We start from the raw sequence: 111147 nt of genomic DNA on the forward strand, positions 1-111147 counted from the left end.
CTGCGCTTCCAGACGGGCGCGGAGCTGCGGGACGCGCTGCGGGGCCTGCTGAACGCGGAAGGCCGGCCCTATGGCCCTCCGGAAGCGCTGCGCGAGGTGGCGGAGGTGCGCACGGACGCGCTCGTGGGCCCCCAGGGGGAGGCGGAAGCGGGGCTGCCGCTGGAGGACGACCTCTGGGACGGCTGCGACGACGACGGCGCGGACTGGACGTGAGCCCGCCTTCCAGACGTCCCGGGGTGCTTGTCATCGCGGGAGGCCGTGGCGAAGACTGCTGGCATGGGTGACGTGAAGGAACTGCACCGCCGGTGGTGCATCGCGGACGGGCACGCGGATTCGCTGATGTGGAACCGCGACCTGTGCGAGCGGTCGACGGAAGGGCACGTGGACTTCCCCCGCCTGCGCGAGGCGGGGATGAAGCTGCAGTGCTTCACGCTGGTGACCCGGGGCTTCCCGTTCATTGGCGGCTTCCCGCTGTTCGCCGCGTGGCGCAAGTGGCCCCGCGAGGCGCGCGGCGGCGAGTGGTCCCGCGCGCTCTGGCAGATTGGACAGTTGGACGCCTTCTGCGCCCGTTCCGGGGACACCGTGCGCGTCGCCACCACCGGGGCGGGGCTGGAGGACAACCTCGCGAACGGGCGGCTGTCGGCGGTGCTGGGCGTGGAGGGCGGCCACGCGATTGAAGGCCAGGTGGAGCGGCTCGCGGAGCTGCACCGGCGCGGGGTGCGCTTCATGGGGCTCACGCACCTGTCCAACAACGACCTGGGCGGTTCGTCCTTCCCCATGATGGGCAACCGGGGGCTGACACCGCTGGGGCACCAGGTGATGGAGGAGATGGCCCGCCTGGGGATGAGCGTGGACGTGGCGCACGCCTCCGAGCAGACGCTCACGGACCTCTTTGCGCACCCCACGGTGCGCTACTTCTGCTCGCACACCGGCGTGCGCGCGGCGGGCGGCGGGTGGCGCAACCTGTCCGACGCGGCGCTGCGCACCATTGCCCAGCGCGGCGGCGTGGTGGGCATCATCCTGGCGCCGGTGTACCTGGGCGGCGACACATGGGACGACGTGGTCCGCCACGTGGAGCACGCGGTGGACGTGATGGGGGAGGAGGGGGTGGGCGTGGGAAGCGACTACGACGGCATGGTGGCGCTGCCCCGGGGCATGCGGGACGTGACGGACCTGCCCCGCCTCACCGAGGCACTGCTCAAACGCCACCCCGAGTCCTGGGTGGAACGTGTGATGGGTGGCAACTTCCGGCGTTACTTCCGCGAGACGCTCGGCGGCGGTTGACAGCGAAATACCTGTCGAAAAGAGTCGCCGGCACCCATGAACCGTCTTTCCCTCGCGCTCCTGTCCCTCTGCGGTTTCTTCCTCCTCTCCGGCTGTGGAGGGCCGGGTTCGGGCGACTCGTGTGACGGCGGCGACTACGTGTGCCAGGACGACGCGCAGGCCCTGGAGTGCCGCAACGGCACCTGGCGCCCGCTGGCGTGCCGCGGGCCGCTGGGCTGCCGGGAATTGGCGGACAGCGTGCGGTGCGACACGTCCCTCAACCAGGAGAACGACGGGTGCGCCACGGACGCCGAGGGCAAGGGCGTGTGCAGCCCGAACGGCGTCGCGCTCCTCACGTGCCAGCAGGGCGTGCTGGTGAAGACGGCGGATTGCTCGTCCTGCGCCGTGCAGGACAACCAGGCCGTCTGCCAGCCCTGACCCCTGGCGACGTCAGCGCTCCGGTTCCCCACCTGAGGATGGCGGTGGGGTACCGGGAGGCGGCGCGGGCAGGTAGCCCCCCGCGGCCATGCGCTTCGCGGACCGCTCGTACATGGCCGGTGAGAGGCCCTGGACGCCGGTGCCGTCAATCCACCGGTTGTAGAAGTTGAACAGCGCGCAGACGGAGACGGCGTCGTAGACGGCCTCGTCCGTCCAGCCGGCGGCCTTCAGACGCTCCACGTCCTCGCGGCGCACGTCTCCGGGCGCGTCGTTGAGTTGGTCCACGAAGGCGAACAGCGCCTTCTCGGCCTCCGGGATGGGGGCCGTCCTCACATCGTCCAGCACCGCCTGGACGTGCTCCGTGCTGCCCAGCAATTCCGCCGCGACCGCGGCGTGGGAGCCCGTTCAAAACACGCAGGCGTTGCGCCGCGACGTGTACGCGGCGATGAGCTCCCGCAGCCCGGCGGACAGCGGGGACGGGCCGCGCATCACCTCGTGGGTGAAGGCGGACAGCGCGTCCGTCATGCGCGGCTTGAACGCGAACAGGTGCCAGATGCCCGGCGGCGTCATGCCCCCGGCGCGCGCCATGGCGATCATCTTCCCGTAGTGCCCGTCGGACGCGTGCGACTCGACGTCGGGCAGGTACATGGGTTCCGGGGCGGGGGACTTCCTCATCGCGCACTTCCCTGGTGTTGGACGGGGACGCCCATCAGGCCAGCGTCGCGAGGAAGCTGTCCAGCACCGTGTTGAAGGCCTCCGGCTGTTCCTGGTTGGGCAGGTGCGCCGCGCCGGGGATGATCTCCAGCCGCGCGCCCTGCACCAGGTCCGCCATCTGCTTCGCCTTCGCCAGCGGCGTCACGGTGTCGTGCTCGCCCACCACGACGAGCGCGGGCCCCGCGTAGCGCGCGAGCAGGTCCTTGCTGTCCAGCCGCAGGCCCATGCCCCGCTGCGCGGCGGCGATGGACTCCGGCGACACGGCCAGCCCCAGCTTCGTCACCTCGCGGCCCACCGGGGACTCCGGCCCCGCGTGGACCAGCTTGGGGACCAGGCCCTGCACGACGGACGGCGTGCCTTCCTTCAGGGCCTGCCGCGCGGTGGCCTCGCGTTTGTCCTTGCCGGCGGCGTCATCCGCGGTGCACTGCGTGTCCGCGAGCACCAGCCCGCGCACCCGGCCCGGATCCTCGCGCAGCAGCGCCAGCGCCGCGTAGCCCCCCATGGACACGCCGCCCACCACCGCCGCGTCGATGTTCAGCGCGTCCAACAGCGCGAGCGCGTCCTGCGCCAGCGTCCGCATCTCCGTGGGGCCTTCGCCCAACCGGCTCTGCCCGAAGCCGCGCAGGTCCGGCACGAGGAAGCGGTAGCGCCCGGACAGCGCGGCCACCTGCCGGTCGAACGCGGAGCCATCCAGCGGGAAGGCGTGCAGGAGCAGCACCGGCAACCCCTGGCCCACGTCCCGGTAGTGCAGCGGAATCCCATCCACGGCGACCGTCAGCATGTATGCCTCCCACCGAGCCGCGCGCGGCGTCAGATCCACTTCTTGTACTTGAACCAGACGACCAGCCCCACGGGGAAGCCCACCATGGTCACCCACATGGCGGCGTACCAGCCCGTTCCCGTCAACTGTTCGAAGTTCTGCCCGAAGAACCCCACGATGAAGGACAGGGGCAGGAACAGGGTGGCGAAGATGGTGAGCTGCTTGCTGATGTCGTTGGTGCGCTGGGCCACCATGGACAGGTAGCCGTCCATCACGTTGCCCACCACGTCGCGGCTGGCGTCGATCTGCTCGTAGAGCCGCACCAAGTGGTCATAGACGTCGCGGAAGTACAGCGTGGTCTTCTCTTGGATCTGCGGGATGCCCCGGCGCGACAGCATGCCCACCACGTCCCGCTGCGGGGACAGCACGCGGCGCAGCGTCACCAGCGCGCGCTTGAGCTGGAAGATGCGCTGGAGGTGCTCCGGATCCGGCTGGGCGAAGATGGCGTCCTCCAGCTCATCCAGCCGGTCGCCGAAGTCGTCCATGATGGGGAACTGCGCGTCCACGAGCGAGTCCGCGAGCAGGTAGAGGATGACGTCCACGCCGCGGCCCAGCGTGCCCGCGGGGTCGTCCTTCACGCGCCGCCGGACGGCCTCATGGCCAGGCAGCTTCAGCGCGTGCACGCTGATGAGCCAGTCCTGCGCGAGGAAGAAGTGCTGCTCGTGCAGCGTGAGCTCCGTGACGTCCGGGCCGCAGCTGAAGCCCTGCATCACGATGAACTGGTGGTGCGGGTACTCCTCCAGCTTGGGGCGCTGGTCCAGGTGCAGGCAGTCCTCCACGGCCAGGCGGTGCAACTGGAAGCGCTCGGCCAGCCGGCCCATCACCTCCGCGTCCGGCTCCAGGACGTCGATCCACTTGGGCCCCGGCCGGTCGAGCAGCTCCTCACCCCCCGAAACAGCCCTGCCGTCCTCCCACAGACAGACCTGGATCATTTCCGTGGACTCCCCGGCCCACCTGTCGGGCCTGGGACGCTTGCTAGAACTCCCCGGACGCGATGTCGAGCGGTAGAGTGGGGGCAACGTGTCCGCTGCCGCCGAGAATCCTCCGCCGGCCTCCCTGACCCCGAGGCTCGAACAAATCCTCCAGTCGCTGCCCGACCGCGCCTTTTCCGCGCGGCTGCGCGCGGTGTATCTCGCCGCGGCCCAGGCCATCTCAAGGCTGAGCGACCTGGACCTGGTGAAGTACGAGACGCCCGTCGTCGACGCCAGCCCCGACCTGTCGCTGTGGGAGGAGATGGCGCCCGTCATCCGCGACACGGTGATGGACGTCAACGCGCTGCTCAACGTCATCCGGGAGCAGTTCCCCGGCACGCCGCAGGCGCCCTCGGCCCGCAAGGGCCCCGGGGACGTGCCCGGCATGCTCCAGGAGGGCATGGCACGGCTGGCCCAGAGCATCACCCAGCTTGGCGAGGCCATGCGCAACCCGTCCGTGGTGAGCGACCGCTGGCAGTTGCTGGCGGAGATCCAGCGCTTCCGCTCGGACTACCGCGAACAGATGAGCCAGCTCGTCTTCGAGTCCGCCAGCACCTTCGGCGAGGTGTCGCGCGCCCAGGTGGTGCCCGGCTACGAGGCGGAGGTGAAGGCGGCCGTCACGGTGCGCGCCATCACGTCCGACCTGTCGCGCATCGTCGCGGCGCGGCTCAACAAGGTGCGCGACGCGAAGCCGGAGGAGGTGCTGTGGAACGCGCAGCAGCTCCAGACGGAGCTGGACGCCTTCGGCCGCACCGCCGCGTACCGGAACCTGCGCGCGCAGGACAAGCGCCACATCGTGGAGGCCCGCGCGGAGATTGGCGCGCTCGCGCTCGAGTCCGCCCCGGAGCAGGCGCGGCTCCTGGCGGTGACGGAAGCGCTGGACGAGCTGGTGCGCAGCCTGTCCGCGGTGAATCAACGCCAGCTGCTCATCCTCCACGACCGCGAGGTGTGGGCCGCGTGCGGCGTGCGCCTGGAGCGCGCGCTGTCCCAGTCGAAGAAGGACCCGGTCGCGTCCGCCAAGGCGCTGGCGGAGGCCGCGGCCAGCGCGCAGTCGCTCTATGGCCGGGACGCGACGATGGACGCGTTCCTGCGCAAGGCGCGCAAGCTGAAGCTCGCCACGCTCACCGGCCCGGAGCTGCTCTCCACCATCGAGTCCTTCCAGGCCCAGCTCGCGCAACTGGACGTGATGTGACGGCTGCCAGAACGAAGGTCGTGGAGCCGCGTCCCCTGCGGCAGGCGGACCTGTCTGGTGTGCAGGGCGTCTTCACCGACGTGGACGGCACACTGACGACGGGCCACAAGCTGCGCAGCCAGACGGTGCGGGCCCTGGAGCAGCTGTCCGCGTCCGGCCTGCGCGTGGTGCTGGTGAGCGGCCGTCCGGCGGGGTGGGGCGAGGCGTGGGCCCGGCAGCTCCCCGTGGATGGCGTCGTCGTGGAGAACGGCGGGCTGTTCTTCCTCAAGGATGCGAAGGGGAAGCTGCGCAAGGTGTACCTGGAGCCGCCCGCCCAGCGCGTGGCGAACCGCCAGCGCCTGGAGCAGGAGGTCGAGCGCGTGCTCGCCCAGGTGCCCGGCGCGCGACTGTCCGTGGACAGCCGCTACACGGAAGTGGACCTCGCCGTGGATTACAACGAGGAGGCCCGGCTGGGCGACGAAGGGGCCTCCCGCATCGAGTCGCTGCTGCGGGCGCGGGGCGTGACGGCGGTGCGCTCGTCGGTCCACGTCAACTGCTGGCTGGGCCGCTTCGACAAGCTCTCCGCGTCGCGCCGCTTCGCGAAGGTGGCGTGGGGAGAGAAGCTGGAGCCCGCGGACGGCCGGTACGTCTACGCGGGGGATTCTTTCAACGACGCTCCGATGTTCCAGGCGTTCAAGCTGGGCGTGGGCGTGGCCAACGTGCGCGCGGTGCTGGACCGCATCGACGCGCCGCCGGCCTTCATCACCCGGGCGCCCGAGGGGCGGGGCTTCGAGGAGCTGGCGCGTGCCCTCCTCGCCCGCCGCCGGACAGTCCGCAGTCGCAGTCGAGGAGTTTCAACGTGAATGTCGTGAAGCTGGAGCTGGCCCGGGGCCTGGGACGTCACCTGCGCGCGGGGCACCCGTGGGTGTTCCGCAAGGCCCTGGAGCACACGCCGCGCATCCCGGCCGGCAGCGTGGTGGACCTGACGGAGAACGGGAAGTTCGTCGCGCGCGGGTACTACGATCCGCACTCGGCCATCGCGGTGCGCGTGCTGACCCGTGACTCGCGCGAGACGGTGGACTCGCGCTTCATCACCCAGCGCGTGCAGCGCGCCCTGGCCGCGCGCACGGCGCTCATCGACCTGAAGGACACGGACAGCTACCGCCTCATCCACGGCGAGGGCGACGGTCTGCCCGGCGTGGTGGTGGACCTGTACGCGGGCTGGGCGGTGATGAAGCTGTACTCCGCGGGCCTCACCCCGTACCGCCCCCTCATCGTGGAGGCGCTGAAGGCGGGCGTCCCGGGCCTGAAGGGCATCCTCGGCCGCGATGAGGTCGGGCGCGACGACGTGGAGGAGGACGACGGGCGCGGCAGCGGGAAGATGCTGTGGGGCGAGGAGGCCCCGGAGCTCATCCCCATCCGCGAGCGCGGCGCCATCTTCCTGGTGGACGCGTGGAAGGGGCAGAAGACGGGGTTCTTCCTGGATCAGCGGGAGAACCGCTACCTCATCCGCCGGCTGGGGCAGGGCAGGGACGTGCTCAACTGCTTCAGCTTCAGTGGGGGCTTCTCCGTGAACGCGGCGCTGGGCGGCGCCAACAGCGTCTTCTCCGTGGATCAGGACCCGGAGGCCATCGCGCTGGCGCGGGAGAACTTCACGCGCAACGGGCTGCCAGCGGCGAAGCACGACTTCCTGGCCGCGGACGTGTTCGCGCTCATCCAGTCGTTCAAGGAAGAGGGCCGCACGTTCGACCTCATCATCCTGGACCCGCCCGCCTTCGCGAAGAGCCAGCGCGCGGTGGAGGCGGCCGTGGACGGCTACGCGTCGCTCAACCGGCAGGCCCTGGCGCTGCTGCGCCCCGGCGGTCTGCTGGCCACGGCGTCGTGCTCCGCGCGCGTGACGGGCGACATGTTCATGGGCGCCGTGCGCGAGGCGGGCTTCAAGGCCGGCGTGGACCTGGCGCTCGTGGAGGAGCGCTACCAGCCGCCGGATCATCCCGTGCGCCTCCAGTTCCCGGAAGGGAAGTACCTCAAGTTCTACGTGATGCAGTCGGTGTAGCGGACCGTCCGGCCCCGGGGCGCGCCTTCATGAGGCGCGCCTCCCGTGGGGCAGGGGAACCGCTCAGGTGCCGAAGACCTGGTGGGCCACGCGGTCCAGCACGTCCTTGCCCCAGACGACACTGGCCTTGCCCAGCCGGTCCAGGTCGCGGGTGAACTCGCGGCCCTCCGGCACGACTTCGTAGGTGCGGGTCAGGAAGAGGCTACCGCTGCCCGGCTCGAAGTCGACGTTGCCGCCGCCCGTGTCCGTGCCGTTCTCCTGCTGCTGCCGGAAGCCCTCGATGATGCCGGGCTTGGGCGGCTCGCGGAACCGGTAGATGAGCGCGCTGCACTTGAGCGCGGGCGGGGACTCGACGTGCTCGAAGGCGTACTGGCCTTCGCCGTTGAGCATGCCGCCCAGTCCCTGCTCGTTGAGGCCTTCGCTGACGCCGGCGCCCTGGGACTGGAGGTACCACTTCACCAGCTGCCGGGCCGCGTCGCGCGTCATCGGTCCGCCCGCGGGCGGCGCAGGACGCGCCATGCCCATGGTGGACAAGAGCCACTGCAGCTTGCTGGTAAAGGAGCTGATCACTTCGCGGGGATGACGCGGTCCGCGACGCGGTTGAACACCTCGTCGCCCCACACGAGGCTGGCTTCCACGAGCCGGTCCACGTCTTCCTTGAACTGCTGCTCCGCCGGCACCACGCCGTACGTGCGGCTCAGGAAGAGGGACTTGTTCTCCGTCTCGTAGTCCACCTTGCCGCCGCCGGTGTCCGTGCCCTTCTTCTCTTCGTCACGGAAGCCGTCGATGACGCCCGGCCGGGGCGCGTCGCGGAAGCGGTAGATGAGGGCGCTGCACTTGAGCGCCCCCGAGTCCTTCACATGCTCGAAGTAGACCTGCGCGTCGCCAAGCGCGGCGCCGCCAAATCCCTTCGCGTTCAGCCCGGAGGCCTGCGCATCGCCTCCGTGGGCCCGGATGAATGACTGCACCAGTCGCTGGGCTTCTTCGAGCGTCATACGTGCAGTCATACCAGTCCGGACCCGGGATGAGAACTAGCCGGCGCGCGCCTGGTCGAACGGGACGCGCTGGTTGAGGTACGTGTCGTTGATGTTGTGCGCGCCAGAGAAGATGCTCTTCTCGGAGAAGTAGCGGATCTTCGCGTCCTTGCCCGCGTGCTTCAGCAGGTCCAGGGGGCCCTTGCCGCTGGTGCCCAGACCGAAGAGGCCCGGCACCGGGTCCTTGTCGTTGACGTAGTGGACGTACTTGGGGCCGTCCGGGTAGGTCGCCGCCGCGGCGCCGAAGGTCTCCACGGAGACCTTGCCCAGCTTCTCCTGCACCTGGGCGGGGGACATCCCGTCTTCGATGCGCAGCCGCTTGGCCACGTCGTTCAGCGCGCGGCTGGTGATGAGGCCACCCTGGCTGTGCGCCATCAGGTGCACGTCACGGCCGGCCTTCAGCTCCGTGTAGAGCGAGTCCGCCAGCGTATCCACCGCCGGGTTCTTGCCCTTGTCCATCTTGTCCGTCACGCACTGGCCCAGGTCCTTGAAGAAGCCCTCGGTCGAGTTGTGGATGCCGATGGTCTTCTGGCCGGTCTTGTCCGCGATGGCCTGCATCGTGGTCTCCTGGCCCGCCTTGTCCGTCATCATCCCGTTCACGTAGATGATGGTGCCGGGGTTCTTCACGCCGCCCTTGGGCTCGTAGGCCGGGATCTGGCTCAGCGGGGTGCTGGCGTCGAACGCCTGGCCGCCCTTGCCCATGATCTTGCCGTCGTAGGCCTTGTCCTTCGCGCCCGCCGGGGCGGTGAACACGGCCGCGGGAGCCGCGGTGCGCACCGCGCTGTTCGTCGCCTTCGCGTCGAAGCCGTCCTTCACGGTGTTGGCCGGCTTCGCCGTCGCGGGGGCGACCGGCTTGGCCGTGGGGGCCGTGTTGGTCGTCCCCGTCGTGGTGGTGCGCGCGATGTTGTTGTTGGAGGTGCGCCCGATGGTTCCCATGGCTTGAGGCTCCTGCGGAATGCGGATTTTTGAAGGGGGGAGGGAAAGCTTGATGCGTTGATCCATTCTCACCCGAAGCGCCGAAAAGTTGCGAGCAGGTCACGGAATGTGTGCAACGCACTGCGTTGCAGGTGTCTGGCCAGGGTGGAACGGGAGGGGACGGTTAAGGTGGAGGCATGGTCCAGAAAGGTCAGTTCCTGGAGCGCTCCACGCTCATCCCCGTGGGGTCGGACGGCGCGGTGATGGAGGGCACGGTGCACCGGGGCCAGAAGTCCCCGCCGCTGCTCATCCTCCCGCCCCGGCCGGAGGAGGGGGGCGGGATGGATCACGTGGTGGCGGCGGAAGTGGCCTTCGCGGTGGCGCGGGCGGGCTTTCCCACCCTGCGCTTCAACCACCGGGGCGTGGGGGCCAGCCAGGGCGTCCGGGGCACCGGCGGGGCGCTGGTGGAGGACGCGGAGGCCGCGATGCGGGTGGCGCTGGAGAACGCGGGCACGTCCGCGCTCGCGGTGGCGTCGCTGCACGGCGGGGCCCGGGTGGCGCTGGCGCTCCAGGAGCGGCACCCGGCGGTGGGCGGACTGTGTCTGGTGGCGCCGGATGTGGACCCCCTGTCACTCGTGCGACTGTCGTGTCCGCTGCTGGTGATTGTCGGGGCGGAGGACACCCGGGTGTCCCGGGCGGCGCTGGCCGCCGCTGTCGCCGAGGCCGGGGGCGATTTAGAGGTCATCGACGATGCCGGGGCGACCTTCCATCGCAACCTTCCCCAGGTGGGGCGGGCGGCGGCGGCGTGGCTCCAGCGCCTGGCGGGCGGGTAGGGCGGGGCGCTGCAAACCGTTGGACTTCTTCACCTTTCTTCATCCCCGGCGCCTTGCACGGCCGGCCGGGGGGCGGACAGACTGGGAAGGCAGACCCAATCGTCTCGTCGTGCGTTCGTAGTGGGTCTTCGAGGCGTCGTCGTTCAAGGAGTGTCCCGATGCGGATGAGGCGATGGAACGTGGTTCTCGCGGCGCTGGCCCTGTCGGCCTCGGCGTGTGCTTCCGCGTCGCGGGAGCCGGAGGCTCCGGCCGGGCAGGACGTGGCGGCCGCGGAGGCCGAGGTGGCCCGGGCGGTGGCGGAGGGCTCGGAGGACGTGGTGTCCGGCGCCATCGTGGTGGATTTCAAGGACGGCACCACGAAGGAACAGTTCGACGCCTGGGAGCGGGAGTGGGGCGTGGACCTGGAGTTCAACTCCCTGGAGGGTCCGCGGACGGGCGTCACGCTGGCGGTGGGCGTGGACGACGTGGAGGACGTGCTCCAGCGCATCCGCCAGAGCCCGGCGGTGGAGTCCGCCGAGCCGCTGATGCAGGTGCGCACCAGCTACACGCCGAACGACCCCCAGTACGAGTCCCAGTGGAACCTCCGGATGATCGACATGCCGAAGGCCTGGGACGGCAACCGGGGCAAGGGCGTGGTGGTGGCGGTCATCGACACGGGCATCGCCTACGAGGACCACGACGACTTCAAGCAGGTGCCGGACCTGAAGGGCGTGTCGTTCGTGAAGGGCTATGACTTCGTCAACGACGACGAGCATGCCAACGACGACCACGGCCACGGCACGCACGTGGCGGGCACCATCGCGCAGGCCACCAACAACGGCGAGGGCGTGGCGGGCGTGGCGTTCGACGCGACGCTGATGCCCCTGAAGGTGCTGAACCACTTCGGCAGCGGCACCTCCGCGGACATCGCGGACGCCATCCGCTTCGCGGCGGACCACGACGCGAAGGTCATCAACATGTCGCTGGGCGGGGGCCTGTACTCGCAGGTCATGGCCAGCGCGGTGGACTACGCGCGCAAGAAGGGCGTCACCGTGGTGGCCGCGGCGGGCAACACCGGGCGCGGCCGGGTGGAGTTCCCGGCGGCGTACCCGGGCGCGGTGGCGGTGAGCGCGGTGGGCCCGTCCGGCACGCGCGCGCCGTACTCGTCCTACGGCAAGGAGCTGGACATCGCGGCGCCTGGTGGTGACAAGCGCCAGGGCGACTCCGGCGGCATCCTGCAGAACACCATCGACCCGCGCGACCCGTCGCGCTCCATCTACGCCTGGTACCAGGGCACCAGCATGGCCGCCCCGCACGTGGCCGCTGTCGCCGCCATGCTCTACGGCGCGGGCGCCACCTCGCCGGACGAGGTGGAGCAGGCGCTCTACGCCGGCGCGAAGGTGACGGAGAACCAGGCCTGGTCGGAGGAGTACGGCCACGGCGTCCTCAACGCCAGCGCGTCGCTGCAGGCCTTCCAGGGCGGCTCACCCCACTGGCAGCCGCTGGCCTGGGCCGCGGCGCTGCTCGCGCTGGTGCTGCTCACGCTGCGCGGCCGCGAGCGTCCGGGCTACCTCAACGTGTTCTTCCGCCCGGCGTTCCTCGTGCCGCTGGTCCTCTCCACGGTGGGCTTCTTCTTCCTGCGCACCTGGTTCGCGGGCGCGGCGGGCACGGCCCAGGACGTGGTGAGCGTGGCGTCGCTGCCCATCCCGGACTGGCAGCGCATCATCTTCGGCCGCGGCGCGGTGAACCCGCTGTTCTACAGCGCGCTCATCCCCCTGGTGCTGTCGCTGGTGGCCATCCCGTGGCGGGGCTTCCGTCCGGCGGTGGGCGGCCTGGCGCTGGGCTTCGCGGGCTTCCTGGCCTACGCGGCGTGGGTCGGCGCTCCGGCGCTGGCGTGGATGCCCTTCACCTTCCTGGCGAAGCCGTGGCTGGGCTTCAACACGGTGGTGTGCCTCTTCATCGCTCGCGCGATGCTCAAGCGGGAGGAGGCATGAAGCTCTCCGGCACGGTGCAGTACCAGGACCTGGAGGGCGGCGTGTGGGTCCTGAAGGCCGACGACGGCCGCACGTACCAGCTCGCGGGCGGGGACCGGAAGATCAAGAAGGACGGTCAGCGCATCTCCGCCGAGGGCAGCATCCAGCGCGACACCCTCACCGCCGCCATGGTGGGGCCCGTGTTCCACGTCACCTCGTACAAGGCGGACTGAAGGGGCGCTCCGGGGTGAGCGCCCCTCCCAGGGCCTCACCCCACGAGGGCGCGCCGCGCGGCCTGCCGCTCCGTCACGGCCTTCTGGAGGTGCCGGGCCAGGCGGGAGATGCCCACGTCGATCTGCTCGGGCGTGAGGTAGCTGCACGACAGCCGCAGCTCGTGCTCGCCGCCTTCGCCCAGGTAGAAGTAGCGCATGGGCGTCCAGAGCACCTGGAAGTCGCGCGCGGACTCCTCCAGCAGCGCCTCGTCCACTTCAATGGGCAGCTTCATGACGAGGAAGAAGCCCCCGTCCGGCACGTTCCACGTCACGTCGCGCGCCCAGGCCTCGCTCCGGGGGAAGTAGCGCGCCAGCGCCTGGAGCGTCGCGTCCATGTTGTTCTTGTAGAAGCGGATGGCCTCCTGGTTCGCCTCCAGGAGCCCGCCGCCGTTCAGCACCAGCATGCCGCCCACGATGGCCTGGCACAGCGACGACGTGTTCACGGTCAGCAGGCTCTTGATCTTGGAGAACGCGTCCGCGAGCAGGTGCGTCTTGCCGTCCGGCCCGGCGACGCGCTGATCCACCACCGCGTAGCCCAGGCGCAAGCCGGGGAACGCGGACTTGGAGAACGAGCCCAGGTAGATGACCTGCTGGCGCGTATCCATCGACTTGAGGGTGGGCTTGCGCGAGCCCTCGCGCGAGAAGAAGCCGTAGGGGTTGTCCTCCAGGATGAGGAACTGCTCGCGCGCGGCGATGTCCAGCAGCCGCTGCCGTGAGGCCTCCGGGAGGCTGCGTCCGGACGGGTTGGCGAAGTCCGCGACGAGGTAGAGCGCGCGCGGCTTCTTTCCTTCCGCGCGCAGCTCCAGGATGCGTGCCTCGAGCGCGTCCAGGTCCAGCCCGTCCTCGCGCTCGGGCACCGGGGCGACCGCGATGTCCAGCAGCCGCGCCGCGCCGGTGATGCCGATGTAGCAGGGCATGCCCACCAGCAGCACGTCCTCCGGCTGGGAGAACAGCGCGCGCAGGGAGAGGAACATGCCCTCCTGGCAGCCGACGGTGACGACGATGGACTCCGGCGCCACGCGGATGCCCTCGTCCTTCTCCAGCATCCGCGCGAGCAGCTCACCGATGTGGCCGTTGGTCCGGCCGTACTGGAACAGGAGGCTGGTGACCTTCGCCTCGCTGAAGCCCCGCTCCTCGCGCAGGTAGCGCTGGTAGACGTCCAGGTACGTGGCGATCTGCCGCGAGTCGTAGAACTTCTCGTTCGGCCGGCCGGGCGCGAAGGAGATCGCTTGCGGGAAGCGGATCGCGATCTCGTTCAGGAAGTTCATCACGTCCAGAAGCGGATCGGCCAGCGAGGCGTGCAGAAGGTCGGGGGTGAGCATGGCGGACGTGGACGATAGGAGGCCACGGCCCATCAGTGCCAGGGCCCCCCTGGAATCGCCGCCATGCCCCCTTCAGCGGCGGGACTTGCCCTTGCCGGGGCCATATGCCTCGGACTGCCGGAGCCGCTCCTCCTCGTAGGCCTCCATGGGCACCTCGCCCCTGCGCACGGCGTCGCGAAGCTGTCGCAGGGCCTTGCGCTCGGCCTGGAGCGCCGGATCCGCGTTCTTGCCCAGCGGCTCCACCGGGTGCTGGACGTCGTAGACGCTCAGGGACACGCCGCGCCCGTCCACCAGTCCCAGGGCCACCAGGGACAGCGTGGCGGCCGTCACCCAGGGCAGCAACTGCAGGGCGAAGGCGGGCACGGGCTTCGTGGCGCGCACCGCCTCGTCATCGGGCATCGTTCCGCGTCCCCACACCGCGGGGAAGTGCCGGGACGCGGCACGCAGGCCCAGCAGCGCCGTCCAGCCCACGAGCAACAGCCCCAGCACGGCGCGCCAGTCCGCCACGTCTTCCGTCGCCCCGTCCTTCGCGAGCCCCGAGTGCGTCGCGACGAGGAACAGCACCGACGACACGATGTTGTTGGCCGCGTGCGCCGCGACGCCCGGCCACAGCGAACCGGTGCGCAGGAAGAGCCAGCCGAACAGCAGCCCCAGCTCCGCTCGCGCGAGGAAGCCCACCGGATCCAGGTGGAACGCGCTGAACACCACCGACGTGATGATCAGCGCCCGCCACGGCGACGCGGGGGAGGGCGGCGTCAGGGACCGCTGGAACAGGCCGCGGAAGAAGAACTCCTCGCACAGCGGCGCGGCCACGGACACGCCCCCCAGGAGCAGCGCCAGCTCCACCGGCGACTGGCCCTCGAAGAGGCGCGAGGCGTCGAACATCTCGCGCAGCCACTCGGGGGCCACCCGCTGCGCGAGGAACTGCACGGGCACCACCACCGCGAAGAAGTTGGCCACGCCCAGCAGGAAGCCGAACAGCGTGGCGGGGCCCGGGAACGGCGTGAGGCCCACGTACGCGGCGGGCCGGTACCCCGAGCGGCGCAGCATGATCCACGCGAGCCCCAGGAAGAGGAACGCCTCCGTGAACCACACGCCGAAGGCGGGGTTGAGCAGCTGGGTCAGCGCCCCCAGCGTCAGGAACAGGCCGAAGGCCAGGGCCGCGGCGAGCACGGGGTGGGGCGGCGACAGCGGCGCGGGGGCCTCCGCCGGCCGCGGGTCGCTGGGAGGGGAGGCTTCGTCCACCGTGTCGTCTCCTGCCCCCTCTTTGCGCTGGGGGGCGCTGCTTCAGGCTCGGTGGAGGTAGCCGCGGATCTGATCCGCGAGCGGGTTCTTCCGGGGAAGCTCCGCCGCCGCGGCCGGATCGCCCAGCCGCAGCTTCTTGTCCTCTTCCACGAGGATGCGCTGATCCAACAGGTACTCCACCGCGTTCTCCAGCGTCGTCTTCGCCAGCGACTCGGCGGCGGTGATGCGGCCGGCGTTGTACTCGAGGCGCCCGGTCTCCAGCGCCAGCTTGACGAACGTCTTGCGGTCGGTGGCCACGCCCGCGGCCACGTCCGGCAACGTCATGGCGGCCAGCAGGTAGGCCTCCAGGAAGTCGCGCAGCAGGTCCGCGAGGAACTCCAGGTCCGGCTGCGCGTGGGCCTCCGGCGCGCGCGTGAGCGTGTCGCCCTCGTGGATGACCAGGCCCATGCGCACGAGCCGCTCCACGCACTCGGCGAAGATGGTGTCGAACGACGCGCCCACCCGGTAGATGAACTCCACCTTGAAGAGGCGCGACAGGAACAGCGCGCGGGCCTTCACGGTGTCGTACGGCGCGGGCGTGCCCGCGAGCAGCGCGTTGGCCACCAGGCTGCGCGCGGCCACCAGGTTCATCAGCGTGTTCTTGTAGAAGGACATCTCCGGGCGGCGCGCGTCCTCCACCTGGTAGCTGACCTCGCCGCGCGCCTCCTTCGTGCGCACCATCTCGTCGGAGATGAACTCGCGCATCGCGTCCTGGATGGGGCCCAGCGTCTCCGGGTTGCTCGGCGCGTTGGCCAGCTCGAGGGACAGGCGCGCGCCGTCCTCGGTGGCGATGCGGCGCAACAGGCTGATCCGGTCCGTGAGCTCGCGCTGCGTGAGGCCGCGCCGGCGGTGGGCCAGGAGCGACGCGCTCACCAGCGCGTGCGGCGTGACGGTGGACACCTTGCTGATGCCGTACATCACGCGGTTGCCCAGCGCGCGCACCAGGCTCTTCTTCTGCTCGTCCGTCACCGGCTCCTGCGGCGACAGGCCACGCGCCTTCATGAACTCCACCAGCGACAGGGGCTCGTCGAAGGTGAGATGGATGCGGCCATAGCGCGCCGCCAGCACCTTGGGCGCGCTCAACAGCGCCTTGAGGTCCTCCGGCTTCTTCTCCCCGCCGGCCAGCTCCTTGGAGTAGCTGTCGGACTCCACGACCTTCTCGTAGTCGATGGAGACGGGCACGAAGTAGAGGTCGTTGCGCGCGCCGTCGAGCACCGCCTCCACCTGCCACGTGAGCATGCCCAGCTTGGGCGTGAGCAGCTTGCCCGTGCGCGAGCGGCCACCCTCGGGGAAGAACTCCTGGTGGATGCCGTCGTGCACCAGCTTCTTGATGTACGCCTTGAAGGACGCGGCGTAGACCTTGTCGCCCTTGAACGACCGGCGCAGGAAGAACGCGCCGCAGCGGCGGAACAGCGGGCCCAGGGGCCAGAAGGACAGGTTCGCGCCCGCCGCGACCAGCGGCGCGGTGTAGCCGCGGTTCCAGAGCACCCAGCTCATCACCAGGTAGTCCACGTGGCTCTTGTGGCTGGGGCAGAGCACCACGGGCGCCTTGCCCGCGGCCTTGAGCGCTCGGTGCAGGCCCGCCTCGTCCACGCCGATGCCGTCGTAGATGCGGTTGAACACCCACTCCAGCATGGGCGCGATGAGCGCCAGCACGGACGGGTTGAGCCTGGCCGCGATGGCCTCCAGGTTGCGCTTCGCCTCGCGCTGCACGCTCGTGGGCTTGCGGCCGGTAGCGGCGGCGTGCTCGTCCAGCACCTTGCGCAGCTGCCGGTCGCGCAGCGTCTCTTCGATGAGCCGGTCCGTGGGCTTCTGCGGCGGGCCGAACACCGCGCGCGTCTCCCGCGCGAGGAACACATGCAGCGTGCTGCGCACCTTGCGCGCCAGCACCTCGTCGCTGACGCCCGGGTTCTCCTCGATGAAGCGGCGCAGGTCGATGGGCTCTCCCACTCGGAACTGCGCGCGCTTGTAGTTGCGGAAGAAGGCCACCATCGAGTGCACGAAGCCCGGCGCCTCGGGGCTTCCGAACACCACGTCGCGCCAGCCCGGCACGAGCTTCGCGGCGCGCTTCTCCCAGACGAACAGCTCCGGCACCAGGAACACCGGCCGCTCGGAGCTTCGCGCCAGCCGGACCAGCTCGGGGAAGGGGTCCTCGCGCGTCTCCTTGCCGGAGGCGTGCAGGAGCGCCGTGCGGCGCAGGAACACCAGGCCGCTGCCGCCCTGCTCGCGGGCGTAGCGGAAGCGCTCCTCCACCGCGCCGCCCTGGGCCGTCTGGCGCCAGGGTTTGGTGAACCACGGACGCAGGTTCACCACCGCGCGGATGGGCGGCATGGCCCGGCGGACCATGGCCCACGCGATGTAGAGGAAGTTGATCCACGCCGTGGTGCGCATGACGTGCACCACGAAGCCCCGGGCGCTGAGCGCGCGCAGCTCGTTCTCGGCCTCGGGGGGGAAGTGCACCCCGTCGAAGTACCGTGCCCCGAGCACCCGGGACATGGGACCGAATTCCTCCTTCAAGGCTTCTCCTTGCGTCGCGGTCTGCGCCAGCGCGGTGTCCATCGCAGCCCCCCAGGCTACATGTTTTCCGGCGTCGGGATGCCCAGCAAGGTGAGCCCCGCCGCCAGCGTGATGCGCGTTGCGTCCGTGAGCGCCAGCCGGGCCGCGCGCATCGCGTCATTCCCCTCCACGAGGATGCGCTTGTCGCGGTCCTTGTTACCCGCCGTGTAGTAGCGGCTGTACGCCGCCGCCACGTCCAGCAGCAGCCGCGCCACGAGGCTGGGCTCGTACTGCTCCGCCGCCGCCTTCACCGTGTCCGGCAGCCGCATCAGCTCGCGCACCAGGGCCTGCTCCTCCGGCAGCGTGAGCAGCGCCGGGTCATACGCCGTGGGCACGCCGCCGCCCTTGCGAAGCACGTTCGCGCTCCGGGCGTGCGCGTACTGGAGATAGGGCCCCGTGTGCCCCTCCAGGCTCGTCACCTCGTCCCAGTCGAACGTGTAGTCGCTGGCGCGGTTGTGCTTCAGGTCGCCGAAGACGATGGCGCCAAGTCCAATCTGCTCCGACAGTGCGTCCGCGTCCGTCGTCTCCAGGTTGCCCTGCGCGACGTTCTCCTTCACGCGCTGGAGCACGCGGTCCTTCGCCTCGTCCAGGACCTGATCCAGCTCCACCACCTGGCCCTTGCGCGTGCTCATGCCGTGGATGCGGCCGAACGGCACGTGCACGCACCGGTCCGCCCACGGCTGCCCCATCTCCTTCAGGGTGCGGAACACCTGGCGGAAGTGCAGCGCCTGGTCCTGCGCGACGACGTAGAGCGACTTGTCGAAGTTGAAGCGCGCGTGGCGGTCCTCGGCGGCGGCCAGGTCGCGCGTGGCGTAGAGCGTGCTGCCGTCGTTCTTCTTGAGCAGCACGGGCGGCTCGCCGTCCGCGTAGGGCATGTCCACGATGATGGCGCCCTGGGACTCCTTCGTGCCGGGCTTCTTCGCGATCTGATCAATGACCGCGTCCATCTTGCCCTGGTAGCGGCTCTCGCCCTCGATGTGCTCGAAGTCGATGCCCATGCGCGCGTAGACGCGCTTGAAGCCCTTGAGGCTCGTCTCCCGGAACTGGTTCCAGAGCTTCATCGCCTCCGGCTCGTTGGCCTCCATGCGGCGGAAGAACTCGCGGGCCTTCTCGTCGAAGGCGGGGTCCTCACCGGCGCGCTTGTTGGCCTGCACGTAGACCTGGACCAGGTGCGCCATGTCGTCGATGCGCGCCGGGTCGCCGTACTCCTGGAAGCCCACGGCCACCAGGCCGAACTGCTTGCCCCAGTCACCCAGGTAGTTGATGCCCTCCACGCGCCAGCCCAGCGCACGGTAGAGGTTCGCGATGCAGTGGCCGAGGAACGTGGTGCGGATGTGGTGGAAGCCAATGGGCTTGGCGATGTTGGGCGACGAGTAGTCGATGACCACCGTCTTGCCCTTGCCGTCCTCGGCGTCGCTGCCGTAGGCCACGCCCGCCAGGCGCACGCCGTCGATGACCTCCTGGGTGAAGGGGAGGGGGAGGAAGCGCGCGTTGACGTAGGGGCCCACGGCCTTCACCTCCAGGCCCGGGACCTGGAGCGTCTGCGCGAGCTGCGCGGCGATGGCGGGGGGCGCCTTCTTCTGCGCCTTGGCGAGGGGGAAGGTGGCGAAGCTCAGGTCGCCGTGCGCGGGATCCGCGGGCTTGACCTGGGGCTCGATGTCGGCGGCGGGGACACCCAGGGCCCCGGCCAGGGCCTGGGCGAACGCTGCGCGGTAGCGGCTATAGACGGAAGTGCTCATGGACCGCGCGGATACTACCCAAGGCGGGGCGCCTTCCAGCCACCTCTTCTGTGGGGAAGGCGCCGGAGCGTCGTTCAGGTCACGGCGGGGCCGCGGCTCTTGGGACGCACCACCGAGGCCACGGTGTCCAGCAGCTTGGGCAGCTTCAGCGGCTTCTCGAAGTAGCCATCAATGCGGTCCGGCCCTTCACCCGAGGTGAGGGACGCGACGTCGCTCGCGCCGGAGATGATGTAGACGACCACGTCCGCCAGCGACTCCGTGGTGCGGATGTAGTGGAGCACCGAGCGTCCGTCCTCCCCCGACAGCCGCAGGTCCAGCAGCACCATGGCCGGCCGGATGTGGGACAGGATGGAGCGGGCCTCGGCGGCGCCGGAGGTGGCCATCACCCGGTAGCCCTCCTGCTCCAGCACCTGCTCCAGCACCTCGCGGCAGTCCACGTCGTCCTCCACCAGGAGGATGCCGCCCGCCTTGGGCGCCGCCTGGTTCACGTCCGGGGCGCTCACGGCGCTCGCGAACAGGGGCAGGACCATCTGGAACGTGCTGCCCTCGCCCAGCACGCTGGACGCGTCCACGCGGCCGCCGTGCAGCGCGACAATCTTGGCGACGAGCGGCAGTCCCAGGCCCGCGCCCGGCGGCCGCGGCATGCCCGGCTGCGCGCGGTAGAACGAGTCGAACACGTGCTCCAGCGCCTCGGCCGTCATGCCCTGGCCGGAGTCCTTCACGGTGAGGACGCCCAGGCCCTCGCTGGACGACACGCTCACCTCGACGACGTCATCCGTCTCGCTGTGGTGGATGCCGTTCTCCACGAGGTTGTGGATGGCCTCGGAGATGCGCTCGCGGTCGCCCCGGACGAACACCTCCGGGCAGGGGGGAATGACGACGCGCACGCGGCTGTGCTCCGCGACGGCGCCGAGCCCGCGGATGACTTCTTCCGCCACGGCCTTGAGGCCGAAGGGCCGCTGGTTGAGCTGCATCTTCCCGGACGACAGCCGGGACATCAGCACCAGGTCGTTCACCTGCTGGAGCAGCCGGTCCGCGTTGCGGTCGCAGATCTGCACCGCGCGGCGCTGGCCGTCCGTCAGCGCACCCAGCTTCTCCCGGCCCAGCATGGCCAGGTAGGCCTTGATGGTGGTGAGCGGGTTCTTCAAGTCATGGGACACGTTGCCGAGCAGCTCCTCGCGGTTCTGCTCCAGGCTCTTCAAGCCCGCGATGGCCGTCTGCAGGTCCTTGTTGCGACGGGCGCTGTCGTCACGCAGCCGGGCCACCTCGTAGGCGGCGGTGAGCTGCGACGCCAGCGACTGCATCAGCACGTCGGACGCCTTGCGGCGCGCGCCCAGCACCACCAGCACGCCCGTCACGCCCTGCGGCCCCTCCAGGGGCACGGCGACGGTGTCGTCCTCGCGCAGGAGCACCTTGTCGGTGAAGCACCGGCCCACGACGCCCTCGCCCGGGACGGCGGCGGTGACGCGCTCGTCGTAGCGTCCGCGCACGTGCTCCACGTGCAGCTGGTTGCGCGACGGGAAGTGGCGCGCGACGTAGCAGACCTTCGGCTTGAGCAGCGTGTGGAGCGTCTGCAGCTGCGCGCGCAGGGCCTCCGTGGGGCCCGCGTTGTCGGTGAGCTGCCGGCCCATCTCCAGCAACGCCTGGGCGGCGGTGTCGGTATCCACGGGCGGAGGCGGCTTCGCCGTCCGCTTCGGGGGAGCCTTCTTCGCGGTGGTGGTGGGGCGCAGCTGGACCACCTCTGCGAGCTGCGGACCCTTCTTCTTCGATGGCACGCGTGAATCCTGCTTCATGTCACGCGTGGGAGGGAACCTCACCGGAGCCCGGCGCCTTCCACCAACGCCGAGCGTGTCAGGTGTCCGACAGCCCCCCAGCCCCGCCGTCCGGGCCTACACCGCCGGAGCGGCTGGACGCCCGCTCACGGCCGGCGCTGGATGCGGCCGTCCTTGTCCAGGCTGTAGGGCTCCACGAGGGCGGCCTGCACCTTCTCCTGGTAGCCCTGCACGCCGAAGCCGCTCTCCGCCAGGGCCGCCAGCGCCACGGTCTGCACGCGGCGCGCGGTGTCCTCGGAGGTGAGCAGCTGGAGCAGGGGCTCGCGCGCCGGCTCGTACTTCAGGGGCCCCAGGACGTTGATGGCGGCGATCTTCACGTCGTCGGACATGTCCTCCAGGAAGGGGAGAACGGCCGGCGCCACGCGCGGGTCCTGCTTGCCCAGCACGTGGTGCAGCAGCACGACCTTCTTCTCCGGGTCGCGCGTGTAGCGCGAGGACAGGTGCTGGAGCGTGTCGGCGATGACGCCCATGAGCGCGTCCTCGGACAGCAGCTCCTGGAGGATGCGCAGCGCCCAGGACGTGGCCTGATCGCTCGTCTTGAGGAAGGCGCTCACCGGCGCGACGGCGTCCTGGCCGAAGTGCTTGATGAGCTCGAAGGTGTGCTCCTTCTCGTCCGCGTCGGTGGTGAGCGGGTCCACGGTGATGGTGAACCGGCTGAGCAGCACCGTGACGGCCTCGGGGTACTTCATCTCCCCCAGCTGCTGCAGGGCCTTCTGCCGCGTGGACGGCTCCCCGTACTTCTGGGTCACCTTGGACTTGAGCTTGAGGGCTTTTTCGGGGCCCGAGCCGCCCGTGAAGATATCGAAGAGACCCATAGGTACGTACCCGCTCCGGATTCGGATGGTGGAGGCGCCATGTAGGACGGTGCGCCTTCGAGGACAAGAGGCAAGACAACTACAACGACAGCTCCCGGCGCACGTCGCCCCGGTAGGCCCGCGCCAGCGTCTCCGCGGCGGCCCGGACCTCGTCCGTGGCCTCCTCGGGGACCTTCACCTGGAGCAGCAGGTACATGTCGCCCGGAGTCCCGCCCCGGAGCGACGGGACGCCGCGCCCCTTGAGCCGCATCTTGCGGCCTGACTGCGAACCCGCCGGGACCTTCAGGGTGACCTCACCCTGGAACGTGGGCACGCGCACCTCGCCGCCCAGCAGCGCCTCGGACACCGTCACCGGCAGATCCAGGTAGAGGTCATCGCCCTCGCGGCGGACCAGCGGGTGCTCGGCCACTTCCGTCTCGATGTAGAGGTCCCCCGGGGGACCGCCCTGGATGCCCGCCGCGCCCTGGCCCGCCAGCCGCACCTTGGAGCCTGTGACGACGCCCGCCGGGATCTTCACCGTCAGCCGGGTCGTCTCCTCCTTGATGCCGCTGCCGCCGCACTGGGAGCAGGGCTCCGGGGCCTTCCCGCTGCCGCGGCAGGTGGGGCACACGCCAGAACCGCCGAACATGGCCCCGCCCCGGCGCGCCCGGCCCGTGCCATTGCACGTGGGGCACGTCACCAGCTTCCCCGTGTTGCCCTCGCCGTGGCACTTGGAGCAGCGGCCCGGACGCTGGAGGGACAGCGTGCGCTCGGTGCCGGTGACGGCCTCCGCCAGGGACACCTGCACGCGGGTCGTCAGGTCGTCGCCGCGCTCGGCCGCCGTGGACCGGCTGCCGCCCCGGCCCCGGCCGAAGAGGTCGTTGATGTCGAAGCCCGCTCCGCCGCCGCCCGCGCCCGCGCGCCCGAAGATGTCGTTGAAGAGGTCCCCCAGGTCCACGCCCTCGGTGCTGAAGGGGATGCCGCCTCCGCCGCTGCCCCCGGCCGCCTGGGCGGCGCGGTACTGGCGGTAGGCCGCGGCCTTCTTCTCGTCGAAGCCGATCTTCTCCGCGTCTTCACCGAACTCGTCGTAGAGCGCGCGCTTCTTCGGGTCGCCCAGCACCTCGAAGGCGGTGTTGATGCGCTTGAACTTCTCCTCCGCCCCCTTGTCGCCGGGGTTGACGTCCGGGTGGTGCTGGCGCGCGAGCTTCCGGAAGGCCTTCTTGAGGTCGTCCGCCGAGGCCGTCCGTGGCACGCCCAGAATCTGGTAGTAGTCGTCAGCCATAGGTTTTGAGGGTGGTGCAGTACCCGACAAGGAAGAACGTAACCAGCGGGGCGGTGAGCGCCAGCACGGGATGTCGGGACAGCGCCGTGATGGTTACTGTCGCCGGAAGATGAGGAAGGCCATGCCAGCACCGCGCCCCCGCCGGACGGCCCCCTTGTGGCTGGCGTGTGGATTGCTCCCCACTGCGCTGGGGATTGCCCTGGGGTCCGGGGCGACCGCCCTTGCCGCCCCACCGCCGCCCGCTCCCGTCGTGGAGGAGGGCAGGGTGGTGGACCGGGTGGTGGCGGTCATCGAGGGCCAGGTCCTCACCCAGAGCGAGCTGGAGATGGAGGCCCGGGTCGCGCTGATCCAGCGGGGGGCCGTGCAGGCAGCCGCCCTGCCGCTGGACGAGCAGACGCTCCGGGGGGCCCTGGAACTGTCCATCAACCAGCGTCTTCAGGTCCTGAGCGCGGACCGCCTGCAGGCCTTCCCGGCCGAACCGGCGGAGGTGGAGGCCCGGCTGGACGCCTTCCGAGCGCGGCTGGGAGGGGAGGAGGCACTCCAGCGCTTCCTGGACCGGCATGGCGTGAACCGGGACGCCCTGGTGGCCGTGCTGGCGCGGGGCCTGCGGGCGGAGCGAATCCTCGACAGTCGGGTCCGGTTGAAGGCACAGGTGAGCGAAGCGGAAGTTCGTCACCACTATGACGCGCACCGGGACCTGTACCCCGGTGAGTTCGACCAGGCGGCGCGCACGGCCATCCGTGAGGAGCTGGTCCGGGCGCGCTACGGAGAGCTGGCGGCCCAGGCCCTGGCTGAAGTACGCAGGTCGGCGCAGGTGCGGCGGGTGGCGCCTTTCGCACGGGAGGCACGGCGATGAGACGGCTGCGGGAGGACGGGACGCCCGACAAGGCGAAGGGCTTCCTCATCCGGCAGATGACCGTGGACGACATGCCTGCGGTGATGGCGCTGGAGAAGGCGTCCTTCAAGAACCCCTGGTCCACGGAGCTGCTCGGGCGCGAGCTCCAGCACGACTGGTCCACCATCCTCCTCGTCGAGGAGCCCAAGCCCGAAGGCGGCGTGGAGCTGCTGGGCCTGGCCATCTTCTGGATCGTCCACGACGAGGTCCACGTCCTCAACGTCGCCACCGCCCCCGTGCACCGCCGCCGGGGCGTCGCGCGCACCGTGATGGAGGAGGTCCTGCGCCGGGGCGTGGCGCGGCGCTGCTCCCTGGCCACCCTGGAGGTGCGCCGGGGCAACGAGTCCGCCCTCAACCTCTACCGCTCGCTGGGCTTCCGGCCGGTCGGCATCCGCCCGAACTACTACGTGGACGAGGGCGAGGACGCGATCGTGATGGTCCTCGACTTCTAGCCCCGTAAGGGAGTAGAGCGTCCGGCCGTCGTCGAAGTCCTGGGGTCAGGCCATGCTTGACACCCGGGGGGCCCTCCCTATACTCGCGGGCCTTTTGTGTAGCCTGTAGGTAGATATGCTCCGCTTTCGTGTAGCCGGACGCGGGGTCCCCATCGAAGAAGAGGTTTCAGTGCCGACCATCAGCCAGCTCGTCCGCAAGGGCCGCGAGAAGCTCAACATCAAGGGCAAGAGCCCTGCCCTGAAGGAGTGCCCCCAGAAGCGCGGCGTTTGCACGCGCGTCTACACCACGACCCCGAAGAAGCCGAACTCGGCCCTCCGCAAGGTGGCCCGCGTGCGTCTCACCAACGGCATCGAGGTGACTTCCTACATCCCCGGCGTGGGTCACAACCTCCAGGAGCACTCGGTGGTCATGATCCGCGGTGGCCGTGTGAAGGACCTCCCGGGCGTTCGCTACCACATCATCCGCGGCACGCTGGACTCCGTGGGCGTTGCCGGTCGCAAGCAGAGCCGTTCGAAGTACGGCGCCAAGCGCCCCAGCTGATCCGGTTCCCCCGCGCGTCGTTGGCGCGGAACACCTTCGCGGTAACTGAAGAAGTGTCGGACGCTGGCCCCACACCCTGGGGAGTGTCCCTGGAAGTTCCCAGCAGTCGTTCTTGAAGCCCCTGAACAAGGCTTTCCTCCAGGCGAGGAGAGTGGGGCGTAAGGGAAGAGATGCCTCGTCGTCGCGTAGTCGCCAAGCGGAAGATTCTCCCGGATCCGAAGTTCCAGGACCGGCTCGTCACCAAGTTCGTCAACGACCTGATGCGCAAGGGGAAGAAGTCCATCGCGGAGGGCGTGTGCTACGGCGCCTTCGCCCTCATGGAGGAGCGCGCGAAGGAAGACCCCCTCAAGACGTTCAAGAAGGCCCTGGACAACGTCAAGCCCGTCCTCGAGGTGAAGAGCCGCCGCGTCGGTGGCGCCACCTACCAGGTGCCCGTGGAGGTCCGTCAGGACCGCCGCGTCGCGCTGGGCATGCGCTGGATCATCTCCTACGCCAAGGCGCGTGGTGAGAAGACCATGCAGGAGAAGCTGGCCGGCGAGATCATGGACGCCGCCAACAACCGCGGTAACGCGGTGAAGAAGCGTGAAGACACGCACAAGATGGCGGAGGCCAACAAGGCCTTCGCTCACTACCGCTGGTAGGTCCCGAAAGGGGCTTCGCGGTTGCCGCCCGGATGCGCTGCCAGCGTCCGGGCGGTTTTGTTTGTCAGCCCTGGCAGCAGTCCAAGAGACGTCCGGAAGGAACCGAGTCATGGCCCGTGAGTTCCCCCTCGAGCGCTACCGCAACATCGGCATCATGGCGCACATCGATGCCGGCAAGACGACCACCACCGAGCGGATCCTGTTCTACACAGGCGCCATCCACAAGATGGGCGAGGTGCACGAAGGCACCACCACCACGGACTGGATGGTCCAGGAGCGCGAGCGCGGCATCACCATCACCTCCGCGGCCATCAGCGCCTTCTGGGAGCGGATGGGCCAGCGCTACCGCGTGAACATCATCGACACGCCGGGCCACGTGGACTTCACCATCGAGGTGGAGCGCTCGCTGCGCGTGCTCGACGGCGCCATCGCCGTGTTCGACGCGGTGAACGGTGTCGAGCCGCAGTCGGAGACGGTGTGGCGCCAGGCGGACCGCTACAAGGTCCCGCGCATCTGCTTCATCAACAAGATGGACCGCGTGGGCGCGGACTTCGAGATGTCCGTCGGCACCATCAAGGAGAAGCTCGGCGCGCGCCCCGTGCGCATGCAGCTTCCCCTGGGCAGCGAGGACAAGCTCAAGGGCGTCATCGACCTGGTGCGCATGAAGGCGCTGGTGTTCCAGGACGCGGAGCAGGGCAGCCGCTTCGACGTCGCGGACATTCCGGCGGACTACCAGGAGGCCGCCGCCGCCGCGCGCGGCGAGCTGCTGGAGGCCGCGGCCGAGCAGGACGACGCGCTCACGGAGAAGTTCCTCAACGGCGACGAGCTGACCGAGGAGGAAGTGCGCGGCGCCATCCGCAAGGGCTGCGTGGGGCTGAAGCTGTTCCCGGTCTTCTGCGGCTCGGCGTTCCGCCACAAGGGCGTGCAGCCACTCCTGGACGCGGTGGTGGACTACCTGCCCAGCCCGCTGGAGATCCCGCCGATCCACGGCAAGACGCCCAAGGGCGAGGACGCCATCCGCGAAACGCGCGACGACGCGCCCTTCAGTGCGCTGGCGTTCAAGATCATGAACGACCCGTCCTTCTCGTCGCAGACGCTGACGTTCCTGCGCGTCTACTCCGGGAAGCTGGAGGCGGGCACGGCGGTGTGGAACTCCGTGAAGGGCAAGCGCGAGCGCGTCAGCCGGCTCGTGCAGATGCGCGCGGACAAGAAGGACGAGCTGACGGAGTGCTACGCCGGCGACATCTGCGCGGTGGTGGGCCTGAAGCTCGCGACCACGGGCGATACGCTCTGTGACGACAAGCAGCCCATCGTCCTGGAGCGGATGGAGTTCCCCGAGCCGGTCATCGACATCGCCATCGAGCCGAAGTCCACCGCGGACCAGGACAAGATCATCCTGGCCCTGCAACGGCTGGCCATGGAGGACCCGTCCTTCCGCGTGCGCACCAACGAGGAGACGGGCCAGACGCTCATCGCCGGCATGGGCGAGCTGCACCTGGAGATCATCGTCGACCGCCTCCTGCGCGAGTTCAAGGTGGACGCGAACATCGGCAAGCCGCAGGTGGCCTACCGCGAGACGGTGACGGCGACGAAGGAGGCGGAGGGCAAGTACATCCGCCAGACGGGCGGCAAGGGGCAGTACGGCCACATCAACCTGCGCGTGTCCCCGAACGAGCCCGGCAAGGGCTTCGAGTTCGTCAGCACCATCACCGGCGGTGCCGTGTCCAAGGAGTTCGTGGACGCCGCGCGCGACGGCGCGAAGGAGGCCATGCAGAACGGTCCCGTCGCGGGCTACCCCATGGTGGACGTGAAGGTGGAGGCCTACGACGGCTCCATGCACGACGTGGACTCGTCGGAGATGGCGTTCAAGATCGCCGGCTCGCTGGCCTTCAAGGACGCGGTCCGCGCGGCGAGCCCGGTCCTCCTGGAGCCCATCATGGCCACGGAGGTCGTCACCCCGGAGGCCGCCATGGGCGACGTCATCGGTGACCTGAACGGCCGGCGCGGGAAGATCCTGGGCATGACGCCACGGCCTGGCGGCGTGCAGGCCATCCAGGCGGAGGTGCCCCTGGCCGCCATGTTCGGGTACTCGACCGACCTGCGCAGCAAGAGCCAGGGAAGGGCGACCTACACCATGCAGTTCAAGCACTACGCACCGGCGCCGAAGTCAGCGCTCAACCCGAGCTACTGACCTCCTGGCCGTAGGGGGAGCCGCCGGGCGAATTCTGTTGACGTTCCAGCGGCTTTGAAGCACACGCAGCACCCTTCGGAAGTTCTCTCGAAGTCCTATACCGCCGGGGTTGCACCGGCGGCGTCGTGAGGAGCGGTTCATGTCCAAGGAAAAGTTCGATCGCAGCCTGCCCCACGTGAACATCGGAACGATTGGGCACGTGGACCACGGCAAGACGTCGCTGACGGCGGCCATCACGAAGGTGCTGGCGAAGACGGGCGGCGCCACGTTCCTGGCGTACGACCAGATTGACAAGGCGCCGGAAGAGCGTGAGCGCGGCATCACCATCTCCACGGCGCACGTGGAGTACAAGACGAAGAACCGCCACTACGCGCACGTCGACTGCCCGGGGCACGCCGACTACGTGAAGAACATGATTACCGGCGCGGCGCAGATGGACGGCGCCATCCTGGTGGTGTCGGCGGCGGACGGCCCGATGCCCCAGACGCGCGAGCACATCCTCCTGGCCCGCCAGGTCGGCGTGCCCTACATCGTGGTCTTCCTGAACAAGGTGGACCTGCTGGACGACCCGGAGCTGCGTGAGCTCGTCGAGATGGAGGTGCGTGACCTCCTGAAGAAGTACGAGTTCCCCGGCGACACCATCCCCATCGTCCCCGGCTCCGCGGTGAAGGCGCTGGAGGGTGACACCAGCGACATCGGCGAGCCGGCCATCCTGAAGCTGATGGAGGCGGTGGACAGCTACATCCCGACGCCGCAGCGCGCGACGGACAAGCCCTTCCTGATGCCGGTGGAAGACGTCTTCTCCATCGCCGGCCGTGGCACCGTGGCGACGGGCCGCGTGGAGCGCGGTGTCATCAAGGTGGGCGAGGAAGTGGAAGTCGTGGGCCTCCGCGCGACGCAGAAGACGGTGGTGACGGGCGTGGAGATGTTCCGCAAGCTGCTGGACGAGGGCCGCGCGGGCGACAACATCGGCGCGCTGGTCCGTGGCCTCAAGCGCGAGGACATGGAGCGCGGCCAGGTGCTGGCGAAGCCGGGCAGCATCACGCCGCACACGAAGTTCAAGGCGCAGATTTACGTGCTGTCGAAGGAAGAGGGCGGCCGTCACACCCCGTTCTTCAAGGGGTACCGTCCGCAGTTCTACTTCCGCACCACGGACGTGACGGGCACGGTGAAGCTGCCGGACAACGTCGAGATGGTCATGCCGGGCGACAACATCGCCATCGAGGTGGAGCTCATCACCCCGGTCGCGATGGAGAAGGAGCTCCGGTTCGCGGTTCGTGAAGGCGGCCGCACGGTGGGCGCGGGCGTCGTGGCGGAAATCATCGCGTAGCACTCAGCCCACCAGCTCTCCGGACGGCCCCTCGTGGGCGGTTCCGGGGAGCCGGTGGAAATCCAGTTGCAACCCATGGGGTGTGGTGGTACACACCGCGCCCCTTCGTTCCGAAGAAACGGTTCTCTGAAATCCAGGCGTTGACGGGCGTACCGCCTCACGGTTCCCAGAGGTCGTTCAAAGAGGTTCTTGCGAATGGCGACACAGAAGATCCGCATCCGGCTGAAGGCGTACGACTCGAAGCTCCTGGACCAGAGTGCTGGGGAGATCGTCGAGACGGCCAAGCGCACGGGCGCCAAGGTGGCCGGTCCGATCCCCCTGCCGACGCGCATCAACAAGTTCACCGTGTTGCGTTCGCCGCACGTGGACAAGAAGAGCCGCGAGCAGTTCGAGATCCGCACGCACAAGCGCCTGCTCGATATCCTCGAGCCGACCCAGCAGACGCTGGACGCGCTGATGAAGCTGGATCTGTCTGCCGGCGTTGACGTCGAGATCAAGTCCTAGGAAGCGGGATGGCGTCGGAGTGGTTTCACTCTGACCCCCGAGGAAAGTGCCATGGCGAAGTTTGACGTAGTCGACCTGGATTTGAAGAAGGTGTCGGAGATCGAGCTCTCCGACGAGATCTTCGGCGCCGAGCCGAACACCCACCTGTTCTACGAGGTGGCGAAGATGCAGCAGATCAACCGGCGCCGCGGCACGGTCGGGGTGAAGAACACCTCGCTGGTCAGCGGCGGCGGCAAGAAGCCCTGGAAGCAGAAGGGCACCGGTCGTGCCCGCCAGGGTTCGATCCGCGCTTCCCACTGGGTGGGCGGCGGCAAGGCGATGGCCCCCAAGGCCCGTGACTACTTCTACCGGCCGCCCCGCAAGGTCCGCCGCGGTGCCCTGCGCGCCGTGCTGTCCCTGCGTGCCCGGGAGAAGCAGCTCATCATCCTGGACGGCTTCAAGCTGGATGCCCCGAAGTCGAAGCAGGCCTTCGAGGTGCTCACGCGCCGTCTGAAGCTCCAGAACGCGCTGGTCATCGACGAGCGTGGCAACACCAACCTGCACCGCAGCGTGCGCAACCTGGCGAAGTTCGACGTGCTGCCGCCCGAGGGTCTGAACCTCGAGTCCGTGCTCAAGCACTCGCACATCGTCCTGACTTCCGCCGCCGCGAAGGCGCTCGAGGGGTCCCTGTCATGAACCTGAACGACGTCATCAAGGGCCCGCTCATCACGGAGAAGCTGGACAAGGCCCGGGAGAAGTTCCGCCAGTACTCGTTCATCGTGGACCGCAAGGCCACGAAGCACGACGTGTCCCGCGCGGTCCAGTCCCTGTTCAAGGTCACGGTGGAGGGTGTTCGCACCAACATCGTGCGTGGCAAGACGAAGCGGGTGGGCAAGAGCATCGGCCAGCGCCCCAACTTCAAGAAGGCGGTCGTCACCCTGAAGGAGGGTGACAAGATCGAACTCTTCGAAGGGGGAGCGGTCTGACGCCATTGGCGTCCAGATCCGCCTGAGAGGAACACACCATGGGCATCAAGAAGTACAAGCCGACAAGCGCCGCCCGCCGTCTGATGACGGTGTCCGACTTCGCGGACATCACCAAGGACTCGCCGGAGAAGTCTCTCACCGAGCCCATCAAGCGCTCTGGTGGCCGCAACGTCCACGGTCACATCACCCGCCGCCACCAGGGTGGTGGTCACAAGCGCCGCTACCGCGTCATCGACTTCAAGCGTCGTGACAAGGACGGCGTGCCGGCCAAGGTCGTCGCGGTGGAGTACGACCCGAACCGCACCGCCAACATCGCCCTCCTGCACTACGCGGACGGCGACAAGCGCTACATCCTGGCCCCCGTGGGCCTGAGCGTGGGCGACACCGTGTTCGCCGGCTCCGCCGCCGACATCCGGCCGGGCAACAGCCTGCCGCTGCAGAACATCCCGGTGGGTACGGTCATCCACAACGTGGAGCTGAAGCCGGGCCGTGGCGCCCAGGTCATCCGCTCCGCGGGCACCTCCGGCCAGTTGATGGCGAAGGAGGAGCGCTACGCCCAGGTCCGTATGCCCTCGGGCGCCGTGCGCAAGGTGCTCATCGAGTGCCGCGCCACCGTCGGCCAGGTGGGCAACATCGAGCACGAAATCATCCGCATCGGCAAGGCGGGCAAGAGCCGCTGGCTGGGCATCCGGCCCACCGTCCGCGGTCTGGCGATGAACCCTGTCGACCACCCGCACGGCGGTGGTGAAGGTAAGTCCGGCCAGGGTAACCCGCACCCGGTGTCTCCGTGGGGCAAGAAGACCAAGGGCCTCACCACGCGCACCAACAAGCGCACCGACAAGTTCATCGTGAGCGGCCGCCGCCAGGGCGCGCGCAGCCAGTAAGAGGATTTGAAACATGGCTCGTTCGATCAAGAAGGGTCCGTTCGTTGACGATCACCTCCTCAAGAAGATCGAGGGGATGATCGCGGCGAACAAGAAGGCGGTCGTCAAGACCTGGTCCCGGCGCTCCACGATTCTCCCTGAGTTCGTGGGTCACACCTTCGCCGTGCACAACGGCAAGAAGTTCATTCCGGTGTTCGTGACGGAGAACATGGTGGGCCACAAGCTCGGCGAGTTCGCTCCCACGCGCACCTTCGGCGGGCACTCGGCGGAGAAGAAGGTCGCCAAGGCCCCGGGCAAGTAGCCCGTACCTACGCCTGAGAGCCTGAGGAGATGACCATGGAGTCGACTGCACATCTGCGTCACCTGCGCATGAGCCCGCGCAAGCTGTCCCTCGTCGCGGCGCTCATCCGGGGCAAGCCTGTTGAGGCCGCCCTGAACATCCTGAAGTTCACCCCGCGCGCCGCCGCGCGGCCGGTGGAGAAGCTCATCAAGAGCGCCGTCGCCAACGCGACGGACCTGTCCAAGGGTCAGGTCGACGTGGATACGCTCTACGTCAAGACCATCTCCGTGGACCAGGCCGCCACCCAGCGCCGGTTCATGCCGCGCGCCATGGGTCGCGCGACGCCCATCCAGAAGAAGTCTGCCCACGTCCACGTCGTGCTGGCCGAGGCCAAGAAGTAGGACCCGTCGGGCCCCGCCCGGACGCACCAAGGAGATTCAGTTTGGGACAGAAAGTACATCCGATCGGGTTCCGGCTCGGCGTCATCAAGACCTGGGACTCCAAGTGGTTCGAGCACAAGAACTACGCCCAGTGGCTCCACGAGGACATCCGCATCCGCGAGTTCGTGAAGAAGTCGCTGAACCATGCGGGCGTGTCCAAGGTGGAGATTGAGCGCGCCGCCAACAAGGTGAAGGTCAACGTCCACACCGCGCGTCCGGGCATCGTCATCGGCAAGCGCGGCGCTGGCATCGAGACCGTCAAGAAGGACCTGCAGCAGTTCACCAAGAACGAGGTCTTCCTGAACATCGTCGAGGTCCGCAAGGCCGAGACCGACGCGCAGCTCGTGGCGGAGAACATCGCCACGCAGCTCGAGCGCCGCATCGCCTTCCGCCGCGCCATGAAGAAGGCGCTGCAGACCGCGATGAAGTTCGGGGCCAAGGGCATCCGCGTGGCCTGCTCGGGCCGCCTGGGTGGCGCCGAGATGGCCCGCTACGAGTGGTACCGCGAGGGCCGCGTGCCCCTGCACACCCTCCGCGCGGACATCGACTTCGGCTTCGCCGAGGCCAAGACGACCTACGGCAAGATTGGCTGCAAGGTCTGGATCTGCAAGGGCGAGGTCCTCCCCGGCAAGGGCGGCCAGGCCCCCCAGGCCACCAACCGGTAAGACGCCCCTGTGGGGCGGGCCCTAAGAAGCCCGCCCTGCACGGAAGGCACGAAGGACATCGACCATGCTTCAGCCTGCTCGAACCAAGTACCGCAAGATGCAGAAGGGCCGCATGTTCGGCTCGGCCCACCGCGGCAGCGACCTCACCTATGGTGAGTTCGGCCTGGTGAGCCTCCAGCCGGGATGGATCACCTCGCGGCAGATCGAGGCGGCCCGTATCGCGATGACCCGCCACGTGAAGCGCGGCGGCAAGATCTGGATCCGGATTTTCCCGGACAAGCCCATCACGAAGAAGCCCGCCGAAACCCGTATGGGTACCGGTAAGGGTGGCGTGGAGTACTACGTCGCGGTCGTCAAGCCGGGACGCGTGCTCTACGAGATGGAGGGCATGACGCAGGAGATCGCCACCGGTGCGCTGAAGCTGGCGCAGGCGAAGCTGCCGGTGCTCACCAAGATCGTGCGCCGCAGCGAGCTCTCGCTGTAGTCACGCACCGCTGGAACGGGCGCTCCACCTGGTGACAGGGGAGGGCGCCCGCTTCCCGCGCCGAGGAGACCAAGATGGCGACTGCCAAGGAACTGAAGGACCTGTCGACGGACGACCTGCAGAACCGCGCGAAGGAACTGCGCGACACGCTGGTCCAGGATCGGCTCAAGCGTCGGACCGGCTCGCTGGACAGCCCCGCTGAGGGCGTGCAGCACCGCCGTGATCTGGCCCGCATCCTCACCGTCCTGGGCCAGAAGGCCCGGGCCGCGAAGGCGGGGTAGTAGTAGCAGTGCATCCGCGGGCATCCGGGCTCACCCGGGTGTCCGTGGCCATCCGGGCAGAGGGCCCGGGTGCATGACAGACAGTGAGAACCAACATGGCTGAAGCGACCGAAACGCCCGCTGCCGAGACCTCCACCCGGGGTCGTCCCAAGACCCGCGTGGGCATCGTCACCTCCAACAAGATGCAGAAGACGGTGGTCGTCACCGTCCAGCGTCGCGCTCCCCACCCGAAGTACGGGAAGATCATGAGCCTGCGCGAGAAGTACAAGGCGCACGTCGAGGATCACGACTACCCGAAGAAGGTCACCATCAACGAGGGTGACCGGGTGCGCATCGCCGAGACCAAGCCCGCTTCGAAGGACAAGCGTTGGCGCGTGGTCGAGGTGTTGGAGAAGAGCAAGAACGTCTAGGTAGGCCACACCGTGTCCGTGCGCCATGAAGCGCGTGGACGGGTTCGAGCAAGAGGAGACTTCACATGATTCAGATGCAGAGTGTGCTCGATGTGGCCGACAACTCGGGCGCCAAGAAGGTGTTTTGCATCAAGGTTCTCGGCGGCTCCAAGCGCAAGTACGCCTCCATCGGCGACGTGATTGTCGTGTCGATCCGCGAGGCCCTGCCCAACTCCAAGGTGAAGAAGGGTGACGTCGCGAAGGCCGTCATCGTCCGCACCCGTCGCGAGGTGGGTCGTGCGGATGGCAGCTACATCAAGTTCGACGGCAACTCGGCGGTCCTCATCAACAAGGACCTGGAGCCCATCGGGACGCGCATCTTTGGGCCGGTCGCCCGTGAGCTGCGTGCCCGCAAGTTCATGAAGATCATCTCGCTGGCGCCCGAGGTCCTCTAAGAGGACGCAGGCCTGACGGCGAACAGCCAGAGTGAGGAAGCCATGCAGAAGCTGAAAGTCGGTGACACCATCCAGGTCATCTCCGGGTCTGAGCGCTCGGAGAAGACGCCGGCGACCAAGCGCGGCAAGGTGCTGAAGGTTGACCGGGAGGCGGGCCGCGTGACGGTCGAGGGCCTGCGCCTGGTCAAGCGCCACATGCGCAAGTCGCCGCAGTCCCCCGAGGGCGGCATCATCGAGAAGCCGGGCACCATCGCGCTCTCGAACGTCCAGGTGGTCTGCGCCAAGTGCGACAAGCCGACCCGCGTCGGCATCCGCAAGGAGGGGGAGACCTCCAAGCGGTTCTGCAAGCAGTGTGACGCCCTGATTGACTAGGGGTCGGTGTTCGGGCATGTATGCGCGCCCCTTGCCCCACCTCGTGGTGGAGCAAGCGGGCGTGCACGTCCAGAGGGCTGAAATGGTTGAGCCCTCCGGGTGTTTCCACGTTCTAGACGCAGGACTGATCGGACGCGCTGGGTCCATGACGGCGCCCCGAAGCAGAGGACTGAAAGATGGCTGACGAGAAGAAGGCCGACTCGAAGGAAAAGAAGAGCAAGAAGCGCGGCAAGGAAGAAGCCAAGAAGGTCGGCTTCGCCGCGAACATCGAGGAGGGCCTGAAGGCCCGCTCGGCGCGCCTCAAGGACCGCTTCCGTTCGGAAGGCGTCCCGGCGCTGATGAAGGAGCTGGGGCTCAAGAACCCCATGGAAGTGCCGCGGCTGGAGAAGATCGTCGTCAACATGGGTCTGGGCGAGGCGCTCGCCAACAACAAGATCCTGGAGTCGGCGGTGGACCAGTTGGCCGCCATCACCGGTCAGAAGCCGGTCGTGACGCGCGCGCGCAAGTCCATCGCGAACTTCAAGCTGCGCCAGGGCCAGGCCATCGGTGCCGCCGTCACGCTGCGCGGCGACCGCATGTTCGAGTTCATGGACCGCCTCATCACCGTCGCGCTGCCGCGCGTGCGTGACTTCAAGGGCGTGTCCCCGAAGGCTTTTGACGGGAAGGGCAACTACACGCTCGGCGTGCGCGAGCAGATCATCTTCCCGGAAATCAACTACGATCAGATCGAGAAGGTGAAGGGGCTCAACATCAGCTTCGTCACCACCGCCCCGAACGACGAGCAGGGACTGGCGCTGATGCGTCACTTCGGCATGCCGTTCCGTCAGTAGGACCGAGCCCAGGACTCCCATCGATCATGGCCAAGCTCTCCAAGATTGCTCAGGCGAAGCGCAAGCTGAAGTTCCCCGTGCGTCAGTACAACCGCTGCCCGCTCTGCGGTCGTCCTCGCGCCTTCCTGCGCAAGTTCAAGATGTGCCGTATCTGCCTGCGTCACCGCGCCCTGCGCGGTGAGATCACCGGCGTCACCAAGTCGTCCTGGTAGGCGCTGGACCCCGGAAGCCGTCCCTGTCCTGAAGAGGGCAGGGCGGTGCCGGGTTGAAGTGGAAGGGAAGTGGCGGTCTCCGCGAACCCCCGGGATGGGCCCGGCAGGCGTGGTGGCCGCGAGCGCGGTGTGCTCCTCAAGGGACCACCGCTTTGCTTGAAGGTGCTTCATGCCGGTCAATGATCCCGTCGGCGACATGCTGACCCGTCTGCGCAACGCTTCGCGTGCGCGGCACGACAAGGTTCTCATTCCCCACTCGAAGCTCAAGGTGGAGATCGTCAAGGTCCTCAAGGACGAGGGCTACATCGGGGATTTCACCATCCACGAGGTCGCGCCGCAGAGCGAGATCACCGTCCAGCTGAAGTACGGCCCGGACCGCAGCCCGGCCATCACCGGCATCCGCCGCGTGTCGAAGCCCGGCCTGCGCCGCTACGTCGCGGTGCGCGACATCCAGCCGGTGCTCGGCGGCATGGGCATCTCCATCCTCTCCACCTCGCGCGGCATCCTGGTGGACACCGAGGCCCGGAAGCAGAAGGTCGGCGGCGAGCTGCTCTGCACGGTCTACTAGCCAGGAGCCTGGGTGATGCGCTCCGCGAGGAGCGCGCCCCGGGCGACGACAGCACGAGGCAATCATGAGTCGGATTGGAAAACTGGCGATCAAGCTTGGCGACAAGACGAAGGTCAACGTCGCCAACCAGCAGGTCAACTTTGACGGCCCCAAGGGCAAGCTGTCCGTCAAGCTCCCCGCCAAGGTGAAGGTGGAGGTGAAGGACGGCCAGGTGACGGTGCAGCGCGAGGACGACTCGCGCGAAGCCCGCAGCCTGCACGGCCTGACCCGGACCATCCTCGCCAACGCGGCGAAGGGTGTCTCCACGGGCTTCGAGCGGCGCCTGGACATCCGCGGCGTTGGTTTCCGCGCGGAAGTGAAGGGCAAGGCCATCCACTTCTCGCTCGGTTACTCCCACCCGGTGGTGTTCAACCTGCCGGAGGGCGTGACGGCGGAAGTCGACAAGGTCTCCCGCACCGAGGACAGCCTTCCCACGGTGGGGCTCACGCTCCGCTCGGCGGACAAGGAGGCCCTGGGCGCCACGGCGGTCAACATCCGCTCGCTGCGTCCGCCGGAGCCCTACAAGGGCAAGGGCATCAAGTACTCCGAGGAGCGCATCCGTCGCAAGGAGGGCAAGACCGGTACGACCTAGTCGTCGCCGCGTCTTCGCCGAGCATTCAACCCCGCCGGGCCTTGAAGCCTGGCGGACTCATCCGGCGGCGGAAGGCCGCATCGCCGCCGGACGGAAAAGGAAGCAGCCATGTCCAAGACTGTCGATCAGCGCCTCAAGAGGAAGAACCGCATCCGCAAGAAGCTCTCGGGGACCACCGAGCGCCCGCGGCTTACGGTGTACAAGAGCCTCAAGCACATCTACGCGCAGGTGGTGGACGACTCCACCGGCCGCACGCTGGCGTATGCGTCGTCCCTGTCCAAGGAGCTGAAGGGCAAGGACGAGGGCGACAAGAAGGCCGACGCGAAGCGCGTGGGCTCCCTCATCGCGGAGAAGTGCAAGGCCGCCAACGTCGATGCGGTGGTGTTCGACCGCAACGGCTTCCCCTACCATGGGCGCATCGCTGCCGTGGCCGACGCCGCGCGCGAAGCCGGCCTGAAGTTCTAGGTACCAGAAAGGAATTCCTCAAGTGGCAACTCCGATCAATCCGAACGATCTGGACCTGACCGACCGCGTGGTGAACATCAACCGCGTGGCCAAGGTGGTGAAGGGTGGCCGCCGTTTCTCGTTCGCCGCGCTCGTCGTGGTGGGCGATGGCAACGGGCACGTGGGCGTGGGCCTGGGCAAGGCCAACGAAGTCCCCGAGGCCATCCGCAAGGGCGGCGAGAACGCGAAGAAGAACCTGTTCCGCGTTCCGCGCATGGGTCACACCATCCCGCACGAGATCCTGGGGCACTTCGGTGCCGGCTGGGTGCTCCTGAAGCCGGCCTCTGAAGGTACGGGCGTCATCGCCGGTGGCGCGGTGCGCGCGGTGCTGGAGGCGGCGGGCATCCGCAACATCCTGACCAAGAGCCAGGGTTCGCGGAATCCGCACAACGTGCTGAAGGCCACGGTGGCGGGCCTGAAGCTGCTTCGCAGCGCCGAGCAGGTCGCGCGGCTGCGTGGCAAGGACGTCGAGACCCAGAAGCTCGCGGGCGAGGCGAGGGGCTAGTCATGGCGCTCAAGGTTAAGCTGACGAAGAGCTTCTCGGGTTCTTCCGAGGACATGCTGGCCACCATCAAGGGCCTCGGTCTGAAGAAGTTCGGCGACGAGCGGCTGTTGAAGGACACCCCGGCGGTGCGCGGCATGGTGTTCAAGGTGAAGCACTTGGTCTCCCTGGAGAAGGTCAGCCAGGAGGCCCCGGCGCCCAAGCGCCGCAAGCCCCGGAAGATTGTCGCCCGGGACCGCGCCCTGGAGCGCCTGGCCGCCCAGGCCAAGGCCTGAGAACTGAGGATCCAACATGAGCATCCTGACCAATCTGAAGCGCCCTGAGGGCTCCTGGCACCGCAAGAAGCGCGTGGGCCGTGGCCAGGGTAGCGGCCTGGGCAAGACGGCCGGCCGCGGTGGCAAGGGCCAGAAGGCCCGCTCCGGCAACATGCGGTTCGAGGGCTTCGAAGGCGGCCAGAGCCCGCTGCAGCGCCGCCTGCCGAAGTTCGGCTTCAACCCGCCCAACCGCACCACCTACGCGGTGGTGAACCTGGGCGATCTGGAGCACACGTTCGACGCCGGCGCCACGGTGGACGAGGCCGCGCTGAAGCAGGCGGGCCTGGTCAAGGGCCGTTATGACGGCGTGAAGGTCCTGGCCCATGGCGAGCTCGCCAAGAAGCTGACCGTTCGCGTGAACAAGGTGTCCGCGGCGGCCCGCGAGAACATCGAGAAGGCGGGCGGCTCGGTGGAAGAGCTCCCGCTGGTGGCGCACAAGCCGGAGTCGGCCTCCAAGGCCCACGCCGGCAAGGGCGTCAAGGCTCCTCGCCAGCCCCGGGCGTAGGCGTGACCGGCGGCGCGCATCACGGTGATGTGGTGCGCGCCCCCAGCCTTGTGTAGGCTTCCGCGCCCCTTTCCGGAACCGGAGAGGGGCGTTTGTTGTTGCTGGCAGAACCTCTTGAAGAGGATGGCATTACCGTGGCCCTGAACGCCCTCGCCAACGTCTTCCGCATCGCGGAGCTGCGCAGCCGGCTTGCGTACACGCTCGTGCTGCTGTCCGTCTACCGCATCGGCATCTTCATCAACACGCCGGGCGTGGACCGCTCCGCGATGAACGCGTTCATGGACGCCCAGAAACAATCGGGCGGCCTGGTGTCGCTGTTCAACCTCTTCTCCGGCGGCGCGCTGGAGCAGATGTCCATCTTCGGTCTGGGCATCATGCCTTACGTGAGCGCCTCCATCATCATCCAGCTCCTGGCGGTGGTGGTGCCCAGCCTGGAGCGCCTGCAGAAGGAAGGCGCCGCGGGCCGCCAGAAGATCAACCAGTACACGCGCTACGGCAGCATCGTTCTGTCCATCGTTCAGGGCGTGGGCATCTCGCGGTGGCTGGCCTCGCTGGGCCGCTCCGACGCGGGGCAGGGCGGCTTCAACCAGGTGGTGGTGCCCAACGACAACCTCTGGTTCACCTTCATGACGGTGGTGAGCCTCACGGCGGGCACGGCGTTCATCATGTGGCTGGGCGAGCGCATCACCGAGCGCGGCATCGGCAACGGCATCTCGCTCATCATCTTCGCGGGCATCGTGGCGCGCGTGCTGCCCGGCGCGAAGACGCTGCTGGACCTGACGACGCAGGAGATCGTGAACGTGGCCGCGGTGCTCGGCCTGCTCTTCTTCATGCTCCTCATCATCGGCGTGGTGGTCTACGTGGAGCGGGGCATGCGGCGCGTGCCCATCCAGTACGCCAAGCGCATGGCGGGCCGGCGCATGTTCGCGGGCCAGGCCACCTACTTCCCCATGAAGGTGAACGCCTCGGGCGTGATTCCCCCCATCTTCGCCGGCGCGGTGCTGTCCTTCCCGGCGACGCTGGGTGCGTGGTTCCCCTTCCTGCAGGGCTTCCAGCGCAGCATCGAGGGCAACCTCTGGGTCTACAACGGCCTGTTCGTACTGCTGGTGGTGTTCTTCTCCTACTTCTACACGGCGCTCACGTTCCGGCCGGATGACGTGGCGGACAACATCAAGAAGCAGGGTGGCTACATCCCTGGCATCCGCCCGGGTCGGCAGACGGCGGAGTTCATCGAGCGCACGCTCAACCGCCTCACGTTCGGCGGCGCCATCTACCTGGCCATCATCTGCGTGATTCCGTCCGTCATCAGCAGCGTGCTCGGGGTGCAGTTCACCTTCGGCGGCACGGCGCTCCTCATCGTGGTGGGCGTGGCGCTGGATACGGTGCAGCAGATTGAAGGCCACCTCATCAGCCGCAACTACGAAGGCTTCGCGGGTCCGCGCGGTCCGCGCATCCGTGGTCGCGTTCGCGTGGCGGCCTGACAGCGGTCGGTTGTGTTCTGGGCGCCTCTCCCCAATGGTGGGGAGGGGCGCCTCGTCGTTCAAGGGTGGACGCAGGTACAAAGGATCGACATGAACCTCATCCTCTTGGGGCCGCCGAACGCCGGGAAGGGAACCCAGGCGAAGAAGCTCTACGCGGACTTCCAGATCCCGCAGATCTCCACCGGCGACATCCTGCGCAAGGCCGTGAAGGATGGCACGCCGCTGGGCAAGGTGGCCGGGCCGCTGATGGCCGCGGGGCAGTACGTTCCCGACGACGTCGTCATCGGCATCGTGGAGGAGCGGCTGAAGGAGCCGGACGTGGCCAAGGGCTTCGTGCTCGACGGCTTCCCGCGCACCCCGGGGCAGGCGGATGCGCTGGACCGGATGCTGGAGCGGCTCGGCAAGCAGTTGAACGCCGTGGTGTCGCTCGAGGTCCCGCACTCGACGCTGGTCGAGCGCGGCTCGGGCCGGCGGGTGTGCCCCAACGACGGGGCCGTCTACCACGTCACCCAGAGCCCGCCGAAGCGCGCGGGGCTCTGCGACAAGTGCAGCACGGAGCTCGTGCAGCGCCCGGATGACACGCCGGAGGTCATCGAGAGGCGCCTGCAGAAGTACGACGCGGAGACGTCCCCTCTGAAGGACTTCTACGCGAAGAAGGGGCTGCTCAAGAGCGTGGACGGCGTTGGCTCTCCGGAGGGCATCTACGAAGAGATCAAGAAGGCCGCCGGACGCCCCGCCTGAGTCCAGGCCGGGCAGCAGGCCGGGGGCAGGGCCGGTCCGGACTGCCGCCCCACTGGCCGCGGGTTCCCGACAGAGCAGCAGGCCAGTAGGGAAAGGGGCGCATGAACCCGGTGGAACTCAAGAGCCCGGATGAGATCGCCCTGATGCGGGAAGCGGGGCGCATCGTCTGTGAAATCCTGGATGAGCTGGAGAAGGCGGTCGCCCCGGGTGTCTCCACCTGGGAGCTGGACGCCCTGGCGGAGAAGCTCATCGCCCAGAAGGGTGCCAGGCCGGCGTTCAAGGGCTACCACGGCTTCCCGGGCGTTCTCTGCACCTCCGTGAATCAGGAAGTGGTCCACGGCATCCCCAACCGGAAGCGCCGGCTGGTGGCCGGGGACCTGATGAAGCTGGACTTCGGGGTCGTCTACCGGGGCTTCTTCGGGGACTCGGCACGCACGGTGCCCGTGGGGAAGGTGACGCCTGAGGCCCAGGCCCTGGTGGACGCCACCCGGCAGTCCCTGGAGAAGGCCATCCAGGTGATGCAGCCCGGCAACCGGATTGGGGACATTGGCCACGCGGTGCAGAGCCACGTGGAGGCCCGCGGGTTCTCCGTGGTCCGCGATTTCACGGGGCACGGGATTGGTCGGAAGCTGCACGAGCCGCCCCAGGTGCCCAACTATGGGCAGGCGGGCGCGGGGATGAAGCTGCGGCCCGGCATGGTCCTGGCGGTGGAACCGATGGTGAACCAGGGAACGCCCGACGTGGAGGTCCTGGAGGACGAGTGGACGGCCGTCACCGTGGACGGCAAGTTGTCCGCCCACTTCGAGCACACCATCCTGATCTCGGAGCGAGGGCCGGAAGTGCTGACCCGGCGCTCATGAAGGACCCCAGGACCCGGGGTGAAATAGGGTGATGTCAGAAGGTGTTGATAGAGGTCCAGATTTCAGATCGCGCGGCGCTTGCTACTTACGGACCAAAGTGTTATCCCGCCGCGCTTCCAGAAGGTTCGTGGTCCGGGAAGAAGGTTGACGCTTGCCGAAGGATGATTCCATCGAAGTCGAGGGGACCGTCATGGAACCCCTACCGAACGCGATGTTCCGCGTGGTGCTGGACAACGGCCACAAGGTGCTCGCGCACATCTCGGGCAAGATGCGGATGCACTTCATCCGTATCCTCCCGGGCGACAAGGTGAAGGTCGAGTTGTCGCCGTATGACCTGACCCGTGGACGGATCACGTACCGGGCCAAGTAATTCGCGCCGGCCGCCTGTGCGGACCGGCTGTTGTGCTTTTCTCCGCTGCTGAAGGAAGGAAGTTCGCTCCATGAAGGTTCGGGCGTCCGTCAAGAAGATCTGCGACAAGTGCAAGGTTGTCCGCCGCAAGGGCATCGTGCGCGTCATTTGCGCCTCCAACCCCCGGCACAAGCAGCGCCAGGGCTGAGAGTCCCCAGGGACTCTTAAGCCTCAGACCAACTCCAAAACGAAGGAAGACCGAAGATGGCTCGTATCGCCGGCATCGATCTGCCGCCCAACAAGCGCGCGGTGATCTCGCTCCAGTACATCTACGGGATCGGTAACAAGACCGCGCACGACATCATCGAAGCGGCGGGCATCGATCTCACCACCCGGACCAAGGACCTCACCGAGGACCAGGCTCGAAAGATCCGCGAGATCATCGAGGCCAACTACAAGGTCGAGGGTGACCTCCGGCGCGAGGTGACCATGAACATCAAGCGGCTGATGGACCTGGGTTGCTACCGGGGTCTGCGTCACCGCAAGGGTCTTCCGGTCCGCGGCCAGCGCACCCACACCAACGCGCGCACCCGCAAGGGTCCCAAGCGCGGCATCGTTCGCGCGAAGCCGGCCGCTCCGGCCCGCTAAACCCTCTGGCGCCTGCGGCCTCACTGCGTGTGAGGCCCGGGCGTTGATCACCTACTCCCAGGAGCAGCGATTCACATGGCTGACGAGATCAATACCGCCGCCGCGCCGGCTGGTGCCGAGGGTGGCGAGACCCCTGCGGCGAAGAAGAACAAGCGCAAGGGCAAGAAGAACATCCTCAACGGCGTGGTCCACATCCAGTCCACGTTCAACAACACCATCATCACGATCACGGACGTGTCCGGGAACGTGATCTCCTGGTCGTCGGCCGGGGCGCGCGGCTTCAAGGGCAGCCGCAAGTCCACGCCGTTCGCGGCGCAGGTCGCCGCTGGCGACGCCGCGGCGAAGGCGATGGAGCACGGTCTGAAGACCGTAACGGTGTTCGTGAAGGGCCCGGGCGCGGGCCGTGAGTCGGCGCTGCGCGCGCTGGCCGCCGCCGGCCTGAAGATCAGCCTCATCCGCGACGTGACGCCCATCCCGCACAACGGCTGCCGTCAGCCCAAGCGCCGCCGCGTCTAATCACCGCTTCGGGCCAGGGCTCGCGTCATGCGCGGGCCCGGCTCCAGACCATCTGCAAGGAGAGTTTCCGTGGCTCGTTATACCGCGAGCGCCTGCCGTATCTGCCGGCGCGAGAACCTGAAGATGTACCTCAAGGGCGACCGTTGCTACACGGACAAGTGCGCCATCGAGCGCCGCCCCTATCCCCCCGGTCAGCACGGCCAGGGCCGCGTGAAGTTCTCCGGCTACGGCGTGCAGCTGCGCGAGAAGCAGAAGGTCAAGCGCATGTACGGCCTGCTCGAGAACCAGTTCCGCGGGTACTACCACCGCGCGTCCGCGGCCAAGGGCAAGACGGGTGAGAACCTGCTGCAGCAGCTGGAGCTCCGCCTGGACAACGTGGTGTTCCGCATGGGCTTCGCGGACACGCGCAACGAGGCGCGCCAGCTGGTGCGTCACGGTCACTTCCAGGTCAACGGCCGCCGGGTGAACATCCCGTCGTTCTCCGTGAAGCCGGGCAGCGCCGTGGAAGTGGTGGAGAAGAGCCGCAAGGTGCTCCGCATCTCCGAGGCGCTGGAGACGGTGGACCGCCGTGGCGTTCCCCAGTGGATCGACCTGGACAAGAAGGCGTTCAAGGGCACGGTCAAGACGGTCCCGAACCGCGAGGACCTGACCATGCCCATCCAGGAGCAGCTCATCGTCGAGTTGTACTCGAAGTAGTCCTGGGTGCCGGGCCCGCTTTTCAGGGCCCCTCCCGCAGTGGACGCCCTGGCCGACGAGGCCGGGGCGTCGTTGCTTTGTCGCCTGTCGTTTCGTCGCCTGGAAGGCGCGTCCTGCGCGCGCCGGGCGAAGCTGTTACGCAGTCCCCCCGCGTGCCCGTCCTCCCGCCACTTTGGCGGGGATGTGGGTGATGGCGCACGTTCCGAGGAGCAGTCCCCATGGCCGATACGTTTGTTGCGAAGAACTGGCGCGACCTCATCAAGCCGCGCCGCATGGAAGTGGACCAGGACTCGCTGAGCCCCACGTACGGCAAGTTCGTGGCGGAGCCGCTGGAGCGCGGCTTCGGGACGACGCTGGGCAACTCGCTGCGGCGGGTGCTGCTGTCGTCGCTGCAGGGCGCGGCCATCACCTCCGTGAAGATTGAGGGCGTGGACCACGAGTTCACGACCATCCCCGAGGTGGCCGAGGACGTCACGGACGTCGTGTTGAACCTGAAGGAGGTCCTCCTCCGGATGCACACGAACGAGACGAAGACGCTGCGCATCGAGGTGGAAGGCCCCAAGGAAGTGAAGGCGGGCGACCTCATCGCGGACCAGGACGTGGAGATCCTCAACCCGGGTCACCACATCTGCACCGTCTCCGAGGGTGGCAAGGTGCGCATGGAGCTGACGTGCCGCCGGGGCCGGGGCTACGTGCCGGCGTCCACCAACAAGGTGCCGGGCGCGCCCATCGGGACCATCCCCATCGACTCGCTCTTCTCGCCCATCCGCAAGGTGAACTACCAGGTCACCAACGCGCGCGTCGGTCAGGTCACGGACTACGACAAGCTGTCGCTCGAGGTCTGGACGGACGGCTCCGTGGTGCCCCAGGACGCGGTGGCGTACGCGGCGAAGATCATCAAGGAGCAGCTCACGGTGTTCGTGAACTTCGACGAGACCGAGGAGCCGGTCGTCGCCGAGGCGCCGAAGGAAGAGGCCAAGCTCAACGAGAACCTGTTCCGCTCGGTGGACGAGCTGGAGCTGTCGGTGCGTTCGGCCAACTGCCTGCAGCAGGCGAACATCAAGTCCATCGGTGACTTGGTCCAGCGCACCGAGGCGGAGATGCTCAAGACGAAGAACTTCGGCCGCAAGTCCCTGAAGGAGATCAAGGAGATCCTCGCGGAGATGGGCCTGTCGCTGGGCATGAAGCTGGAGAACTGGCCGCCGAAGAACGCGCCGGCTCCCGCGGCCCCCAAGGCCTGAGCGTCGTCGTCGTTGTTTCCTGAAGCACCTGCCCCGCCTCCCACCGACACGGCTTCACGGTGGCGCGGGGCAGGGGGCCCTGGTACACAGGGCCCGATTCAACGGCGGCCCCCGGTGTCGGGGCCGTCCTTCCCACCCGGTACCTGATACGGCCGGAGTGGTGGGGTTCTCAAGAAGAGGCCCCGGAGCACGCGCATGCGCCACAAGGTCGGACAAAGGAAGCTGCACCGCACCACGAGCCACCGTCTCGCGATGCTGAACAACATGGTCACGTCGCTGCTGGAGCACGGGGCCATCCGCACCACCGTTCCCAAGGCGAAGGAAGTCCGTCCGCTGGCCGAGCGCATCATCACGCTCGCCAAGCGCGGTGGCCTGTCCAACGTGCGTCTGGCTGCCCGCACCGTGAAGGACCGCACGGTCCTCCAGAAGGTGTTCAGCGAGTACAAGGAGCGTTACGCCTCCCGTCCGGGTGGCTACACCCGCATCGTGCGCCTGGGCTTCCGCCGGGGCGACGCCGCGGAGATGGCCCTCATCGAGCTGGTGGACCGTCCCGCGAAGGCTCCGGCCGCCGCCGAGACGACCGAGGCTCCCGCCGAGGCGAAGACCGAGGGTTGAGCCGTTCCCCGCGCCCGGGCCTCTCTCGTGAGTGAGGCCCGGCCGGACTGAAGAAGCACCCAGGGCGCCTTCCTGCTTCAGGAGGGCGCCCTTCGTGTTTCTGGAGGCGGTGGGGCTTGCGCTCCCGGCGGGCTACTTCTTCGGCGCCAGGAGGCGCTTCCACTCCTCCTGGAGGGACGGCGTGAGGTCGGCGTTATCGTCCGCGCTCTTCATCGTCAGCGCCTGGAAGCGGAGGTCCGCGGGCGCGGAGCCGCCGTTCTTCCCCAGCAGTTGCTTGGGCGTGATGGTCACGAAGTCGCCGGGCTGCACCTCCGCCACCACCGCCTTGTACTCGTTGTTCACGGTGATGATGACGTCACGCCAGACGTCCTTGCTCTCGTTCCAGATGGTGACGGAGGGCCGGTCCAGCTTGTCGCTGAGCACCAGGCGCGCGTCCATGTCCCCCGTGTCCACGGCGCTGCCGGGGCACGCGATGGCGAAGCTGGCGACGGTCAGCGCCACCCAGGCCGCGACGATGCCGGCCTTGTACTTGAAGAAGCGGTCGCTGGCGCGGAAGTCCGCGAGCTGCTCCTTCAGGATGGAGAAGGCGTTGAGGAGGACGTTGGAAGTCTCCGCGGCGACGCGCTTGCCCAGCGGGCCTTCCGTCTTGGGCTTCTCCAGCGGGGCCGTCCGGGCGGCGCTCACGGCGCGCATGCCGGGGCTGGTGGCCGCGCGGGGCTGGGTGCCGGGATTCGTCGGCGTCCGGGGCGGCGGGGTGCTGGGAGGGGCGGGTTTGCGCGCGTCGCTCATCGGAGGCGGAGTTTAGAGGGCGGGGTGCGCCGGTGGCTACTGGCCCTTGAGGACCTGCAGGGCCTTGCTGGCCACCGCGTTGTCGGGCTGGGTCTCCAGCACCTTGCCCAGCCAGCGCTCCGCTTCGCTCGCGGCCTTCTGGCGCTCCTCGGGGCGGCGGGCCTTCTGGGCCTCCTCGGTGTAGAGCAGGCCCAGGCGCAGGGCGAACTCGGTGTTCTCCGGGTCCTTGTCCGCCACGTACTTGAGCTCGCGCTGCGCGGCCGCGAAGTCCCCCTCCAGCTGGTACACGAGCGACAGCTTCCCGCGCGCGGGCGCCGAGTCCGGCGTCAGCGTCACCGCCACCTGGAAGGCCTCCTTCGCGGTGGCCAGGTCGCGGGACTCCAGGCGCAGGTCGCCCAGGCGGAACCAGGCCAGCTCCAGCAGCGGGTTGAGCGCCACGGCCCGCTCGAAGGCGGCGCGCGCGGCGTCCGTGCGCTGGCGCGACAGGTACAGCTCCCCCAGGTAGAGCTGGTTCTTGCCGTCCTGGGGAGCGCGCTCGATGGCCTGCTTGAACTCGTCCACGGCGCGGCCGGCGTCATCCAGCCGCTGGTAGGCCAGCCCCAGGAGGGCGTGCACCACGGCCAGGTCCGGGTAGTCGTGGAGGATTTCCTCGAAGGCGATGAGGGCGTGCTGGGGCGCGTCCAGCTCGTGCAGGTAGCGCATGCCCTCCTCGAGCTTCCCCTCCGCCGCCTTGGGGAAGCCCTGGAACGGATCCGCCAACTGGTTCATCAGCGCCCGCGCGGTGGCGACCTCCGAGGGCGTGGGCTTGCCCCTCACGACGGTGCCCAGGGCCTCCACGGCGCCCGGCGCGTCGCCCGTGCGTGCCAGGGCCTTGGCCAGGGGCAGCTTCCAGCCCGCGCGCTCCGGGGCCAGCTCCACGGCCTTGCGCAGCGGGCCCAGCGCGGCGGCGTACTGCTCCGACTCCAGGCGCGCGACGCCCAGGCGGTAGTGGAACTCCGCGGTGGTGGGGGACAGCGCGATGGCGCGCTCGAAGGCGGCCACGGTGGGGGCGCCCGCGTCCCGGGCCCGGGAGAAGAGCGTGAGGCCCAGCATGTACTGGTCCACTGCGCGCTCGTTCTTCGCGATGGCCTGGCGCAGCTCCTCCGCCCAGGCGTCCGCGCGGCCTGCCTTCACCTGGGCCTCGGTGAGGGCGCGGGCCACGTCCACGTCGTCCGGCGTGCGCGCGTGCAGCTCGCGCAGGAGCTTCAACGCCTCCTCCGGCTGGTTTCCGTCCAGGTACGCGCGCGCCTGCGCCTGGGGCGACAGCGCGGGGCCCTGGGCCTGGCCGTGGCCGCAGCCGGTGACGAGCAGCCCCAGGCCCAGGAGGGCGGCGGGCCAGCGGAGCATGCGGAGGCGGTTCGAGGTCGGCGTCAGGGGCACGGGGAGCTCAGGAGGCCTTGGAGGTGGCGGCGTTGGAGGCGCGCTGGGCGACGCCCTCGCGGTTGGGCGCGGCGACGGCCGTGTCCGGGTCACCGCCCTTGCCGCCCAGCGACAGGCTGTCGGCGATGATCTGCGCGCGCACGGCGCGGGCCAGCCCCTCGCGGTCGTTGTCCGCGAAGCCGGTGGTGTCGATGGGGCGGCCAATCTTCACGCGCACCGGGCCCGGCCTGATGTTCCACGAGTTCTTGGGCATCACGTTGTCGGTGCCCTCGATGGTGACGGGGCAGATGGGCACGCGGGCCTTGAGCGCGAGCGCGAAGGGACCCTTCTTGAAGGGCAGCACGCGGCCGTCCTCGGAGCGGGTGCCCTCCGGGTACAGGAAGATGCTGGTGCCCGCGCGAATCTTCCGCGCCGCCTTCTCCAGCGACGCGATGGCCGACGAGCGGTCGCCGCGGTCGATGAAGATGTGCCCCGCCAGCCAGAGGTACCAGCCGATGAGCGGCACGAAGCGCAGCTGCGACTTGGCGACGTAGCGGAAATCCACCGGCACGGAGACGAAGTGCGCCGGGATGTCGAGCGTGGACAGGTGGTTGCCCACGTAGATGGTGGGCCGCTTCGGGTCCACGTTCTCCTGGCCAATCACTTCCAGCTTCGCGCCGCCGGCCCACAGGAGCACGGGCGACCAGATCGTCCGGACGACCCAGAGCGAACGCGACGGGTTGAGCGTCACCAGCATGGCGAGGCAGGCCAGCGGGAAGCAGACGAAGGACCACACCGTGACCACCAGGATGCACCACAGCTTGCGCAGCATGCGTCGCCTTTCCTCCTACCGGGGGGCCTGAACGCCGGACGGGCCCCGGGGGTGCCGCTCACCGGTCGGGCAGCCAGGCGGCTCGGCGGGGGCGCCGGCACGGGCTCCTGGGCGTGCGCAACGGGGCGGGGGCATGCACTTTATCTACCATGGCTCCCCTCGCCATTGTTTCTGGTGAATGCCGCTCGCCGGGGTTACAAGCAAGGGTGGCGTGGCCAGGAAAAAGTTCATCGCCATCGCGGGCAACATCGGGGCCGGAAAGACGGAGCTCACGTCCTTCCTGTGCCGGAAGTACGGCCTCACGCCGTCCTTCGAGCCCAATGACCAGAACCCCTACCTCGCGGATTTCTACAAGGACATGAAGACGTGGGCGTTCCGCTCGCAGCTCTTCTTCCTGACGCACAAGTTCCGCCTGCACCGGGAACTCGAGCGGACGCCCGGCACCGTGCTCCAGGACCGGACGCTCTATGAGGACGCGGAAATCTTCGCGAAGAACCTCCACCGCCAGCGGCTCATCGACAAGCGCGACTGGTCCACGTACTGGGAGCTGTACCAGACCATCTCCCAGTCGCTCCGGCCGCCCGACCTGATGATCTACCTGCGCTGCCCGGTGGTCACCCTCAAGGAGCGCATCCGCCTGCGCGGGCGCACCATGGAGAAGGACATCCCGACCGCGTACCTCAAGCGCCTCAACGCCCTCTACGAGGAGTGGTTCGGGGGCTACTCGCTGTCGCCGGTGCTGGTGCTGGGGACGGACAAGCTGGACTACCTCACCAACCTGGTGGACCGCGTGGACCTCTTCCGACAGATCGAGAAGCACCTGTGAAGGAGGTCTACGTCCTGGCCACCGAAAAGCCCGAGCCACCGGCCCTGGACGCGCTGCGCGCGGCGTTCGCGACGGACGAGGTGGAGTTCGTCCCACACGAGGGCGACTGGGGCTTCACCGTGCGGGCGGACGGTTCCGAGGTGAAAGTGGTGCTCAAGCCCCTGAGCGACGGCCGGCCGCGCGTCAGCCAGGGGCTGTTCAGCGGCAGCCCGGAGGCCTTCGCGCGCGTGGAGAAGTCCCAGGCCTGCTACGCGTTCCTCCTGGAGCCGGGAGGCGCGCAGCCCACGCTGCCCGTCTTCGAGGCGCTGTGGACCGTGCGCACGCTGATGGAGCAGGCGCCGGGCGTGCTCGTGGACCTGACGGCGTTCAAGCTGCACGAGCCCGAGGACGTCGTCGAAATCACGGAGCTGGACTTCGACATCCGCGACCACGTGCACCTGCACGCCATCGAGCTGGCGGAAGGGGACACGCCGCTGTGGGTGCACTCGCACGGCATGGAGAAGTTCGGCGCGCGCGACGTGGAGATCTTCCACCTGGGCGAGGGCGACCTGCTGGCCGCGGAGAGCTTCCTCCATGAGCTGTGCACGGACCTGGCGTTCGCGCAGGGACCGGCCCTGCGCGCGGAGGTGTCCACCAGCGAGGGCCAGAGCTTCACCATGGTGCCCTCCGAGGAGGCCCGTGCGAACCTGCTGGGCGTGCCGCTGGACGCCTTCGAGGGCCACGAGGGGCTGTTCCTCACGGTGGTGTCGCCGCTGGGCCGGCACAACACGGCGGAGCTGCTGGCGACGTACCGGGAGCGTTTCGCCAAGGAGCCGGCCGAGCAGACCCAGGCCATGCACGAGGAGGCGCAGGCCTTGCTGCCCGCGTTCCTGGCGCGCTTCCAGCGCAAGGGGCTGATGGAGCCCCTGACGTTCCTGGTGCGGGCCCCCTTCGAGACGCACCCGGAGGGCGAGGTGGTGGTGGAGAACCTGTGGCTGGAGGCGGTGGCCCGGGACGAGGGCTCCGTCGTGGGCCGGCTGGTGGATGGCGCGGTGCACACCACGGAGTGGCGCAAGGGGGCCCACGTGGAGGTGGAGGAGAAGCAGATCAACGCCCTGGCCATTGCCCGGGAGGGCCGTGCGCTCAACGAGTCCGAGCTGCGAAGCCTTTTGAACGCCGAACGCCCGATGTAGCGCCGTGCGTCCAACCCGACGCGTCTTGCGGGCGCCCCGAGGGGCGCTGCTAGGCTCCGGGTCCGCATGCCGGCACTCCTGCTGCTCACGGGCCCGTCCGCGGGGCGCCGGTACGAGGTCGTCTCCCAGCTGACCCTCGGACGCAGTCCCTCCTGCGACATCCCGCTGGAAGACGACCAGGTGTCGCGGCGCCACGCGCAGCTGTTCCTGGACACCGTCGCGGGTCAGGTGCGGCTGCGCGACCTGGGCTCCACCAACGGCACGCTGCTCAACGGGCAGCGGCTGGCGCTCCAGGAAGAGGCGGTGCTGCGGCCGGGGGACCGGATGCGCGTGGGCGCCACCATCGCGGTGTACGAGCCGCCGCCGGTGTCCATCGTCGACGAGCCCTCCGGCGCGCCCGCCCAGGAGCCGGAGCACGTCCCCATCGAGGAGGTGCTGCCGCACGTGGGCGCGGCCGCGGCGATGTACTCGGCGGGCACGGCGCTGCTGGGCGCCACCAGCGAGGCGATGGTGCTGCGGCGGCTGTCCGAGGAGACGGCGCACGCGCTCAACGCGGACCGCGCGGCGGCGCTGCTGAGCGGGCCAGAGGGGCTTCGCACGGCGGCGGTGTCCGGCGCGGCGTCCGTGGAGGTGCCTCGCGCGCTGGTGCAGGCGGCGCTGGAGCGCAAGGAGCTGGGGCGGACGGACACGGCGCTGTGCTCGCCGCTGGTGGCTTCGGGCGGGATGCCCTTTGGCGTGCTGTACGTGGAGCGCGAGGAGTCGCCGTTCACCGAGGGGGAGGGCCAGCTGCTCGCGTCGCTGGGGCGGCTGGGCGGTGAGGCCTATACGGCGGTGCGCTCGCGCGGCGAGGCGGAAGCCGCGGAGGTGCCGTGGGTGACGCCGCTGGGGACCTCGCGGGCGTTCCGGGGCGTGGTGGAGGAGGCTCGGCGCGCGGCGGGCAGCGCGGCCCCGGTGGTCCTGTACGGCGAGCCGGGCACGGGCAAGGCGCTGCTGGCGCACTTCCTCCATGGCAAATCCCCGCGCGCGCTGGGGCCGTGGGTGGTGGTGGAGTGCCGGCAGTCCCTGGAAGCGGTGGAGGTGGCGCTCTTCGGCCGTGCGGGCGCTCCCGGGCAGCCGCCGGTGACGTCGGCGGTGCTGCGCGCGGACGCGGGCACGCTGCTGCTGCGCCACGTGGAGGCGCTTCCCCGGCCCGCGGCGGAGCGGCTGGCGCGGATGCTGGCCCGGCGCGCGGCCCCGGCCCGGCAGGGCGGCGAGGAGCCCGTGGACGTGCGCATCGTCGCCACCAGTGGCTCGCCGGTGTCGCGGCTCGCGTCCCGGGGAGAGTTCGACGCGGCGCTGGCCCGGGGCCTGGCGGGCTTCGAGCTGGAGGTGCCACCGCTCCGCGAGCGGCGCGGCGACGTGCCGGTGCTGCTGGAGCACTTCGCGCTGCGCGGTGCCCGGCAGGGTGGGCGGGAGGCGCCGGTGCTGGGACCGGAGGCCCGGCGCCTGCTGGCGGAGTACCCGTGGCCGCAGAACGTGCGCGAGCTGGAGCTGGTGGCGGAGCGGCTGGGGCGCGTGTACGCGGCGGGCCACGTGGGCATTCCGCAGCTGCCCCCGGAGGTGCGCGAGGGCGCGGTGGGGCAGTCGCCTCGCACGCTGCAGGAGCAGGTGGCCCGCCTGGAGCGCGACGCCATCGCCGAGGCGCTGCGCGAGTCCGGCTGGAAGAAGGTCCGCGCGGCGGAGCTCTTGGGCATCAGCCGGCCCACGCTCGACCGGAAGATGGAGGAGTACGGGCTGACGCTGGAGCGGGGGACTCGCGGCTGAGCGGCGTCAGGCCTTCGTGACGGCGGTGTCCTTGCGGCGGCTGATCAGCACGCCCGTGAGGATGAGCGCCGCGCCGACAATCTGGAGCAGGGTGGGGCGCTCGCCGCGAATGGCCCAGGCGGTGAGGGCGGCGACCACGGGGATGCCCGTGCCGTAGAGCGTCGTGCGGTTGGTGCCCACCTGCTGCACGCTGCGGAACCACACGAAGTACGCGAGCACCAGCGGCACCAGCGCCGAGTACACGAGCGCGACCCAGCCCGCGGCGCTCACTCGCGACGTGTCCAGCGCGATGACCTGGGAGGCTCCGGCCAGCACCACGCCCGGGGCTCCCGTCAGCATGGTGATGGCGGTGACGCGCAGCGCGGACACGTCCGTGCCCACCGCGCGCGTGCCCACCGTGTAGATGGCCCAGCACAGCGAGCTGCAGAGAATCAGCGCGTCGCCCGTCCACGTCGCCGCGCCCAGGTTCGGGCCTCGCGCTCCCACCACGAGCAGCATCCCCACGACCGCGAGGGAGAGCCCCGCGAGGACGGGGCGCCGCAGCCGCTCGACACCCAGCGCCGCGCCCAGCGCCGCCGTCACCACGGGGCTCACCGCCGTGAGCATCCCGCTGTTGGCCGCCGTGGTGCGCGCGAGGCCCTCGATGAAGAACAGCTGGTACAGCGTGTTGCCCACGAACCCCAGCGCGGTGAGCCGCAGGAACGTCCTCCACGGCATCGGCTTGTGGCCCTCCACCGCGAACAGCACCAGCCCCATCGCGAGCGCCGCGAGCCCGAAGCGCAGCGACATGAAGGCCCGGGGCGGCATGCCGTCCAGCGCGTCCTTCACGAGGGTGTAGTTCGTCCCCCAGACGACCACGACGGCGATCATCGCGACGTCGGAGGTGGAGAGGAGACGGGCAGGCGCTGCGACCGCGGGCGACGAGGTGCTCACGCGGCGGGGCATAGGGCGCCGCGAGGCCGGATGCAACCGACGGGGCTGCAACGAACAGCCAGGCCCCCGCCGCTTCCCCGGCAGCTCACCCGCACGCACGGTGCTCCAGCCAGGCGACGTCGCGCGGACGTTTCCCCACGCCCGTGCTTGTCCGGCCGGCCTGCCCATGGCGTAAATGCCCGCCCATGGACTTCCGCTATTCGGACGAGGTGCGGCGCGCGAAGGACTCCGGGCAGCCGCTGGTGGCGCTGGAGACGAGCGTCGTCGCGCAGGGCCTGCCGTATCCCGACAACCTGGCCGCCGCTCGCGCGTGCGAGGAGGCCGTGCGCCGCGCCGGCGCCGTGCCCGCGCCCATCGCCATGGTGGACGGTGAGGTGTGGATCGGCCTGGAGGACGCCGCGCTGCGCCGGCTGGCCGAAGGGAAGGAGAAGCTCCTCAAGCTGGGCTCGCGCGACCTGGCCGTGGCGATGGCCACCCGCGCCAGCGGCGGCACCACCGTGAGCGCCACGTGCGAGCTGGCCGCGGCGGCGGGCATCCACGTCTTCTCCACCGGCGGCATCGGCGGCGTGCACCGGGGCGCCTCCGAGCACTGGGACATCTCCCAGGACATCGCGGCGCTGTCCCGCTTCCCCGTCGCCGTGGTGTGCGCGGGAGCCAAGTCCGTGCTGGACCTGCCCAAGACGATGGAGCTGCTGGAGACGGCGGGCGTGCCCGTCATCGGCGTGGGCACGAACGAGCTGCCGTCCTTCTACAGCCGCGAGTCCGGCATCTCCCTGGAGCACCGCGCGGACGACGCGGAGACCGCCGCGCGCATCGCCCACGCGCGCTTCGACGTGCTGGGGCAGGGCGGGGTGCTCTACACCGTGCCGCCCCCGGCGGAGGCCGCGCTGGGCCGCAACGACGTGGAGCTGCACATCGCGTCGGCGCTGGCGGACGCGGACCGCCAGGGCGTGCGCGGCAAGGCCGTGACGCCGTTCCTCCTGGGCGAGATGGCGAAGCGCACCGGGGGCAAGAGCCTCAAGACGAACCTGGCGCTCCTGGAGAACAACGCGCGCTTCGCGGGGGCGCTGGCCGTGGCCTACGCCCGCCTCGCGAAGCGCTGAGCGACGACGGCTTCTCAGGCCGTGCGGTGCTGGAACCAGGACATCAGGTCCTCCAGCGCCGCGCGGTCCACGTCGTCGAAGGTGTTCTTGTGCTCGGAGTCGATGTCGAGCACCGCGAGCAACTCGCGGTTGCGCCCGAACACCGGCACGACGATCTCCGACGCGGAGCGCCCGTCGCAGGTGATGTGGCCCGGGAAGGCGTGCACGTCTGGCACCACCACCGTCTCCCCCTTCGCCGCGGACGTGCCGCACACGCCCTTGCCGAAGGTGATCTCCAGGCACCCGAGCGTCCCCTGGTAGGGGCCCACGCGCAGCAGCTTCCCGGGCGTCACCACCCGGTAGAAGCCCGTCCACAGGTGGCCGAAGGCGTTGTGCAGCAGGCAGCTCATCGTCGCCATCGCGCAGATGTCGTCGTCCACGCCTTCGAGGATGGCGAGCGCGTGCGTCTTCAACTCCGCGTATGCCTCGGTCTTGGGCTGACCGCGCAGATCCAGGGTGACTTCGGCCATGATGGGGTCCTCTGTCAGGAAGTCCGTCCCGCCCCTTCTAACAACCCTCGTGCCCGCTGGCACAAGGAGGTCGTGTGGAACCGCTCGTCCTGGATTCGCGAACCCGTCTGCTCGTGCTCACCGGTGCTGGAGTCTCCGCGGAGAGCGGGGTGCCCACCTTCCGGGGCATGAACGGGCTGTGGGAGAACCACCCCGTGGAGGCCGTGGCATCCCCCCAGGGCTTCGAGGCGAACCCCGCGCTCGTCTGGCGCTTCTACTCGCAGCGCCGCGCTGGGGCCGCGGACGTGAAGCCCAACCCGGGCCATGACGCGCTGGTGCGCTGGGAGCAGCACCTGGGCGACCGCTTCCTGCTGGCCACCCAGAACGTGGACGGCCTGCACACGAAGGCAGGCAGCCAGCGCGTGGTGGACATGCACGGCAACCTCTTCCGCACGAAGTGCGCGGACTGCTCGCGCGAGCCCTTCGCCGACACCACGGTGCACCCGTCGGGCACCGTGCCGAAGTGCGACAACTGCGGCGGCCGGCTGCGGCCGGACATCGTCTGGTTCGGGGAGATGCTGGACCCCAAGGACCTGGCGCGCATCGGCGAGTTCATCACGCGCCAGGACGGCACGCGGCTGGTGTTCCTGGCCGCGGGGACGTCCGGCGCGGTGTGGCCGGCGGCGGGACTGGTGGACGAGGTGCGCTCCGTGCGCGGGGACACGTGGCTCGTGAACTACGAGTCCGCCGCGAACACGGAGCGCTTCCACCACTTCGTCCAGGGACAGAGCGGGCAGGTGCTGCCCACCCTGGCGAAGCTCGCCTGAGCCCCCGGGCTCACGGCCCCCGGAGGACCGTGAGTCCCTGGTCGGTGAGGACCAGCAGCATGCTGGGCTTCACGGTGGGCTCGTAGACCATCTGCAGGACGCGCTGGCCGGACACCTCCTTCACCGGGGCCAGCGTGGTGCCGTCGGCCTCCAGCCGCCAGAGGCCCGCGCCGTTGGTGCCGATGTAGAGCGCGCCGTCGTCCGTCGCCTTGAGCGACTGGATGCGGTTGGTGGGCAGGCCCGCGACCTTCGACCAGTTGCCCGCGGAGCGGGACTTCGGCGTCAGCGCCCAGACGCCGTACTCCGCGCTGCCCAGGTAGTAGCGGCCCGAGGAGACCTGCTCGAAGGCGCGCCAGTAGTCGTCCGTGGCCTGCCCGTTGAGTTGCTCGTTGAAGCTCTTGAACTTCCAGGGCGTGGGGCCTTCCCAGGTGAACTCGCGGTCCCACTCCTCCAGCTTCGGGCTGGGCACGAGCACGCCGAGCATCTGCTCGTTGGCCACGAGGACGTCACCGTTGGGCGCGATGCCCAGGCCGTGCATGTAGGGACACTGCAGCGAGCCCCACTCCGAGCCGTTCTCGTAGAGGTACCAGCCCGGGTGGCGGTGGCTGTTGTAGGTGAGCCCCTGGATGCGCGTCACGCCGTGGTTGGTGGTGATGTAGAGGTCACCGCGGTCGCGGCCGCGCGTCACGCGAGCGCAGTTGAGGACGGAGCGGTCCTCCTCGTAGTGGAAGTCATTGGTGTTGTGGATGCCCGCCTGACGGTCCTTGTTCGACGCGCCGGTGGTGCGCCACAGGTGCTCCTCGAGCGCGACGCTTCCGTCCGGTTGGACGCGGACGGCGTCGAGGTCCCCCTTCATGTACTCGGCGAAGCGCTCGGGCGAGTAGCCCGCCTCGCCCTTCCAGGGGATGTACGTGCGCTGCTCGATGCCCTCGGCGCGCTTCATCTCGTTGGCGGCGTAGCCCACGTAGGCGCGTCCGGCGGCTCCGCCGCAGATGACCGTGGAGCCGGTGGCGAAGGCCTCCGGGCCAAACGGCTCGCGCGCCTGGCCGACGCCCGTGGTCCACGTGGGAGCGGTATCGCCCGGGCGAAGCACGCCGATGCGGCGGCCGTCGAGGAACCAGAGGTTCAATCCCTCATCGACGCCGACGCTCTGCGGTTTGCCGACGCCATACGAGCGCGTGTAGTCGAGCACCGCGTCCGTGGGCCACGGGCCCGCGTTGGGCGTCTCGCCAGTGCCGGCATCCGGATCCGGCGTCGTCCCCGCGTCGGGAGTTTCGCCCGCGTCGGGAGTGCCTCCGTCTTCGTCAGGGGGGAGCGTGCCGGAGTCCGGTAGAGAACCCGGAGGGGGGAGCGTGGGAACTTCGTTTCCGTCGGTGGGATCAACGACAGGCTCTTCCCCACCTGGCTCGACTGTTGGCGACCCGTCGTTGCAACCGGCCGACAGCAAAGACATGACCACCAACCCCGCCCCCACCACACCTGCGCGAATACCCATTCCGTGTCTTCCTCCATGAGGACGTCATGGCAAGACCCGGGCCACATGGCGTTTCCCAACGAAGTAGCTGCGCGTGTCGGTCCGCGCGAGGCACCGTGCACCGCTCGCGGAGTACGCAACGGGTTCGAGGCCCACCGCATCACAGAGGGAGGGGAGGCCTTCAACGCCAGGGGGCGGCTGCATCGCTCCTTGCGCCGACGCTTGCGTGAAGCCCGTGTCGACGTCGATGACGACCGTGACGGTGTGATCATCCTGTCTGTAGCCCTGGGATCGTCCGTTGACGTGGCTGGGGGTGACGAGCGCAAGTGTGACCTGTCGCGGCGTAGCCGAGATGGCCGTGCAGAGTCCTGGCAGCTCGAAGACCTCACGGCCTTCAATCGCAACCGCTGAGCGTCCCAGCCGCCACCATGCCGTGACGAGCCGCTCCCCCGCGAAGGTCCCCACGGCATGCGTCGTCGGTTCATCGAAGACGCGCTCGAAGTCTCGATACACCGCGGGGCCATTCGTACGCGCACCCACGAGGGCGTGGGTGAGCCGAGCAACAAGGTGTCGCCGCTGATGCGGGCTGCGTTCTTCGAGTTCGGCGATCCCCAGGTCCCGCGCGGTGTGCAGAAGGAGCTCGCTTCCGCCGTCGTCACCGAGGGAAAGCAGCTCGGTCTCAAAGCCATCGCGAGGTGTGTACTCGCCAGGCTGCGCACGGACGCAGAAGAGGGAGCGCGGCACGCCGGGTTCCAGCGCGACAGGGACCTCCAGCCAGCGAGCGACCTTGGCGACGAAGTCGGCGCCCAGGGCCGAGGAGGCCGCATCGATGCGGCTATCCGTGATCCAGATGCCCTCATCCAGCACGTAGCGGGTGCCGAGGGGATGCTCCTCCACCGCGAGCTTCACCCGGAGCGGAGGCATCGTCTCCATCGAAGGGCGTGCGAATGACAGCACCCGTGCTGACGGGACTTCGTCACCCTCGATGAGCTTCAGTGAGACATCAAGCCAGTGCTCGCCAGCGAGTTGCTTGATCAGTTCATTGAATCCATCGGAGGTGAAGTGCTCGAGTGCTTCCATGATGGAAGGTGGGATGCCCGGGCCTTCAATCCTGGGCATCAAGCGCTCCTCGGCAATCTCGACGCCATGGAAGCTCGTGCCGTCCATCGAATACCCAGACAACACGACCCCGCCTGTCGGCGAGGCCTGCGCACTCACCATCGCCGTGCCGTCATACAGAGAGACGTGCAGGGCCTCACACCCGAGCACGCGCGCGATGAGCCCCAGCCTGTGCTCACGCGTGGTGCCAGGTTCCGCGAGCAGCTCCAGCGGAGCCGTCTTGACGACGGACCATCCTCCGCGCCCGGCTCCGATTGCGAGGGCCCACCGGTCGGAGGTCGCGCCGGTTCCATACTGCATCCGGTCCCACGTCTCGCGCTTGCGCCGCACGTAGGGCACGGCGACGAGCCCTTCCTCCAGGCAGAGATTGCGGATGGCTCGTTCCAGCGCGTCGAGGTCGTCCGTCCGGAAGAGCGTCACTTGTCCCCATTCACCCATGGGCCGCTGTATATCGAAACAGGGGCGCCTGGCCTTGCGGTGGCGCATGTCAGGCGGGCCTAATCCATCGCGTCAAAGGCGGCGCGTGCGCGGCCCGTGCTGGCGTGCCTTCCCGTCCTCTTCGCCACGAGCCGCGCCATGTCTCAGGAACGCTTCACGACCAGCCGCGAGGTGTATCACCGGATCCGGTGGGACCCACGGCTCGACGCCCGCGAGTTCGTCGTCGGCTACGACGCGCACCGTGGCGCGCTGGAGGAGATGCCCTTCGAGGCCTTCGTCCCCGATGGCGAGATTCCCTGGCACCGCGTCTGGTACTTCAAGCGCGGACCCCAGGTGGTGTGGGACCGCAAGGAACGCATCGACCTGCTGAGCAATGCCCGGCCCGAGGAGGAGCCCGCGTCACCTCCGCTCCTCGCGGTGCCGGGTTTCACGCCGCTGCCCGCATGGCGGTACGACGCACGCTCGGGCTCGTGGATGGAGGGCTCGCGTGACGTGGGCCACGCGCCTGCCAATCCGGCTTCGCTCACGCTCGCCACCTTCAACGTCCTCTTCGACCTGTACGACGCGCACCTGCTGGCCACCGAGCGCAGGACCCCGGCGGCGCTCGCGCTGCTCCGCGAGACGGACGCGGACGTCATCGCGCTCCAGGAGGTCACTCCGCCGTTCCTCCGGGCCCTGCTCGCGGAACCCTGGGTGCGCGAGCGCTACTGGCTGTCCGATGGTCCCGGCGCGCACACCGTGGAGCGCTATGGCCAGGTGCTCCTGTCCCGCGTGCCCTTCGCTTCCGTGTGGCAGCGCGTCTTCTCCCGGGACAAGCGCATCATCGCCGCCGAGCTGCGCCTCAACGGTGGCGCACTGTGGGTGGCCACGCCGCACCTGACGAGCAACCGGGATGCATCCGGCGCCTCCGCGCGCGCCGTGCAGGTCGAGGCCCTGCTCGAATGGGCCCGTGCGCTCGGTGCCACCGGTGACAAGGATGCTGCTCCGGATCTGGTGCTGGCCGGCGACTTCAACTTCGGAGACGGAGCGCCGGAAGCGGAGTCCTTCGCGCGAGCGGGCTTCGTGGATGCGTGGTCCGCGCTACGGCCTTCGGAAGCAGGGGAGACGTACAACCCCCGGCTGAACACGCTGGCGGCGCTCACCACCGTCTCGGGGCGGATGCAGCGGTTGGATCGGGTGTTCGTGGCATCGCCTTCGGGCCGGCTCACTCCCACGGCCGTGGACCTCTTCGGCGAAGCGCCCCTGGCGGGCCCTCCCGCTCCCAATGGGCAGCCCCTGTTCGTGTCGGATCACTCCGGCCTGCGCTGCGCCTTGCGCCGGGGTGCGGCCACGCTCGCGCCGCGGGCCTCCACGGCGTTGGTGCATCACACGGCCCTGGTGCTCATCCCTCCGGAAGAGGTCTGGGGGCCCATCCAGGCGCTGCGCAAGAAGCACGACGCGAAGTTCCAGCGGTGGATGCCTCACATCACGCTGCTGTATCCCTTCGTCCCGGAAGAGGACTTCGAGACGGCGGAGGCCCTCCTCGTGGATGCCCTCCAGGGAGCCGAACCCTTCGAGGTGACGCTCTCCGCGTTCGGCCACTTCGAGCACCGCGCCAACGCGACCGCGTGGCTCCGTCCCGATGCCCAGCCCGCCAGCGCGCTGTCGGCCCTGCACGCGAGGCTCGTGGCGGCACTGCCCGAATGCGCCACGTCCGCTCACGGTGGCTTTACGCCCCACCTCTCCGTAGGTCAGCTCCCGCTCTCAGAAGACCCTGCCGATACCCTCGCCGAGTGGCAGCGAAGCTGGCGGCCATTGAAGTTCCGTGTGGGCGAGCTCTGTCTCATCCGGAGGCGGGGCGACACGCCCTTCGAGATCATCCGGCGCATCCCACTCGCACCGGCACGAAGCGAAGACGCTGCATTGCGCGAAACCCTGGGTGCCGAGACGCAGGACGGGCACGCCGCCAGGACCGCGGCCGTGGAGCAGCTGCGTCAGCACTGCGACAGCATCGGCACCACGCTGCATCCCTATGGCTCGTATCTCCTGGGCACGGATGGCGCGGGCAGTGACGTGGACGCGGTCGCCATTGGCCCCGCGAGCCTGCCTCGCGAGGACTTCGCGCGAGCGCTCCTCCAGGCACTGACACCCGGCACGGCGCGCTACATGGCGGACGCCGCCATCCCGCTGGTGAAGCTGTCCCTGGGAGGCGTGAGCTTCGACCTGGCCTATGCAGGCCGTCCGGAGGGCGTGCCTCCGGAAGATCCGCTGACGCTGCTCGCGAGGCATGGCGACCAGCTCGACCCCGCGGGCCTCCGCGCCGTGCTGGGATTGGCGGACACGCTGGGCCTGATGGATGCCATTGCCCGTGACGGCGGACGGACCGCGCGATTCCAGACCCTGCTGCGCGCGGTCAAGCAGTGGGCCCGAGCGCGGGGCATCTACTCACACGCGCTGGGCTACCTGGGCGGGTTGTCGTGGACGCTGCTCGCGGCCTGGGCGTGCACCCGCGCGACCCAGGACGCGATGCGGTCCGACGCGTCGCTGCTCGCGCACTTCTTCAGCACCTTCGCCTCGTGGCCGTGGCCCCAGCCCGTGACGCTCACGCCCGAAACGGCGCGGTACCGGCCTGACGGCAAGCGCGACCTCCTGCCCGTCATCGCCCCCGCGCTCCCCGCGCGAAACACCGCGCGCAACGTGTCGCGGTCCACGTTCCGCGTCATCCGGGAGGAACTGCTCCGTGCCCGCGACCTCGTGGCCCACGCGCGCGCCGCAGGGACTCCCTCCGCCTGGGCCGCGCTCTTCGCGCCCTTCAACGCCCATGAGTCCCCACAGGCCACGCTGCGCCTGTCCGTCGAGGCCGCCACCCCGGACGACCGGGAGATCGTCGCGGGTTGGGTCCTCGGACACGTCACGGCCCTGGTGTATCGGCTGGAGGGGGACAGGCGGCTCTCCGTGCGCCCGTTCCAGCCCGCGCACGCCGGAGGCCCGCTGCTCATTGGCCTGGAGGTGCGCGATGCGCGGGACGCGGAGGCCTTGGCCTGGCAGCCGCGAAGCCCGCTGTTCGCGGCCGTGGAGGCGTTCCACGCGTCCTTCCAGGAATGGACGCACCGCCCGGCCAGCGCGGTGCTCCAGGTCGAATGGGTGCGCGGCAATGACAGCTCACGGAGCGGCGCTCCCGCTCCGTAAAGCCTGTCACTCCAACGCTCGCGTCACTTCGCTCCCGCGAGCCACGAACCCCAGCGCACGATGCGCGTGCCGCCTTCGGGCTCGTTCTTGCCACCCGTCACCACGCGCTCGGTGTTGCTGGCGAGCGGCTGGAAGCGCACCTCATAGGGCATGCCCGCGAGCCCCGGTGCCCACGGCTCGGCCGCGTAGGTCTGCGAGAAGACGCGCTGGGTGCCTTCGACGTTCTCGCTGCTCTGCTCGATGAGCGCGGGCACGTTCCGGCCCTCCGCGCTGAACGTGCCTCGGGTGGCGGACGCGGCGGAGGCGGGCGGCCAATCCCCCGCGGAGAGCACCTCCCAGGGCAGGCCCATCAGCAGCTCCTCCAGCGGCTCCGGCTCGGCCTGGGAGAAGTCGGAGCACGGGGCGGCGTTGGCCTCGACGGGGCCTTCGGTGCGCAGCAGGTAGCCACGCTCGGCGCTGAAGCACACGCGCTGCGTGCCGGGCGGGGTCCCCGCCACGTCCACGAACCGCTCGTAGAACGCGCCCGGGCCCAGGGGCCGCTCCAGCGCGGGCACGGGGGCGCTGGCCTCCGCTGAACCCTCGCGGACCTCGCGCAGCGTCAGCTTGACGCCGCCCGGCATGCCGAAGCCGGACGACTCCGTCCCCGCCTCGACCAGGCCGCGCATGAGGTAGAGCGGGCCCGGCGTGTTGGCGTACACGCGCGTGCGCAGGGGGCCGTCCACGGGGCGCTGATCGTTGACGTAGCGGACCGCCTCCCAGCTGCGGCCCGCGCCGGAGACGACCTCGGCGGTGGCCTTGCCGCCATGGGGCACGTCGAGCGGACGCGTCGTGTCCGCGCGCACCGGGAAGAGCAGGTCCTGCGCCAGCCGCGCCTGGGAGAAGGGCTTGCCCGACTCATCGCTGAAGGCCGCGCGCACCCAGACCCAGGGCTGCTGCACCGCCACCACCTCCAGCGTCAGCTGCCCTTGAAGGCTGCGCGCGGTGCCCCCACCACCGCGCGGCGAGGGGCCCTGCGTCGCGGTGAAGGCGTAGGTGATCCGATCCCCCACGCGTGCGCGCGCCCAGGCCTCGGAGGCCTGCACGGACGCGGTGTCCTGGGAGCGCGTATCGGAAGGGGAAGGGCCGCTCGACTTCGTGCTCTCGCAGCCGGGAAGGAACGACAGGGCCGCACCCAACAGCGCGGCGATGGGGAGGGAAGGGCGCATGGTCATGGGGACGGAATACTCCGGGAGTGGATTCACTCCCAGCCTGCCAGGACCTACATGGATTCCGTGGATTCACGGGGTAAATCCGACCCTGGGGCAGGTGACTGATTGAAAGACACCCCTGTCCGAAAACAGGAGGCCCCCCAGGGCGCAAGTAAAAGAGCTGTCACAACAGCTACTTGCGACCCAAATCGTCACGCTGCTTTACGCCCAGATTCTTGGAAGCTGGAGTATCGGCGCACCATGAAAATCAACAAAACCAAGTTATTCCCTCTGACGTACGGCTGGCCCGGCAGTTGCTCAATGGCGGGGCAAGCTGTCCGCGGCTGACGGGAAGGTCAGGCGGCAGCGGATCTCTCCCCCGAACCAGAGGAACGACTCATGTTCAAGAAGGCGGCAGTCCTCGTGGCGAGCTGTGGTGCGATGCTGTCCGGTTGCGGTACCGACGTGGAGGCTGAGAACCAGCAGATCGTCGCGAACCTGATCGAGGCCGGCTTCCCCGCGGACGACATCATGGTTGCTGACGGCCAGGTGTACGTGGGCCGTGACGCGCACGTCACCCTGGAGGCCTCGGCCGAGATGCTCCAGACGGGCAAGGAGACCCAGGAGCAGTACCGCACGACGAACCTCGTCAGCTCCACCAAGACGAAGATCTGCATCAACCCCACGTCCACGTTCAACAGCTACAGCCGCCTGAGCCAGGGCCTGGACCTGGCCATCCAGAACTACAACCAGCGCGGTCTGAGCTTCACGATGGCGCGTGGCCCCACCACGGGTTGCAGCGCGAACATCACCGCGACGGTCACCTCCGGCGCCGGCGGCTCCGCGGGCTTCCCGTCGGGCGGCAACCCCTACGGCACCATCAACATCGGCACCGGCCTGAACAGCTACAGCGTGGACGTGAACGAGCACGTCATCACGCACGAGCTGGGCCACTGCATCGGCTTCCGTCACTCGGACTACTACAACCGCTCCATCTCCTGCGGCGGCTCCGCCACCAACGAGGGCACGGCGGGCGTGGGCGCCATCCTCATCAGCGGCACGCCGAGCACCGCGACGGTGGGCGGCTCCATCATGAACTCCTGCTTCCGCTCCACGGAGAGTGGCGAGTTCACCAGCTCCGACATCACGGCGCTGAACGCCCTGTACTAGCATCAAGGAATGGCGTTGCGACCCCTTGAGTCCTTCATGAGTCCGTGGGGTCGCATCCTCACGGGCACCTTCCTCATCCTCGGCCTCGCGGCCTGTGGAAAGGAGAAGGTGCCCGTGATTTCCCATCCGGCAGTCTGTGAGAGTCCCACGGCGTCGCGGGTGCGCCAGCCGTCGGAGGTGCGTGGCCTGACGCAGTGTGGCCCGACCGCCGACTTCACCCCCATCAACAGCTACCAGGGCGAGTTCGCGGACGTCGCGCAGGCGGTCGAGGACGCGGTCGTCATCGTTGCTGGAAGCTGCACCGGAACGCTGATTGAAGCGAGCGCGGGCCCCGTGGTGGTGACGGCGGGACACTGTGTCGCGCTCGGCGACCGGCCACTGATTGTCTTCAACTTCGAGGAGCAGTCCGACGGCGACCCGCTCATCACCGAGGGCACCGTCATCGAGCAGTCGCTCGAACCCGATTACGCGCTCATCCAGCTGGATGTCCTTCCACGGGTGACGCCGGTGCTGCTGTCGGCCGTGCCCAGTGAGCGCCTGGCCATCATCCAGCACCCCCGCGGCAAGCCCAAGTCCATCGCCGAGGGCGAGTACCTGGATGCGTGCAACTCGCTGGTCTACTACGTGGACCTGGACACCCTGGTCGGAAGCTCCGGCGCGGGCGTGCTCAACCGTCAGGGCCACCTGCTGGGCATCCACACCGACGGCAACTGCGACGAGACCGGTCGCGGCGCCAACCAGGGGTGGACGATGGAGTCGATTGTCGCGGCGTCGCCGTACCTGGTGGACGCCGACATCGTCGAGCGCTGAGGCCCGGCTCCGCTCGACACAACTCGAGGGGAGACGACCATGTTCAAGCGCGCGGTGGTGCTCGTGGTGGGCTGTGGTGCGTTGCTGTCCGGCTGCGGCACCGACCTGGAGCAGGAGCAGCAGGAGATCGTCTCCAACCTGATGGAGGCGGGGTTCCAGGCGGGCGACATCCAGGTCTCCGGCGAGACCGTCTCCGTGGGCGGCGACGCCCGGGTGAGCCTGGAGTCCTCCCGCGAGATGCTCCAGCCCGGTGAGGGCAGCGCGGAGCAGTACCGGACGACCAACCTGGTCAGCACGTCCCTCGTGCGGAAGATCTGCATCAACCCCACGTCCACGTTCGCCAGCCTCAGCCGCCTGAGCCAGGGCCTGGACCTGGCCATCCAGAACTACAACGCGCTGGGGCTGTGCTTCACCATGGTGCGCGGCCCGGCCACCGGCTGCGGCGCGACCATCGTCGCGACGACCGCGGCGGGCACCGTCTACAACTCGGGCTTCCCCTCGGGTGGCAAGCCCTACGGGACCATCACCATCGGCACGGGGTGGAACACCGCGCCGCTCGACACGGTCGAGCACATCGTCACGCACGAGCTGGGACACGCGCTGGGCATGCGCCACTCGGACTACTACTCCCAGGTCATCAGCTGTGGCACGGGCGTCAACGAGGGCACGGCGGGCGTGGGGGCCATCCTCATCCCCGGCACGCCCGCCACGTCCTACGTGAACGGGTCCATCTTCAACGCCTGCCTTCCGCCGAACCCGACCGGCGAGTTCACCAGCACGGACATCACCGCGCTGACGTACCTCTACCGCTGCTGATTCAGCTCACGGCACGGTGACGGTGATGGGGGTGCTGCGCCGGTCGTTGCCCGCGCGGTCATAGGCGATGGCGACGATGGTGTGCGTGCCGGACAGGCCCGTGGTGTCCCACGTCTTCGTGTACGGGTAGCTGGTCGCGAAGGGCGTGAGCCACACGCCGTCCACCTCGAAGACGACGTAGGCCATGGCCTGGCTGTCGCCCGCGGTGGCCGCCAGCGTGACGACGCCGCTGACCACCGCGCCGTTGACCGGCGAGGTGATGGTGGAGACGGACGGCTTCGTGTTGTCCACGATGAACGTCCGGTTGTAGATCCCGGACGGGTTGCCCGCGGCGTCGGTCGCCTGGAAGCCCAGCGTGTACGAGCGGTTGCCCAGCACCCGCGTGTCCCACGAGTAGGAGTAGGTGGTGCCGGAGACGGTGGGGTTCGACGTCAGCACGGTCCCGTTCTGGAAGACCTGCGCCAGGGCCACGGGCGCGCCACCCTGCAGGGCCACCGACCACGACGCGCCGACGATGCCGCGCACGTAGTTCTGGTTGATCTGGGGGAGCCGGGGGTTGCCCGCGAGGATCAGCGGGGGATTGTTGTCCACCTCGACGTTGACCACGCTGGAGGTGCCGCTGTTGCCGGCGGCATCGAACGCCTGCGCCGTCAGCGAGTGCGGTCCTCCCTGGGACACCGTGTTCCAGGAGAAGGTGAAGGGCGCCACGGTGGACGACCCGAGCAGCGTGGTGCCGTCGAAGAAGTCCACGCGGGCGACGCCCACGTCGTCGGTGGCGTTCGCGGTGATGGCGACGGTGGCGCGCACGTAGCTACCCGTGGCCGGCGCGGTGAGCTCCACGGTGGGCGCCTGGGTGTCGGGATCCTCCTCCAGGAGGAGCCGGTCCGCCTGCGCCGTGACGATGAGGTTCAACGGCCGGCCCTTCGCGTCGAGCGCGTTGAAGGCGGAGGAGCCTTCAACCGCGTTGCCCCGGGCCAGCTCGCGCAGGCGCAGGGGCGCGCGCGTCAGGTCCAGCTTCCCGTCGGCGCGCACCGGCCAGTCGCGGAGCAACTGGGCCACGCGCTCCCGCGAGGCGGCGCTCTGGAGGCTCGACTCGGGGCCGGACTCCTTCGCGAGCCAGCTCCGCACGAAGTCCTCGGGAGCCTCGGCACCGCTCAGCCGCGCCACCTGCTGGCTGAAGGCAGACGCGTCTTCCTGCCGGGCCTGGGCCACGGTGGCGTCCTGGGTGCTCGCGACCTCACCACAGCCAACGACAGCCAGCGTGCCCGCGCCAACGAGCGCGGCGACGAGACCACGGGTCCCTCTGGAAACGATTCTCATTTGGATTTCCCCTCCGGCGGGCACCCGCGTGGGGGTGGGGTACCCGTGGTGAAAGTCATATCAAGAATGCCTTTCGCGGGTTCAGGGGAAATCGCTTTGAAAAGCTTGTAGCCCCAAGCGGATCAGTCGGATTGCGCGGCGCGCTTCGGTGTGAGCTGGGCTTCGAGCGTCCGTGCCCAGTGCGCGAGCACCTTGCGGCGCCGGGCGGTGTCGTCGTGGAGCAGGTTCGCGAGCGCCAGGCCCCGGAGGAGGCCCAGCGTCGCGCGCACGGCGTCGCGCACGTCGCGGTCGCGCTCATCGAGTCCGAGCAGCTCGACGGTGAGCCGGTGCACCTCGCGGCCCACGTGCGTTTCGAGCGGCAGCAGGAGGGCCTTCAGCTCCTCATCGGCCCCGGCCGCCACCCACAGGTGCGTCGCGGCCGTGAAGAGCGGTCCGGCGTAGACGTCGTGGAGCAGGTTCAAGAGGGGCTCGACGCGCCGCCGGCTCTCCGACAGGCCCTTCGCGCGCCGCACCAGCTCCTCCACCTGCTGGTGGAAGACGTGCTCCACGGCGGCCGCGACCAGGGCCGCGCGCGTCGGGAAGTGGTGCTGGCAGGCGCCGCGCGACACCCCCGCGCGCTCGGCGATGGCGCCCATCGTCGCCCCCGCCCAGCCCTTCTCCACGAGCACGTCGATGGCGGCCGTCATCAGCTTCTGCCGCGTCACCCGGCTGCGCTCCTGCTCCTGCCGTGTCGTTCCGCCCGCCGTGCCGCTCATGGGTCCAGACTGTTGCGGCGGGAAGAAAAAAGCAATCGTGATTGCTTTCTTTGGAGGGTGGGGTGCAGACTCGGCGCTCCCTGGCACAGGAGGTGCGATGGACGGGCGAGCGCTGCGCATCGGCAATGCATCCGGCTTCTACGGCGACCGCTTCTCCGCGTTCCGGGAGATGCTGGAGGGCGGTCCGCTCGACGTCCTCACCGGCGACTACCTGGCGGAGCTGACCATGCTCATCCTGGGGCGAGACCGGCTGAAGAACCCGGATGGCGGCTACGCGAAGACGTTCCTGCGGCAGCTGGAGGAGACGCTTGGCCTCGCGGTGGAGCGCAAGGTCCGCATCGTGGCGAACGCCGGTGGCCTCAACCCGCAGGGGCTCGCGAACGACCTGCGCGCGCTCGCCGCGAAGCTGGGGTTGACCGTCAACATCGCGCACGTCGAAGGCGATGACCTCGTTGGACGCGCGGACGAGCTTGGCTTCGAGCAGCCCCTCACGGCGAACGCGTACCTCGGGGGCTGGGGCATCGCGGCGTGTCTGGACGCGGGCGCGGACATCGTCGTCACGGGACGCGTGACGGACGCTTCGCTCGTCGTCGGCCCCGCGGCCTCCCACTTCGGCTGGAAGCGCGACGACTGGGACCGCCTCGCGGGCGCGATGGTCGCGGGCCACGTCCTGGAGTGCGGCGCCCAGGCGACCGGCGGCAACTTCGCGCGCTTCAGTGAAATCGACGTGCGCCGGCCCGGCTTCCCGCTGGCGGAGGTCTTCGCCGACGGCTCGAGCATCATCACGAAGCATCCGGGCACCGGGGGCGCGGTCACCGTGGACACGGTGAAGGCCCAGCTCGTCTATGAAATCGGCGGGGCGCGCTATGCCGGCCCTGACGCCACCGCGCGCTTCGACACCATCGTGATCGCCGAGGACGGCACCGACCGGGTGCGCCTGTCGGGCGTGCGCGGCGAGCCGCCCCCTCCGGATGTGAAGGTGTGCCTGAACCGGCTCGGCGGCTTCCGCAACGACGCCCAGTTCGTGCTGGTGGGGCTGGACATCGAGGAGAAGGCCGCGCTGGTGCGGACGCAGCTCAACGCGACGCTCAAGCCCCGGCCCGCCGAGGTCCTCTACACGCTCGCGCGCACCGACCATGCCGACGCTCCGAGCGAGGAGCAGGCGTCCGCGACCCTGCGGGTCACCGTGAAGGACGCCGACCCGAAGGTCGCTGGCCGCTCCTTCAACGGCGCGGTGGTGGAGCTCGCGCTGTCCAGCTACCCCGGCTTCTTCCTGCCGGCGATGCCCGGTGACGCTTCGCCCTTCGGGGTCTACACGGCCGGCTACGTGGACGCGCGGAAGGTGCCGCACGTCGCGGTGCTGCCGGACGGGCGGCGCATCGACGTGCTGCCTCCGGAGGAGACCCGGGGGCTCGAAGCCGTGTCCGCGCCGTCGCTGCCCGCGCCGCTGTCGGCGGGCCCCACCCGGCGCTTGCCGCTCGGTCAGGTGGCCCTGGCCCGCAGCGGGGACAAGGGCGGGGACGCGAACATCGGCGTCTGGGTCCGCACCGACGAGGCCTGGCGCTGGCTCGTGCACACCCTCACGGAGGAGCAGCTGCGCACGCTGCTTCCGGAGACGCAGTCGCTGAAGGTCCAGCGCCACGTGCTCCCGAACCTGCGCGCCCTGAACTTCGTCATCGAGGGACTGCTTGGCGAGGGCGTCTCGTCCGCCACCCGCTTCGACCAGCAGGCCAAGGCGCTGGGTGAGTGGCTGCGCTCGCGCCACGTCGACGTCCCGGAATCGCTTCTCTAGCGCCTTCGCCCACCGAGGAAGCCATGCAGCAGACCCAGGAACACCGCGCCATCCGCCAGACCGTCCGCAAGTTCGTGGAACAGGAGCTGAACCCGCACGTCGACGCCTGGGAGGCCGCGGAGATCTTCCCGGCCCGGGAGGTGTTCCGGAAGCTGGGCGAGCTCGGGCTGCTCGGCATCACCAAGCCCACGGAGTTCGGCGGACTGGGACTGGATGCTTCGTTCTCCGTCGCCTTCGCGGAGGAGCTGGGCCACTGCACCTGCGGCGCGCTGCCCATGGCCATTGGCGTCGTGACGGACATGGCGACGCCGGCGCTCGCCCGCTTCGGCGGTGATGAACTCCGGCGTGAGTTCCTGGCGCCCACGCTCACCGGCGAGCGCGTCTGCTCCATCGCGGTGAGCGAGCCGGGCGCCGGCTCCGACGTGGCGAGCGTGACGACCACGGCGCGCCGCGACGGCGACGACTACGTCATCGACGGCAGCAAGATGTGGATCACCAACGGCATGCAGGCGGACTGGATCTGCCTGCTCGCCAACACGGGTGAGGGGCCGGCGCACGCGAACAAGTCGCTCATCATCGTGCCCATGGACCGTCCCGGCATCACGCGGTCGAAGATCCGCAAGCTCGGCATGTGGGCGTCGGACACGGCGCAGCTCTTCTTCGACGGCGTGCGCGTCCCCGCGCGCTTCCGCATCGGAGACGAGGGGCGCGGCTTCGCCATGCAGATGCAGCAGTTCCAGGAGGAGCGGCTGTTCGTGTCGGCGAGCACGCTCGTCACCTTCGACCGGCTCATCGCGCAGACGGCCGAGTACACGCGGCAGCGCAAGGCCTTCGGCCAGTCCATCCTCGACAACCAGAGCGTGCACTTCCGGCTCGCGGAACTGCAGACGGAGGTCGAGGCGCTCCGGGCGCTCATCTACCGGACCGTCGGCATGTACATCGAGAACAAGGACGACCCGGAGGTCGTGAAGCTGGCCTCGATGTGCAAGCTCAAGTCGGGCCGGCTGGCCCGCGAGCTCGTCGACGGCTGCCTCCAGTACTGGGGCGGCATGGGCTTCACCTGGGACAACCCCGTCGCCCGCGCCTACCGCGACCTGCGCCTGGGCTCCATCGGTGGCGGCGCCGACGAGGTGATGCTCGGAATCATCAGCAAGGCCATGGGCACGCTGCCCCGCAAGGCCCGCTAGGAGAACACGATGGGATACCGTTCAGTCTTCGCTCCGGATGCGTTCGCGGGCCGTACCATCATCGTCACCGGCGCTGGCAGCGGCATCGGCCGGTGCACCGCGCATGAGCTCGCGTCGCTCGGCGCGCACGTCGTCCTCGTGGGCCGCAAGCAGGAGAAGCTCGCGAAGGTCGCCGCGGAGCTGGCCGCGGAGGGCCATGCGTCCACGCAGCACGCCGTGGACATCCGCGACGAGGCGGCGGTGACCGCCATGGTCGCCGCCGTCGTCCAGGAGCGCGGCCGCATCCACGGGCTCGTGAACAACGCGGGCGGGCAGTTCCCGTCGCCGCTGTCGGCCATCTCCAAGAAGGGCTTCGAGGCGGTCGTCGCGACGAACCTCACCGGCGGCTTCCTGGTCGCGCGCGAGGTGTTCAACCAGTCCATGACCGACCACGGCGGCGCCATCGTGAACATGCTCGCGGATGCCTGGAACGGCATGCCGGGCATGGGGCACTCGGGCGCGGCCCGCGCCGGCATGTTCAACCTGACGCAGACGGCCGCCGTCGAATGGGCCTTCGCCGGGGTCCGCGTGAACGCCGTCGCGCCGGGCTGGGTCGCCTCCAGCGGCCTGGACACCTACGAGGACCCCTTCGTCCGCGAGATGATCCCCATGCTGCGCAAGCAGGTGCCGCTGCACCGGCTGGCCACGGAGGCGGAGGTCAGCGGCGCCATCGTCTTCCTGCTCTCCGACGTGGCGGCGTTCATCAGCGGCGAGGTCATCCGCATCGACGGAGCGGCGTCCTGCAACACGAAGGCGTTCCCGCTGTCGGAGCACTCGAACTCGAAGCCGTACGAAGGGTTCCACCTGGCCAAGGGCCCCGCCATCCTCGACGGCCCGAAGGAGAAGTGACGTGCCCGCGCTCATCTCCCAAGTCGAACCCACCTCCGCCGCCTTCACCACGCAGCGCAAGGAGATGCTCGCCCGCGTCGCGGAGCTGCGCGCCATCGAGCAGAAGTCGCGCGACACCGAGCTGCTGGCCCGCGAGAAGTTCAAGCAGCGTGGACAGCTCCTGCCGCGTGAGCGCCTGGCGCTGCTGCTCGACCGGGGCTCGCCCTTCCTGGAGCTCTCCACGCTCTGCGGCTACAAGCACCACGACGACAGCGACGGCTCGCTGGCCGGTGGCAATACGCTCATCGGCATCGGCTTCGTGTCCGGGGTGCGCTGTCTGGTGTTCGTCAGCAACTCCGCCGTGAAGGGCGGCACCGCGACGCCGTGGGGCGTCCAGAAGGCCCTGCGCGCGCAGGAGATTGCCCTGGAGAACCGGCTGCCCGTCGTGTCGCTCGTGGAGAGCGGCGGCGCGAACCTGCTCTACCAGCAGGAGATCTTCATCCCGGGCGGAGAGACCTTCTACAACCAGGCGAAGCTGTCCGCGGCGGGCATCCCCCAGGTCACCGTCGTCCACGGCTCGAGCACGGCGGGCGGCGCGTACATCCCGGGCCTGTCCGACCACGTCGTGATGGTGCGCGGCAAGGCGAAGGTGTTCCTCGCGGGCCCGCCGCTGCTGCTCGCGGCCACGGGCGAGGTCGCCACGGATGAAGACCTGGGCGGCGCGGAGATGCACACCACCGTGGCCGGCACCTCGGACCACCTCGCCGAGGACGACGCCGACGGCATCCGCATCGCGCGGGAGATCGTCGCCTCGCTCGGGTGGAACGACGCGCTGCCTCGGCCCGCGCGCCCCGGCTTCGAGCCGCCGCGCTACGCGGTGGAGGAGCTGTGCGGCGTCGTGCCCATCGACCACCGCAAGCCCTACGACTGCCGCGAGGTGATTGCCCGGCTGGTGGATGGCTCGGACTTCTCGCCGTTCAAGGACGAGTACGACGCGCTCACCGTCTGCGGCTGGGCGCGCATCGAGGGCCGGGCGGTGGGCATCATCGGCAACAACGGGCCCATCACGGCGAAGGGCGCGACGAAGGCGGGGCAGTTCATCCAGCTCTGCTGCCAGGCGCGGACGCCCATCGTCTACCTGCAGAACACCACCGGCTACATGGTGGGCACCCAGTCGGAGCAGGGCGGCATCGTGAAGCACGGCGCGAAGATGCTTCAGGCCGTGGCCAACGCGACCGTGCCGCAGATGACCCTCCTCCTGGGCGGTGCCTTCGGCGCGGGCAACTACGGCATGTGCGGCCGTGCGTTCCACCCGCGCTTCATCTTCGCCTGGCCCAACGCGCGCACCGCGGTGATGGGCGGCGAGCAGGCGGCGAAGGTGCTGACCATCGTCGCCACGGAGAAGGCCCGGCGCGCGGGGCTGCCGCCCGACCAGGAGTTCCTGGACGGGATGGCGAAGCCGCTCATCGAGCAGTTCGACCAGGAGTCGGACGCCTTTCATTGCAGCGCGCGGCTGTTCGACGACGGCGTCATCGACCCCCGGGACACGCGGCGCGTTCTCGGGTTCATCCTGGCCACGTGTGACGAGGCTTCGCGCCGCACGCTGGCGCCCAACTCCTTCGGCGTCGCCCGGCTGTAGCGAGGGGAATCATGAAACGCATCCACAAGGTGCTGGTGGCGAACCGGGGTGAGATCGCCGTGCGCGTGCTGCGGACGTGCCGCCGGCTCGGCCTGCGCACGGTCGCCGTCTTCTCCGACGCGGACCGGGAGGCCCCCCACGTGCGGCTCGCCGACGAGGCGATGCACCTGGGGCCCGCGCCCGCGCGGGAGTCCTATCTCTCCATCGAGCGGGTCCTCGCCGCGGCGAAGGCCTCCGGCGCGGACGCCATCCATCCCGGCTACGGCTTCCTCTCCGAGAACGAGGACTTCGCGCGCGCGTGCGCGGAGGCCGGCTTCGTGTTCGTAGGACCGCCGGCGGAAGCCATCGAGCTGATGGGGAACAAGCGGCAGGCGAAGCTGCGCATGCAGGCCGCCGACGTGCCGTGCATCCCCGGCTATGAAGCCGCCCGTCCCGGCGAGTCGCTGGAGGACGAGGCCCTGGTCCGCGAGGGCCAGCGCATCGGGTTCCCCCTCATGGTGAAGGCGGCGGCGGGCGGCGGTGGACGCGGCATGCGCCTGGTCCGTGACCCTGGCGCGCTGCTCGACGCCATCCGCTCCGCGCGCTCGGAGGCGACGAACGCGTTTGGCAGCGGCGAGCTCATCCTGGAGCGCGCCATCGAAGGCGCGCGCCACGTGGAGGTGCAGGTCTTCGCGGACGAGCACGGGGGCGCGGTGCACCTGGGCGAGCGCGACTGCTCCGTCCAGCGGCGGCACCAGAAGGTGATTGAAGAGAGCCCGTCCCCGGCCGTCACGCCCGAGCTGCGCGAGCGCATGGGGGCCGTGGCGGTGCAGGCCATCCGCGCCATCGGGTATCGCGGCGCGGGCACCATCGAGTTCCTCCTGGCGCCGAATGGCGACTTCTTCTTCATGGAGATGAACACGCGCCTCCAGGTCGAGCACCCGGTGACGGAGCTCATCACCGGCCTGGACCTGGTCGAGTGGCAGCTGCGCGTCGCCGACGGCGAGCCGCTCCCGCTGAAGCAGGCGGAGGTCACCTTCCGGGGGCACGCCATCGAGGCGCGCCTGTGCGCGGAGGATCCGGCCCGGGGCTTCCTCCCGCGGACGGGACGGCTGCTCGCGTGGGTGCCGCCGGAAGGCGAGGGCATCCGCGTGGACCACGGCGTGCGTGAGGGGCAGGACATCACGCCGTTCTACGACTCCATGCAGGCCAAGCTCATCGCGCACGGACCGGACCGCGAGATGGCGCGCGGGCGGCTGGCCGCGGCGCTGCGCGAGCTGACGGTGTTCGGTATCACGACGAACAGCACCTTCATCCAGCATGTGCTCGGGCACGAGGCGTTCCGCTCCGGCCGCTACGACACGGGCTTCGTCGGCGCGCACACGCCGCCGGAGACGCTGCAGGCGCTGGGGCGGGCCTCCGCGGAGGACCAGGCCATCCTGGCCGCCGTGCTCTTCCACGACGACGCGGTGGCGCTGGCCAGGAAGGGCGGGTTCGACACGACGTTGACGGGCTGGAGCAGCTCCTATGCCCTCCCGGTGCCGGTCGTCCTGCATGACGGGACCTCGGAGTTCCGCGCGTCGGTCCGTCCCGTTGCACCGGAGGCGTACGACGTCCGCATCGGGGACACGTCGGTCTCGCTCTCCCTGCGCGGCCTGGGGGCCGAGCGCGTGGAGGTCGAGGCGGCGGGGCGGCGGCGCGCGGTCCGCTACCGCCGCGCGGGGAGCATGTTGTGGTGCTCGCTGGACGGCATCACCCGCGGCCTGCGCGACGTCTCCTTCCGGCTGCCTTCCGAGCGCGAGAAGGCCAGCGACGGCCGCCTGCGCGCGCCCATGGACGGCCGCATCATCCGGGTGAGCACCCAGGTCGGCGCGGCCGTGAAGCGGGGCGACGTGCTGGTGGTGCTCGAAGCGATGAAGATGGAGTCGTCCCTCATCGCGCCCACGGATGGTGTCGTCACGGCGGTGAACGTCACGGTCGGGGCGCAGGTGCCGGCACGGCACGTCGTCGCGGTCGTCTCCCCTGAAGCGAAGGAGGCAGCATGAGTGAAGCAACGCTCGTCCGTTACGAGGTGTCTCGCGGCGTCGCGACCCTCACGCTCGACTCGCCCCGCAACCGCAACGCGCTGTCGCGGGCGCTCGTCACGCAGCTGCTGGAGCGGCTGCACGCCGTGGGGGCCGACCCTGCCGTGCGGGCGGTGGTGCTCGCGGCCACCGGGCCCGCGTTCTGCGCCGGGGCGGACCTCTCGGAGATGGCGGACGGAGGCGCCGCGAAGGCACCGGCCGTGCTGCTCGACGTGTTGCGCACCCTCGTGACGCTGCCGCAGCCCGTCGTCGCGAAGGTCGCGGGGCAGGTGAGGGCCGGAGGCATCGGCATCGTGGGCGCGTGTGACGTGGCCGTCGTCGCGGAGTCCGTGAAGTTCGCCTTCACGGAGGCGCGCATTGGCGTCACGCCCGCGGTCATCTCCCTCACCACGCTGCCGCACCTGACCAGCCGGGCGGCGAGCCGCTACTTCCTCACCGGTGAGGCCTTCGACGCCACCGAGGCCGCGCGCATCGGGCTCGTCACGTCCGCGGTGCCGGACGCGTCACTGGACGGCGCCGTCGAGCAGATCCTGGAGACCTTCCGGGTGTCGTCGCCGCAGGGCCTGCGCGAGACGAAGCAACTGGTGGCCGCCGGGCTGCGCGCGCGCCTGGACGCGGGGGGCGCGGACATGGTCGCGCTCTCCGGCCGGCTGTTCGCGTCCGAAGAGGCCCAGGAGGGCATGCTCGCCTTCCTGGAGAGACGTCCCCCGGCGTGGGCCGCACCCAAGTAGACGAAAGAGAGCGCACGATGTCCGCGACCCAGGAAACGCAGTTCCCGCGTATCAGCCGAGTCTCGCTGGGAGACATCGTCCACCGGTCGGCGTTGCGCTGGCCGGAGCGGACGGCCCTCGTCGACGGGGACCTCGAGCTCTCCTATGCGGAGCTCGACCGGCGCTCGAACGCGTTCGCGCACCACCTGCTCGCGCAGGGCCTGCCCCGGGGCGCGCGCATCGCGATGTTCTGCGGCAACTCGGCGCAGATGGTCACCGCCTTCGTGGGCATCTACAAGGCGGGGCTCGTCTGGGTGCCCATCAACACGGGCCTCTCCGTGGAGGCCGTCCGGTACATCCTCGAGCACGCCGAGGCCTCGCACGTCGTCATCGACGCGGAGTTCCTGGCGAAGCCCGGGCTGCGGGCGATGATCGACGCGCTGGGCACCCGCATCATCGTCTGCGTGCCGGAGGGACAGGCTTCACCGGACGGGGACGCGGCCGTGTTCCTGGACACCCTGAAGGGGCAGCCCGGCACCCTGCCGGAGGTGGACCTCGAGAGCAGCCAGCTCGCGCAGATCATGTACACCAGCGGCACCACCGGTCAGCAGAAGGGCGTCATGCACTCGCACGCGTCGGTGCACGCGGCGCTGAGCGGAAACCTCTTCGAGCTGGAGATGCGGCCCGGCGACTCCACCATCTGCGTGCTCCCGATGTTCCACTGCGCGCAGCACGCCATCCTGATGACGTTCCTGCTGGCCGGGGCGACCATCGTCGTGCGGCGTGCCTTCGACCCGGCCGCGATGCTCGCGACCATCGAGCGGCGCGGCATCACGTTCCTGCTGGGCCTGCCGGTGATGTACGGCGCGATGCTGGCGCACCCGGCGCGGCCGGCGACGAAGCTGTCCAGCCTGCGCATGTGCCTCTACGTGATGGCGCCCATGGCGCGCACGCTGCTCGTGGAGCTCATCGAGCATTTCTGCCCGGGAGGCTTCGCGCTCGCGTCCGGGCAGACGGAGATGTACCCGGCGACGACCATGTTCAAGCCGGAGCAGCAGTTGAAGCGCTTCGGTTCGTACTGGGGCGACTCCGTCGTGACGAACGAGACGGCCGTCATGGACGACGACGGCCGGCTGTTGGGGCGCGGCGAGGTGGGGGAGATCGTCCATCGCGGGCCGAACGTGATGCTCGGCTACTATAAGGACCCGGAGGCGACGGAGAGGGCGCGGGCCTTCGGCTGGCACCACACCGGCGACCTGGGCATGTTCGACGCGGACGGCCAGCTGCTCTTCGTGGACCGCAAGAAGGACATGATCAAGACGGGCGGAGAGAACGTCCCGTCCATCAAGGTCGAGGAGGTCCTCCTGCGCCACCCCGCCGTGCTCCAGGTCGCGGTGGTGGGGCTGCCGCACTCGCGCTGGACGGAGGCGGTGACGGGCTTTGTCGTGCTCAAGCCCGGCACCTCCGCGACGGAGGCGGAGATCACCGCCCATTGCCGACAGCACCTGGGCGGGTTCGAGGTGCCCAAGGCCATCGTCCTGCTCCCAGCCATGCCGCAGACGACCACGGGCAAGGCGCAGAAGTTCGTACTCCGGCAGCAGTACGCGCGGCACTACGACGGCCGCGATAGCCAAGGTGCTTCGGGTTTGTAAAGCCTTTCCAGGATAACACAGCTCACGTGGAGAATATCGTCTTGGGGCCCTGCGCGGTCTCTCGCGGACGTGATAGGCATTGCCCCGGGTGTCGGGCCGGCGGCACTCCTTCCGCTTGAGGGGGCGTCCAGATGAAAGACAGTCGGAGTGAAAGGCTCGCACGGGCCGTGGTGCTGCTGTGCCTGGGGTTGGGGATGGCCTCCTGCGGAACGAAGGAGCCGGGGCCGGGGGAGGAGGTCCTGCCGAGGCTCGACGTGCTGCACAAGGGCGCCTGGCTCATGGGCGTGGACGCGCAACAGCGCTTCCTGCTCTTCAATCCCCAGACCGCCTCTGGCACGTACGCGCAGGTGCTCCCCGAAGGCGGGGACCTGCGCATCTGCGACCCGGCGGAAACGGCCGTCCTCGCGCAGGACGGCGGCTCGGTGCTGCTCTGGAGCGCGCCGAGCGAGGCACGGACGCGGACGGCGTGGCTCTGGCGGCCCGGGCCCTTCGCCGGCATTCCCTTCACCACGCGCTCCCAGGGCGACATCGTCCATGACCGCTCGCTGTCGTATGTGGCCTTCACCGAAGCGGACGCCGAGGCCGGGACGACGTCACTGCGCGTGATGGACGCGGCCACCTGCACCGCGAAGGACTGCCCCTCGCGGACGCTGCTCCAGGTGCCCGGAAGCACCCTGTTGCTCCAGGGGGGAGGGACGAGCGTGCTCGCGACGGACGCGACGCAGGCCTGGCTCATCGACGTGCCGTCTGGCGCGGTGGTGCCCCTGGGGACGGTGGCCGGGCCGTCCACGCTCTCCTCGGATGGCACCCGCTACAGCCTGTTCGATGGGGCGGGGCACCTCCAGGTGTTCGACACCGCCACGCGCACCCTCCAGTGGGAGCGCTCCTGGGCACAGGACGTGTCCCGCGAGGGCTGGAAGGTCGAATCCGTGCTGATGACCGATGCGAAGGTCGTGGTCATCAACGCCTATGAGCCGCCACCGCCCAACCGCATTCCGCTGGTGCGCGCGACCCTTGCCTGTGATGCGTCGTCGTGCCGGGTCATCGCGGGCGGGCAGGGCGGATGTTGGTGGGGGTTGGGCCGCACGGACCTGGTGAGCTGCAGCCTCACCCTGCGGTGCGGTCCGTATGGATGCGAGGACCAGTTCCTCTACTTCGATGCCTCGATGCGGTTGCTCTCGAACACGACGACCCGGGGTGCCAACAGGCCGCAACCCGCCTTCAGCGAGGACCTGTCGCAGCACGTGTCGCTGGATCAGGCTGGCACGTTGACCTGGGACGGGCCCGCCGGGCTCCGCACCCTGGATGCGCCGGGGGTGGTGGACATGCGCTTCATCACCTTCCTGCCGGGAGCGGAGCGCCTGGTGTTCGCCCAGACGCTGACGCGTTCGGATGAGGTGCGTGAAACCCGCCTGGCGGCCTGGGATGGCGTGTCCCTGACGGACCTGCTGCCGCTGCCGGGGGCTCCTGTTCAAGGCATCCATGCGCGTGCCGAGCCCACCGCGCTGTACTCGACCCTCGAGTCGGCGGACCGCTCCTCCGTCGACATCGTCCGGATCAGCCTCTAGCCACGAACCGCGTCGCTTCGAAAGCCCTTCAATGACTGCTCATTTGAGACGTGTCGCGCCGCGCCTGCTGGGATTGCTGCTGGCGAGCATGAGCACCGCCTATTGCGGTGGTGACGGGGACGGAGAGGGTTCCTTCCGGACCGTGGCCCGCGGCTTCCGCCTGCTCCAGGTGGATGAAGGGAAGCACGTCCTGCTGTCCGTTCGCGCGGATGGCACGTTCGCACAGGCGCTTCCCTCCGGAGAGCCCGTGCGCATCGCGGGCATGGCGGACGGCGCGGACCTCACGGCCGACGGCCAGACCGCGGTGCTGTGGAGTGCCTGGGGGAACGGCGAGCGGACGGTCTGGCTCTGGCGGTCCGGGATGCCGGAGGCCGCCGTGCTGAGCCAGCAGGCGCGGGGCGAGGTGCTCCACGACGCGGCGCAGAGCTACGTGGCCTTCCTGGAGCGGGACGGCGTGGGAACCACCTCCGTCCGCGTGGCGAGGACGGCGTCCTGCACTCCCGGAGACTGCGTGCTCCAGACGCTCCTCCAGGTCCAGGGCGGCACGCCGGTGCTCGAGCGCGCGGGCCCGCTGTTGTCCCTGATGGATGGGAACCATCGCTGGATCATCGAAGCGTCCTCGGGCGCGGTGACGGACCTGGGCGAACTGCCGGGGCCTTCGTTCCTGTCGCCCTCGGGGAACCGCTATGGCTGGGTGGAGGAGGCGCGCGTTCGGCTGTTCGACCTCGCCACCGGCGCACAGGTGTGGGACCAGGCCTATCCGCACCGCGGCTACCAGGACTGGAAGGTGACCCGCTCCTTCATGTTCGACGAGGAGCGGGTCTTCGTGGTGGCCTCGGGGGTGCTGGATGGAGCGCCCGCCGGAGTGCCCGCGGACGGCTTCCTGGATCTGTGCGGGGACCAGGGCTGTGGAAGGCTCGTCTCCCGCTACCGGTGCTCTCCCTTCGAACTCGCGGGCCGGCCCGCGGTGGGTTGCAGCCCGAACCTGTGCATCGAGATCCGGTGCGACCTGCCTGGGGACAAGGTCCTGGATGGCGACGGGAAGCTGCTCTACGAGACGAAGGAGCGCGGCACCGTCCTGGGCCCCTTCTACAGCGAGGGCCGGGCCGACGTGGTGCGCATCCGGGGCGGCGACGGACAGCTCCCCTGGCTCGAATGGAAGCACGAGGGGCTGCTCTGGCGACTGGACCTGGAGGCTCCCGCTCCGACCGCGCCCATCCTGTTCCTGCCGGACCGGGGGCGGGTGCTGTTCCACCAGCCGGCGCGGCAGGAGGACGGGACCGTCGAGAACCACCTGTGGACGTGGGACCGGTTCAAGCGCGTCGACGTGGGCTCGCTGGACGGAGCGCCCGGACCCAGGAGCCTCATGCGGGACCACCCGCCCGCGCTCTACCTGGACGTCGACACCGCGAACGCGAATGGCAGCTCCACCCCGGCCGTCGTTCGCGTCGGACTCCGAGGGAAATGATGAACCGTGCGAGTGCCGGGGTGGTGTTGTGTCTGGCGTTGGGAATGGCCTCCTGCGGGACGAAGGAGGAGGACGTCTTTCAGACGCTCGAGGTGCTGCATGAAGGAGGGCGGCTGCTGGGGGTGGACCCGCGGCAGCGCTTCCTGGTGTTCACGGCCGATGACGGCTCCGGCACGTACGCGAAGTCGCTGCCCAAGGGCGGGGACACGCGGGTCTCCGACCCGGCGGAGGGCGTCTTCCTCGCCGAGGACGGCGACTCGGTGCTGCTCTGGGGCCCGCGGAACGGAGAGCAGCGCCGGACGCTGTGGCTATGGCGTCCCGGATCCAAGGCCGGCATTGCGTTCAGCACGCGGGCCGGTACCGACGCCGTCCATGATCGCTCGCTGTCCTATGCGGCCTTCACGGAGTCCGACGCGGGGACGACGTCGCTGCGCGTGATGGACGCGGCCACCTGCACCGCGAAGGCCTGTCGCCTCCGGACGCTGCTCCAGGTTCCCGGTGACACCTTGTTGCTCCAGGCGGGCGGGACGACCGTGCTCGCCTCGGACGCGACGCAGGCCTGGCTCATCGACGTGCCGTCCGGCGCGGTGTCGCCCCTGGGGACCACGGCGGGGCCGTCCTTGCTCCTGGGGGAAGGCTCCCACTACAGCGTGTTCGACAGGGCAGGGCACCTCCAGGTGTTCGACACCGCCACGCGCACCCTCCAGTGGGAGCGCTCCTGGGCCGAGGAGACGGCGCGCAAGGACTGGACGGTCCTCTCCGCGCTGATGACCGACGCGACGACCGTTGTCCTCAACCTCCAGGAGCCCCCGCCCCCGCCGCCCGCCTTCCCGACGAAACGCAACGTCGTCACCTGTGATGCGACGGCGTGCCGGAGCCTCAGCGACCTGTATTCCAGCTGCTGGTATGGGCAGGGCCGCACGGACCTTTTGAGGTGTTCCGGCCCCAGCCGGTGCAGCACCTGGAGTGGGTGCGAGTACCAGTACGCCTACTACGATGCCACGGCGCGACACCTCACGACCACGGTGTCCGATGGTCTGGGCTTGCCGGACATCGCCATCAGCGAGGACCTGACGCAGTCCGTGTCGCTGTCGCGAGGCAAGTCCACGGACACGCTCTCCTGGCGCAGCCCCGCGGGGTACCGGCAGGTGGATGCGTTGGGGGCGGTGAACATGGAGCTATTCACCCTCCTGCCGGGGGCGGAGCGCCTGGTGTTCGCCCAGAAGCTGACACGCTCGAATGGTGGGTCCGAGACCCGCGTGGCGACCTGGGACGGCGTGACGCTCAAGGACCTGCTGGCCCTGCCGGGCGTGCCTACCACCGACGCGACGTATCCCCCCGTGGTGCGGGACTCGCCCCTGTCGCTGTACGTGACCGTCAGGGGCCCTTCCTCCGTCAACATCGTCCGGATCCGGCTCTAGCCCCGGACCGCGCTGCCTCGAAAGACCTCCCATGATTGCTCAAACACGAAGTGCCTCCCCTCGCCGGACGTGGACGCTGTTGGGATTGCTGCTGGCGAGCCTGGGCGCCGCCCATTGCAGTGACACCGTGGAGCCGCCTCCACCCCCTCCACCGCCGGAGGAGGAGACTCCCTTTCCGGCCGTGACCCGCGACGCCCGCCTGCTCCAGGTGGATGAAGCGCAGCGCGTCCTGCTGTCCGTTCGCGAGGACGGCACCTACGCGCAGATGCTTCCCCTGGGCCTGCCCGCGCGCATCGCGGACGTGACGGTGGGGGCCGACTTCTCGGCCGATGGCCGGACCGTGGTGCTGTGGAGCGCGCCGGTGGACGACGAGCGGACGGTCTGGCTCTGGCGGCCCGGGACGACGGAGGCCGCCGTCGTCAGCCAGAAGGCGCGGGGCGCGGTGCTCCATGACGCGTCCCAGAGCTACGTGGCCTTCCTGGAACGGGACGGCGCGGGAACCACCTTCGTCCGCGTGGCGGGGACGGCGTCCTGCATGCCCGGCGACTGCGTGCTCCAGACACCGCTCCAGGTCCAGGGCGGCACGCCGGTGCTCGAGCGCGGTGGCCGCCTGCTGTCCCTGGTGGACGGGACCCACCGCTGGTTCATCGACACGTCCGCGGGCGCGGTGACGGACCTGGGCGTCCTGCCGGGGCCCTCGTTCCTGTCTCCCGGGGGGACCCGCTACGGCTGGGTGGAGGGGGATCTCGTGCGCTTGGTCGACATCGCCACGGGCGCGCAGGTGTGGGACTGGGACCAGGTCTGGCGGAAAGACTCCACCGCACCGGGCTGGACGGCCACCCATGCCTTCATGTTGAACGAGGAGCGCGTCTACGTGGGGTCCAAGGGCATCCCGGCAGGGGCGCCCCAGGGCTGGCCCGAGGAACACGCGCTGACTGCTTGCGGCGTCGCGGGCTGTCTGCAGAGCGACTCTCGCGCTCGTTGCGTCGCCACCACGTTCGGAGGACAGCCCGCGATGTGGTGCGTGTCGGATCCGTGCATCGCGATCCGGTGCGAGACGCCAGGGCCCGACTACCGTGACAGCGAGGGGCATTCGTTCTTCAGCCGCTCGCAGGAGAAGGACACCCTCGTTGGCCCCGTCTTCAGTCCAGACCTCACGGAGGTCGCGCGGGTCAAGGGCACGAAGGGCGGACTCCACTGGCTCGAATGGACTCGCGGGTCGGTGGTCTCGAAGCTGAACCTGGACGCTCCCTATCCGACCGCGCCCCTGTTGTTCCTGCCGGACCAGAAGCGCGTGGTGTTCCACCAGCCGGTGCTGCGGGACGGCGTCGCCGAAAGCCATCTGTGGACGTGGGACCAGTCCAAGCGCGTCGACCTGGGCCTGCTGGACGGAACGCCGGGGCCGGGGAGCCTCGTGCGCGCGAATCCGGCCACGCTCTACCTGGACACGGACGTCGTCAACGCGGACGGCACCCCCGGCACCGCCATCGTTCGCGTCGACCTCTGACGCGGGGCTGGCCCGGAGCGCGCCGGGTGTCGCTCCGCTTCAAGCGGGCGGCGCGTTTCCGGTGAGCAGGCTGATCAGGCTGTGGGGGGCGTCGTCGCCGAAGCAGAGCCCGAAGTCGCGCGCGGCTTCGGTGGCGGCCTCGGCGCTGCGGGCGAACAGGGCCTCTTCGTACCCGGCGAGCGCGGCCTCGACGTCATCGGGGTGCGCGGCGATGGCCCTGCCCAGCTCGGCGCCGTCGTACATGGCCAGGTTGGCGCCTTCGCCGTTCGGGGGCGAGAGGTGGGCTCCGTCGCCGAGCAGCGTCACTCCCGGCACCCGGTCCCACCGGTGCCCGATGGGCAGGGCGTTGAGGGTGCGCAGGACCGGTGCGGTGTCGCCGTGGGTGATCAGCGCGGTGAGCTCCGGTGCCCAGCCGTCGAACTCCTGGGCGATCCGCGCGGCGGCCGAGGCGGAGTGGGTGAAGTCGATACCGGCGAACCACTCCTTCGGCCGGGTGAGCGCGACGTAGGTGTGGAGGGTCCCGCCGACCTCGCGGTGTGCCTGGATGCCCTTGCCCGGTGCGACCGCGAGCAGCGCCCCGTCGCCAACGGCTTTCGCGGTGGAGGGGTGCCGGGTGTCCGCGTCGAACAGATAGGTTTCGACGAACGACGTGCCGACGTACTCGGGCGTGGCGCTGGAGACCAGCGGCCGGACCCGTGACCACGCGCCGTCCGCGCCGACCAGCAGGCCCGTGACCACGGTGGTGCCATGGGCGAAGGTCACTTCATGACGGCCGCCGCCGAGGGCACGGACGCCGCTGACCTTGTGGCCCCACTGGAGGGTGTTGGCGGGGAGCGAATCGATCAGCAGCTGTCGCAGCTCGCCGCGGAGGACCTCGGGGCGTCCACCCGTACCGTCGTCGGGTTCGTCCAGCAGCACGGTCCCGTCCCAGGCGAGGACCCGCGTCGCCTCACGGCCCTTGAGGATGAGTCCTCGGAACGCGTCGAGCAGGCCCGCTGCCTGGAGCGCCAGCTGACCGTTGTACTCGTGGATGTCGAGCATCCCGCCCTGTGTGCGCGCCGTCGGTGAGGACTCCGCCTCGTAGACCGTGGACGGGATTCCGTGGACGTGAAGGACGCGGGCCAGGGTGAGTCCGCCGAGTCCTGCGCCGATGATCGTGACAGGGGTGTGCATGGATGCTCGTTTCTGGAACGACGTTCCATGGCCAAGTTGGAACATCGTTCCAGGCATGTCAAGATGGCGGCATGGCACCGAGGACGCGCAAGCCGGAGCGGCGAACGGAGGCGCTCTCCCGCGAGCGCATCATCGAAGCGGCTGTCGAGCTGCTCGACACGGCGGGTGAGGGCGGGCTGACGTTCCGGGCGCTGACCGAGCGCCTGTCCACCGGAGCCGGGGCCATCTACTGGCATGTGGCGAACAAGGACGAGCTGCTCGACGCGGCGACCGACGCGGTGGTCACGGACGCTCTGGCCCTCAAGCCCGCGAGGGTTCCGGGCTCGCCGCAGGACCGGATCCGCGCCGTCGCGCTCGGCCTGTTCGACGCGATCGACGCACACCCGTGGCTCGCCGCGCAGCTCGCCACGCAGCTCTCCCGTGGCCCCTCGAAGTCGGTGACGCCGAGGATCCTCGAGAGCATCGGCCAGCAGGTCCGTGCGCTGGGCGTGCCCGAGAGCCGCTGGTTCACGGCGACCACCGTGTTGATGCACTACATCCTGGGCGCCGCGGGCCAGAACGCCGTGAACGGCCGGGCTCACGGGCCCGGCGTGAACCGCGGTGAGTTCTTCAACGCCGTGTCGGCGGCATGGAAGCAGCTCGACCCGGACGACTACCCATTCACCCGGGCCATCGTCGACCAGATGCGAGACCATGACGATCGCGCGGAGTTCCTCGCGGGAATCGCGCTCATCCTCGCTGGCATCACCGCGGGCCGCTCGCGCACGCCGTAGCCACGTCCCCTCCCCGCGTGCTCGTTCAATCGTCAGCTCATGGAGATGAGCGGGGCGTGCCAACGTGGCCGCCTGCCGGAACAACTCCAGCGGCGCTGACGGCCCAGGCCGCTGGCAGTGCGAGCACTGCACTCGTTCCCGGAAGGTGCCGCGTGGCGTAGCCGAACGCGCCCGGTGCCGCGAGGAAGGACTCCAGCGAGGGGTCGTTGTCGAAGCGCGGTTCCTCGCGCAGCTTGTGGTCCAGGAAGACGAGCGCGATGCGTTCGCGGCGCAGGTACTGGGTGAACGACTCACCCGGGCGCTGCGTCCAGGGAGGAACGCGCCGGAAGGGAGCCCCCAGGTACACCGGCAGCCCGCCCTGCGTGTCCAGGACGCCCAGCGAGCCCCCCGTCGCGACATGGCTTCCCAGCCCGAGCGCCCGCAGGGCCCGCACCTGCTGGAGCAGCTCCCGGCGCGGCGCGGAACGGCCCTCAGGAGCAGCGGGAGGACGGGGCACCGCCAGCACCACCAGCACGGCTCCCCCCAACGTGCCGAGCGACAGCACCGGATGCGGTCCGGACGCGTCCAGCGCGTGCTTCATCAGGGCCAGCAGCGCCAGCCCCATCACGCCCGGAATGACCAGGTAGTGCTGCCGGGGCTGGAGCAGGACCGAGGAGAGAATGCCGGGGATGATCACCACCGCCACCGCGACCGCGCTCCATGCCACCCGCGGCGTCGCCAGGGCCCGGACCGCGTTCCTCCCGCGCCGGACGAGGGCCCAGAGCGGAAGCGCCAGCACTGCGAGGAGGAGCAGCACGTGCGCCACCTGCTCGCGGGTCCAGGCTCCGTTCCGGGGCGTGGGTGGGACGTTGCCGTAGCCATGGGTGAAGACCTTGCGTGACTCGCCGGGCAGGCGCTCCAGGTTCCAGCGCACATGCGCGAGGAACGCGCCCGGGTTCGCGCGCACGGCGTCTCCCAGCGTGCGGGCTTCCCCGAAGACGGGCTGGAGCACCTGCTCGCACCGGGCCCAGGGGTCGACCCGCACGTCTCCGGTGCGCTTGGCGAGGCCATCCGCGAAGTGCTGACAGAACGCGTAGAAGCGCCGGTTGCTGGTGTTGCCGAACGGGTTGCCCAGCAATCCCACCAGGACGAGGACACTGCCCGCATAGGCCACCGCCGTGCCCCAGGCGTGACGCCTTCGCGCAGGCTCACGACGCATGCGGCGCACGAGCTGGAGGCCCAGCAGCGCGGACACCGCCAGGAAGGACAGGAACCCCTCGGGCCGCGCGAAGGACGCGAGCAGCAACCCCCATCCCAACCATCCCCAGGCGCCTTCGGGCGTGGCGGCACGGCACGCGGCGCACGACGCGACCAGGATGATCAGCAGCGCCAGCAGGGTGGGGCGCGGCTGGACGTGTGGCGCCAGTGACAGCAGGTACACCGCGCTCACGGCCAGCGCGAACCCGGGCCGGGCCCCCACCTGGCGCAAGAGCGCGTAGCCCGCCACGGTGGTCAGCAGCACGAGCCACCGGACGTTCGCGTAATAGAGCACCACCGGATCCGGCCAGATGAACGAGAGCGCGAAGTACCAGAGCGAGTACAGCGGCCCCCACTCCGGATCCGGCAGTCCGCTCTCCGGCAGCGTCAGCGCGCGGTGCAGGTAGTCCGCCTCATCCCAGGGCGCCAGGTCGAGCACCGCTTCAACGCCCTGTCCCAGCATCACGCACGCCAGCACGAGCGCCAGCAGACACACCGCCTCGGCGAGGAACGCGAGCGGCCGGGACGGGAGGGAAGGAAAGGCGCGCATCGGGGGGGCTCGCTGGGCGGGCGGCACCCTACCGTCGGGGTTCGGGAATCCGAGGCAGGGTCCCCGGTATCCGTCCACGGAGCAACGAAGCCTGTCGCGTCAGTGCTTCCGCACCTGGACCCTGGGGCCAGACAAGCATCCGGCATGCAACAACATGGACGGGTATGGGAAGCGGAGACCCCTCGCAAGGGCCTCCGTCCGGGACGTCGCGGTCAGAGGCCCGCGCGTGGCGACAGCGCGTCGCGAGCCCGGCCCAGCAGCCACGCGGCGCCCCGGCCCGCGTCCTTCACGAGCGCGGCGGGGGCCTTGGGCGACAGCAGCAGGGGCCCCTTCCGCGTGCCCTGCGGCGCGTCCTCGGGCATCGGGTTGATGCCGACGCCCAGCTCGTAGACCATCTTTCCGCCGAGCGACGCCGTGTAGAGCGCGAAGGCGCACGCGCCCAGGCCCAGCGCCGTCGTCACGGCGGTGGGCCGCTTCGTCAGCCGCCACGCCGTGATGCCCAGCGCGCCCAGCGTGATGAGGGCATTGCCCAGGCCGTGCCGGACCGTCATGTCCCGGGCGCGCGGCGAGTCCAGGCGCACCTCCTGGCTCGCGGCCAGGCCCGACACGCCAGCGAGCACCGCGCTGGCCGCGCCCACCATCCACAGGCGGCGCCCGACCTTCTCCCAGGCGCGGTCCCCCGTCGTCATCACGATGAGGTCCGCCACGGCCGCCGTCGGCAGCAACGCCAGCGGCATGTGCACCACCGACGGGTGCAGCTCATGAAGCAGCATCTCCCTTTTCATCGTCCCCTCCTGATTCCCTGGAGCGGAAGGTAGGCACGGGACCAGGCGCACGCGCAGGGCCCCCGGGTCGGAGCCTCCGTCGTGGGGCAAGTGGGCAGGGGCTGACGTTTCCTCTGGATCCACGTCCAAGGCCCTGCTGCTCACGGCTGCCTGCCTCCCCTGCGTCTGACCCTGGCAAGCGAATCGCTTCCCCTGGACACCGCCCATGCGTATCACTGGCCTTCGTGCGCACTCCCACCGACCGCTACCTGCCGCCTCGCGCTGACACTTCCTCCCCCGTAGCGCTCCAGCGCGGGCGGGTGGTGGTCATCGCGCCCACGCGGGCCGCCTGCGAGACCATTGAGCTGGCGCTCGGGCTGGAGCTGCGCACGTACCTGGAGGAGCACCACGGCGAGCGCCTCCGCGAGCTGGCGCGGAACGGGCAGGGCTTCGGCATCGTCGCGGGCACCGGCACGGGCAAGACGCTCGCCATCCGCCCCATCGCGGAGGAGCTGGTGGGCCGCAAGCCCCTGCGGGTGGCGGTGGTCAACCGGGAGCGGGAGGCCACCGCGGAGACGCCGCTCGCGGACGTGGTCATCGTCACCACCGGCATCGCGCGGCGCTGGTTCCAGGGCGGAGTCATCCGGCCGGAGGACACGCTCGTCGTGGATGAGATCCACCAGACCTCCGCGGAGCTGGAGCTGTGCCTGGCCCTGGGCAAGCGCGTGGGGTGCCGCTTCATCTGGCTGTCGGCCACGGTGGATCCGGCCTTCTACGCCCGATACCTGAACAGCGCGGACGTGCTCCAGGTGTCCTCCTTCGACCCGAGGAAGGCGGCCCGCGTGGAGGTGGAGCGCCGCCAGCCGCTGTCCTTCCTCGACGACGCGTTCCTGCGGGACGTGGAGGACCGGGGGCGCGGCGTGGGCGTGTTCCTGGCCACGCGCGCCGGAGTGGAGGAGGCCGCGGCCCACGTGCGCGACAACGCGCCGGAAATTCACGCGGCGCACTACCACGGCGGCGAACCGCTGCGCGCCATCCGCCCCTTCCTGGAGGGCACGGCGCCCCGGCCCTTCGTGCTCACGATGACGGCGGCGGGGCAGAGCGCGCTCAACGTGCCGGGGCTGGACACGGTCGTCATCGACGACATGCGCTTCACGAACCTGGTGGAGGGCGGCCGCAACGTCCTCACGCGCGTGCACCTGGGCAACAACGAGCTCTTGCAGATGGCGGGGCGCGTGCACGGGCGCGTGGAGGGCGGCCGCGTCTTCATCCTGAGCGACCGGCCGCTGCACTTCGCCTCGCTCAAGCCCACCGAGCCCGAGTTCCAGCTCGCGGGCGAGCCGGAGCGCGTGGCGCTCACCGCGGCGGCCCTGGGCGTGCGGGCGGATGAGCTGGACCTGCCCGTGCCGCTGGACCGCGACGCCTACCGCCGGGCGCTCGCGAAGCTCCAGGCGCGCAACATCGTGGACGCGGACGGGCGGCTGTCCGACTACGGCCGCGCGGTGGAGGCCCTGCCCGTGGAGCGCCCCTGGGCGGAGCTCATCGTCAACGCGGAGGACGCGCTCTTGCCCTTCCTCGCGGTGTGCAGCTCGGTGGAGTCGCTGCACCGGATGACGCGCGAGGAGCGCAACCTGGAGGGCGTGCTCGTGCCCGGCAGCGACCACCTGACCGCGTACAACCTGTACGCGGAGGCCTTCCAGGAGACGGGGCGCGTGGGAGAGGTGCAGGGGCTGCCGCGCCACGTCTTCGACGCGGAGAAGCTCGCGGCGTGGGCGGAGGGGCGCGGGGTGCTGGTGAAGGCCCTGGAGGACGCGGCGCTCGCGATGGCGAGCGTGTACCGGAGCGTGGGGGTGGCGCTGCCCGCGCGCATGCCCTTCGCGAACACCCGCGTCTACCAGCGCTTCTGCGACCTCGTCGCGCGCTTCATGCCCTTCGATCTGGTCATCGACGAGCGCACGTCCTGGGGCGAGGTCGCGCGCGTGTCGAAGACGAGCGTGTGCGGCAACCAGGGCGCGGTGGCAGGCCCGCTGCGCTACTTCGCCGACCGCAACGGCGACTCGCAGGCGGGCATCGAAGGCACCCAGCTGCCCCAGTCGCTCTTGCGCCGCTACGCCCGGCGTCACGCGGACGCGCCCACGTATGACGCGCGCTACCGCTCGGTGGTGCTCGTGCGGCGGCTGGACTACTTCGGCTTCAAGCTGGAGCAGGAAGTGGACGTGCTGCGCGCCTGGGGGCCGGACCTCGCCAAGGCGGCCCGGCACGCGCTCGCGGAGGCCCTGGCGCGAGGCGATGCGCCGCATCCCGCGGTGGACCGTCACCGGGTCCTCATCGCCGAGGTTCGGGAGCTGTGGCGCCGCTCGGGAGGAACGACCGCGCCGCTCGGGTTCGCGGAGCTGACCGCGCTCTACGAGGCCCAGCTCGAAGGGGTGGACACGCTCGACGACTTCAAGGCGCGCACGCTGCGGCTCGACCTGAACGCGTTCGTGCCGGCCGCGACGCGCCGGGCCCTCCTGGCGCTCCCGGACGCGGTGGAGATCCGCGACCAGGAGATTCCTCTCGAGTACGACGTGGAGCTGCTGTCGGACGGAGCACCGCGCGGCGTGGTGAGGCTGCACCTGCCGGAGAAGCTCGCCCGGACGTTGGTGGAGGAGGAGCTGCCGCTGCTCGATCGTCCCCAGCGCTTCGCCGTGGCCCGGGGCCGGCGCGGCGTGCTCCAGGCCCGCTCGCTGCTGGAGCTCCAGGAACTGCTCGACCGGCCCTGGATGCCGGACGAAATCGCCGAGGTGACGCGCGAGCGCCCACCCCGGACGCAAGACCGGGAGGACCGGGAGCGCGGCGCCCCCAGGCGCGGGGGCAACCGGGGCCACCACGGCAAGGCCCCCAGGAATGCCAAGCGGCCAGGAGGCGGCAGGCGGCGGCGCTGACACGGTCAGGGTAGGGCGCTCACCAGGAGTGACGGTCCAGCCAGCTCCGGACGGCGCGCGCCATCTCCTCCGGCGCGTCTTCCGGCGCATGGTGCCCCGCGCGGCCGAGCGGGACGATTTCGAGGGCCCGGAGGTTCGCGCGCGCCCACTCGATGATGCCCGGCGCGCTGAGGCCCGTCTCTCCGAACGTCAGCAGGAGCACCGGCTTCGCGGACGGCTGCGCGAGCCACGCGTCATAGCGCTCGATCACCGCCGCGACGTCAGCGGGTTCGCCATCGATCGGGATCTCCCGAGGCCACTGGAGCACCGGGCGTCGTGACGCCGGATAGGGGGCCTCATACACGGCCCGGTCGCTTTCAGAGAGGCCGCGTTGCACGCCGTTCGCGAAGGACCTTGCGAGGAACGCGTTCTCCTCGAGCACCCGCTTCTCACCGGTCCCAGGTGTCCGCAGGGCACGGAAGAACTGCTCACCCTGGGGAGGCCAGTCGCTCCACTTCATGGGGCGCAGGAACGTCTCGAACACGACCACGCCCCGCACGCGGTCCGGATGCCGCCGCGCCCAATCCAGGGCCAGCACGCCGCCCCAATCGTAGGCGACGAGCACGACGTCCCGCAGCTCCAGCGCGTCGAACCATGCATCGAGGTACTTCACGTGGTCCGCGAACCGGTAGGCGACCTCCGGCTTGCCCGAACTCCCCATCCCGATGAGGTCGGGCGCGAGGCACCGGCCACGGTCAACGAGCCCTGGGATGACGTTCGCCGCCGCGCAGGGAGCGCGTCTGGGCGTGCGTGGCGTCAACGCGCCAGTGCCCGCGCACACCGTCAAGCTGGCCCTGTGCTGGCACGACCGCACCCACGCCGACCCGGCCGCGCGCTACTTCCGCGACCTGGTCCGCCGTGCGGTCGTGGACGCCTGAGCGTCAGAAGCCGAAGCCCAGCCGCAGGAGGTCCAGGTTGATGTCCACGATGCCCCCGCTCTTGCGGCTGCTGCCCCACGGCAGGTTGTAGCGGGCGCCGAGGTCCACCACGTCGCGCCGCTGGTTCCAGCTGTAGCCCACGCCCGCGCCGAACACGAAGGCGAGGTAGAAGTTCGAGGCCGTCGTCTTCTGGAAGCCCATGTCCAGGCCGAGCGTGAGCTGCCCGCCCGTCGAGCTCCGATTCGTGGTGTCGCCCTCGCCGGCCTCGGGCCGGTCCCGTTCGTTGAGCACCATGCCGCTCAGCTTGGGCTGGAGGAAGAAGCCATTGCCTCGGACGCGGGCCCACGGCCTCCAGGCCAGGCCCGTGGAGACCGTGAGGGAACGGACCGTGCCACAACTGTCCACGTCCTCACCGCACCGGCGGCGCGAGTACCGGGGCGTGACCTCCAGGACCAGGTCGCTCTGGTCCGACAGCTTGCGGTTCAGCCCGACCGGGAGCGCCAGATGGACCATGTCGCCCATGGGCGGACCCATCACCGCGAAGAAGCCATGCATCACGGGCGCGACCCAGAGCACGTGCTCGGGCCGCTCACCCACCAGGGGCCGCGGTCCGGGGGGCTCCATGGCCTGGGCACGGGCTTGCGTCACGGAGAGGAGAACGAGCACGGGGACCAGCAGCACCTTGTTCAAGGCATGCCTCCTGCGGCGGGAGTCCCCGGCTGGAGCAAGGGCCGTTCCACCGCCACGCACGAGACCCACCCAGAGTGACAGTCCCTCCGCGCATGACACGCCTGTCAGACTCCACGCGGGAGGATCCCGGACACCGGTGTCACACGCAGTGTCCCAGGCCGGAGCCCATGTGATAGGCGCGGCCCTCCACCCTGGAGGAACGGATGCTGAAACGGATTGCGTGGCTGTCGTCGTGTCTTGCCTTGCTTGCCACGGGATGCCTGCCATTGGAGGCGGAGGACGCTCGGGAGCCGGAAGTCCAGCAGCAATCCCTGACGGGCTCGGAGGTCATCGACTTCGCCTCCGCGAGCACGCTGACCCACACGGATGCGTCCGGCAAGAGCGGCGGCATGGCCGTGCTCAAGGCGAACAGCGCGAACTGCACGGTGGGCGCGTACGCGGACTGCTATGCGCAGTACATCGAGTTCAGCCCCAGCTACACGGGCTACCTGACCTTCAAGCTCTCCAGCCTCACCCAGGCCGCGCCCACGCCCGCGCAGGTCACCCAGCTCCAGGTGCTCACGAAGTACCAGGGCCCCGGGGTGGCCGCGTCCTACTACCAGTGGCAGCTCTACCGGTTCACGACCTCCAGCTGGGTCAACGTCGCCAACTCGCAGGGGCGCGGTGACTGGGTGTGGACCCCGGCCCTGACGCTCAACCTGCCCACCCCGGAGGTGGCCGCGAACTTCGTCTCCAGCACCGGTGACATCCGCGTGCGCCTCGTCAAGGGCGCGGGCACGGACGCGGCGCAGCTCGACAGCCTCCGGCTCCAGGTGTCCTGGGACATCCCCACGACGTGCACCGCCGAAACCGACGCGGCCTTCTGCTCGCGGCTGGGCACGAACTGCGGCCAGGTGAGCGGCACCGACAACTGCGGCCAGGCGCGCACGGTCGCAAGCTGCGGCACCTGCCAGAGCCCGGCGACGTGTGGCGGCGGCGGCACCCCGAACGTCTGCGGCCAGGGCTCGGCCTGCACGGTGCCGGCGTTTCCCCGGGGCACCACCTGGATGTGGGACCTGGAGCACAACGCCATTCCCACGAACCTCAACGCGCAGGTCTACGTCGTGGACCTCTTCAACACCCCGAGCGCGAAGATCCAGGAGTACAAGACCGCCGGGAAGAAGGTCGTCTGCTACTTCAGCGCCGGCACCTACGAGGACTGGCGGGAGGACGCGAACCAGTTCCCGCAGGACACGTACTGCACGCCCGGGGAGAACTGCGCCCAGTCCGTCCACATCCTGGGGGACTGGTGCACGAGCGGCGGTGGCTGTGAGTGGTGGTTGGATCACCGCAAGCAGGCGGTGCGGACGGTGATGACGTCACGCATGCAGCTGGCGCGCACCAAGGGCTGCGACGCCGTGGAGCCGGACAACGTCGACGCCTACTCGCACGACGATGAGATCAGCTGCACCGACCAGGCCTGCTGGGGCCTCACGGCGGCGAACCAGCTGGACTACAACCGCTGGCTGGCCACCACCGCCCACTCCCTGTGCCTGGGCATCGCGCTCAAGAACGACGTGGACCAGGTCGCCTCGCTCGCGGACTCCTTCGACTTCGCCATCAACGAGGAGTGCCAGAAGTACAACGAGTGCGGCGCCTACAAGACCTGGTTCACGAACAAGAACAAGGCGGTCTTCAACGCCGAGTACCGCGTGGACTCCGGAGGAGACACGACCCCCTGGACGAACTGCACCGGGACGGGCGCGACCTGCGCCTGCGGTGAGGCCAACTTCGTCCAGGGCGACCTGCGCACGCTCGTCTTCAGCACCGCGTCCGTCCGCTACGACAACATCCAGTTCGCCTGCTGGTAGCGCGGGCAGGCCGGGGCGGCGGTCCTTTCCGCCCCGGCCCTCGCCTCAGTACTGGACCGTCGCCGTATAGGCGAAGTGGTCGGAGCCGTACTTCTCCAGCCGCTCGGCGGGCCCGGTGCCGATGCCCACCTTGACGTAGATCTGATCGATGGGCACGCCGTCCACACCGGCCGTGCGCAGGTGGTTCATCCCGGGGATGTCCTGCGACAGGGCGCGGTTGAAGTCACCCACCAGCACGACGGGCAGTCCCCGGCCGAGCAGCTCCGCCACCACCTCGCGCACCACCGCGTTGTGCGTCCGCCAGCGCTCCTGACGCTCGGGGTGTTCGCCGTTCCAGGCACCAGAGATGTAGTGGGTGTTGATGAACGCCAGCTTCGCGCCGGTCTCGATGTTCTTCAGCACGACCCAGTTCACGAAGCGAGCCGGCGTCACCCCGGCCTCGCCGCCGTGCGTGAGGCGGGACCCGTCACCGGTCTTCTCGTACTTGTTCTTGCGCCAGGAGATGGCGATGGAGTTGCGCGCGTCCAGCCGGTTCTCACCCGGCCGGAAGTGGTTGTAGTACTCCATCGCATCCAGCTTGGAGTGCCCCTCCGCGGTGCTCACCTCCTGCCAGCCGATGACGTCCGCGAGCGGCCGGAAGGTCGCCTCTCCGTAATGCGTGTTGTGCGTCGCGACCGTGGTCGTCGTGACGGCGAGCGCCCCGGTCTGGACCGGAGCGGTGGAGGGCAGCAGCCCCAGGGAGAGCAGCAGACTGACGACGGCTGAGGATACGAGCTTGAACATGGTTCCCTCGGAGCGCGCGCAGGCTTTTCCTGCCGCGTCCCGGGGAAACTAGCAAAACATGCGAATATGGGAAAACCCTAAGGGAGGATGAAGTCCTTGGGGCGCAGCGGCTCGGGCTGGGGCTCTCCCAGCGCCTCCAGCAGGTTGATCTCCGCTGTGCGGGCCATCGCGAGCAGGGGGAGGTCGTTGGGCGCCTGCCCGAAGGGCTCCTCCAGCTCCTCGCTCAGCAGGTCCAGGCCGAAGAAGGTGTAGGCAATCATCGCCGAGAGCACGGGCGTGAACCAACCCATGGACTCCGCGAGGCCGAAGGGAAGGATGAGACAGAAGAGGTAGGCGGTGCGGTGCAGGAGGACCGTGTACGCGAAGGGCAGGGGCGTGAGGCGGATCCGCTCGCAGGCGGTGAAGACGCTCATCATGGCGTGCACCCGTTCGTTCAGGGCGCCCCAGGTGATGTCGGTGAGCCGGCCCTCGCGCAGCAGGCGGGCCAGCTCCACCTGGTGCTCACGCAGCAGCGCGTTCGGGCGGTTGCCGCTGCTCAGGATGCGGGAGCGCTCGGGCTCGGAGACATGGCCGCCAATGACCTCTCCCGCGTCGTGTCCCCGGAGGTGCGCGGCAAGGGCGTAGGGAAAGGCGATGGTCCGATGCACCAGCCGCCGGGCCGCCTCCCGTCCCGCGATGGGCAGCTCGGCGCGCCCGTCGTCCAGCAGCGCGATGGCCGCGTGGGCGAAGGCGCGCACTTCGATGATGAGCGCGCCCCACTGCTTGCGGCCCTCCCACCACCGGTCGTAGCAGGCGTTGTTGCGGAACCCGAGGAAGATGGAGAGCGCGATGCCCAGCAGCGACAGGGGCGCTGGCGACGTCACGGGGAGCCGCAGGTACCCCTGCTTGAGCGTCAGGACGACGAGCGACGCGAGCGCCGCGACCCCCAGCACGTGAGGCAGGACGCGCGGCAGGATGGTGCCGCGCACGACGAACAGCAGCTTGAGGAAGCCAGGACGGGGACGAACGATCACGAGCGGTGTCTCGTGCACCAAATCCCAGGGGGTCGCAAGAGGGAGCGGTACGTTTCGACCCGCCTCCCTTGAAGCCTCTGCGTGCTTGGGTGCGTGAATATTTTCGCCCGGAGTGCGTGACAAGGAACGGCGGCGACGACGTCTACCGTTCCGACCGCACCCAACCGCATCCCCACCTGGAGTCCCATGAACCGCATCGCCCGCGCCGTGCTCGTCTCGTCCCTGTTTGCTTCCTCCGCCAGCTTCGCGCAGGACGCGGAGTTCAACATGCAGGTGGACGTCGACGACGCGGACATGCCCAACGCCCGCATCAAGATGAAGACGACGACGAACGTGGACGGCGAGGAGACCACCACCGTGAAGGTGCGCGGCGGCGGCACCAAGATGGATGTCCGCGTGACGGGCGGCATGACGGGTGGAACGGTGGAGTCGGAGAGCCGGACGGAGACCCGGACCGAGACCCGCGGGTTCAGCCGGTCTCAGCCCCGTGAGGAGGTCCGTGAGGAGCCCCGCGCGGAGCGGCCGATGCACTCCGAGCCCGCGTTCCGCGACTGTGGCGTGGCCTCGGACGAGGGCTGCACGACGCGGCGGGACGGACAGCTCCCGATGGACGCCTCCACGTGGCGCGGCTTCTACCAGTCGCTCAAGAGCGAGAACAACGAGCTCGTCCGCCAGGAGAAGGCGGAGAAGATGCTCAAGCGCGTCTACCTGACCGCGGCGCAGTTCGGCATGGTGCTGGACCTGTTCAACAATGAGATCACCCGCCTGGAGGTGGCGAAGGTCACCGCGCCCCACGTGGTGGATCCGCAGCACGCGCTGGGCTTCTCCTCCAAGTGGCGCAACTCCATCAGCGGCAGCGAGTACACCGACATCATCACCGAGTAGTCCCGGAAGGGCCTAGACTGCCTCCGTCCTGGAGGCTGAATGCACCCGAAGCGACCTCACCGGTTCCCCGCGTCCACGCTCCTTTCGCTGGCCGCGGGGTTCGTGCTCGCCTGCGCCGCTGGCTGTTCCAGCGATGACGCGGGCGTGGACGTCCCCAACCCGCTGACCCATCCCAAGGACGGGCCTCCCGCGGGCAACCCCAACGCGGAGGCCACGTGCACCGTGCCCGCGGAGGCCGGGCTCGCGGACGTCTCCCGGCCCACCACCGTCGTCGGCACGGGGACGCCGGCCAGCTGTACCGGCGAGGCCTTCGTCCAGGCCGTGGCGAAGGGAGGCGTCATCACCTTCGACTGCGGCCCGGATCCGGTGACCGTCACGCTCGACAGGACGGCCAAGGTCTTCAACGACAAGGGACCGGACATCGTCATCGACGGCAAGGGGCTGGTGACGCTCAGCGGAGCCGGAAAGCACCGCATCCTGTACATGAACACCTGTGATCAGGCCCAGGTGTGGACGACCTCCCACTGCCAGGACCAGGACCACCCCCGGCTGACGCTCCAGAACCTCACGTTCGTGGACGCCAGCTCCAAGAGCGAGTCGGAGTACGACGGAGGCGGCGCGGTCTGGGTGCGCGGCGGGCGGGTGAAGGTCATCAACTCGCGCTTCTTCAACAACGTGTGCGCGGATGCCGGCCCTGACGTCGGAGGCGGCGCGCTGCGCGTGTTCGACCAGTACGACGACCAGCCGGTCTACGTGGTGAACACGACCTTCGGCGGCAAGGAGGGCTACGGCGGGGTCTGCTCCAACGGCGGCGGCATCAGCAGCATCGGGGTGTCGTGGAACATCATCAACAGCCTCTTCTCCCACAACCGGGCCATCGGCACCGGGGCCAATCCCGCGAAGCCGGGCACGCCGGGCGGGGGCAGCGGCGGGGCCATCTACAACGACGGCAACACGATGACGCTGTCGCTCTGCGGCACGCGGATCGAACACAACGAGGTCAACGCCCACGGCAGCGCCATCTTCTTCGTGAGCAATGACCACTCGGGGGACATCCGCATCGACCGCTCGGTCATCCAGAACAACAAGGGCGGCTCCTGGTACGAGACCTATCCGCAGATCTCGAACCACGCGGACACGCCCATCCGCGTCACGAACTCCACGATTCAGTGACGGGCGGCATCCCGGCGGGGTGCCGTTCGCGCTAGCCTTCGCCGGGCCACGACACCGAGGCAGCCCGGGGGGGACCTCATGCCGGAACGACGTGAATGGACGTTTGGAATGCATCGGGTGCACCTGGAGGCGCCCGATGTCGTGTGGGTCGACTTCAACGGCGCCACGAACCTGGACGATGCGAAGCGCCTGCTGTCCATCGTGCAGGAGGTGGCGGTGGACGGCCCGGTGTTCGTCGTCGTGGACATCGACGGGTCCGTCATCGACAAGGCGGCCCGCGAGCACTTCAGCAAGGAGTCCCGCCCGGAGTGGCTGCGCGGCGTCATCTACGTGGGAACCCAGCGCCTGCAGATGGCGAGCGCCAAGGCCGTCGCGTTCGCGCTCTACCTCACGGGCCGGCTGAAGGGCGACGTCGAATTCGTCACGAGCGGACAGGCCGCGCGCGACCTCATTGAACGCAAGCGCGCGAAGGCCGCTGCCCGCTGAAACGACCATGTCTGTCCATTCACTCGCCGCCGTCGTCCTCGCCTCCATCCTCGTCGGGTGTGCGGGCACCCCCGCGAACCCCCGGAACGCGGTGGACTCCCTCTTCCGCGACTACGACGGCCCGGATCGCCCCGGAGCCAGCGTCGTCGTCATCCACGACGGGCAGGTCGTGCTCCGCCGGGCATATGGCCTGGCAAGCCTGGAGAAGCGCGAGCCCGCCACGCCCGACAGCAACTACCGGCTCGCCTCGCTCTCCAAGCAGTTCACGGCCACGGCCATCCTGCTGCTGGTCCAGGAGGGCCGGCTCCGCCTGGATGACCGCGTGGCGGACGTGCTCCCCGGCTTCCCGCCCGCCCTGCGGGAGGTCTGCATCCAGCACCTGCTCCAGCACACCTCGGGCCTCTGGGACTACGAGGACTTCGTCCCGGCCACGCAGCCGGTGCAGGTGAAGGACCGGGACGTGCTGGCCCTGGTCTCCCGCGTGGACCGCACGTACTTCCCGCCCGGAACGGCGGTGCGCTACAGCAACTCCGGCTACGCGGTGCTCGCGCTCGTCGTGGAGCAGGTGAGCGGAGTGCCGTTCGCGCGGTTCCTGCACGAGCGCGTCTTCGTCCCGGGCGGCATGCGCTCGACCGTGGCGCACGAGGAAGGCGTCTCCCAGGTGTCCCGCCGTGCGTATGGGTACGCCCCGGGTCCGGGCGGCTTCGTCCCCAGGGACCAGAGCCCCACCAGTGCCGTGCTGGGGGATGGCGGCATCTACGCGTCCGTGGTGGACCTGGTGGCGTGGGACCGGGCGCTGGATACGGATGCGCTGCTCCGCACGGAGACGCGGAAGCAGGCCTGGACGCCGCCGGTGCTTCCGGATGGAACCTCCTCGCGCTACGGCTTCGGCTGGTTCGTCGACGACGACGGAGGGCGGCGGCGGCTGTCACATCACGGTGAGACGTGTGGCTTCACCAACGCCATCGTGAAGTATCCAGAGCAACGCCTCACGGTCATCGTCCTGACAAACCGCGCGGGCGGAGCTCCGTGGACGCTGGCCCAGGGCGTGGCGGACCTGTGGCTGGACCGGCCCGCGAACCGTCCCTGGCCGTTCGAGACCCTGCCCAACGCGCACTGAAGCGGAGCACCTCGGGGGCTTAGATGCCTTGCTGGAGCGCCCGCATCAATCGTGCCTGGAACTCCTCGAGCGTCGCTCCCGCGAACGTGGGGTGCTCGCGCACGAAGTTGGGCCAGTCCATCTTGCCCGCGAAATCGAATGCTTCCGCGTTGATGGGCTCGATCCACGGGTCCTGCTTCGCATCGAACACGCGCCGAAGAAATCCCGGGGGCACGCGGGTGTTCTCGGCGAGCAGGACCGCGTCGTAGAGGTCCTTGCCCTGGGGCCACATGTCATTTCTGAGCCAGAGGAGCTTCCACGCCAGGGACTCCTCGGGCGTGGCGACCTGGACCGGCACTCCCTCCACCATGTGCTGGAGCGGAGACGAGAGCAGTTGCTCGTTGAACACGATGTCGACCTGGACCGAATCGCGAACGCGTCCCTCCCAGCTCCACGGAAACGTGAGCCGGCGGCCCTCGGCTCGCTCGTAGGTCCAGATGCCGTCCACCGGGATGGCCGCTGGATCCAGGTGGATGCCTTCCAGGTGCAGCGCGTCCGTGACGGCCCGGGTCAGCTCCGCCATGAGCCGCAGTCCCTCGCTCGAATCCGGCTTCACGGTCGCGGGCGTCAAGACGAGGTCGATGTCCTTGGCCGGACGGGCCTGCTCGCCGTACCAGAGCGCGAGGACCACGCTGCCACGCGCGACGACGTGCGCTCCCACCGGCTGGCGGCCAATGCCCGCGAGGCACCGCCGGAGAAGCCGGGCGCGTGCCTCCCGGAAGCGGGCCGCCTCCGTCGGATCCGTGAACCGGGGTGGGCCCTTGATGAAGGCGGCGCTGTGTTGCTTGAGCGCCGGGTCGAACACGTCCGGCCGGTTGTCGTCCCTCTCATAGCCCGCGGGAAGATGCGGCGGTGGCTTGACGGGATTCGTGGGGCCGCTCATCGGGGTGTCTCCTCCATCCAGCCCTCGTCGAGGGTGAGGTTGTCGTCGAAAAGCACGCGCTCCCGCTCCACCTTCGTCACCGGGAGCCCCGCGCCCGCCAGGCCAGCCAGTAGCGAGCCAAAGGCCACGTCCATGGCCGCATCGTCCGAGGGACCGAACCGTTGGGTGAGGAAGCGCTCCTGGAGCCCGTCCGGCGACACCTTGTAAGCGCTGCGGGACAGGTGGGCCGCATGCGAGGCCGCCAGTCGCGCCAGTGCTTCCAGGTCGCGGGTGGCCACCCGGACGTGGTGTTCCAGATAGCACGGCGCCTCCTCCGCGAGCGGGCTCCAGGTCCACGGTGTCTCGACCTTGATGCGGCACGGGCGGGCATCGCAGGTCGAGCGGGCCTCGAAGGCAAGCGCCTCGGCTCGCTGACGCGCCTCCTCCACCGACGTGCTTCCGCGAAGCGTCAGCATGACCTGCCGGGGCGTCACGCCCCGTGCAAGCTCGATGCAGAGCGCCTTCACCCCATGGCGCGCCGCCCAGGCCTGGAGCTCCGGCTCGGCGCTTGCGCACATTGCGAGGGTGAGGTGGGTTTCCAAGCGCATGGAGCCAATAGCCTTCAGAGCAGGGATGGAGCGTGACGGCGCGAAGGTGAGGACACTGACGGGGCCATCTGGCGGTTCAGGACCGCGCTGGCGCCCAGAGGGCGCTGTGGGCCTCCGGCGCGTCCGGGGACTCCTCCGCCGTGTAGAAGTAGGCCGCAACCGTGGCGCGGCCCCGTCCCTCCGGGCATGTCAGCGCGGAGGGGTGGCCATGCCAGTGGGTGTCGCCATGGGCCATCACGACCAGCCGGTCCAGGACTGGAGCGATGCGGGCCTCGCAGCGGGAGAGGTCGGCGTTCCACAGCTCCAGGTCCCCGCCCCAGGCGGGCTCCCAGCCCGGGTTCAGGTAGTACAGGACGGTGAGCCGCCGTGAGAGCGCACGGGTGCGGTCGCGGTTGAAGTCCGCGTGGAGCGCCAGGTGGCCGCCGCGCAGCGTGAGGTGCAGCCCGGCGCCGCGGAAGTGCGGATCCGCGATGAGTCCCTTGACGCCGGTGAGCGTCTCCAGGAAGTCGAGGAACGCCATGCCCGAGAGTTCCGCGAGCAGGTGGCGAAGCGCGCCGTGCACGCCCTCGAAGGCCTTGCGCTGGAGCTGTCCCAGCCGCGCCGCCTGTTCCGGATGATCCCGCCGCATCCACGGCGCCCCGGTCGCGCCGGGAAAGACGCCGGCCAGGTCCGTCGCCAGCCGCTCGCCCAGGAAGCCATCGATGACGACGTGCGGATGGGGCCGGGCGGTGCCGTAGGCGTCACGGTGCGCCAGCGCGAGCGAACGGAGCGCCGTCCGGCCGAGGAAGAAGCCAGGCCCCAGCGACGGGCCATCTTCGAGGGTTGCGACGCTCACGGGCGCTCATGATGCCATGCGCGAGAAGCCCACGCCTCAACCGGGGGCGCCGCCTTCGGTCTCGAGGAGTGCCGCGAGGAACAACGCATACGTCAGCTCCGCGACGGGCCGTCGCTCCCGCCGGGCCTGGAGGCGCAGCGCCTTGGGCAGGGAGCAGGGCGAGCCTCGCTCACCGTCGCGCAACTGGACGTAGCCGCGCGGGGAGTAGCCCACCACCTGCCAGCCCATTCCACACAGCGCCCGGCTGAGGTCGTCGGTGAGCTGGTGGTGGATGGCGCGAGCGATAGGGACGGGGCGGAAACGCTCGCTCGACCAGCCTTCCGTGTCCTCGCGCCAGCCGCGTGCGCGCAGGTAGTTGACCTTGCGCGCAAGCGACAGTCCGCCGACGTGACGTTCGAGCTTCATGGACTCCTTCTACAAGGGAGCGTTCTGCTAGATCGGAACGAAACGCCCGGGAGCCCGACCATGGCCACGAAGACCCGAGTCCCGCAGACGGTGGATGCCTATCTCGCCAGCGTGGAGGACCCCGCGGCGAAGAAGACCCTGACGGCCCTACGCACGCAGCTGCGGAAGCTGCTCCCCAAGGCCACTGAATCCATCACCTACCAGATGCCCACCTTCAAGGTGGACGGGGCCGCCGTGGCGGGCTTCGCGTTCTTCAAGAACCACTGCGGCTACTACCCCTTCAGCGGCAGCGTGGTGCCAGTGCTTGAGGCGGAACTGGACGGCTACGCCACGTCGAAGAGTGGCGTCACCTTCCCGCCAGACCAGCCGCTCCCGGCGAAGCTGGTGAAGACACTGGTGCAGGCGCGGCTCGCGGAGATCGCCACGCGCGCGAAGAAGCCGGCGGCCGCGAAGAAGCCCGCCGCCGCGAAGAAGGCGCTCGTCACCGACCGCGTCACCGACGCCGCCGTGAAGGAGGCCACCGGACGTGACTGGAAGGCCTGGATGCGCGCCCTGGACAAGGCGGGAGCGGCAGGGTTGGCCCACAAGCAGCTCGTCGCGCTCGTGGCCCGCGAGGTCGAGTCCGGTTGGTGGCAGCAGTCCATCGCGGTGGCGTACGAGCAGGCCCAGGGCCAGCGCGTGGTGGGCCAGACCGCCGCCACGGGCTTCCAGGTGGGCGTGGTGCGCACGCTGCCGATGACTGCCTCCGCGCTATGGGATTGGGTCACGACCCAGCCGGAGCGCTGGCTGGGCCCGGGCGCGACGCTGAAGGCCGAGCCGGGTGGGCACTATGCCGTCCCCAAGCGTCGCGGGTCCCCCGGCGTCAGCGGGGTGGTCCGCGTGGTGAAGCCCGGGCAGCGTCTGCGCATGACCTGGCAGCCGGACGGCTGGATGAAGCCGGCGACGTTGCAGCTCACGGTGATGCCGAAGGCGAAGGGGGCCTCCCTCCACGTGCACATGGAGAAGCTCCCGGACGCGGAGGTCCGAGAGGCCATGCGGGCGCGCTGGTCGAAGGTCCTCGCCCAGGTCGAATAGCGGCGCGAGGCACCCTCACAGGCGGAACTCCTCCTCCAGCAGCGCCGCGGCGCGCGCGGCTCCCGCCTCCGCTCGCAGCTCCTTCTCGAGGGCCGCGAGCCGGGCCGCGACTGCTGGGTCCTCCGTGAGCTGGAGCAGCGCCGAGCGCAGCGCGTCCGCGGTGGCCTGCTCCGTGTCCAGCCGCCGCGCGACGCCGAGCGCGACCAGTTGGTCGGCGTTGGCGAACTGATCCGTCGCCTGGGGCACGGCGATCATCGGCACCCCGCAGTAGAGGCCTTCCTGCGAACCGCCCATGCCCGCGTGGGTGACGAACGCGTCAGCCTGCTCGAGCACCGCGAGCTGCGGGACCCAGCGGTGGACCTCCACGTTGTCCGGAATCGCGCCCAGCTCCTCCATGGCCACGTGCTTGCCGATCTGCAGCACGACGTGCCAGCCGGGAAGCCCTCCGAAGGCCGCGAGGCACGCGCGGTAGAATCCGGCCTGGTGGGTGAAGGTCGAGCCGAGCGACACCAGCAGCACCTTCTCCACGCCCGGAGGGCGCTGCCACGAACCCTGCGCCGAGCGATCTCCGAAGCACGGCCCCACGAAGCTGAAGCGCTTGCGGTCCACCCGGTCCGCGTGGGGCTGGAGCGCACGCGGGATGAGCACCAGGCCGCGCGGCGGCTTCCCGACGAAGAGCATGGCGTCGGTCTCCGCCACGCCGCACTCCTTCAGCCAGGCGGAGTAGCGCTGGTAGTGCGCCACGGCGCGGGGCTCGGTGCGCAGCGACTCCACCATCGCGGCCATGTCCTGCTCGTAGCCCTCCCAGGCCACCATGCTGGGGGAGAGCTGGACCGCGGGAATGCCCCAGTTCTCCGCGAGGATTCGCGCCGTCGAGCAGCCGATGTCGTACAGGAAGAGGTCCGGCCGGTCGTGCTCATAGGCCGCGCGCAGCTGCGGAAGCATGGCCATGGCGTCATCGAGGAACATGTCGAGCTGCCCCACCAGGTCCTCTGGCCAGTCCTTGCCCGGTACTCCTTCGCGCGGCAGGCGGGATTGATAGGGGCGCAGCTCGGCACCCGTGCGGGTGATGACGTCCGCGAAGGCCGCGTCGTTGGCGTACGTCACCCGGTGGCCCCGGGCCACCAGCTCCCGGATCAGCTCCAGGCTCGGGTTGACGTGGCCGTGCGCGGGAATGCTGACCATCGCGATGTGGGCGCGGCGAGACATGGCGCTCTCCTTGGAAGGGCATTGGCGAGACGAACCGTCTCGTTTCGTCATGAACCATGGAAACGCGGCGTTCGTCAAGACGAGACGTGCCGTCTCGCCAGCTGGTAGGGTGGCGCGTGATGGCTGACCCAAAGCCCCCGGAACCGTCCCGCCGCAGTGAACGCTCCCGCCAGGCCATCCTCACCGCGGCCGTCGAGCTCGTCGGAGAGGTGGGCTACGCGCGTGTGACGGTCGAGGCCATCGCGGCGCGGGCGGGGGTGGGCAAGCAGACCATCTACCGGTGGTGGCCCTCCAAGGGGGCGGTGGTGCTGGACGCCTTCGTGGAGCTGAGCGGTGGCAGCCAGCCCGCGGCGCTGCCGGACACCGGGAACCTGGAGGCCGACCTGCGGACGGTGCTGCGCGCCACGGCGAAGGAGCTCACGGATCCGCGCTTCGAGTTGCCCTCCCGGGCGCTCACCGCCGAGTCCCAGATGGACCCCGCGCTGGCGCAGCAGTTCGTGGAGGCCGTGCTGCGCCCGCACCTGAAGGCCATTCAGGAGCGGCTGCGCTCGGCACAGCGCGCGGGCCAGGTCGCGAAGGGGGTGGACCTGGCCGTCGCGGTGGAGCTGCTCGTCGGGCCGCTCTTCCACCGGTGGCTGCTTCGCACCGCGCCCCTCACGAGCGCGTACGCGGACACGGTGGTGGAGTTGGTCATCGCCGCGCTGCGACCGCCGCCAAGGGGACGCTAGCGGACGCCGGGGCCTTCCGGGCGAAGCGCTGGCGGTAGGTGCCGCTGCCCGAGGCCACCATGGCGGACGTGTGCTGGAACCACCAGTGCGACGACGCCCGACGCGATGTGGAGCCAACGGGCGAGCAGGTGGAACGACATGGACGCCTCCGGCTTGCCGCGAGTCCGGAACGCACCGTACGCGTCCGCGCGTGTGCCTCCACCTGGCGGAAGTCATACGGCCCGCATGTGACTTCCGGCACATGGTCCGTGCCCCACGGGTGTCCTAGTGTCTGCCGCCATGCCCGAGCGGTTCCCCGTGGCCAAGCCCGCCACCATCCATCGCCTGCTGCTCGTCGCCGGGATGCTGACCTGGGCCGTGGTCGGCTTCGCGCATGTCGAAGACCTCGCGCGTGAGCCCGCGCGGTGGACGGCCCCGGGCACGCTGCTGTGGGCCATTGCGCTCCTCGTCTTCGGCGGGGCCTTCTGGCGTCAGGCGCACGAGCAGGGCAGGGGCGAGGTGCCGCTGCTCGCCGCGCAGTCGATCGCGGCGCTGGTGTGCCTTGCCTCGGGGGAGAGCAGGCTGGACGGCGCGCTGCTCGCCATCTGTTCGAGCCAGGTCCCCGAAATCCTCCCGCAGCGCCGGGCGCTGGCGTGGGTGGCGGCCCAGGTGGGGCTCATGCTGGCCGTGTTCGCCTTCCAGCACCCGCCCGTCCAGGCCCTGGTGCAGACGCTCATCTACACCGGCTTCCAGGGCTTCACGTTCGGCACGGCGCTGGTGATGGTCCGCGAGGCCGAGGCCCGCCGCGAGCTGGCCCGCGTCCACGCGGAGCTCCAGGCCACGCAGGTGCTGCTCGCCACCCGTGAGCGCGAGGGCGAGCGGCTGCGCATCGCCCGCGAGCTGCACGACTCCGTGGGGCACCACCTCACCGCGCTCAGCCTCAACCTGGAGGCCGCCGCGCACACCGCGAAGGACTCCGCCTCCACCGAACACCTGCGCCGCGCCCGCGAGGCCGCGCGCACGCTCCTGTCCGAGGTGCGCCGCACGGTGACGGCGCTGCGCGAGTCGCCCATGCCGCTGTTGCCGTCGCTGCGCGCGCTCGCGGAGGGCGTCCCGGGACTGGCGGTCCACCTGGACGTCCCCGAAGCGCTCGCGCTGGAATCCTCCGAGGCGGCGCACTCGCTGTTCCGCTGCGTGCAGGAGGTCCTCACCAATACGCTGCGCCATGCGGGGGCCCGCAACCTGTGGATCACCCTCATGCCCACGGAGGACGGCGGGGTGCGGGTGCACGCGAGGGATGACGGAAGCGGCGCGCCGCGGGTGACGCCCGGCGCGGGGCTCACCGGCATGCGGGAGAGGTTCACCCGGCTGGGCGGCCGCGTGGAGTGGCACGCGGCGGCGGGACGGGGGCTGGAGCTGGAGGCCTGGCTGCCGGCCTCGACGGAGCGCGGAGTGGGCACGTGAACAGCACCATCCGGTTGGTGCTCGCGGATGATCACGCCCTGGTGCGACAGGGGCTGCGCAGCCTGCTGGACCTCACGCCCGACCTGCGGGTGGTGGGCGAGGCCGCCGACGGCGAGGAGGCGCTGCGCAAGGTCGCGGAGCTGGACCCGGACGTGGTGCTCATGGACGTGCGCATGCCGCGCATGACGGGGCTGGATGCCCTGCGCGCGCTGCGCCTCACGGATCCGGAGCGGCGGGTGGTGCTGCTCACCACCTTCGACGAGGACACCGCGCTCATCGAGGCGCTGCGCGCGGGAGTGCAGGGCTTCCTCCTCAAGGACGTGTCCCTGGAGGAGCTGGCGGACGCCATCCGGCGCGTCGCCTCCGGACAGACGCTGCTGCCCCCCGGCATCGCGGAGCGCGTGGCGCGAGGCATGGCGGAGGTGCCCCGGGACTTCCCCCACGCGGACCTGCCGGAAGGGCTCACCCGCCGCGAGGTGGAGGTGCTGCGCCTCATCGCGCGGGGGCTGAGCAACCGGGAGATCGCGGACGCGCTGGGCACGGCGGAGGGGACGGTGAAGAACCAGACCTCCAGCATCCTCTCCAAGCTGGGTGTGAGGGACCGCACCCGCGCCGTGCTGCGGGCCATGGAGCTGGGCTGCCTCTAGGGCTTCTTCCGCTCGAAGCGCAGGTCCCCGAAGAGGAAGCCCGTCACCTGTCCGGCGGCATCCCGGGTGAGGCGCAGCAGGCCGTGGGGCGTGGTGAACGCATCGGCGAAGGCGGGCACCAGCGGAGGGCTTCCCAGGGTGCGTCCCTTCAGCACCGCCTTCCCGTCCTTCAGCTCGATGCGCCAGGTCACGTCCAGCTCGGGGCTGGAATACGCGCCCACCAACTGCTTCCAGGCGTCGTCGGAGGTCGGGCCGGCCGGCTGCACGCGCTTGAAGTCGGTCCGGATCCCCCCGCTGCGCAGGAACGACATCTGCTCGCCCGCGAAGAGCAGGGTGATGGGGATCCCCTCCACGTCGAAGCGGTCTCCGCCCGCGGGCCGCAGCGGGAGCGCCCGTCCAGGGAAGACCAGCTCCAGCCTGCCGTCCTGCTGGCGGACCGTCACCACGCGGTAGGCGTCCCCGTCGTAGTAGAGCCCGGCGTACCGGGCGAGGTCCCCGCTCGCGGCCGCGGCCGTGACGGCGGGCGCCGCGGCCTTCGGATCGGCCGACTGCAAGGCATTGCCCAGGACGAGGTCCGCCACGCGCTCGGCGATGTCCGGTCTCATGTCCGCCCGGTTGCAGAGGATGGCGATGGAGAGGTGGTGCTCCGGGAAGCGCATCAGCGCCGCGCGATAGCCGCCCCAGGCCCCGGAGTGATGGACGCGCTGCGCGCCGCGATAGGTGTCCAGGAACAGCCCCCGTCCATAGGACGTGCTGGCGCCCGAGTTCAGGACCCCACGCACCTGGAGCCCGTCGATGAGCGCGCGCCCGCCCACCCTGGCGGTGGAGAAGTTCTCATCCCATTTGACCAGCTCGGTGACGCTGGTCTGGACCTGTCCGTCCCCCAGTTGGTTCCAGTTCGACATGTCCAGTTGGAAGCTCCCCTTGCCGGCAGGGGCGTAGGCCGTGGCGCGGCCAGGGACGACGGCCGTGTAGTCGTCGCGGAAGTGGCTCCGGGCCATCCCCAGTGGCTGGAAGAACCGCTCCTTCGCGAACGCGGCCAGGTTCTGGCCCGTGACGCGCTTCACGATGAGCGCCGCCAGGAAGTAGCCACTGTTGCTGTATTCAAAGCGCGTCCCGGGCTTGAACCTCAGCGCGCGCTGGCGGGCGATGACGTCCAGGGCGTCGTCGTCATCGGTGACGTCCTCGTAGTGGAAGCCCTTGAGGAAGAGCAGGTCGTTGTAGTCGCGCAGCCCGCTCGTGTGGTGGAGCAGGTGGTCCACGGTGATGGGCGTGCCTTGGTCCGGCAGCTCCGGCAGGTACTTCCGGATGTCATCCGTCAGCGAGAGCTTCCCCTCGTTGGCCAGCAGCACGACGCTCGCGGCGGCGAACTGCTTCGACACCGACCCGACGTCGAACAGGGTGTTGGGCGTGATGGGCGTCCCCTGATTGAGGTCCGCCGTGCCGTAGCCCCGGGAGTAGAGGATCCGGCCATCCTGATAGATGCCGAGAGCACAGCCCGGATTCGAAGGGCCGCTGTAGTCCTTGAACACCGCGTCGATGCGAGCCGGCTGGATGCGGACGGCTGGAGGCGCGGCGGCCAGGACCGGAAGCGCCGTCATGAGTCCAAGGAGCCCGACAACCGTGAAGCGCAACGCGGCGTGCATGGGTGTTCCCTCCGGAGGCTGTGCTCGTCGGTGGGAACCTTACTTCAGCGGATGGCGCCGCTGTCGATGCGGGTCTTCCCGAAGATCATCAGGAAGGAGAAGTCCGCCTCCTGGCGGGTCGAGCTGTTCGACACCTCCACGCGGATCTCCCGGTCGCAGCCGCCAGCCCGCTCGACCGTCGTCGTCCAGCCCGGCAGCGCCTCCAGCTTCTCGATGGTGCTGGTGATGCAGGAGCCGCTGGTGCCGCCCGTGGCGGGGATGAACGTCTTGATGGTGACCGACGCGACCGAACCGGATTGCCCGTCCGGCAGCGTGTAGATGCCCGCCGCGTACTCCGTCACGAACGTCTGGTTTCCCGCCGCGTCCGTGGTGGAGGAGACCTCACGCATGTGCTCGCCGGGCCCGAGGAGCGCGGCGGAGCGGGTGCTCAGCTCCGGCGCTTCCGCCCCCTCGCCGCAGCCGGCCAGGAGGGAAAGAGAGACAAGAAGGGGTGCGACAGACTTGAGGGACATGCGCAAGAAAGACGCTCCAGGATGGGGCCACCGGGGTGGCGCGCGAAGGCTGTCATGGGATTGCGGTGCCCATCAACAGACGCTGTCTGGCCATACTCCGGAGCTGGGAAGGGACGCACGGCTGGAGCGTGCGCTCCCGCCTCAGCGCGTCTTCTGCTGGTAGGTCTTCACCAGCGCGTTCATGCGCCGCCCGCTCGGGTCCTCCTTGCGGGGATCCGCGACGACGAGCACCCACTTGCCCGAGACCACCGCGGAGCCAACGGCGTCGCC

At 69.6% G+C, this 111147-nt stretch carries 116 protein-coding genes (2 of these 116 running past the window's edge); 77 read left to right on the plus strand and 39 right to left on the minus strand.

Going from position 1 to position 111147, the window contains the following annotated elements:
* The 3 genes from JYK02_RS09000 to JYK02_RS09010 all read left to right on the plus strand — a co-directional run.
* Positions 1-213, plus strand: the 3' end of a protein-coding gene (locus JYK02_RS09000) for a serine/threonine-protein kinase (RefSeq protein ID WP_207050480.1). It extends 921 nt beyond the left edge of the window; only the last 213 of its 1134 coding nucleotides appear in the window; the start codon falls outside the window, past its left edge; the stop codon is at positions 211-213.
* Between the two features lie 63 nt (positions 214-276).
* Positions 277-1284 carry a dipeptidase gene (locus JYK02_RS09005; RefSeq protein WP_207050611.1) on the plus strand — a complete coding sequence of 336 codons (1008 nt, stop codon included), beginning with the start codon at positions 277-279 and terminating at the stop codon, positions 1282-1284.
* Positions 1285-1320: 36 nt separating this feature from the next.
* Positions 1321-1701 carry a hypothetical protein gene (locus JYK02_RS09010; protein WP_207050481.1) on the plus strand — a complete coding sequence of 127 codons (381 nt, stop codon included), beginning with the start codon at positions 1321-1323 and terminating at the stop codon, positions 1699-1701.
* A 12-nt stretch (positions 1702-1713) separates the two neighbouring features.
* Here the strand turns inward: JYK02_RS09010 and JYK02_RS09015 are convergent, their stop codons facing one another.
* Genes JYK02_RS09015 through corA form a run of 4 tightly spaced genes read right to left on the minus strand, consistent with a single transcriptional unit; the run spans position 1714 to position 4167 of the window.
* A complete protein-coding gene (locus JYK02_RS09015; protein ID WP_207050482.1) occupies positions 1714-2076 on the minus strand; it encodes a carboxymuconolactone decarboxylase family protein in 363 nt (120 codons plus the stop codon).
* Between the two features lie 30 nt (positions 2077-2106).
* Positions 2107-2376, minus strand: coding sequence for a peroxidase (locus tag JYK02_RS09020; protein ID WP_207050483.1), 270 nt, complete (start codon positions 2374-2376; stop codon positions 2107-2109).
* Positions 2377-2410: 34 nt separating this feature from the next.
* Complete coding sequence (locus JYK02_RS09025; protein ID WP_207050484.1) at positions 2411-3196, minus strand: alpha/beta fold hydrolase; 786 nt, start codon at positions 3194-3196, stop codon at positions 2411-2413.
* A gap of 29 nt (positions 3197-3225) precedes the next feature.
* Positions 3226-4167 carry a magnesium/cobalt transporter CorA gene (corA, locus tag JYK02_RS09030; protein WP_207050485.1) on the minus strand — a complete coding sequence of 314 codons (942 nt, stop codon included), beginning with the start codon at positions 4165-4167 and terminating at the stop codon, positions 3226-3228.
* An 88-nt stretch (positions 4168-4255) separates the two neighbouring features.
* On the opposite strand from corA, the gene JYK02_RS09035 reads away from it, so the two are divergent.
* From JYK02_RS09035 to JYK02_RS09045, 3 genes are read left to right on the plus strand one after another with little or no spacing between them, the layout of a single operon-like run.
* The gene (locus tag JYK02_RS09035) at positions 4256-5398 is read left to right on the plus strand and encodes a hypothetical protein (protein WP_207050486.1); all 1143 of its coding nucleotides are present in this window, start codon (positions 4256-4258) and stop codon (positions 5396-5398) included.
* Positions 5395-6240 (plus strand): HAD-IIB family hydrolase, encoded by an 846-nt coding sequence (locus tag JYK02_RS09040; protein ID WP_347402453.1) that lies wholly within the window; start codon positions 5395-5397, stop codon positions 6238-6240. Before JYK02_RS09035 ends, JYK02_RS09040 begins: the two co-directional genes overlap by 4 nt.
* On the plus strand, positions 6237-7433 hold the full coding sequence (locus JYK02_RS09045) for a class I SAM-dependent rRNA methyltransferase (protein ID WP_206797108.1): 1197 nt from the start codon (positions 6237-6239) through the stop codon (positions 7431-7433). Before JYK02_RS09040 ends, JYK02_RS09045 begins: the two co-directional genes overlap by 4 nt.
* Positions 7434-7496: 63 nt before the next feature.
* Here the strand turns inward: JYK02_RS09045 and JYK02_RS09050 are convergent, their stop codons facing one another.
* Genes JYK02_RS09050 through JYK02_RS09060 form a run of 3 tightly spaced genes read right to left on the minus strand, consistent with a single transcriptional unit; the run spans position 7497 to position 9403 of the window.
* On the minus strand, positions 7497-8003 hold the full coding sequence (locus tag JYK02_RS09050) for a hypothetical protein (protein WP_207050487.1): 507 nt from the start codon (positions 8001-8003) through the stop codon (positions 7497-7499).
* Positions 8000-8428, minus strand: a complete 429-nt coding sequence (locus JYK02_RS09055) for a hypothetical protein (protein ID WP_207050488.1) — start codon at positions 8426-8428, stop codon at positions 8000-8002. Before JYK02_RS09055 ends, JYK02_RS09050 begins: the two co-directional genes overlap by 4 nt.
* A 36-nt stretch (positions 8429-8464) precedes the next feature.
* Positions 8465-9403, minus strand: coding sequence for a hypothetical protein (locus tag JYK02_RS09060; protein ID WP_207050489.1), 939 nt, complete (start codon positions 9401-9403; stop codon positions 8465-8467).
* 176 nt (positions 9404-9579) lie between these two features.
* Between JYK02_RS09060 and JYK02_RS09065 the strand changes: the two genes are divergently transcribed.
* From JYK02_RS09065 to JYK02_RS09075, 3 genes are all read left to right on the plus strand, one after another.
* Positions 9580-10215 (plus strand): serine aminopeptidase domain-containing protein, encoded by a 636-nt coding sequence (locus tag JYK02_RS09065; protein WP_207050490.1) that lies wholly within the window; start codon positions 9580-9582, stop codon positions 10213-10215.
* Between the two features lie 158 nt (positions 10216-10373).
* A complete protein-coding gene (locus tag JYK02_RS09070; RefSeq protein WP_207050491.1) occupies positions 10374-12188 on the plus strand; it encodes a S8 family serine peptidase in 1815 nt (604 codons plus the stop codon).
* Positions 12185-12400, plus strand: a complete 216-nt coding sequence (locus tag JYK02_RS09075; RefSeq protein WP_207050492.1) for a DUF5818 domain-containing protein — start codon at positions 12185-12187, stop codon at positions 12398-12400. The genes JYK02_RS09070 and JYK02_RS09075 overlap by 4 nt, the downstream gene beginning before the upstream one ends.
* A 35-nt stretch (positions 12401-12435) precedes the next feature.
* Here the strand turns inward: JYK02_RS09075 and JYK02_RS09080 are convergent, their stop codons facing one another.
* The 7 genes from JYK02_RS09080 to dnaJ form a co-directional block, all read right to left on the minus strand.
* Positions 12436-13794 (minus strand): PLP-dependent aminotransferase family protein, encoded by a 1359-nt coding sequence (locus JYK02_RS09080; RefSeq protein ID WP_207050493.1) that lies wholly within the window; start codon positions 13792-13794, stop codon positions 12436-12438.
* A gap of 39 nt (positions 13795-13833) precedes the next feature.
* The gene (locus JYK02_RS09085; protein WP_347402454.1) at positions 13834-15006 is read right to left on the minus strand and encodes a type II CAAX endopeptidase family protein; all 1173 of its coding nucleotides are present in this window, start codon (positions 15004-15006) and stop codon (positions 13834-13836) included.
* Between the two features lie 42 nt (positions 15007-15048).
* Entirely contained in the window at positions 15049-17604 is a 2556-nt protein-coding gene (locus tag JYK02_RS09090) for a 1-acyl-sn-glycerol-3-phosphate acyltransferase (RefSeq protein WP_207050494.1), read from the minus strand.
* Positions 17605-17618: 14 nt separating this feature from the next.
* Positions 17619-19340, minus strand: coding sequence for an arginine--tRNA ligase (gene argS, locus JYK02_RS09095; protein WP_207050495.1), 1722 nt, complete (start codon positions 19338-19340; stop codon positions 17619-17621).
* Between the two features lie 74 nt (positions 19341-19414).
* The gene (locus tag JYK02_RS09100) at positions 19415-21115 is read right to left on the minus strand and encodes an ATP-binding protein (protein ID WP_207050496.1); all 1701 of its coding nucleotides are present in this window, start codon (positions 21113-21115) and stop codon (positions 19415-19417) included.
* A 143-nt stretch (positions 21116-21258) separates the two neighbouring features.
* On the minus strand, positions 21259-21987 hold the full coding sequence (locus JYK02_RS09105; protein ID WP_207050497.1) for a HEAT repeat domain-containing protein: 729 nt from the start codon (positions 21985-21987) through the stop codon (positions 21259-21261).
* Positions 21988-22066: 79 nt separating this feature from the next.
* Positions 22067-23248 (minus strand): molecular chaperone DnaJ, encoded by a 1182-nt coding sequence (gene dnaJ, locus JYK02_RS09110; protein ID WP_207050498.1) that lies wholly within the window; start codon positions 23246-23248, stop codon positions 22067-22069.
* 121 nt (positions 23249-23369) lie between these two features.
* Between dnaJ and JYK02_RS09115 the strand changes: the two genes are divergently transcribed.
* From JYK02_RS09115 to rplQ, 36 genes are all read left to right on the plus strand, one after another.
* Positions 23370-24104, plus strand: coding sequence for a hypothetical protein (locus JYK02_RS09115; RefSeq protein WP_207050499.1), 735 nt, complete (start codon positions 23370-23372; stop codon positions 24102-24104).
* On the plus strand, positions 24101-24595 hold the full coding sequence (rimI, locus tag JYK02_RS09120) for a ribosomal protein S18-alanine N-acetyltransferase (protein ID WP_207050500.1): 495 nt from the start codon (positions 24101-24103) through the stop codon (positions 24593-24595). Before JYK02_RS09115 ends, rimI begins: the two co-directional genes overlap by 4 nt.
* Before the next feature lie 169 nt (positions 24596-24764).
* The gene (gene rpsL / locus JYK02_RS09125) at positions 24765-25136 is read left to right on the plus strand and encodes a 30S ribosomal protein S12 (protein WP_014395857.1); all 372 of its coding nucleotides are present in this window, start codon (positions 24765-24767) and stop codon (positions 25134-25136) included.
* A 170-nt stretch (positions 25137-25306) separates the two neighbouring features.
* Positions 25307-25777, plus strand: a complete 471-nt coding sequence (rpsG, locus tag JYK02_RS09130; RefSeq protein ID WP_014395858.1) for a 30S ribosomal protein S7 — start codon at positions 25307-25309, stop codon at positions 25775-25777.
* 109 nt (positions 25778-25886) lie between these two features.
* Positions 25887-27968 (plus strand): elongation factor G, encoded by a 2082-nt coding sequence (gene fusA, locus JYK02_RS09135; protein ID WP_207050501.1) that lies wholly within the window; start codon positions 25887-25889, stop codon positions 27966-27968.
* 139 nt (positions 27969-28107) lie between these two features.
* On the plus strand, positions 28108-29298 hold the full coding sequence (gene tuf, locus JYK02_RS09140; protein ID WP_143901324.1) for an elongation factor Tu: 1191 nt from the start codon (positions 28108-28110) through the stop codon (positions 29296-29298).
* Between the two features lie 195 nt (positions 29299-29493).
* Positions 29494-29802 carry a 30S ribosomal protein S10 gene (gene rpsJ, locus JYK02_RS09145; protein WP_002633608.1) on the plus strand — a complete coding sequence of 103 codons (309 nt, stop codon included), beginning with the start codon at positions 29494-29496 and terminating at the stop codon, positions 29800-29802.
* A gap of 51 nt (positions 29803-29853) precedes the next feature.
* On the plus strand, positions 29854-30477 hold the full coding sequence (rplD, locus tag JYK02_RS09150; RefSeq protein WP_014395861.1) for a 50S ribosomal protein L4: 624 nt from the start codon (positions 29854-29856) through the stop codon (positions 30475-30477).
* Positions 30474-30767 carry a 50S ribosomal protein L23 gene (locus JYK02_RS09155; protein WP_120523548.1) on the plus strand — a complete coding sequence of 98 codons (294 nt, stop codon included), beginning with the start codon at positions 30474-30476 and terminating at the stop codon, positions 30765-30767. The genes rplD and JYK02_RS09155 overlap by 4 nt, the downstream gene beginning before the upstream one ends.
* Before the next feature lie 38 nt (positions 30768-30805).
* A complete protein-coding gene (rplB, locus tag JYK02_RS09160) occupies positions 30806-31651 on the plus strand; it encodes a 50S ribosomal protein L2 (protein WP_120523547.1) in 846 nt (281 codons plus the stop codon).
* Between the two features lie 13 nt (positions 31652-31664).
* A complete protein-coding gene (gene rpsS / locus JYK02_RS09165; RefSeq protein ID WP_014395864.1) occupies positions 31665-31952 on the plus strand; it encodes a 30S ribosomal protein S19 in 288 nt (95 codons plus the stop codon).
* Between the two features lie 35 nt (positions 31953-31987).
* The gene (gene rplV / locus JYK02_RS09170; RefSeq protein WP_014395865.1) at positions 31988-32332 is read left to right on the plus strand and encodes a 50S ribosomal protein L22; all 345 of its coding nucleotides are present in this window, start codon (positions 31988-31990) and stop codon (positions 32330-32332) included.
* A 41-nt stretch (positions 32333-32373) separates the two neighbouring features.
* Positions 32374-33036 (plus strand): 30S ribosomal protein S3, encoded by a 663-nt coding sequence (gene rpsC, locus JYK02_RS09175; RefSeq protein WP_014395866.1) that lies wholly within the window; start codon positions 32374-32376, stop codon positions 33034-33036.
* A 64-nt stretch (positions 33037-33100) separates the two neighbouring features.
* Entirely contained in the window at positions 33101-33520 is a 420-nt protein-coding gene (rplP, locus tag JYK02_RS09180) for a 50S ribosomal protein L16 (RefSeq protein ID WP_014395867.1), read from the plus strand.
* Between the two features lie 74 nt (positions 33521-33594).
* A complete protein-coding gene (rpmC, locus tag JYK02_RS09185; protein WP_120523545.1) occupies positions 33595-33801 on the plus strand; it encodes a 50S ribosomal protein L29 in 207 nt (68 codons plus the stop codon).
* 83 nt (positions 33802-33884) lie between these two features.
* The gene (gene rpsQ / locus JYK02_RS09190) at positions 33885-34211 is read left to right on the plus strand and encodes a 30S ribosomal protein S17 (protein WP_169821648.1); all 327 of its coding nucleotides are present in this window, start codon (positions 33885-33887) and stop codon (positions 34209-34211) included.
* 65 nt (positions 34212-34276) lie between these two features.
* Complete coding sequence (gene rplN / locus JYK02_RS09195; RefSeq protein WP_014395870.1) at positions 34277-34645, plus strand: 50S ribosomal protein L14; 369 nt, start codon at positions 34277-34279, stop codon at positions 34643-34645.
* Positions 34646-34687: 42 nt separating this feature from the next.
* Positions 34688-35017: a 50S ribosomal protein L24 gene (gene rplX / locus JYK02_RS09200; protein ID WP_207050502.1), complete on the plus strand. Its 330-nt coding sequence runs from the start codon at positions 34688-34690 to the stop codon at positions 35015-35017.
* A gap of 176 nt (positions 35018-35193) precedes the next feature.
* Positions 35194-35847 carry a 50S ribosomal protein L5 gene (gene rplE / locus JYK02_RS09205; RefSeq protein ID WP_120523542.1) on the plus strand — a complete coding sequence of 218 codons (654 nt, stop codon included), beginning with the start codon at positions 35194-35196 and terminating at the stop codon, positions 35845-35847.
* A 26-nt stretch (positions 35848-35873) separates the two neighbouring features.
* Positions 35874-36059 carry a type Z 30S ribosomal protein S14 gene (locus tag JYK02_RS09210; RefSeq protein ID WP_120523541.1) on the plus strand — a complete coding sequence of 62 codons (186 nt, stop codon included), beginning with the start codon at positions 35874-35876 and terminating at the stop codon, positions 36057-36059.
* A gap of 169 nt (positions 36060-36228) precedes the next feature.
* Positions 36229-36627 (plus strand): 30S ribosomal protein S8, encoded by a 399-nt coding sequence (rpsH, locus tag JYK02_RS09215; protein ID WP_120553366.1) that lies wholly within the window; start codon positions 36229-36231, stop codon positions 36625-36627.
* Positions 36628-36691: 64 nt separating this feature from the next.
* Complete coding sequence (gene rplF, locus JYK02_RS09220) at positions 36692-37258, plus strand: 50S ribosomal protein L6 (protein WP_120552130.1); 567 nt, start codon at positions 36692-36694, stop codon at positions 37256-37258.
* Positions 37259-37366: 108 nt separating this feature from the next.
* Entirely contained in the window at positions 37367-37723 is a 357-nt protein-coding gene (gene rplR, locus JYK02_RS09225; RefSeq protein WP_143905919.1) for a 50S ribosomal protein L18, read from the plus strand.
* A 22-nt stretch (positions 37724-37745) separates the two neighbouring features.
* The gene (gene rpsE, locus JYK02_RS09230) at positions 37746-38267 is read left to right on the plus strand and encodes a 30S ribosomal protein S5 (RefSeq protein ID WP_014395877.1); all 522 of its coding nucleotides are present in this window, start codon (positions 37746-37748) and stop codon (positions 38265-38267) included.
* Between the two features lie 2 nt (positions 38268-38269).
* The gene (gene rpmD / locus JYK02_RS09235) at positions 38270-38539 is read left to right on the plus strand and encodes a 50S ribosomal protein L30 (RefSeq protein ID WP_207050503.1); all 270 of its coding nucleotides are present in this window, start codon (positions 38270-38272) and stop codon (positions 38537-38539) included.
* A 16-nt stretch (positions 38540-38555) separates the two neighbouring features.
* Positions 38556-39083: a 50S ribosomal protein L15 gene (gene rplO, locus JYK02_RS09240; protein WP_207050504.1), complete on the plus strand. Its 528-nt coding sequence runs from the start codon at positions 38556-38558 to the stop codon at positions 39081-39083.
* A 134-nt stretch (positions 39084-39217) separates the two neighbouring features.
* Positions 39218-40564, plus strand: a complete 1347-nt coding sequence (secY, locus tag JYK02_RS09245; RefSeq protein WP_207050505.1) for a preprotein translocase subunit SecY — start codon at positions 39218-39220, stop codon at positions 40562-40564.
* 90 nt (positions 40565-40654) lie between these two features.
* Positions 40655-41305: an adenylate kinase gene (locus JYK02_RS09250; RefSeq protein ID WP_207050506.1), complete on the plus strand. Its 651-nt coding sequence runs from the start codon at positions 40655-40657 to the stop codon at positions 41303-41305.
* Positions 41306-41406: 101 nt separating this feature from the next.
* A complete protein-coding gene (gene map, locus JYK02_RS09255; protein ID WP_207050507.1) occupies positions 41407-42165 on the plus strand; it encodes a type I methionyl aminopeptidase in 759 nt (252 codons plus the stop codon).
* 151 nt (positions 42166-42316) lie between these two features.
* A complete protein-coding gene (gene infA, locus JYK02_RS09260) occupies positions 42317-42535 on the plus strand; it encodes a translation initiation factor IF-1 (RefSeq protein ID WP_002614803.1) in 219 nt (72 codons plus the stop codon).
* Between the two features lie 70 nt (positions 42536-42605).
* A complete protein-coding gene (gene rpmJ, locus JYK02_RS09265) occupies positions 42606-42722 on the plus strand; it encodes a 50S ribosomal protein L36 (protein ID WP_002633586.1) in 117 nt (38 codons plus the stop codon).
* A 56-nt stretch (positions 42723-42778) separates the two neighbouring features.
* Complete coding sequence (gene rpsM, locus JYK02_RS09270; protein WP_014395883.1) at positions 42779-43162, plus strand: 30S ribosomal protein S13; 384 nt, start codon at positions 42779-42781, stop codon at positions 43160-43162.
* Between the two features lie 75 nt (positions 43163-43237).
* Positions 43238-43678: a 30S ribosomal protein S11 gene (rpsK, locus tag JYK02_RS09275; protein ID WP_120523531.1), complete on the plus strand. Its 441-nt coding sequence runs from the start codon at positions 43238-43240 to the stop codon at positions 43676-43678.
* A 69-nt stretch (positions 43679-43747) separates the two neighbouring features.
* Complete coding sequence (gene rpsD / locus JYK02_RS09280; protein ID WP_120523530.1) at positions 43748-44374, plus strand: 30S ribosomal protein S4; 627 nt, start codon at positions 43748-43750, stop codon at positions 44372-44374.
* A gap of 218 nt (positions 44375-44592) precedes the next feature.
* Complete coding sequence (locus tag JYK02_RS09285; protein WP_014395886.1) at positions 44593-45615, plus strand: DNA-directed RNA polymerase subunit alpha; 1023 nt, start codon at positions 44593-44595, stop codon at positions 45613-45615.
* 195 nt (positions 45616-45810) lie between these two features.
* Entirely contained in the window at positions 45811-46230 is a 420-nt protein-coding gene (gene rplQ / locus JYK02_RS09290; protein WP_120567144.1) for a 50S ribosomal protein L17, read from the plus strand.
* A 132-nt stretch (positions 46231-46362) separates the two neighbouring features.
* Here the strand turns inward: rplQ and JYK02_RS09295 are convergent, their stop codons facing one another.
* Genes JYK02_RS09295 through JYK02_RS09305 form a run of 3 tightly spaced genes read right to left on the minus strand, consistent with a single transcriptional unit; the run spans position 46363 to position 49249 of the window.
* The gene (locus tag JYK02_RS09295; protein ID WP_207050508.1) at positions 46363-47019 is read right to left on the minus strand and encodes a hypothetical protein; all 657 of its coding nucleotides are present in this window, start codon (positions 47017-47019) and stop codon (positions 46363-46365) included.
* 36 nt (positions 47020-47055) lie between these two features.
* Positions 47056-48405 (minus strand): tetratricopeptide repeat protein, encoded by a 1350-nt coding sequence (locus JYK02_RS09300; protein ID WP_207050509.1) that lies wholly within the window; start codon positions 48403-48405, stop codon positions 47056-47058.
* A 40-nt stretch (positions 48406-48445) separates the two neighbouring features.
* Positions 48446-49249: a lysophospholipid acyltransferase family protein gene (locus JYK02_RS09305; RefSeq protein WP_431603474.1), complete on the minus strand. Its 804-nt coding sequence runs from the start codon at positions 49247-49249 to the stop codon at positions 48446-48448.
* Positions 49250-49460: 211 nt separating this feature from the next.
* Here JYK02_RS09305 and JYK02_RS09310 point away from each other — a divergent pair, with 211 nt between their 5' ends.
* From JYK02_RS09310 to JYK02_RS09320, 3 genes are all read left to right on the plus strand, one after another.
* Entirely contained in the window at positions 49461-50075 is a 615-nt protein-coding gene (locus tag JYK02_RS09310; protein ID WP_207050510.1) for a deoxynucleoside kinase, read from the plus strand.
* Positions 50072-51247, plus strand: a complete 1176-nt coding sequence (locus JYK02_RS09315) for a DUF2314 domain-containing protein (RefSeq protein ID WP_207050511.1) — start codon at positions 50072-50074, stop codon at positions 51245-51247. Before JYK02_RS09310 ends, JYK02_RS09315 begins: the two co-directional genes overlap by 4 nt.
* A gap of 66 nt (positions 51248-51313) precedes the next feature.
* Positions 51314-53050, plus strand: a complete 1737-nt coding sequence (locus JYK02_RS09320) for an FHA domain-containing protein (RefSeq protein WP_207050512.1) — start codon at positions 51314-51316, stop codon at positions 53048-53050.
* Between the two features lie 6 nt (positions 53051-53056).
* Here JYK02_RS09320 and JYK02_RS09325 read toward each other — a convergent pair whose 3' ends face one another.
* Positions 53057-53983 (minus strand): EamA family transporter, encoded by a 927-nt coding sequence (locus JYK02_RS09325; protein WP_207050513.1) that lies wholly within the window; start codon positions 53981-53983, stop codon positions 53057-53059.
* 185 nt (positions 53984-54168) lie between these two features.
* Between JYK02_RS09325 and JYK02_RS09330 the strand changes: the two genes are divergently transcribed.
* Entirely contained in the window at positions 54169-55086 is a 918-nt protein-coding gene (locus JYK02_RS09330; protein ID WP_207050514.1) for a pseudouridine-5'-phosphate glycosidase, read from the plus strand.
* Positions 55087-55100: 14 nt separating this feature from the next.
* Here the strand turns inward: JYK02_RS09330 and JYK02_RS09335 are convergent, their stop codons facing one another.
* On the minus strand, positions 55101-55595 hold the full coding sequence (locus JYK02_RS09335) for a GAF domain-containing protein (RefSeq protein ID WP_207050515.1): 495 nt from the start codon (positions 55593-55595) through the stop codon (positions 55101-55103).
* A gap of 74 nt (positions 55596-55669) precedes the next feature.
* On the opposite strand from JYK02_RS09335, the gene JYK02_RS09340 reads away from it, so the two are divergent.
* Positions 55670-56401 (plus strand): Sir2 family NAD-dependent protein deacetylase, encoded by a 732-nt coding sequence (locus JYK02_RS09340; protein ID WP_207050516.1) that lies wholly within the window; start codon positions 55670-55672, stop codon positions 56399-56401.
* Positions 56402-56411: 10 nt separating this feature from the next.
* Here JYK02_RS09340 and JYK02_RS09345 read toward each other — a convergent pair whose 3' ends face one another.
* Both JYK02_RS09345 and JYK02_RS09350 read right to left on the minus strand, forming a co-directional pair.
* Positions 56412-57854: a two-component regulator propeller domain-containing protein gene (locus tag JYK02_RS09345; protein ID WP_242588508.1), complete on the minus strand. Its 1443-nt coding sequence runs from the start codon at positions 57852-57854 to the stop codon at positions 56412-56414.
* A 66-nt stretch (positions 57855-57920) separates the two neighbouring features.
* Positions 57921-59480 (minus strand): hypothetical protein, encoded by a 1560-nt coding sequence (locus JYK02_RS09350; protein ID WP_207050518.1) that lies wholly within the window; start codon positions 59478-59480, stop codon positions 57921-57923.
* A gap of 90 nt (positions 59481-59570) precedes the next feature.
* Here JYK02_RS09350 and JYK02_RS09355 point away from each other — a divergent pair, with 90 nt between their 5' ends.
* Positions 59571-62600: a poly(A) polymerase gene (locus tag JYK02_RS09355; RefSeq protein WP_207050519.1), complete on the plus strand. Its 3030-nt coding sequence runs from the start codon at positions 59571-59573 to the stop codon at positions 62598-62600.
* Between the two features lie 23 nt (positions 62601-62623).
* Here JYK02_RS09355 and JYK02_RS09360 read toward each other — a convergent pair whose 3' ends face one another.
* Complete coding sequence (locus tag JYK02_RS09360) at positions 62624-63805, minus strand: DUF6068 family protein (protein ID WP_277991336.1); 1182 nt, start codon at positions 63803-63805, stop codon at positions 62624-62626.
* A 381-nt stretch (positions 63806-64186) separates the two neighbouring features.
* Here JYK02_RS09360 and JYK02_RS09365 point away from each other — a divergent pair, with 381 nt between their 5' ends.
* From JYK02_RS09365 to JYK02_RS09375, 3 genes are read left to right on the plus strand one after another with little or no spacing between them, the layout of a single operon-like run.
* A complete protein-coding gene (locus JYK02_RS09365; RefSeq protein ID WP_207050521.1) occupies positions 64187-64957 on the plus strand; it encodes a zinc-dependent metalloprotease in 771 nt (256 codons plus the stop codon).
* A 9-nt stretch (positions 64958-64966) separates the two neighbouring features.
* A complete protein-coding gene (locus JYK02_RS09370; protein WP_207050522.1) occupies positions 64967-65767 on the plus strand; it encodes a trypsin-like serine peptidase in 801 nt (266 codons plus the stop codon).
* A 39-nt stretch (positions 65768-65806) separates the two neighbouring features.
* A complete protein-coding gene (locus JYK02_RS09375; RefSeq protein WP_207050523.1) occupies positions 65807-66583 on the plus strand; it encodes a zinc-dependent metalloprotease in 777 nt (258 codons plus the stop codon).
* A 6-nt stretch (positions 66584-66589) separates the two neighbouring features.
* Here JYK02_RS09375 and JYK02_RS09380 read toward each other — a convergent pair whose 3' ends face one another.
* Both JYK02_RS09380 and JYK02_RS09385 read right to left on the minus strand, forming a co-directional pair.
* Complete coding sequence (locus JYK02_RS09380) at positions 66590-67903, minus strand: Ig-like domain-containing protein (RefSeq protein ID WP_207050524.1); 1314 nt, start codon at positions 67901-67903, stop codon at positions 66590-66592.
* A 122-nt stretch (positions 67904-68025) separates the two neighbouring features.
* Positions 68026-68658, minus strand: a complete 633-nt coding sequence (locus tag JYK02_RS09385) for a TetR/AcrR family transcriptional regulator (protein ID WP_207050525.1) — start codon at positions 68656-68658, stop codon at positions 68026-68028.
* A gap of 97 nt (positions 68659-68755) precedes the next feature.
* On the opposite strand from JYK02_RS09385, the gene JYK02_RS09390 reads away from it, so the two are divergent.
* From JYK02_RS09390 to JYK02_RS09440, 11 genes are all read left to right on the plus strand, one after another.
* Complete coding sequence (locus JYK02_RS09390; protein WP_207050526.1) at positions 68756-70450, plus strand: acyclic terpene utilization AtuA family protein; 1695 nt, start codon at positions 68756-68758, stop codon at positions 70448-70450.
* Positions 70451-70473: 23 nt separating this feature from the next.
* Positions 70474-71637 carry an acyl-CoA dehydrogenase family protein gene (locus tag JYK02_RS09395; protein WP_207050527.1) on the plus strand — a complete coding sequence of 388 codons (1164 nt, stop codon included), beginning with the start codon at positions 70474-70476 and terminating at the stop codon, positions 71635-71637.
* Between the two features lie 9 nt (positions 71638-71646).
* Entirely contained in the window at positions 71647-72525 is an 879-nt protein-coding gene (locus JYK02_RS09400) for an SDR family oxidoreductase (protein ID WP_207050528.1), read from the plus strand.
* A 1-nt stretch (position 72526) separates the two neighbouring features.
* Positions 72527-74143 (plus strand): carboxyl transferase domain-containing protein, encoded by a 1617-nt coding sequence (locus JYK02_RS09405; protein ID WP_207050529.1) that lies wholly within the window; start codon positions 72527-72529, stop codon positions 74141-74143.
* Positions 74144-74154: 11 nt separating this feature from the next.
* Entirely contained in the window at positions 74155-76167 is a 2013-nt protein-coding gene (locus JYK02_RS09410; RefSeq protein ID WP_207050530.1) for an acetyl/propionyl/methylcrotonyl-CoA carboxylase subunit alpha, read from the plus strand.
* Positions 76164-76937: an enoyl-CoA hydratase family protein gene (locus tag JYK02_RS09415; RefSeq protein WP_207050531.1), complete on the plus strand. Its 774-nt coding sequence runs from the start codon at positions 76164-76166 to the stop codon at positions 76935-76937. The genes JYK02_RS09410 and JYK02_RS09415 overlap by 4 nt, the downstream gene beginning before the upstream one ends.
* Before the next feature lie 17 nt (positions 76938-76954).
* The gene (locus tag JYK02_RS09420; protein ID WP_207050532.1) at positions 76955-78568 is read left to right on the plus strand and encodes an AMP-binding protein; all 1614 of its coding nucleotides are present in this window, start codon (positions 76955-76957) and stop codon (positions 78566-78568) included.
* A 131-nt stretch (positions 78569-78699) separates the two neighbouring features.
* Positions 78700-80136, plus strand: coding sequence for a hypothetical protein (locus tag JYK02_RS09425; protein WP_207050533.1), 1437 nt, complete (start codon positions 78700-78702; stop codon positions 80134-80136).
* Between the two features lie 43 nt (positions 80137-80179).
* On the plus strand, positions 80180-81604 hold the full coding sequence (locus tag JYK02_RS09430; RefSeq protein ID WP_207050534.1) for a hypothetical protein: 1425 nt from the start codon (positions 80180-80182) through the stop codon (positions 81602-81604).
* Positions 81605-81648: 44 nt separating this feature from the next.
* Complete coding sequence (locus tag JYK02_RS09435) at positions 81649-83025, plus strand: hypothetical protein (RefSeq protein WP_207050535.1); 1377 nt, start codon at positions 81649-81651, stop codon at positions 83023-83025.
* A gap of 181 nt (positions 83026-83206) precedes the next feature.
* The gene (locus JYK02_RS09440) at positions 83207-84532 is read left to right on the plus strand and encodes a hypothetical protein (RefSeq protein ID WP_207050536.1); all 1326 of its coding nucleotides are present in this window, start codon (positions 83207-83209) and stop codon (positions 84530-84532) included.
* A gap of 39 nt (positions 84533-84571) precedes the next feature.
* Here the strand turns inward: JYK02_RS09440 and JYK02_RS09445 are convergent, their stop codons facing one another.
* Positions 84572-85705: an FAD-dependent oxidoreductase gene (locus JYK02_RS09445; RefSeq protein WP_207050537.1), complete on the minus strand. Its 1134-nt coding sequence runs from the start codon at positions 85703-85705 to the stop codon at positions 84572-84574.
* 71 nt (positions 85706-85776) lie between these two features.
* Between JYK02_RS09445 and JYK02_RS09450 the strand changes: the two genes are divergently transcribed.
* The gene (locus JYK02_RS09450; protein ID WP_207050538.1) at positions 85777-86478 is read left to right on the plus strand and encodes a TetR/AcrR family transcriptional regulator; all 702 of its coding nucleotides are present in this window, start codon (positions 85777-85779) and stop codon (positions 86476-86478) included.
* Between the two features lie 37 nt (positions 86479-86515).
* Here JYK02_RS09450 and JYK02_RS09455 read toward each other — a convergent pair whose 3' ends face one another.
* The gene (locus JYK02_RS09455; RefSeq protein WP_207050539.1) at positions 86516-88264 is read right to left on the minus strand and encodes a hypothetical protein; all 1749 of its coding nucleotides are present in this window, start codon (positions 88262-88264) and stop codon (positions 86516-86518) included.
* 212 nt (positions 88265-88476) lie between these two features.
* Positions 88477-89049 carry a DUF2231 domain-containing protein gene (locus tag JYK02_RS09460; protein WP_207050540.1) on the minus strand — a complete coding sequence of 191 codons (573 nt, stop codon included), beginning with the start codon at positions 89047-89049 and terminating at the stop codon, positions 88477-88479.
* A 224-nt stretch (positions 89050-89273) separates the two neighbouring features.
* Here JYK02_RS09460 and JYK02_RS09465 point away from each other — a divergent pair, with 224 nt between their 5' ends.
* On the plus strand, positions 89274-91952 hold the full coding sequence (locus JYK02_RS09465) for a DEAD/DEAH box helicase (protein WP_207050541.1): 2679 nt from the start codon (positions 89274-89276) through the stop codon (positions 91950-91952).
* Positions 91953-91971: 19 nt separating this feature from the next.
* Here JYK02_RS09465 and JYK02_RS09470 read toward each other — a convergent pair whose 3' ends face one another.
* Complete coding sequence (locus tag JYK02_RS09470; protein WP_347402458.1) at positions 91972-92772, minus strand: haloalkane dehalogenase; 801 nt, start codon at positions 92770-92772, stop codon at positions 91972-91974.
* On the opposite strand from JYK02_RS09470, the gene JYK02_RS39565 reads away from it, so the two are divergent.
* The gene (locus JYK02_RS39565; RefSeq protein ID WP_242588510.1) at positions 92702-92869 is read left to right on the plus strand and encodes a hypothetical protein; all 168 of its coding nucleotides are present in this window, start codon (positions 92702-92704) and stop codon (positions 92867-92869) included. The two genes, JYK02_RS09470 and JYK02_RS39565, sit on opposite strands and share 71 nt — an antisense overlap.
* A 3-nt stretch (positions 92870-92872) precedes the next feature.
* On the opposite strand, the gene JYK02_RS09475 is transcribed toward JYK02_RS39565, so the two are convergent.
* Entirely contained in the window at positions 92873-93559 is a 687-nt protein-coding gene (locus JYK02_RS09475) for a hypothetical protein (protein WP_207050543.1), read from the minus strand.
* 203 nt (positions 93560-93762) lie between these two features.
* Between JYK02_RS09475 and JYK02_RS09480 the strand changes: the two genes are divergently transcribed.
* A complete protein-coding gene (locus tag JYK02_RS09480) occupies positions 93763-95409 on the plus strand; it encodes an endo alpha-1,4 polygalactosaminidase (RefSeq protein WP_207050544.1) in 1647 nt (548 codons plus the stop codon).
* Between the two features lie 45 nt (positions 95410-95454).
* Here JYK02_RS09480 and JYK02_RS09485 read toward each other — a convergent pair whose 3' ends face one another.
* Together JYK02_RS09485 and JYK02_RS09490 are read right to left on the minus strand one after the other, a co-directional pair.
* Positions 95455-96192 carry an endonuclease/exonuclease/phosphatase family protein gene (locus tag JYK02_RS09485; RefSeq protein ID WP_207050545.1) on the minus strand — a complete coding sequence of 246 codons (738 nt, stop codon included), beginning with the start codon at positions 96190-96192 and terminating at the stop codon, positions 95455-95457.
* Positions 96193-96269: 77 nt separating this feature from the next.
* Positions 96270-97205 (minus strand): bestrophin family ion channel, encoded by a 936-nt coding sequence (locus tag JYK02_RS09490; RefSeq protein WP_207050546.1) that lies wholly within the window; start codon positions 97203-97205, stop codon positions 96270-96272.
* 186 nt (positions 97206-97391) lie between these two features.
* On the opposite strand from JYK02_RS09490, the gene JYK02_RS09495 reads away from it, so the two are divergent.
* The 4 genes from JYK02_RS09495 to JYK02_RS09510 all read left to right on the plus strand — a co-directional run bounded on the left by JYK02_RS09495 (position 97392) and on the right by JYK02_RS09510 (position 100869).
* Entirely contained in the window at positions 97392-98090 is a 699-nt protein-coding gene (locus tag JYK02_RS09495; protein ID WP_207050547.1) for a DUF4476 domain-containing protein, read from the plus strand.
* A gap of 39 nt (positions 98091-98129) precedes the next feature.
* A complete protein-coding gene (locus JYK02_RS09500; RefSeq protein WP_207050548.1) occupies positions 98130-99263 on the plus strand; it encodes a hypothetical protein in 1134 nt (377 codons plus the stop codon).
* Between the two features lie 108 nt (positions 99264-99371).
* Positions 99372-99749: a hypothetical protein gene (locus JYK02_RS09505; protein ID WP_207050549.1), complete on the plus strand. Its 378-nt coding sequence runs from the start codon at positions 99372-99374 to the stop codon at positions 99747-99749.
* A 7-nt stretch (positions 99750-99756) separates the two neighbouring features.
* Positions 99757-100869 carry a serine hydrolase domain-containing protein gene (locus JYK02_RS09510; protein ID WP_207050550.1) on the plus strand — a complete coding sequence of 371 codons (1113 nt, stop codon included), beginning with the start codon at positions 99757-99759 and terminating at the stop codon, positions 100867-100869.
* 19 nt (positions 100870-100888) lie between these two features.
* Here the strand turns inward: JYK02_RS09510 and JYK02_RS09515 are convergent, their stop codons facing one another.
* The 4 genes from JYK02_RS09515 to JYK02_RS09530 all read right to left on the minus strand — a co-directional run bounded on the left by JYK02_RS09515 (position 100889) and on the right by JYK02_RS09530 (position 103618).
* Entirely contained in the window at positions 100889-101791 is a 903-nt protein-coding gene (locus JYK02_RS09515; RefSeq protein ID WP_207050551.1) for a nucleotidyl transferase AbiEii/AbiGii toxin family protein, read from the minus strand.
* Positions 101788-102378, minus strand: coding sequence for a hypothetical protein (locus JYK02_RS09520; RefSeq protein WP_207050552.1), 591 nt, complete (start codon positions 102376-102378; stop codon positions 101788-101790). Before JYK02_RS09520 ends, JYK02_RS09515 begins: the two co-directional genes overlap by 4 nt.
* A gap of 76 nt (positions 102379-102454) precedes the next feature.
* Positions 102455-103213: a 2OG-Fe(II) oxygenase gene (locus JYK02_RS09525; protein ID WP_207050553.1), complete on the minus strand. Its 759-nt coding sequence runs from the start codon at positions 103211-103213 to the stop codon at positions 102455-102457.
* A 36-nt stretch (positions 103214-103249) separates the two neighbouring features.
* Positions 103250-103618 carry a hypothetical protein gene (locus JYK02_RS09530; RefSeq protein ID WP_207050554.1) on the minus strand — a complete coding sequence of 123 codons (369 nt, stop codon included), beginning with the start codon at positions 103616-103618 and terminating at the stop codon, positions 103250-103252.
* Between the two features lie 60 nt (positions 103619-103678).
* On the opposite strand from JYK02_RS09530, the gene JYK02_RS09535 reads away from it, so the two are divergent.
* The gene (locus tag JYK02_RS09535) at positions 103679-104692 is read left to right on the plus strand and encodes an SRPBCC domain-containing protein (protein WP_207050555.1); all 1014 of its coding nucleotides are present in this window, start codon (positions 103679-103681) and stop codon (positions 104690-104692) included.
* Positions 104693-104707: 15 nt separating this feature from the next.
* Here the strand turns inward: JYK02_RS09535 and JYK02_RS09540 are convergent, their stop codons facing one another.
* Positions 104708-105952: a macrolide family glycosyltransferase gene (locus tag JYK02_RS09540; RefSeq protein WP_431603475.1), complete on the minus strand. Its 1245-nt coding sequence runs from the start codon at positions 105950-105952 to the stop codon at positions 104708-104710.
* 68 nt (positions 105953-106020) lie between these two features.
* On the opposite strand from JYK02_RS09540, the gene JYK02_RS09545 reads away from it, so the two are divergent.
* The 3 genes from JYK02_RS09545 (at position 106021) to JYK02_RS09555 (ending at position 108719) form a co-directional block, all read left to right on the plus strand.
* Positions 106021-106629, plus strand: a complete 609-nt coding sequence (locus JYK02_RS09545; protein ID WP_207050557.1) for a TetR/AcrR family transcriptional regulator — start codon at positions 106021-106023, stop codon at positions 106627-106629.
* A 279-nt stretch (positions 106630-106908) separates the two neighbouring features.
* Complete coding sequence (locus JYK02_RS09550) at positions 106909-108072, plus strand: sensor histidine kinase (protein WP_207050558.1); 1164 nt, start codon at positions 106909-106911, stop codon at positions 108070-108072.
* The gene (locus JYK02_RS09555) at positions 108069-108719 is read left to right on the plus strand and encodes a response regulator transcription factor (RefSeq protein ID WP_347402455.1); all 651 of its coding nucleotides are present in this window, start codon (positions 108069-108071) and stop codon (positions 108717-108719) included. Before JYK02_RS09550 ends, JYK02_RS09555 begins: the two co-directional genes overlap by 4 nt.
* Here the strand turns inward: JYK02_RS09555 and JYK02_RS09560 are convergent.
* The 3 genes from JYK02_RS09560 to JYK02_RS09570 form a co-directional block, all read right to left on the minus strand.
* Complete coding sequence (locus JYK02_RS09560; RefSeq protein WP_207050559.1) at positions 108716-110320, minus strand: serine hydrolase domain-containing protein; 1605 nt, start codon at positions 110318-110320, stop codon at positions 108716-108718. The genes JYK02_RS09555 and JYK02_RS09560 overlap by 4 nt on opposite strands.
* A gap of 89 nt (positions 110321-110409) precedes the next feature.
* On the minus strand, positions 110410-110877 hold the full coding sequence (locus JYK02_RS09565) for a hypothetical protein (protein ID WP_207050560.1): 468 nt from the start codon (positions 110875-110877) through the stop codon (positions 110410-110412).
* A gap of 141 nt (positions 110878-111018) precedes the next feature.
* Positions 111019-111147 carry the 3' portion of a hypothetical protein gene (locus JYK02_RS09570; RefSeq protein WP_207050561.1) on the minus strand. The gene runs 243 nt beyond the window's last position, so 129 of the gene's 372 nt are visible here — the last part of the coding sequence; its start codon lies beyond the right edge, outside the window; it ends in the stop codon at positions 111019-111021.

Source organism: Corallococcus macrosporus (genome assembly GCF_017302985.1).
Classification (GTDB): Bacteria; Myxococcota; Myxococcia; order Myxococcales; family Myxococcaceae; genus Corallococcus; species Corallococcus macrosporus_A.

Bases quoted from the DNA above. Each gene is read 5' to 3' on its own strand.
- rplQ (WP_120567144.1), top strand. From the start codon at position 45,811: ATGCGCCACAAGGTCGGACAAAGGAAGCTGCACCGCACCACGAGCCAC.
- map (WP_207050507.1), top strand. From the start codon at position 41,407: ATGAACCCGGTGGAACTCAAGAGCCCGGATGAGATCGCCCTGATGCGG.
- JYK02_RS09020 (WP_207050483.1), bottom strand. From the start codon at position 2,376: ATGAGGAAGTCCCCCGCCCCGGAACCCATGTACCTGCCCGACGTCGAG.
- JYK02_RS09400 (WP_207050528.1), top strand. From the start codon at position 71,647: ATGGGATACCGTTCAGTCTTCGCTCCGGATGCGTTCGCGGGCCGTACC.
- rpsH (WP_120553366.1), top strand. From the start codon at position 36,229: ATGCCGGTCAATGATCCCGTCGGCGACATGCTGACCCGTCTGCGCAAC.
- JYK02_RS09535 (WP_207050555.1), top strand. From the start codon at position 103,679: ATGGCCACGAAGACCCGAGTCCCGCAGACGGTGGATGCCTATCTCGCC.
- JYK02_RS09060 (WP_207050489.1), bottom strand. From the start codon at position 9,403: ATGGGAACCATCGGGCGCACCTCCAACAACAACATCGCGCGCACCACC.
- JYK02_RS09300 (WP_207050509.1), bottom strand. From the start codon at position 48,405: ATGCTCCGCTGGCCCGCCGCCCTCCTGGGCCTGGGGCTGCTCGTCACC.
- rpsJ (WP_002633608.1), top strand. From the start codon at position 29,494: ATGGCGACACAGAAGATCCGCATCCGGCTGAAGGCGTACGACTCGAAG.
- JYK02_RS09005 (WP_207050611.1), top strand. From the start codon at position 277: ATGGGTGACGTGAAGGAACTGCACCGCCGGTGGTGCATCGCGGACGGG.
- JYK02_RS09075 (WP_207050492.1), top strand. From the start codon at position 12,185: ATGAAGCTCTCCGGCACGGTGCAGTACCAGGACCTGGAGGGCGGCGTG.
- JYK02_RS09070 (WP_207050491.1), top strand. From the start codon at position 10,374: ATGCGGATGAGGCGATGGAACGTGGTTCTCGCGGCGCTGGCCCTGTCG.
- JYK02_RS09305 (WP_431603474.1), bottom strand. From the start codon at position 49,249: ATGCTGCGCAAGCTGTGGTGCATCCTGGTGGTCACGGTGTGGTCCTTC.
- tuf (WP_143901324.1), top strand. From the start codon at position 28,108: ATGTCCAAGGAAAAGTTCGATCGCAGCCTGCCCCACGTGAACATCGGA.
- JYK02_RS09090 (WP_207050494.1), bottom strand. From the start codon at position 17,604: ATGGACACCGCGCTGGCGCAGACCGCGACGCAAGGAGAAGCCTTGAAG.
- JYK02_RS09370 (WP_207050522.1), top strand. From the start codon at position 64,967: ATGGCGTTGCGACCCCTTGAGTCCTTCATGAGTCCGTGGGGTCGCATC.
- JYK02_RS09515 (WP_207050551.1), bottom strand. From the start codon at position 101,791: ATGAGCGGCCCCACGAATCCCGTCAAGCCACCGCCGCATCTTCCCGCG.
- JYK02_RS09010 (WP_207050481.1), top strand. From the start codon at position 1,321: ATGAACCGTCTTTCCCTCGCGCTCCTGTCCCTCTGCGGTTTCTTCCTC.
- rpmC (WP_120523545.1), top strand. From the start codon at position 33,595: ATGGCGACTGCCAAGGAACTGAAGGACCTGTCGACGGACGACCTGCAG.
- JYK02_RS09435 (WP_207050535.1), top strand. From the start codon at position 81,649: ATGGCCTCCTGCGGGACGAAGGAGGAGGACGTCTTTCAGACGCTCGAG.
- JYK02_RS09210 (WP_120523541.1), top strand. From the start codon at position 35,874: ATGGCCAAGCTCTCCAAGATTGCTCAGGCGAAGCGCAAGCTGAAGTTC.
- JYK02_RS09485 (WP_207050545.1), bottom strand. From the start codon at position 96,192: ATGTTCAAGCTCGTATCCTCAGCCGTCGTCAGTCTGCTGCTCTCCCTG.
- JYK02_RS09480 (WP_207050544.1), top strand. From the start codon at position 93,763: ATGCTGAAACGGATTGCGTGGCTGTCGTCGTGTCTTGCCTTGCTTGCC.
- JYK02_RS09520 (WP_207050552.1), bottom strand. From the start codon at position 102,378: ATGCGCTTGGAAACCCACCTCACCCTCGCAATGTGCGCAAGCGCCGAG.
- JYK02_RS09455 (WP_207050539.1), bottom strand. From the start codon at position 88,264: ATGCGCGCCTTTCCTTCCCTCCCGTCCCGGCCGCTCGCGTTCCTCGCC.
- JYK02_RS09415 (WP_207050531.1), top strand. From the start codon at position 76,164: ATGAGTGAAGCAACGCTCGTCCGTTACGAGGTGTCTCGCGGCGTCGCG.
- JYK02_RS09395 (WP_207050527.1), top strand. From the start codon at position 70,474: ATGCAGCAGACCCAGGAACACCGCGCCATCCGCCAGACCGTCCGCAAG.
- JYK02_RS09285 (WP_014395886.1), top strand. From the start codon at position 44,593: ATGGCCGATACGTTTGTTGCGAAGAACTGGCGCGACCTCATCAAGCCG.
- JYK02_RS09530 (WP_207050554.1), bottom strand. From the start codon at position 103,618: ATGAAGCTCGAACGTCACGTCGGCGGACTGTCGCTTGCGCGCAAGGTC.
- rplF (WP_120552130.1), top strand. From the start codon at position 36,692: ATGAGTCGGATTGGAAAACTGGCGATCAAGCTTGGCGACAAGACGAAG.
- JYK02_RS09080 (WP_207050493.1), bottom strand. From the start codon at position 13,794: ATGGGCCGTGGCCTCCTATCGTCCACGTCCGCCATGCTCACCCCCGAC.
- JYK02_RS09495 (WP_207050547.1), top strand. From the start codon at position 97,392: ATGAACCGCATCGCCCGCGCCGTGCTCGTCTCGTCCCTGTTTGCTTCC.
- JYK02_RS09460 (WP_207050540.1), bottom strand. From the start codon at position 89,049: ATGAAAAGGGAGATGCTGCTTCATGAGCTGCACCCGTCGGTGGTGCAC.
- JYK02_RS09545 (WP_207050557.1), top strand. From the start codon at position 106,021: ATGGCTGACCCAAAGCCCCCGGAACCGTCCCGCCGCAGTGAACGCTCC.
- JYK02_RS09025 (WP_207050484.1), bottom strand. From the start codon at position 3,196: ATGCTGACGGTCGCCGTGGATGGGATTCCGCTGCACTACCGGGACGTG.
- JYK02_RS09385 (WP_207050525.1), bottom strand. From the start codon at position 68,658: ATGAGCGGCACGGCGGGCGGAACGACACGGCAGGAGCAGGAGCGCAGC.
- rplB (WP_120523547.1), top strand. From the start codon at position 30,806: ATGGGCATCAAGAAGTACAAGCCGACAAGCGCCGCCCGCCGTCTGATG.
- JYK02_RS09425 (WP_207050533.1), top strand. From the start codon at position 78,700: ATGAAAGACAGTCGGAGTGAAAGGCTCGCACGGGCCGTGGTGCTGCTG.
- JYK02_RS09295 (WP_207050508.1), bottom strand. From the start codon at position 47,019: ATGAGCGACGCGCGCAAACCCGCCCCTCCCAGCACCCCGCCGCCCCGG.
- JYK02_RS09115 (WP_207050499.1), top strand. From the start codon at position 23,370: ATGCCAGCACCGCGCCCCCGCCGGACGGCCCCCTTGTGGCTGGCGTGT.
- JYK02_RS09335 (WP_207050515.1), bottom strand. From the start codon at position 55,595: ATGGCCGAAGTCACCCTGGATCTGCGCGGTCAGCCCAAGACCGAGGCA.
- JYK02_RS09320 (WP_207050512.1), top strand. From the start codon at position 51,314: ATGCCGGCACTCCTGCTGCTCACGGGCCCGTCCGCGGGGCGCCGGTAC.
- argS (WP_207050495.1), bottom strand. From the start codon at position 19,340: ATGAGCACTTCCGTCTATAGCCGCTACCGCGCAGCGTTCGCCCAGGCC.
- JYK02_RS09380 (WP_207050524.1), bottom strand. From the start codon at position 67,903: ATGAGAATCGTTTCCAGAGGGACCCGTGGTCTCGTCGCCGCGCTCGTT.
- rplR (WP_143905919.1), top strand. From the start codon at position 37,367: ATGTCCAAGACTGTCGATCAGCGCCTCAAGAGGAAGAACCGCATCCGC.
- JYK02_RS09345 (WP_242588508.1), bottom strand. From the start codon at position 57,854: ATGTCTTTGCTGTCGGCCGGTTGCAACGACGGGTCGCCAACAGTCGAG.
- JYK02_RS09250 (WP_207050506.1), top strand. From the start codon at position 40,655: ATGAACCTCATCCTCTTGGGGCCGCCGAACGCCGGGAAGGGAACCCAG.
- rpsS (WP_014395864.1), top strand. From the start codon at position 31,665: ATGGCTCGTTCGATCAAGAAGGGTCCGTTCGTTGACGATCACCTCCTC.
- JYK02_RS09420 (WP_207050532.1), top strand. From the start codon at position 76,955: ATGTCCGCGACCCAGGAAACGCAGTTCCCGCGTATCAGCCGAGTCTCG.
- rplP (WP_014395867.1), top strand. From the start codon at position 33,101: ATGCTTCAGCCTGCTCGAACCAAGTACCGCAAGATGCAGAAGGGCCGC.
- JYK02_RS09540 (WP_431603475.1), bottom strand. From the start codon at position 105,952: ATGACGAAACGAGACGGTTCGTCTCGCCAATGCCCTTCCAAGGAGAGC.
- JYK02_RS09065 (WP_207050490.1), top strand. From the start codon at position 9,580: ATGGTCCAGAAAGGTCAGTTCCTGGAGCGCTCCACGCTCATCCCCGTG.
- rpsK (WP_120523531.1), top strand. From the start codon at position 43,238: ATGGCTGACGAGATCAATACCGCCGCCGCGCCGGCTGGTGCCGAGGGT.
- JYK02_RS09565 (WP_207050560.1), bottom strand. From the start codon at position 110,877: ATGTCCCTCAAGTCTGTCGCACCCCTTCTTGTCTCTCTTTCCCTCCTG.
- JYK02_RS39565 (WP_242588510.1), top strand. From the start codon at position 92,702: ATGACGTTCGCCGCCGCGCAGGGAGCGCGTCTGGGCGTGCGTGGCGTC.
- JYK02_RS09365 (WP_207050521.1), top strand. From the start codon at position 64,187: ATGTTCAAGAAGGCGGCAGTCCTCGTGGCGAGCTGTGGTGCGATGCTG.
- rplX (WP_207050502.1), top strand. From the start codon at position 34,688: ATGCAGAAGCTGAAAGTCGGTGACACCATCCAGGTCATCTCCGGGTCT.
- JYK02_RS09445 (WP_207050537.1), bottom strand. From the start codon at position 85,705: ATGCACACCCCTGTCACGATCATCGGCGCAGGACTCGGCGGACTCACC.
- JYK02_RS09105 (WP_207050497.1), bottom strand. From the start codon at position 21,987: ATGGGTCTCTTCGATATCTTCACGGGCGGCTCGGGCCCCGAAAAAGCC.
- rpmD (WP_207050503.1), top strand. From the start codon at position 38,270: ATGGCGCTCAAGGTTAAGCTGACGAAGAGCTTCTCGGGTTCTTCCGAG.
- JYK02_RS09055 (WP_207050488.1), bottom strand. From the start codon at position 8,428: ATGACGCTCGAAGAAGCCCAGCGACTGGTGCAGTCATTCATCCGGGCC.
- JYK02_RS09550 (WP_207050558.1), top strand. From the start codon at position 106,909: ATGCCCGAGCGGTTCCCCGTGGCCAAGCCCGCCACCATCCATCGCCTG.
- rplV (WP_014395865.1), top strand. From the start codon at position 31,988: ATGGAGTCGACTGCACATCTGCGTCACCTGCGCATGAGCCCGCGCAAG.
- JYK02_RS09450 (WP_207050538.1), top strand. From the start codon at position 85,777: ATGGCACCGAGGACGCGCAAGCCGGAGCGGCGAACGGAGGCGCTCTCC.
- JYK02_RS09505 (WP_207050549.1), top strand. From the start codon at position 99,372: ATGCATCGGGTGCACCTGGAGGCGCCCGATGTCGTGTGGGTCGACTTC.
- dnaJ (WP_207050498.1), bottom strand. From the start codon at position 23,248: ATGGCTGACGACTACTACCAGATTCTGGGCGTGCCACGGACGGCCTCG.
- JYK02_RS09560 (WP_207050559.1), bottom strand. From the start codon at position 110,320: ATGACGGCGCTTCCGGTCCTGGCCGCCGCGCCTCCAGCCGTCCGCATC.
- rimI (WP_207050500.1), top strand. From the start codon at position 24,101: ATGAGACGGCTGCGGGAGGACGGGACGCCCGACAAGGCGAAGGGCTTC.
- rplO (WP_207050504.1), top strand. From the start codon at position 38,556: ATGAGCATCCTGACCAATCTGAAGCGCCCTGAGGGCTCCTGGCACCGC.
- rplE (WP_120523542.1), top strand. From the start codon at position 35,194: ATGGCTGACGAGAAGAAGGCCGACTCGAAGGAAAAGAAGAGCAAGAAG.
- JYK02_RS09375 (WP_207050523.1), top strand. From the start codon at position 65,807: ATGTTCAAGCGCGCGGTGGTGCTCGTGGTGGGCTGTGGTGCGTTGCTG.
- JYK02_RS09510 (WP_207050550.1), top strand. From the start codon at position 99,757: ATGTCTGTCCATTCACTCGCCGCCGTCGTCCTCGCCTCCATCCTCGTC.
- JYK02_RS09155 (WP_120523548.1), top strand. From the start codon at position 30,474: ATGAACCTGAACGACGTCATCAAGGGCCCGCTCATCACGGAGAAGCTG.
- JYK02_RS09390 (WP_207050526.1), top strand. From the start codon at position 68,756: ATGGACGGGCGAGCGCTGCGCATCGGCAATGCATCCGGCTTCTACGGC.
- JYK02_RS09350 (WP_207050518.1), bottom strand. From the start codon at position 59,480: ATGCGCCACCGCAAGGCCAGGCGCCCCTGTTTCGATATACAGCGGCCC.
- JYK02_RS09500 (WP_207050548.1), top strand. From the start codon at position 98,130: ATGCACCCGAAGCGACCTCACCGGTTCCCCGCGTCCACGCTCCTTTCG.
- rpsM (WP_014395883.1), top strand. From the start codon at position 42,779: ATGGCTCGTATCGCCGGCATCGATCTGCCGCCCAACAAGCGCGCGGTG.
- rpsG (WP_014395858.1), top strand. From the start codon at position 25,307: ATGCCTCGTCGTCGCGTAGTCGCCAAGCGGAAGATTCTCCCGGATCCG.
- JYK02_RS09410 (WP_207050530.1), top strand. From the start codon at position 74,155: ATGAAACGCATCCACAAGGTGCTGGTGGCGAACCGGGGTGAGATCGCC.
- JYK02_RS09360 (WP_277991336.1), bottom strand. From the start codon at position 63,805: ATGCGCCCTTCCCTCCCCATCGCCGCGCTGTTGGGTGCGGCCCTGTCG.
- JYK02_RS09330 (WP_207050514.1), top strand. From the start codon at position 54,169: ATGGACTTCCGCTATTCGGACGAGGTGCGGCGCGCGAAGGACTCCGGG.
- fusA (WP_207050501.1), top strand. From the start codon at position 25,887: ATGGCCCGTGAGTTCCCCCTCGAGCGCTACCGCAACATCGGCATCATG.
- JYK02_RS09355 (WP_207050519.1), top strand. From the start codon at position 59,571: ATGTCTCAGGAACGCTTCACGACCAGCCGCGAGGTGTATCACCGGATC.
- corA (WP_207050485.1), bottom strand. From the start codon at position 4,167: ATGATCCAGGTCTGTCTGTGGGAGGACGGCAGGGCTGTTTCGGGGGGT.
- rplD (WP_014395861.1), top strand. From the start codon at position 29,854: ATGGCGAAGTTTGACGTAGTCGACCTGGATTTGAAGAAGGTGTCGGAG.
- rpmJ (WP_002633586.1), top strand. From the start codon at position 42,606: ATGAAGGTTCGGGCGTCCGTCAAGAAGATCTGCGACAAGTGCAAGGTT.
- rplN (WP_014395870.1), top strand. From the start codon at position 34,277: ATGATTCAGATGCAGAGTGTGCTCGATGTGGCCGACAACTCGGGCGCC.